This window comes from Mucilaginibacter terrenus (assembly GCF_003432065.1).
Taxonomy (GTDB): domain Bacteria; phylum Bacteroidota; class Bacteroidia; order Sphingobacteriales; family Sphingobacteriaceae; genus Mucilaginibacter; species Mucilaginibacter terrenus.
Map to the genome: position 1 here is coordinate 115,344 of NZ_QWDE01000002.1, position 115,343 is coordinate 230,686.

Sequence of the window (115,343 nt, forward strand, 5' to 3'; positions counted from 1 at the left end):
GCGTGGCATAGTTACCCTTATTGGCGCTACTACCGAAAACCCGTCATTCGAGGTGATCTCCGCATTATTGTCGCGATGCCAGGTATACATCTTAAAGCATCTGGAAGAGCAGGACTTGCTGGATCTGCTGACAAAGGCTGCTTTGGAAGATGAGGTTTTAAAGCAAAGGAAGATCAACATCAAAGAGCATGAAGCACTGTTGCGGTTAAGCGGCGGTGATGCCAGAAAGCTGCTTAATATATTTGAGCTGCTGGTGAACTCGTTTGATAAGAAGAGCATCACGCTCACCAACGACGTGGTACTGGACCATGTGCAGCAGAACATGGCCCTTTATGACAAAACTGGCGAGCAGCATTACGACATCATATCCGCTTTCATTAAGTCAATGCGCGGCAGCGACCCAAATGGGGCCGTATACTGGCTGGCGCGAATGATAGCGGGCGGGGAGGACCCTATTTTTATAGCCCGCCGTATGCTTATACTCGCATCGGAAGATATAGGTAACGCCAACCCGAACGCCTTACTACTGGCCCAAAGCTGCTTTAACGCCGTACAGGTAATTGGCATGCCCGAGTCGCAGCTTATTCTCTCCCAAACCGTTATTTATCTGGCAACGTCCGCTAAAAGTAATTCGGCTACCACGGCTATAGGGACAGCCATGTCGCTGGTCAAGCAAACAGGAGACCTGCCCGTTCCGCTGCACTTACGCAATGCACCAACAAAACTAATGAAGAACATAGGCTATGGTAAAAATTACCAGTACGCCCACAACTTTGAAGGAAACTTTGTAAACCAGGACTTTTTGCCGGAAGCTATCCGCGGAACTAAAATTTATGAACCCGGTAACAACGGACGGGAAAATGAGTCAAAAGAACGTTTAAAGAAACTTTGGGGCGACCGTTATAAGTATTAGCCGACTCTCTATTCTAAATTCTTTCCTTCTGCTTCTTTTAAATTGTTATCTTCCGTAGCATTTGAAATCCTCAATATGATATCTACCTTTTTCAGTCACGAACTAAAGTCCTTCTGGCGTTCTTCAAATACCGGCAAAACCATTGCTGTTAAAGTGATAATGGGTATCCTTATACTCATCCTGCTGCTTTATGTAGTGGTTTTTGGCATCTTCTTGGACATGATCCTCGGTAAGATGTTCCCTAAAGAAAACCTCACAGTGGTTTTTTGCGGCATTATACTGGTGTACTTTCTGTTCGAATTGCTCATGCGGCTGCAACTGCAGGAGCTGCCTACACTTAAAGTGCAGCCCTATCTGCATCTTCCTGTGAAACGAAATACGGTAGTGGGCTATCTTGCGCTTACCGCATTGCTGTCATTTTTCAACCTTTGGCCAATCATCATTTTCACGCCGTTTATACTTAAGGTTATTTTGCCTGCGCATGGCGCCGGAGCGGCTTTGGCGTTTATCCTTTCGGTGATAGCACTATCGGTATTTAACAACTACCTGGCCATGTACATTAAGCGTAAGGCTAACCTAAATGGCTGGGTGTTCCTGATAGCGGGTGCAGTACTTACCCTGATAACCTGCGGCGATTACGTATGGCATTTGTATTCGCTAAAGGCGGCATCTTACCTATTTTTTGGCAACCTGCTTACCAGGCCTTACCTGGTGTTAATACCTGTTTTGCTTGCTGCGGTAATGTATTACGTGAACTTTGTATACCTCAAAGGCAATCTTTACCTGGAAGAACTCGGCTCCCGCAAAGCTTCAGCTTACAAAAGCAGCACTGAGATACCTTTGCTTAGCCGATATGGCCGCGCAGGTGACCTTGCTGCTAATGAGATAAAACTGATACTCCGCAACAAGCGCTCCCGTTCCGCGCTTACTATGGGGCTCTTTTTTATGTTCTACGGATTAATATTTTATACGCAGGCTATTTATGGTGAAAGTATAAAGGTGTTTGTAGGGATGTTCATGACGGGTATCTTCATAATCAACTATGGCCAGTTTATGTTTAGCTGGCAAGCATCGCATTTTGATGGTTTGCTGGTGAGCAAGATCAGTTTTACAGATTTCCTAAAGGGTAAGTACCTGTTATTCACAATTGTTTCTACAGTGGCTTTCCTGTTAACTGTACCCTATGTATACTTTGGATGGCGGGTGGTTATGATACATTTTATTATGTACCTGTGGAACCTTGGCGTTAACACCACCATTGTGTTATTCTTCGCCAATCGCAACTATAAACGTATCGACTTGTCTAAAGGCGCCTCCTTTAACTGGGAGGGCGTTGGCGCTACACAGCTGCTGTTGTCGCTGCCGCTAATGTTACTGCCCTATTTAGTTTACCTGCCGTTCAAATTTCTAGGTCAGCCCAACATAGGTTTTGCCGCGCTGGCGTTAACGGGTATTGTTTTTATCGCCACCCGCAACTTCTGGATCAAAAAACTGGAAGCTGATTTTTATACCAAACGATTTAAAATAGCCGAAGGCTTTAGAAAGCAATAAGATGATAGAGATTAAAAACTTAAAAAAGGTTTATGCAGGCGTTACCGTTGTGAACGTTCCGCACCTGGAAATTAAAAGCGGAGAAAGCATAGGGCTGGTAGGTAACAACGGCGCGGGCAAAACAACGCTGTTCCGTATGATACTGGACCTTATACGCCCGGAAAGCGGAGAGGTGCTATCAAACGGTAAAAATGTATCGGGTGCCGAGGAGTGGAAAAACTATACGGCATCTTACCTGGATGAGGGCTTTCTAATTGATTACCTTACACCCGAAGAGTACCTGTATTTCATTGGGGGCCTGCACGGAAGGAATAAACCACAGGTAGACGAGTATTTAGCCTCTCTAACGGAATTCTTTAACGGCGAGATCCTGAAAAAAGGCAAGTACATCCGCGACCTGAGCAAGGGTAACCAGTGCAAAGTTGGGGTTGGTGCCTGCTTACTGCAAAGGCCGCAGTTGTTAATGCTGGATGAGCCCTTTGCCAACATTGATCCCAGCACGCAATTCAGGCTAAAGAACATCCTGAAAACGGAAAACAAAAACCTGGGTGTTACCACTATTGTATCCAGCCATGACCTTAACCATGTTACCGATGTATGTGAACGTATTTTGCTGATGGAAAAGGGCGTAATCATAAAAGATATTGCTACCAGCTCGTCCACCCTATCAGAGCTTGAAGAATACTTCGGTGTCGGGCAGACAACCTCTACCAACACGGGCATTGACAACGAGGAGAACCACTAAGGCAGAACTATGTATTTGATAAGAGAAGCGACCGTTAACGACGTAGAGGGTATCATTAAAATAGCAGAACAAACCTGGTGGCCCACTTATGAACCGCTGCTGGGCAAAGAACAGGTATCATACATGCTTAATGAGCTTTATTCATACGGCAAGATTTACAGCCAGGTAAACAGCGGGGCACAAACATTTCTTTTGCTTACCGAAGAGGATGAGCCGGTTGCCTTTGCTGCATACTCTCCAAGAGAAGAAAACCCTGACGTATATAAACTGCACAAGCTTTATTGCCTGCCCTCGACACAAGGAAAAGGTTACGGTAAAATACTAATAGATACCGTAGCTGAAAAGACCAGGGAAGCCGGCAAGAACACACTGGAACTAAATGTGAACCGGTACAATAAGGCCAAAAGCTTTTATGAAAAGATGGGCTTTGAAATAGCTTATGAGGAAGACATCCCGATAGGTGACTACTGGATGAACGATTACGTAATGCGAAAGGCCTTATAGGTAAGCTATTAATTACCGGAGCTTTTGCTCTTATCTCCGTCTGCTATTTGCTTTATCAGCGATCCCCATGCCAGTGGGTTAAGCAATGGGTTGGTGATGGAGTGAGAGTTTACAATGTTGGTGTGCATCTGCTGGGCGTTTGCAGATTGTATCTCCTGCCCATCACGGGCAAGCGTATTCGAAATAGCTGCTATAGATGCCCTGCTTACGTTCTTACGCGCTATCTCCAGATCGTCATCGGCAATTTTTGCCGTTACAAAGTCTTTCCTGAACTCATCTGTAGTTGCCCAAGGGAAAACGTGGAAGGTTGGCAGGTTGGTTATTTGCGGCTTAAGATGAATTTGTGCCGTATAGCTTTTGTTCACGTTTGCCGGGATAACAACGGTTGTAGGAGCGTAGCCTACAGCGGTAAAGCTGATGGTATCCTGCTCATGGGCTACAAAGGAGAAATAGCCATTGTAACTGGCTACGGTTACTGCATTGTGGTAGCTCTTGTTGGTTACGCTTACATAAGGCACCACGGTTTTCAAGCTATCTGCATTGTAAATGATTCCGGTAAACTGCACCAGAGGCTTCTCTTTTTGGGCAAATGCCGAAAAGGAGATCAGTAGGAACAATATGCCAATTAGTTTTCTCATTACTGCGTACCTATATTACGAAGCCTTTAATCAAATGTTTTATAGGGGCTTGCAAAAATATGCTATTCAACAAAAAAGGGGTAGTATTTAACAATTATTAACACTAGCGCAAGTTCTCAGGGAGTACTGCATTAGGGTCATCTATATCCGTTAGGTTTATCGCCTCAATGGCAGTAATTTCCGGTACTGCTTTCTTTATTGCTTGTTCTATCCCGGCCTTAAGCGTCATGATGCTCATCGGGCACGATCCGCAAGAGCCAAGCAGCCTAAGCTTAACCACGTTTTCAGGGGTTATTTCTTCAATAGATACGTTACCGCCATCTGCCTCCAAATATGGGCGTATGGTGTCTAACGCTGCTTCCACCTGATCATTTAAACTCATTCTCTGTATTTTATTAAAAGTAAAGTTATTAATTATTTATAACATTCACGGTATTTGCTCTTTGTGCGTTGCAAATAGAAACCTGTTGCGCTACCCTGCGGGCCATCTCCATAAAAGCTACGGGCACGGCGCCATCTTCTTCCAGTACAATAGGCTTACCGGCATCGCCGCTATCGCTTATGCCTTTAATTAACGGTATCTCTCCAAGGAAAGGCACTTCAAGCGTCTGCGCAAGCCTCTGGCCGCCACCCTGCCCAAAAATGTAATACTTGTTGTCAGGTAACTCTGCAGGAGTAAAGTAGCTCATGTTCTCCACTATGCCCATTATCGGTACGTTAATAGCCTCCATCATGAACATCCCAACACCCTTTTTGGCATCGGCAAGCGCCACGTTTTGCGGCGTAGTTACTATCACCGCACCGGTAATAGGGAAGTTCTGCGTAACGGTTATGTGTATATCTCCTGTTCCCGGCGGCAGGTCAATCACCAGGTAGTCCAGTTCGCCCCAGTCGGCATCGTTAAACAACTGTTTTACCGCGGTTGACACCATTGGCCCGCGCCATGGTACGGGTTGGTTAGGATCGGTAAAAAAGCCTATCGAAAGCAGCTTAATTCCATATTTTTCAATGGGCTCAATGCGTGTTTTGCCATTTACCTGGCTGGCCATTGGCCGCGCACCTTCCAATCCAAACATAATCGGGATGGACGGGCCATAAATATCGGCATCAATTAAACCTACTTTGGCACCTGTTTTTGCCAGCGCCAGGGCCAGGTTAACAGACACTGTAGACTTACCAACGCCACCCTTACCGGATGCAACAGCTATAATATTCTTAACGCCAGGCACACCGGTGTTGCGCTGCGAGGTTACGCGGGAGGTCATTTTAACGTTCACCTCGATTTCCGGGCTGATGAAATGCTTTATAGCATTGCGGCAGGCGTTTTCTATTAGAGCCTTCAGAGGGCATGCAGGTGTTGTGAGTATTACCGAAAAGCTTAGCTTGTTTCCGTCTATGGCAATATCCTGTATCATGTTCAGGGTCACCAGATCCTTTTTCAGATCGGGTTCCTCTACGTTGCTAAGGGCTTGTAAAACTTGTTGTTGAGTAATAATCATATTTATTTGCGGGCAAAAATATAAAAACAGGTGGTGGGGAACGTTTGTTAAAAAAACAATTTGCAGTGATCAATCGTTGCACCGCTGCATATTTAAGTTAGTTTTGACGTAAATTTTCCGAATGCGCCGTATCAATCCAAAGTATCTCCGTATCGCTGGTGTAGTAGTAGCTGTGTTAGTGGTTATATTACTTATTGGCGGTTATGCTGCTTACTCTAAACGTGAAGTACTACTGCAGAAAGCTATTTACAAAGCTAAAGCTAAAGCAAAAAAGGATTATAATTTAGATGTAAAGATTGGCTCGGCCCGTTTCACCGGGTTAGCTACCGTGGCCTTCAGCGATATTTCTATAGTTCCCTATCAGCGTGATAGCCTGTTGTCTATTAAGCGCTTTGATGTAAGCGTAAAGTTGTTCCCGCTTATATTTGGTACAGTTAAGTTGAGCGATGTAGTGTTGCAGGACGGCCACTTAAACCTCACCAACATTAACGGGGTTAAAAACTTCGATTTCCTGTTCCGCAAGAAGAAAGATTCTACACAAACGCATAACAAAGTTGACCTGGCCGAATTGTCAGACAACCTTATTAATCAGGTGCTCTACAAAATACCCGAGAACCTTGTGCTAAACAACCTGCTGTTAACCATGCAGGACGACTCTACTAAATTAAAGCTACTGGCTACCGCTGCAAAGATTGACGATGGGCAGCTTACCTCTACTATCAAGTTAAATGATAATGAAGCCACCTGGCACTTAGCTGGCAAAATGCACGCGTCTGACAAGGACATAGATGTACGCATGTATGCCGACGGAAAAAAGGTAGAACTGCCGATTATAGAGAAGAAGTTTAAGCTCAAACTAAACTTTGATACGCTGACCACCAAACTCACCAAAGTAAAGAACAGCGATGGCGAAACAAAGATTTACAGCTCGTTAGGAGTAAAAAACTTGTTGATCAATCACCCGGCGCTGTCGCTGAACGATATTGTTATCCCTAATGGAGCTATAGATGCTAACATATTTGTGGGGTCTAACTATGTATCACTCGATAGCTCTTCTGTTATTCACCTGAAAAAGATTACAGCTAATCCGTACATCAAATACACCCTCAATCCGGTAAAGATCTACGAACTAAAAATGCATACCGGCTGGCTCAACGCGCAGGACATTTTTGATTCTTTCCCCACCGGAATGTTCGAATCTTTGGAAGGCATGAAGGTTGCCGGCAGACTGAGTTATAACCTTAATTTCTTCATGAACTCCGCTCATATTGATGATCTGGTGTTTGATTCACGGCTGGATAAAGATAATTTCCGTATTGTTCAATTTGGGAAAACAGACTTTAATAAGTTGAACAAAACCTTTGTATATACGCCATACGAGTACGGTAAACCTATGTCGCCACATACCATCGGGCCTGAAAACCCCGAGTTTACCCGGCTGGAAGATATATCGCCAAACCTGCGTAACGCAGTTATGACTGCTGAGGACCCATCCTTTTACCGCAACCGGGGTTTTGTGGAGGAATCCATCCGCAAGTCCATCGTAACGGATATTAAAACCAAAAAATTCTCGAGGGGCGGCAGTACCATCTCTATGCAGCTGATCAAGAACTCTTTCCTGGTACGTAATAAAACTTTGTCCCGAAAGATAGAGGAGATACTGATTGTGTGGATAATTGAGAATACGCGCCTGATGAGCAAGAACCGTATGCTGGAGGTTTACTTTAATATAATAGAGTGGGGCCGCAACATTTACGGTATTGGCGAGGCTTCTAAATACTACTTCGGCAAGTCTCCATCTGAGCTCACGCTGGGCGAAAGTATTTTCCTCGCTAGTATTGTACCTAACCCGAAAGCAGGGTTGTACCACTTTATGCCTGATGGTACGCTCCGCCCGGGGCTTCATGGATACTTTAACCTTATAGGCCGTTTAATGGCCAGTAAAGGACTTACAGAGCGCGACAGCAATGCATATGGCTTTTATAACGTTCGGCTTCGTGAGGGCTTAAGAAGAGGCATTGCACCTGCAGATACGGCAATAGCAGATAGCCTGCTTGCCCAGCCACAAAATGATGAAGGTGCGAATGTTGGTGTAGGCGTACAGGCTGCACCGGAAGAAGAAAAGCGCCCTAGTTTTATACAGCGTTTATTTGGAAAGAAGGATACCTCTGCTGCTGCAAAGGCCGAAGAAAAGATCAAAGAAACCAACGAGATGATTAAGGCCCGCTTAAAACAGGATATAGAAAACCTAAAGGCGGAGTATAAAGAGAAGATAGACAACGTAGATACTGCCGGCAAGTCGAAAAAGGAAATACGACAGGAAAAGCGACGGCTGAAGCAGGAACAAAAAGACAAAGAGAACATGATTAAGGACCGCATGCCTTAACGTTTGTCATGCCAGTATATAAATGTCCATCGGTTCAGTCGTGATTGCTAACCAATGACATGGTTACGTGTTTTAACATTTAATTTTGAATGAATTAAATAAAACACCATGTCTTTAGTTGATAAATTACAATGGCGCTACGCCACTAAAAAATACGACCCTACCAAAAAGCTTTCTGCCGCACAGCTGGAAGAACTGCTGGATGCTGTTCAGCTTAGCCCATCCTCAATAGGCCTACAGCATTACAAAATTCTGGTTATAGAAAATCCGGAGATTAGAGCCAAACTGCGCGAAGCGGGCAATAATCAATCACAAATTACAGATGCATCGCAGTTGTTTGTATTTGCAGCAATCACCAACTTAAATGAAGAATATGCTAAGGAGCACATTAACCTGGTTGCAAAAACACGTAAGGTAAACCGGGACACGTTGGCGGGTTTTGAGAATATGATAACAGGGGCTATTAAATCCCAATCTGCAGACCAACTGTTGGTATGGGCACAAAAACAGGCCTACATAGCGTTAGGCGTATTAATTACCGCGGCTGCCGATTTGGGTGTAGACTCGACTCCAATGGAAGGATTTAACGCTGCCAAGTTTGATGAGATACTTGGTTTAGCCGAGAAAGGATTAACATCAACCGTAATCGCGGCTGTTGGGTTCCGTGCCGAAGATGATGCTTATAGTAAGCTTACGAAAGTGCGTAAGCCTAAGAACGAGCTGTTCATCCACATATAAACAGTTTTCGGGTATTTGGCTATTAAGCCTATCTTTGCCGCCAAATGTCAGATAAAAAAGTAAGAGTTCGTTTTGCGCCAAGCCCTACCGGCGGTTTACACCTGGGTGGGGTTCGCACCGTATTATTTAACTACCTTTTTGCGAAAAAAAATGGTGGCGATTTTGTGTTGCGTATTGAAGATACCGACCAAACCCGCTATGTTGAAGGCGCAGAAAAGTACATTGCCGACTGTTTGCAATGGTGCGGCCTTATTCCGGATGAAAGCCCTGCCATTGGCGGCAGCTTTGCACCATATCGCCAAAGTGAACGCAAACCCATCTATCGCGAATATGCAGAGCGCCTGGTATCGCAGGGACATGCCTACTATGCTTTTGACACTCCGGAGGAACTTGATGCAAAACGCAAAGAGTTTCCTAATTTCCAATATGGCCATCAGCACCGTGGCAGCATGCGTAATTCGTTAAGCTTGCCGCTGCAGGACGTGGAGACGCTGTTGCACAATGGCACACCTCATGTCATCCGCATTAAGGTACCAGAAAGCGAAACCGTTACCTTTACTGATATGATACGCGGCGATGTTAGTTTTGAAACATCGCTGGTTGATGATAAAGTGTTGCTTAAAGCAGATGGTATGCCCACCTACCACTTAGCCGTTGTGGTAGACGACTACCTGATGAAGATTTCTCACGCTTTCAGAGGCGAGGAGTGGCTGCCATCGGCACCTGTACACCTGTTGCTGTGGGAGTACCTCGGCTGGAAGGCTGATATGCCGCAATGGGCACACCTGCCATTGATTTTAAAGCCGGACGGACATGGCAAACTCAGCAAGCGTGACGGGGCCCGCCTTGGTTTCCCGGTATATGCGATGAGCTGGACCGACCCAAAAACAGGTGAACTTACACCCGGCTTTCGCGAGTTAGGTTTTCTGCCGGAGGCATTTTTAAACATGCTGGCTATGCTGGGCTGGAACGATGGCACAGAGCAGGAGATATTCACGCTGGATGAACTTATAGAAAAGTTCTCTATAGAACGGGTTAGTAAAGCCGGCGCTAAGTTCGATTTTGAAAAAGCCAAATGGTATAATGCCGAATGGATAAAACGCCAGGATGCAGAATCGCTGAAACTAAAGGTAGCTGAAGTATTAAAGGCAAATGGTGTTATTGTTAACAATGAAGCGTACCTGCTTAAAATAATTGACCTGATAAAGGATAGATGTGTGGTTCTTGCAGATTTTGGACCGCAGGCATCATACTTTTTCCAGGCACCGGCCAGCTACGATGTCAACTCCGTTAAGCCTAAATGGACGGATGCAAAAACGGCATTTTTTAACGAGTTAAAAGAAACGTTAAGCTACTCATCGTTTGAACCGGCTGACCTTGAAACACGCTTTAAAGCGCTTACAGAAGCCAAGGGGTTCAAGATTGGCGACGTAATGCTACCGTTCCGTATTATGCTGGTAGGTGGCAAGTTTGGGCCTCATGTGTTTGATATCGCCGCCCTGCTTGGCGAAAGTGAAACCCTAAGGAGAATTGATAAAGCGCTGGAAGTATTTACCGCTACTGAATAGCGCTATAAAATACATAAAGCAAAACGCCCCGGATATCCGGGGCGTTTTGCTTTAGATTCGGCTATTAGCGCCCTTTTTTGGCATCAGGGAACTTCATGCGGTAATCCACATCTACCGCACCCTTAGATATATCAGTAAGTTTCTTTTCTATCAGGCGGCGGCGTAACGGGCTTAGCTTATCGGTAAACAGCTTACCCTCAATATGATCGTACTCATGCTGTATAATTCGCGCGGCCATACCTTTGAAGGTTTCTTCATGGTGTTTCCAGTTCTCATCATAGTATGAAATACGGATAACCGGCTTGCGCATCACGTCTTCCCTAATATCGGGTATACTCAGGCAGCCCTCGTTAAACGGCCACTCTTCACCGGTTTCCTCCAGGATAGTGGCATTGATAAAAACCTTTTTGAAGTCCTTCAATTCAGGCTCATCGTCGTCAAACGGGGTGGCATCTACTACAAATAAACGCATGCTCATGCCCACCTGCGGCGCAGCCAGCCCAACTCCTTTTGCACCATACATGGTCTCGAACATGTTGGTAACCAATTCTTTAATATGTGGATATTCCTCCGGCTCAATAGCTGGGGCTTTGCGCCTCAAAACCGGGTCGCCGTATGCGATGATAGGATATTTCATTTTACAAAAATAGGGGATTTATCTTTCAGGCTCAAATAATAAGGTTATCATACCGTCATTATCAAAAATCTCGTTGCTAATTTCCAGTACATTATCTGCAGAAACCGCATTTATTTTGGCGAATATTTCCTCTAAAGAATCTATCCTGTTAAAGTCAAGCAAACTTTTAGCCACTGATATGATCAGGCTCATCCGGTTCTCCTCGGCAAGGGCTATCTGGCCGATAAATTTTTCTTTAGCTTGTTTTAATTGCAACGTACCAAGCTTTGTGTCGCGTAGCTTTTTAAGTTCTTTGTGAACCAGCTTCAGTGCCTTGTCAGCCTTTTCGGCATCGGTACCGAAGTAGATAGAAAAGAGGCCCGTATCTGTTAATGCCGTGTAGTTGGACTCGATGGTATATGCTATGCCATGCTTCTCGCGGATCTCCATGTTCAGGCGGTTGCTCATCCCCATTCCTCCAAGCACATTGTTAAGTAGTAGCAACCCGTATTTATCTTTATGTGATGATGGGTAAGCACGGGTGCCCAGCACACAGTGCGTTTGAGAAATGGTCTTCTGTACCCGGTAGTCGCCCCTGCCAATAGCATGCGGGGCAATCCTGTTTTTACTGCTATTATTTTCGGGTATATCGCCGAAGTACCGCTCGCAAAGCTTAATCAGCTTCTTCATTTCATAATCGCCGTAAACGGCGAAGATCATTTGGTGCGTATTATAATTTGCCTTGATGAACGTATCAATATCATACCGGGTAAACGCATCTACAGACTCTACCGTTCCAAGGATATTATTACCAAGCGGGTGTTTGGGGAACAGGTAACCCTCAAAGTCGTCCTGTATGGCTTCTTCCGGCTGATCCAGGTAAGAGGCAATTTCATCCTGCACTACGCCACGCTCTTTCTCTAACTCGTCTTGAGGGAACGTGGAGTTGAACACAATATCCTGGAACAGATCCACCGCCCGTTCCAGATGCTGTTTCAAAAGAGATGCATGTATACAGGTATACTCCTTGGTGGTATATGCATTAAGGTCTGCGCCTACCAGCTCAAGGTGGTTAAGTATTTGTACCGTGCTGCGTTTTGTGGTCTCTTTAAAAAGCATGTGCTCTATAAAGTGCGCTATCCCTTCTTTCGCCGGTTGCTCATCGCGGGAGCCTGCATTATAAATAAAGCAGCAGTGTGTGATTGGAGAAGCATAAGGTTTAAGTAATATACGGATGCCGTTTGGCAGGGTATGGATATAATGATCTGTCATTGAGGTGCAAAGATAACTTTATAACACGCGTTAAGTTTGTGCCAAATCGCCGATTAATTATGCATTTGGTTTATGGTGATAATTTTATCGCTTTTATAAACGTTTTTACATTATTTTAGTACAATGAAACTGCAAATAGCCGACCTAGAATTTGAACCGCTGATACCTTACGAGCAGATACAACAACGTGTGGCAGAGCTTGCACAGCACATTAATACCGATTTTGAGGGGAAGACGCCTATCTTCGTGGGTATCCTTAACGGCAGTTTCATGTTCGCGTCTGACCTGGTAAAAGAGGTTACCGTTCCCTGCGAGGTTACCTTTACCAAGCTGGCCTCGTACTTTGGCGGATTATCACAAACGCGTACCATCCGCGACGACTTTGACCTGCATGTTACCATCGAAGGGAAAGATGTTATCTTGGTGGAAGACATTGTAGACACCGGTAACACGCTGAAATACTTGATAGAAAAGTTGTTGGTTCGTAATCCGGCATCTATCACCGTGTGTTCTCTTCTTTTTAAACCCGATAGCGTTATCCACAGCATTGAAGAGCTTAAGTACGTTGCTTTTCAGATCCCTAACGTGTTTGTTGTTGGTTACGGGCTTGATTACCAGGAATTGGGCAGAAATTTAAGGGGCATTTACAAGAAGATAGACTAAGCACCGGTACCTAAAGCCGTCATTAGCGCGTAAATGCCTTTAAATCAAGGAGTTGCTACACCAGAGGTGTTGTGAAATCTTGTGCGATTTTTTTTGCAGATGATGAAATCTGTTTTACATTTACCACGCAATCGCGTACCGGTGATACCTTCCCCGAAGTCCAAAAATCCTCCCGGAATCTATAGGCAGGCGGTTCATTAACTAAACAAAAAATATCATGTATTTACTTATTGCAGCAGCTATTGTGCTTGCTCTGGTGTTCATCAGTGCGCATATAGCACAGGAGTATCAACGCGCTATTGTGTTCCGTTTAGGGCGTTATCACAGGACGGCAGGCCCTGGGCTTTATTTTATTCTACCGTTTATAGACAGGCAGATAACGGTAGATATCCGTACACGAACTGTTGACCTGGAACAACAGGAAACCATTACTAAAGACAGTGTTACTATTAAAGTTAACGCGGTGCTTTGGTTTAAAGTGCTGAACCCGGAAAGCGCAATCATAAAAGTGGCCAACTACAACCAGGCGGTGTACCAGTTTGCCGTAACCGCCTTACGGAATATTATTGGCCAGCACCTGCTGGACGAGGTATTGCGCGAACGCGAAGAGATAAATGCAACCATGCAAAAGATAGTTGATGCAGCTACCGAGCCCTGGGGCATTAAGATAGTTATGGTGGAGATGAAGGATGTAGAGATCCCCGAATCGATGCAGCGAGCCATGGCGCGGGAAGCTGAAGCCATCCGTGAAAAGAGGGCGCGTATTATCAAGGCCGAGGCTGAACTGGAAGCGTCTATAAAGCTTACGCAAGGCGCCAAGCAAATGGAAGGCAGCCCAATTGCGCTGGAACTACGCCGGATGCAGATGCTTTCTGAAATAGGTATAGACAACAACACAACCACCATTGTGCTGGTACCGTCGGACTTTACCAATGCGGCTAAAAGCTTTACCGAGATGGTTGCCAAGCAATCGCCACAACAATAATTGTAAGTAGTTGACCAGGGCTTGGCTGATTTAGAGCCAGGCCCTGGTTTTTAAACCGCAGCAATTACAATGCTAAAAGCTTTTGTATCTCCGCAACTAGTAATTTGTCGCCCGGACGCCTGGCATTGCCGTCAGCAACTTTTCCCTGCTTGTTTATCAGCACATAACGTGGAATTCCGCTGATCTGGAATTTTTCTGATAAGGCGCTAAACTGATTGTTGCTTAGCAGTACGTTTTCTCCCTTTATGTCCAGAGTCTTTATCATAGCTTTCCATTCAGCTTCTTTAGATTGTACACCCAGGTACAAAAACACGACGTCTTTACCCGCGAACTTAGCTCTTAGCACTTTGGAGTAAGGCATCTCCGCACGACATGGACTGCACCATGTTCCCCAAAAATCTATGTATATTACCTTGTTGCGGTATTTGGCAGTCAGGTTGTTTAGCACACTATCTCCCTCGCTGATTGCTTTTTTAAAAGAGCTTGCAGCCAATGGCTCTGCTATGTGCGCTGCCTGTCGGTAAGCCGCCAACACTTTATTCTTGAAATAGGTATCAGTTACATTTTTTTCAAGAACACCGAGGTTTTGCTTTACGGCTTCCAGTTCCTTATCATGTATCAGCTTGTAGAATGCGTTGCAAAGCAGCACATCTTTAGAAAAGCTAAATGGCTGCCTGGCGAATAAAGCAATCGCACTACTTGCCGGATATTGCTTGCCAAGCTCCTTAGCGGCAAGATACAGGCGGTATTCGGCTATATATTCATTGAAATTAGATGTAAGCGCTTGTGACGGATCATTCACTGGGAACTGATCAACAAACTTATAATAACTGTCAGGCACTTTAAAGGAATTATCTTTGATCTGCGCATACCTTGGGTGCAGCCAGGGGTACCGCATCAGGTTTGATGCAAGCCGATACTTAAGGTCTGCCTTGGCCCAATTTACAAAAGTTGGCGAAAGCGCGTGTGCGCTTATGTAATTAGCTAAAAATGCACTATCCGCTTTAAACTGCGTAACTACATAGCTTTTATATGCATCAGGGTTTGAGCTATCACGCACGGCAAAGTTGTTTTTTAGTGCGCGGGCATTGGGTTCCGCACCGTAAATACGGATACTCTCTTTATCAAACGCGGCCCCGTAGGCCAGCAGATCGTAATTGGTTTGTGAATTGCTGCCTTTAAAGGAAAGCGTTTGCTCCGGGTCACCGGCATTAAACAACAGTTGCATATGATCGCCCGGACTAACAATAATGGTGGAGAGCTTGTCATTATACTCCATGTAAATGTCCTGGGTGCCTGTCTTTAGGAAAGCCGTTTTAAATGTACCATCGTTGTTTATCTTAACACGGAGTGTAAGCTCGTCGCCCAAAACAATGTCGTTGATGTAAAAAAGCACTGCATTTGCAGAATCTTTATACTTTTCAAAGTAATTTACCTTACCGCTTATGTAAACAGAATCGGTACGTAATGCAGATTGTGGAAATGCCTGTAGCGACAGCAGTATTGCTGCGGATAGGAGTAGGGCCCTCATGCCCTAAATATAGCAAATTGCTTGTTTAAAGCCGTACAGAGCAGTTTTTAAACATTAACCACTGTTAGCTCTTCCATGATTTCTATGGCTTCATCTATGCCCTGTACGTTATCTACACTCAGGCGAAGGGTATTCTTCACTTCCTTCAAGTTGGTGCGCCTTGGGTTACGTTGAACAAAATTAAGCACTTCCCGGAAAGCTTCTGTTTCGAAATAAGCAGACTGCTGATTGCTGATAAAATATCCGCGTAAAACATTCTTCTTCAGCGTCACTTTTTCAAAGCCGATAGCCTTACCCAGCCACTGCAGGCGCATAGAGTTAAGCAGGTTGTTTACCTGTGCAGGCACAGGCCCAAACCGGTCATGCAGCTGCTGTTTAAAAGCCTCCAACTCGGTTTCGTTCTCTAATTTGCTCAGGTCGGTGTACAGGTTATAACGCTCGGCTATGCTGGTCACGTACTCGTCTGGTATCAGCAGTTCCTGGTCGGTATCTATCTGGGTAAAAGAAATAAAAGGTTTCGGTTTTTCTTCAGGGAATACGCCTTTAAATTCATCTTCCTTAAGCTCCTGGATGGCCTCATCAAGTATTTTGTGATACATATCAAAGCCAATCTCTGCAATAAAGCCGCTTTGCTCGGCACCCAATAGGTTTCCGCTGCCGCGAATGTCAAGATCGCGCATAGCCACGTTAAAGCCGCTGCCCAAATCGCTAAACTCCTCGATGGCGCTTAGTCGCTTCCGAGCCTCATTGGTAAGGGTTGATAACGGCGGGCTCAGTAAATAACAATATGCCTTTTTATTGCTTCGGCCAACACGCCCACGCATCTGGTGCAAATCGCTCAAACCGAACATATGGGCATGGTTGATAATGATGGTGTTTGCATTAGGGATGTCCAACCCGGCTTCAATAATTGTAGTGGCAACAAGTACATCATACTCGTGATTTACAAACTTCAGCATCACGTCTTCAAGCGCGTCGCCTTCTAACTGTCCGTGCGCAATACCTACGCGTGCTTTGGGCACCAGCTTGTGTATCATGCCACCCAGCTGCGGCAGGTCGGCCACACGGTTATGGATGAAGAACACCTGCCCGTCGCGCTCTATTTCATGCTCTACAGCTTCTTTTATCAGCTTATCGTTAAACACATGCAGCTCAGTAGATACGGGCTGCCTATTGGGCGGCGGTGTAGAAATAATAGAAAGGTCGCGCGCACCCATCAACGAAAAGTGCAGCGTACGGGGGATGGGCGTGGCAGTCAGCGTAAGCGTATCCACATTAGCCCGCATTTGTTTAAGCTTCTCTTTTGTAGATACGCCAAACTTCTGCTCCTCATCAATTATCATAAGGCCAAGATCCTTAAACTTCACATCCTTGCTTACCAGGCGGTGTGTACCAATTATAATATCCACCTTTCCTTCTTTAAGGTTGGCAAGCGTGTCTTTTACCTGCTTTGTACTTTTAAACCGGTTCACATAGTCAATGTTAACCGGAAAACCTTTAAGCCTGTCGCTAAAGGTTTTGTAATGCTGTGCGGCCAATATGGTGGTAGGCACCAAAACAGCCACCTGCTTGCTATCGGCAACGGCCTTAAATGCTGCCCTTACCGCTACCTCTGTTTTACCAAAGCCCACGTCCCCGCAAATAAGACGATCCATGGGATGTGGCGATTCCATGTCCTTTTTGAAATCGGCAGTCGCTTTTTCCTGATCCGGCGTATCCTCATAAAGGAAGGATGCCTCTAGCTCGGTTTGCAGATAGCTATCGGGAGAAAAAGCATTACCGTCCTGCGCTTTGCGCAAGGCGTAAAGCTTGATCAGGTCGCGGGCTATGTCCTTAACTTTTTTTTTTGTGGTTTTCTTAAGCCGTTCCCAGGTATCGGTACCCAGCTTGTTCATGCGTGGCTCGTGACCTTCTTTGCCGCTGTACTTGCTTATGCGGTTAAGCGAGTTTATGTTTACATACAGCAGGTCATTATCGGCATAAATCAGGCGGATCATCTCCTGCGTTTTACCGTTTACATCAACCTTTTCCAGGCCAGCATATTTACCAATGCCATGGTCAATGTGGGTAATGTAGTCGCCGGGTTTCAGCTCACGTAATTCTTTAAGCGTAATAGCCTGCGAACGCTGGTAACCTTTACGTAGTTTGTACTTATAGTACCGATCAAATATCTGGTGGTCGGTGTAGCAGGCAAGTTTTTGTTCCCTGTCTATAAAACCTTCACGAATGGAGATACTTATCGGAGTAAACTTAGCAGTCTTATCCAGATCCTCCAATATGGCGTACAGGCGTTCTACCTGGCGTGCGCTATCCGTTAGGATGTAATTCTCTATCTTCTCAGCTTCGTTGTTCTTAAAATTGTGTATCAGCAGGCTAAAGTCCTTGTTAAAGGATGGCTGCGGGCGCATGTCAAAAGATATCTGCGCGGCGTCATGGTAAAAGAACTGTTTGCCAAACTCTACCAGCGGGAAATCATGCAGTTGATCGGCTATAAGCTTTTCATCTGTAAAGCTGAACTTAGGGTCTATCCAATCCGGGTTCTGGTTCTTTTCTTCCGATGAAAGAGCTTTCCACAGCTGGGTTGCTTTTTTATGGCCGGTTTGGATAATGTCCAGCGTAAACTGTACATCTTTTATCCATACCTGCGTGCCGGCATCCACATATTCCAATAAAGAAATGTTATTTTCGGTCAAGAACTTTGATTGCACATTGGGCACAATTGTAATGTTCTTTACCTGCTCTACAGACAGCTGGCTTTCTATCTCGAAAGTGCGAATAGATTCTATGAAGTCGCCAAAAAATTCAATCCGGTATGGCAACTCATGCGAAAAGGAAAATATATCTACAATACCGCCGCGCACCGAAAACTGGCCGGGCTCGTATACAAAGTCTACTCTTTCAAAGTCGTACTCTACTAAAAATTCGGCAATAAAGTCGATGTTGAGCTTTGAGTTAACCGCTATTTCCAGTGTGTTCTTCTCCAGCGACGCGCGGTCAATCACTTTTTCGGCCAATGCTTCCGGGTAGGTAACTATAAGCTGGCCGTATTCTGTCGAGTGATTAAGCTCGTTTAACACCTCGGCACGGGCCAGTACGTTGCTATTATCCGGCTGGGTAAACTCAAAAGGTTTGCGATAGGATGATGGGAAGAGAAGGACGTCCTTACCTGTAATATTCTCCAGGTCGCTTTGAAAATACGCTGCCTCTTCGCGCTCGGGCAGTACAAAAACAATATGCTTATGCTGCAAAAAGTACAAAGCTGCCGCCATAGCCGCATCTCCCGACCCGACCAGCCCACGTAGATGTACCCTTGGATTTTTGCCGGCATTAAGCGCCTGCGCCAATGCCTTTATCCGTTCGTCAGCCTTATACCTATCTAATATTTCCCTGATGTTCAAAACTGTGCAAATATAAGTAAATGTGTGCTTTCGGGCGTCAGCCGTTTAATTATCAGAAATTATAGCAAACAATTTAAGCTATTGTTTACTTTTTAATGATATTCAGCAAGATGCTTGAAATTGTATTTAAAACTTTTTCACCAAACTTTATACAAACATGAAGAACTCAGTTTTATTCGGATTAATCATAGGTGTTTTAAGCCTTGTATGGCTTTTTGTAATGCGCAGCACTGGTTATAACCTTAACGACAGCAAAGCCAACCCTATCGAATATGTGTCCGTACTTATTCCGCTTATCGGGCTGTTCTTCGGTGTAAGAAACTTCCGTAATGGCGAGCTAAATGGCAAAATGGGCTTTTTTGAAGCGATCATCCAGGCATTTAAGATCCTGTTAGTAGGCGGTGCACTTTCTGTATTTGCCGCTATTGTATTCATCAACCTGAACAACTCCGGTAACGACACCAGCTTTCAGAGCTTCAGCGGTCGTATTTTCGGTGCATTACTGGTTGGCGTGATAGAGGCTATTGCCGTATCTTTATTGCTCACAACCAGAAGCAATAAAGTTGACTAATAAAATCTTCAACCGTTATTTCGAACTTATTTTTTGGATAACTGCAATGGTCTGCCTGGCGTTTACAAACCCAGCGGGCCATTCGCATTTTAGCCTGTGCCCATTAAAGCTGCTAGGCTTTGGCTGGTGCCCCGGCTGCGGCCTTGGTCACTCTATCTCCTATCTTTTCCGTGGCGATGTACGTGGTTCTTTTCACGCGCACTGGCTGGGCATACCTGCTGTTGCTATCATCTTATACCGTATATACAGCCTCATTAAGCGCAAGCACGTTTTCACCGATATGCAAAAGCAAGAGCTGTAAACCGCACTTATTTCACCGTCAAATTTTCTGCGTTTACCGATGGTTTGGCTCTCGCCGCCAAGTTTGCATTGGCGTTTTTTGCTGCGCGCTGTAGTTTTACATCATAATCATTAAACAAAAACACTAAAACCAAAGACAATGGAAACTTACAATAATCCTTACATGGGCTTTCCTGATATGACACCAGAGGAAATGAACTATGTGCAGCAAACCGTAAGCGGCCTTAACGATAAACAAAGGCAATACTTTTATATGGTTTATACCGGTAAACGTAAAAGTGTGCAAGACATGCTCATATTTTCGTTAGTTGGCTTGTTTGTGGTGCCAGGCTTACAGCGTTTTGTGACCGGGCAGATAGGTATGGGCTTGCTTTACCTTTTCACCATAGGTTTGTGCTTTGTTGGCTCTATCATGGACTTAATAAACCACAAGTCGCTGGCTAACGAGTACAACCAGAAGATGGCTTACGAAAGCTTCCAAATCACCAAAATGGCCGTTGCTTAATTAACTATAATATAATATTAACCTCTATATATTTACCACGATGAACACCGAACAGATAACCACCAGCACACTTATAGCAAGCTTTGATAAAGAATTGCTGAATATTTTACAGAACGACCTTAAGGCTGTTAAAGCACAGTCACGATAACCTAAATCCAATACAATTAGATCAAAACGATTGTAAGCATTGGTAAGGATAGCAGGCGCTACCCGGGGCGGTTGGCCACCAAAGAAAATATTACGGCCGTTTTGATCTTCTCCCTTATACCCATGGGAAAATAACTTAAACCAAAGGTTAACTTCGGCATGGGCTTTGTATAAACCTTTGAAACACACAGCCATGAACAAGAAGATACTAATAGTAGATGATAACGAGCTGATAGTAGAGCTGATGAGTTATATACTTTCTAATAATGGTTACGAAGTTTCTTCTTTAACCAGCGGTGAAAGCGTGGTTGCGGAAATTAGAGACACCAGTCCTGATCTTGTGATAATGGATGTAATGCTCCCGGGAATTGACGGGCGCGATATATGCCGCATGATAAAACGCAACCAATCTACCAAAGACCTCCGCGTGATTATCTGTTCCGGCAATGATGATATTGCAGACGCGCTGAAGCAAGAAGGAGCTCCCGACGATGTATTGCCAAAGCCGTTTGACCTGTCTGTTCTATTACACAAAGTAGAGCACCAACTTGCTGCTTGATAACATCGAAGCTTAGCTGTTATTGAAAAATACTTTTTGCTTTCAGAATAGTCTTTTCAAGATCAATACCTTCGCCAAGCACTCCTTTAAACAGATCTCCCTCTTTTTTAAGCCTGTCAACAGAGTTTTTGATGGTGAAGTCGCGCATGGTTAAGCCGGGCTTTACCTCGTCCCAATGCAAAGGCATAGACACAGTAGCACCGGGCTTAGGCCTTAACGAATACGGACCTGCGATGGTGGCGCCGGGTCGGTTCTGCAAAAAGTCGAGGTACATCTTACCATTGCGGTTCTTGATCATTCGCTCCAGCGAAGTGTACTCAGGAATCTGTTCGTGTACAATGTTCACAACAAGTCGCGCAAACATCTGGGATTGATCATAATCGTATTTAGCACCTAATGGTATGTAAATGTGCATACCGGTAGAGCCTGACGTTTTGCAAAACGCCGGTACCTCAATAGCATCAAGCACCTTCTTTACTTCCAGTGCCGCTTCTATTACCTGGTCAAAAGTGTTCTTGTCTGGGTCAAGGTCTATCACGCAGTAATCGGGGTTATCCGGAGATTGCACACGGCTAAACCATGGATTCATCTCTATACATCCTAATGATGCCATCCATAAAAGCGTAGCTTCATCATGCCCTATCAGGTAGTCTTTATCTTCTCCCTCACTGGTGGTATAAGGAAACTTCCGCACCCAGTCCGGTGATTTGCCACGCACATCCTTCTGGTAAAAACTCGAGCCGTGTATCCCGTTAGGGAAGCGGTTAAGCGATTGGGGCCTGTCTTTCAGGTAGGGCAAAATGTATTCAGCTACCTGGTAATAGTAGTTAAACATATCACGTTTGGTAACACCATCTTCAGGCCAGTATACTTTGCTCAGGTGAGTAAACTTCAGGTCGTGTCCGCAAATGCTTTTTACCTGAGTTTCTTCTTTTGGGTTAAGCAGCGTACGCTTTACGCTTTCTTTTGGCGCCTGCACCAGCTTGTGCTTTACGAGTTTCTTATCTTCTTTAACCTCCGCAGCTTTTGATTTAGACGTGTTGTCACTTTCAGTGTCTTCTACCACCTCATCTGTGTGCGCTTCCGATTCGCGCACCACATCTGTTGCTTTTTTATCGGTGCGCATACCTTCGAAAGAAGGATGCCGGAAAACGCCGTCGCTGGTTACCTCTGCAAAGCTTACTTCGCATACCAGTTCGGGCTTTAACCAGGTTGCCTTGGCCTTTGGCGGATTTGGCCTGAAACGGGATGGCTTATTTACATCCGGTTCGTAGCCAAATGGGCTTTCTTCGGTAATGAGCGGCTTAAACTGCGCCATCATTTCCTTTTGCAGCTTATCAGAAAAACCAGTACCAACTTTACCGACATACTGGAACTGGCCCCCCTCGTAAACACCCAGCAACAGCGAGCTAAACTGTTTGGCGGTACCTTCGTTTTTAGTAAACCCGCCTATCACAACTTCCTGCCGTTTGTTTATTTTTATCTTAAGCCAATCTTTAGAGCGGTTGTCTGATATGTACGTGCTGCTTGCCCTTTTAGCCATTATTCCTTCCAGGCCAATCTTTTCAGCTGCTTCAAAAAAGCCATTGCCATTTGCCGGGAAAACATTGCTCAGGCGTACACGGTCGTCATCTGTAGGCAGCACTTCCTTTAGAATTGCCTGGCGCTGTGTAAGTGGCAGTTCCATCAGGTTTTTGCCCTCGTACCAAAGTATGTCAAACACATAAAGCATCAGTTCGCCATCGGCTTCGCTACGCCAATTTTGCAAGGCACCAAAGTTGGATACACCTTTATCGTTCATTACGATAATCTCACCATCAATTACCACATTTATCTTCCAGCTTTCCAGCAGTTGGGTAATAGGGTAGTATTTCTCATTGAAGGATTTGTTATTGCGTGACAGTAATTGTACTTCTCCTTTTTCTACAAAGGCAAGCGTACGATAGCCGTCCCACTTTATTTCGTACACCCAGTCCGGGTCGTCAAATGGTTTATCTACAAGGGTGGCCAGCATTGGCTTTATGCCTGTCGGTATCTTGCTTTTCGGTGCCTTCTTAAGTAATGCTTCAACGTCAGGCTTTTCGGCAGGCTCATCCTGCTCAACAGCATCGTCAAGAGCCTTCTCCTTTTTTTTTGAAGCCTTTTTAGCAGGTTTCATTTCTACGTCCTCTTCATGCCCGTGCTGCCATACCTTCTCGCTAGTCTTCTCCATCGTTTCGATGGTCTTGCCAGACAGTACCGATTTATCTTTTTTGGTGATATCCTTGTCAGATGCAAATTCATCCTTGTGCTTTATCAGCAGCCAGCCATTCTCTCCCATGCCGTGCGTTTTCACCAGGGCATACTCACCTTCCAACTTCTGGCCGTGTAGCTTTATTTTTAAAGAGCCCGAATGAAGCTGCTGCAACAAATGCTTTTCCTGCGCTTTCTTGCCGCCTTTAATTTCTTCTATAGGCTCGTAGGTACCTTCGTCCCACACAATAACGGTTCCGCCACCATATTCACCTTCAGGAATAATGCCTTCAAACAAGCGGTAGTCGTACGGGTGGTCTTCCACCATCATAGCCAACCGCTTGTTCTTAGGATCGGTAGACGGGCCTTTTGGCACCGCCCAGCTTTTAAGCACCCCCTCCATCTCCAGCCTAAAATCGTAATGCAGCCGCGAGGCATCGTGCTTTTGTATTACAAAGCGCAGTTTGTTCTTATCTTCACTCTTGCCGGCTTTTGGCTCAGCTGTTTTTGTGAAGTCCCGTTTGGCTGCATATTCTTTCAGGCTCATGGTGGTTGTGGTTATTTCTTTAAATAAGCTTCTACCTTTTCGGCAGATGTACCAACTGCTTTAATAGCATCTTTAAGTTCCTGACGCGTTATGCCTAACTTTTTAGACCAGTATTGCAACTCGTATTCCTCGTGCACATTTATCCTGTCCCTGTCAGGGGAGCCTACATTGTTTTTGTTATCCATGGTAGTATGTATTGGTTAAATTTATTAACGTTATTACAACCGTATGGTTTGGAAAGTATTTTCCCAGTAAGAAAATCAGCTGCCGGATTTATCTTCTATTACAGACAGGATATTACCTGCAGGATCTGTAAACCACGCAATGCTTGGGCCTTTAAAACCACCGTCTCCCCGAAAAATATTGTTGTCATCGGTTTTAAGATACTCCGAGTCATAGCTTTCAAAATTCACGCCTTTTTCTTTCAATTGGTTTACGGCTTCGTCAATGTTGTCTACAACAAAATTCAACACTGTAAATGTTGCCGGGGTGTGGTTAGGCTTTGGGTAAACGATAAAGTGTCCGCCGCTTAGGTGTACCGTAAGGATGTTACCCATTTGTTCGTCCTGATCTACTTTCAGGCCAAGTGCTCCGGCGTAGAACTTTTTTGCGGCTTCTATATCATCTACCGAAAAGCTGCTGAAGGTTTTTGCATCTGCTAACATAGTATTGTTGGTTTGGTGTAATACAGTAAGCCACAAAATTGCTGCCATCAATACGGTTTCGCTTCAATGCAAATGCTTTATATATTTACGGCATGCAAATAATACATCTGTTGCAGGATTGGTGGAATCACCAAACGTGGTTAGAGATAGCGGGAGTAATAACAGGTCTTATTTGCGTTTATCTGGCCGCCATTAATAATATTTGGAACTGGCCCATTGCTACAATCAGCGTTACCATTTACATCTTTATATTTTTTGAAGCCCGGCTTTTTGCAGATATGGGTTTACAGGTATATTTTTTTGTGGTAAACCTATACGGTTGGTACTATTGGAGCATGCGACCTGCGGACGAAAAGAAAGTTCCGGTTGCAACGATAACCAAACGGGAGATCCTACTTTCTGTGGGAGCGGTTATTTTCTTTACTGTTTTGCTGGGGTCATTGCTAAAATACACCACCGCATCTTTCCCCTACCTGGATAGTTTTTGTACGGCCTGTAGTTTGGTCGCGCAGGTGTTTCTTGCTCGGAAGGTGTTAGAGAACTGGCTGATATGGATATTTGTGGACGTAATATACGTTGGCGTATACATTTATAAAGACCTGCACCTTACAGCTGTAATGTATGCCATTTATGTCGCAATCGCACTTAAAGGATATCTGGACTGGCGCCGCGACCTGCAAAGCCAAACTGCCACACTTAACAATAAGCATCAAGCATGAATACCCCTGACATAATTAAAATAGCAGTTGTTGGGCCAGAATCTACCGGCAAATCTACCATGTCGGCGTTTCTGGCAGATCATTTTAATACGGTTTGGCTGCCTGAATATGCTCGGGAATATTGTGAAAAGCTTACTGCACCGCCTACCTGGCAGGATGAGATCAACATGTTTTACGGACAGCTTGCGCTGGAGGAGGAATTGCTGCCGAAAGCCAACAGGTTACTGATATGTGATACCACCTTTATTACCGTAAAGGTTTGGAGCGATTACACCTTTGGCCAAACACCACAGGAGGTGCTGGATGAGTTACCTAAACACCCCTATGACCTTTACCTGCTGCTAAACATAGACCTGCCCTGGGAGGAAGACCCATTACGCGATTTCCCGCACATGCGCGAACATTTTATGGGAGTGTGGTATAAAGAACTGCAGGCGCTTAATGCTAACTACGTCTTGATTGAAGGCTCCGGGCCTGAGCGTTATCAGCGGGCTGTTGCCGCGATAGAACACTTTATAAATCAATCTAAAAAGCCGCTTTAAACGCACTTATGATCATATAATTATCCCGGCGTTAAAAAATAGTTGTATAAACAGGTGTTTTTTGTTGACCCGGTGCAACGTTGTGCAAACGCATGCGTCCTTTTAATTGAAACCTGTCATATAATTTGGAAGCTGTATTTGTTGATAAGCACTATAACCTGGTGGTTGAGTGTAAGCAGGGGAGCAAAAAGGCCTGCTATGAGTTGTACCGGCTGTATTCTAAAGCAATGCTAAACATTGCCTTTAGAATAGTGGGCAACGTTGCCGAAGCGGAAGACGTTTTGCAGGAGGCTTTTACAGATGCTTTTAAACGGCTTAAGGATTTTAGGCAGGATACCACCTTTGGTTTGTGGTTAAAGCAAATTGTGGTGCACCGCGCTATAAACCTGCTGCGTAAGCGCAAGCTGGACCTGGTAGAGATTGAGGACGGGCATATTGACAGCCTGCCTGCCGAGGAGCCCTGGGATGATGAAGATATACAATACAAAGTTGCACAGGTAAAAGAAGCTATTAAGCTGTTACCTGACGGTTACCGGGTAGTTTTATCGCTTTACCTGCTGGAGGGGTATGATCATGAAGAGATTGGGCAGGTGATGGGCATATCAGAAAACACATCAAGGACACAGTTCCTGAGAGCTAAAAGAAAGTTGAACGAGATATTGATACAGAAAGGAATAACACGATGAGCAAGAGGTTAGAAGATTTTATGGACGAGCACAGGGAAGAGTTTGATGACCTGCAGCCCCGTGCAGACATATGGGACAACATCTCCAAAGAACTTGATGCCTGGGATACACAGCAAGCGCCAAAAAAGCGCGAGGCCAAAACCTTTTCGCTTGGCTTTGTGCTAAGGGTGGCCGCCATGATAGTAGTAGTAATGGGTATAGGGTTCGGCATATACATACAAAGCCAAAAAGAAGGCAAGCAGGGAGTAGACGTTACCGAGATTAACCCGGTTTATGCACAGCAACAAATTCAACTAACATCAATTATTGAAACGAAAAGAACTGAGCTTAAACAAATTGCCAAAAGTGACCCCTGGCTTTACAAAGAATTCAACAGAGAGCTAGTCAAAATGCAGGCGAACTATAAGAAACTAAGCAAGGATTTAGCAACCAGCCCGGATCCAGACCGTGTCCTAAAAGCTATGATTCAAAACCTTGAGATACAAACCGAAGTACTTAGCCAGCAATTAAGCGTGATAGAACAAATTGATCAAAGCAAAAAACAACAGCAAAATGGAACTAAAGATATATAAACGCGCGTTATTGGCAGCTATGGCAACGTTCGCTATAAGCATGACATCGTTTGCACAGACCAAAGCACCGCAAACACCCGAGCCACCATCGTCGGAACAGTTTGACGATAAGGCTTTACAAAAACAAATGGGCGACCTGCAAAAGCAGATGGCTAAACTTCAAGCCCAGATGAGCAGGTTGCGCGTAGAAAAAACTAAGCAGCACATTACCTTTAATGCTGATAAGTTTAGCAAAGCCTTCAAGGAAACATTTAAGGACTTTGGTAAAGATTTTTCCGGCAGCTTCAAAGGGATGGTTCCGGATATGAGCGAAAGCTTTAAAGACCTCGGCAACCACGTCAGCATCAGCTCGGGCGATAACGAGGAGTACAAAAAGAAGGTTGCCAGCGGCGAGATCGAAGAAAAAGTTAAGAACTACAGCAAAACGTACGCTGTAGATGGCAACGATATTTTGCAGATCAGCAACAGCTTTGGAAAAATTACGGTAAATACCTGGAACCGCAATGAGTTTAAAGTTGATGTGCAGATGAAATTTGGTGGTGATAATGCAGATGCAGTAAACGATATGCTTAACGGCTCAAGTATCAGCGACAGCAAGTCGGGATCTGTGGTCTCTTTTAAAACCAGCCTTTTCAAAGGAAATACCGGTCGCAATAATCATCAGAATATTGAGATAAACTACACGGTTTACATGCCGTCAGGTAACGGCATCGACATTAATAACAGGTTTGGCGGCGTTAACTTGCCCGAGCTAAGCGGAAAGGCAGTTGTTAAAGTTAGTTACGGCGCTTTAAACGCCGCAGCACTCACCAACAGCCAAAATGAGGTTGATGTACGCTTTGGCGACGCTAACATTACCAACTTTAACAGCGGGCGCGTGAGCGTTTCTTATGGCAAGTTAAAGACCGGTGCAGTAAATAACATTGATGCCGACATCAAGTTCTCTTCTATAGGTATAGAACGGTTAAGAGGCTCGGCAGATGTACATGTTAAGTATGGAGATGGTTTCCGTATAGGCACAATAGACAAGAGTGTTAAGAATATAACTGTTGATGCATCTTTTACCAAGATTAATTTTGACCTTAGTCAACTAGATAACTTCAACTTTGACGTAACTACAAAGTTTGGCGACTTTAACTATGATGACCGCATAAAGATCACATCGAAAAGTCCTTCAGATGAAGAGCGTGGCTGGTCATCCACAAAAAGTTACAAGGGCTATGCAGGAAACAGTAACTCTTCAAACAGAATCGTTATTAATGCAAGCTACACCGGCGTAAATTTTAATTAAGCGTTAAATTTCCACTTTTTTGCAGCACCCTTGCCCAACGGCAGGGGTTTTGCTATTTTTAAGGCGCATACACTTACCTTATGGAAATATTTACCGACCCGGAAACCTGGGTATCCCTCGTTACACTTACTGTTTTAGAGATCGTCTTAGGTATTGACAACGTAATATTCATTTCAATCCTGAGCGACAAGCTCCCCAGAGAGCAGCAATCCAAAGGCCGCAGGGTGGGTATGGGTATGGCCATGATCACCCGTATACTGCTGCTACTGTCGATTAGCTGGGTAATGACGCTTACCAAGCCGCTGTTCAACCTTTCCGGCATTATTGGTGCTACAGATCCGGACTGGGTAGAGAAGCTGGCAATATCCGGAAGGGACCTGATCCTGCTAATAGGAGGTTTATTCCTGATCTATAAAAGCACTGCCGAGATACACCACAAGATTGAAGGTGAGGAAGAAGACACCGGCACAGCTAAAGTGCATTCTTTTTGGGGCGTTATCTTCCAGATAATGCTGCTGGATATTGTTTTCTCGCTGGACTCTGTTATTACTGCCGTTGGTATGGCACAGCACGTAGAGGTAATGATAGCAGCGGTAGTAGTAGCTGTAGGCATCATGATGTGGGCATCAAACAGCGTGGCCAACTTTGTAAACAAGCATCCAACCGTTAAGATGCTGGCACTGTCATTCTTGTTACTTATAGGTGTATCGCTACTAGCCGAAGCAATGGAACAGCACATACCTAAAGGCTACATTTACTTTGCCATGGCTTTCTCAATACTGGTTGAGCTGCTTAACCTTAAAATGAGATCTAAGAGAGCGGCTCGGTCTGCGCAAAAAGGAAAGAAAGTACCTGCTGCAAAATAATATTGTTACGGGAATTTGTACAACACACCTAAGGACAGGCCTTCTGTACCCTGTACGCTATTAGAGGTATTTTTATCGAACAACAGCGTCCCGTTGATAGATACGTTTATAAGGCGGTTTACTTTTGCTGCCAGTACCGCGTCAACACGGTGGCGGGTGTATGCTAACGGCTGGCCATAGGGCACAAACATGTCATAACGTGCATTAAAGTGCATGTTCTTGGCAATGTCTTTATCAAATATGGCAACCAACTGAAACGCTATATCGTTGCGAACCGTTTTACCACTATCTACACCATAATTGGTTGGCAGGTTTTTAACAATATTCTTGTCCAGTACAAAGGTCTGGCGTGCGGTACCGGTACCCAGGCGCAGATCAAAAAATTTACTTGGCTTGTACTCAAAACCGATTGATTCCGTCAAATAGCCCGGCGACATGAAGTTAGATATAAGCAGGGGCGGGTTAACGTTGTTGGGGTCATATTGAAAACCTTTATCAAACTGCGACTCAAAGCTGAGCGATCCGAAAAAGAACCAGCTTTTTGACAGCTGCGTAGCTACTTTATTATCCAGGAAAATACGGTCGTTGGTTTTGCGGGAGCCTAGCCCTTTGCTTTTTGATTTACCGTAAAGCAGGTTAAGCTCGGTGGAATAACTAAATGGCGCTTTGTTATATTCTATCCGGTAAATAAAATTTGTTCCCAAAGCGATGGAGTTTACACCACCGGCCGCATAATTATTGCTAAATGCTGCCTGGTTAAAGTTGAGTCCGAAAGTGATATAGCGATGCCAGTAACTTACCTTATAATCCAGCATGGTTACAGGTATTAGTTCCGGCCGTATTTGCAAAGGCTTTGCTGTTACCGGTATTGCGTTATATTTTGGTAATATGCGGTACCTGTTGATGAGGTTGGTGTCAATCTTTACCGTGTCGCGCCTTGTGGTATCTGTTGTTTGAGCCCTTAACGAAAGTGCTGCTGAGAACAAAAATGCAAAAAACAAAAAAGCCCCTGTTCTTCTCATATTGCAAATAAAACGCAAAAATCTGTTATTTCAGTACATAAAGTGCAAAAGGCTGCGGTAACTGCTACAGGAAACGCAACCAGGTATACCACCTGCGATTGACCAGGTAGCCCATCTCACGCTCATGATGGTAAGCCTCTCTTTCAAAAGAAATTGCCATATACGCTTTGTGGTGATTGCGAAAGCGTATGTAATTGTACAAGTAATTCAACAGGTATAACGCATAAAACGGAAGCACCAGCAGTTCTAATTGCTGCTGTAAGTGTATCCGCTCATGGTTTATCAGCACTTTATCTTCCAGCGCGGCTTTGTTGTACACAAGGATAAACGGGAACAAGGCCATCCCTGCTACATTCAAAAATGGCACTACAATAACTAACGGCCTCATTTTACCTCCATAAAAATTGAGGGTAGTGGCGCAAGTTCAAAAGCGCGCGGGTTTTTGCGGTATCGTTTAAAGCTATTGCGTACATAAGTAACAAACTCGTACTCACTGGCGGTAGTAACCAGGTAATATCCTGGGCGATACTTCAGCATAAAATCACTTAATTCAGGTTCCTTTAAATAGGTAATGCCTGCCACATAGCTTTTATTAAACCGTGCGTCGATAACCGATTGCAGGTAATCACGTTCCATTACCTCCCGCAGGTGTTCGGCATTTTTGCCGCGGCGGCTAAACAGGTTGTAAAGTGCATCTATGCTTATGCCGGCACCCACACCGGGGCTTGCGGTAAGTAAATCGCGTTGATTAAGTGTACCGAAAACCTGGTTGTAGTCACTCTTTAAGGCGCGGTACCTTTTCATCGGACTAAGTAGCGTATCCCTAATGCTCACCTCATTCAGCTGAATAGCGACAGCTTTCATATATACAACTAAGGGCAAAAAGCTCTTTACCGTTAAAGTGTCAGAGTGATGATCTGTTTTGCTGAAGATGAGCACGTCGCCAACGGAAACCTTAATACTGAATTCTCCCTTAAAGTTGTTGTATACTGCCTGGCCCGAGGTTGTATTGCGTACGTTCACTTTAGCTATACGTGCTTTGCTTTCTTTATCAAAAACAATCCCGGTAACTTCCTTTTGTTGGGCAACAGAAGTTAGCGTTACAATGCAAAGTAAAAAGGCACACCATAATTTCATCAGGACGTTAAAGCTACACGTTTGCCGCTGCTTTGCACATAAATTAACAAATTTTAACAGGCTATTTTACCACAACCAGTTTCTGGCCTATTCGGATCCCGGAATCAGAAAGATTGTTTAGTGCACGCAGTTCGTCAACAGTGATACCAAAACGCTTGGATATGCTGTATAGTGTATCGCCCTGTTTTATGGTGTAAATTTTATCGTCAGGAGATACTTTCGCTATCGAATCTTTTGCAGGTTTACCTATGCTGTCATTTATCTCATCAAGCACACGGTCTTCACGCTTAATCTTGGCTATCTCGCCCTCCGGCCTGTCGTACTGGTCCAGGTTATACTTAACAATTATATTGATAAGCAACTGTGGGTATTTCGGGTTAGTAGCATAGCCGGCGGCTTTAAGGCCATATGCCCATCCTTTATAATCGTTTCTGTCCAGCTCAAATAAGCGGGCGTAGTTCTTTTTCTTTAAGAATTCAGAGTGATCCCGGTAAGAATCTTCGGGGTTACTGTATACTCTAAAGCAATCGTTAACGGCATCGTCGTCCTTATAGTAGCTTTCACCATTCCAGGTGGTGCCGCATTTAATGCCAAAGTGGTTATTGGCTACCCTGGCCAAATCGCTGTTGCCCGCACCCGACTCAAAAAGCCCCTGCGCCAGGGTGATACTGGCGGGTATGCCGTAGGTGTTCATTTCCTGTACGGCAATATCTTTAAACCGGTCTATGTATTCAAGTGATGTATAAGTATGCGCATTGGCAATAGCTGCGCTGTTTCTCTTGTGAATGGTTTGGTTATTCTTACGTGCCTTTTTACTGCTGATGGTGCTTTTGTGTGCCGAGCACGAAGAGAATACACCTAAAGCTATAAATAGAATAAACAGTTTCCGCATTACTTGCTAATGTAGGATTGATTATGGGCCGGAAGATATGTGGATTATTGGTTGTCGGCCAGCTGTTTTTTTTCTGCCGGCTTTTCGTCAAGCTCGTTAAGGTTGTAGCGCTTTATAATGCCCATTACCTGTGAGGCCCAGGTACGGCTGCTGCAGTAACCGCTTCTTTGTATCCCTTTTGCCCAACCTTTGTAATCGTATTGGGTTAGCTTGTCGGCCAGGTGGCTAAACTGCTTACGTTCGGTCATTATACGGGTAAAGTCCTGAAACGACTCCATTACCGACTCGTACTTTTTATAGGATGTGCGTACTTTTTTGTTGTGTTTGTAATAAACTGCACCGCCTCCGCCTTTTACGCCAAACTGGTTGTTCAGGTTCTGCGCAATCGAGCTTTTTCCGCTGCCAGACTCGTGCATGGCAACCCCTAAAATGATGCTTGCAGGTACGCCTGTCTCGTGCATCAGTTTTATGGCATTATCTTTGAACTTATCGATGTAAGATTGTGAAGCGCTTTGAGCCGAAACGGCTGTGGTTGTTGCAACTAGTGCACATACTAACAGTAGAGTAGCAGTAAAGAGTTTCTTCATAATTTATTTTTTTCTGATCATTAGCAGTCCGTCGCGAACCGGGAGAATTAATTTTTCAACCTTCGTGTTAACAGCTATGTGGTCATTTAGTTTGCGGATATTTACGGTATCAGCGTCATTTTCGTTGCCGTACACCTTTCCTTTCCACAAAACATTATCAATTATTATCAACCCACCGGGCCTTACTTTATCAAATACTAACTCAAAATAAGTCAAATTATTTCGTTTATCCGCATCAATAAACACGATGTCGAAATTATTATGCTGAATATCAGCTATAATTCGCTCTGCAGGGCCAATATGCAGCTTTATTTTTTTATCCACATTTGTTGACTTAAAATGTGAATTCAGCATTTCTTCCATTTCTGCGTTCACTTCGATGGTGTGTAAAACGCCGCCTTCTGCCAAACCTTCGGCCAGGCAAATAGCAGAATATCCTGTAAATGTTCCTATCTCTAAAATGAGCTTTGGCTGCATCATTTTACTGAACATGCTTAATATCCGGCCCTGATAGTGGCCCGAAAGCATGTTTGGCTTTAGCACTTTTAAATGCGTATCGCGGTTTATCTTTTGCAACTCGGGCGCTTCAGCGTCTATGTGTGCGTCCAAATAGGCCTGCAAGGCGGGGTCAAGAATTTCCATAGGTGTTTATTTTTGCATCCACGATTGTAGTAATATTACGGCAGAGATGGTGTCTACCAGCTCTTTACTTTGACGTGCTTTTTTTCCCATACCACTTTGTGCAATAACTGCCGATGCCATTTTAGAGGTAAAGCGCTCATCAAGCATCTCCACTGGAACCGCAGGAAAATTCTTTTTCAAAAGGGTCACAAAACCTTTCACGTGCTGGGCAGATTGTGACGGCGTATTGTCCATCTGCTTTGGTTCGCCAACCACAAAGCGCTCTACCTGCTCCGTCTCCATATACTTCTTCAAATAATCTATAACCTTGAGCGGATGTATGGTGTCCAAACCGGTGGCAATTATTTGCATCGGGTCGGTAACAGCAATGCCTATGCGCTTGGTACCATAATCAAAAGCCATTACTCTCATCAATTTCTAGATTTTAGATGTACTGTTTTGGTTGGCATAGCGCCAATTTATCCGCTTGCAAATGTGCGGATTATTTACGTTTGAACAACTTGCGTAAGGTAAATCGTACATCCGTAACGTTACATCTAAAATCAATTCATTAATTTGCACCAATGCAGTTTAAGGAGATAATAGGTCAGGAAGCCACAAAGCAACGCTTGATAACCGCCGTAAAGGAGAACCGGGTTAGTCATGCGCAGTTGTTTTTGGGTCCGGAAGGAAGCGGGAGCCTGGCGCTGGCCATTGCATTTGCACAGTACCTTTCTTGCGAAGATAAGCAGCCTCAAGACTCCTGCGGTGTGTGTTCGTCATGCCGCAAGTACCAAAAGCTGATGCACCCCGATCTGCACTTTTCGTATCCTTTCTTCGCCAAACATAAAGACGATACAGCTTTAACCTTTATTGAGCAATGGAGAGAAGCTATAACTGCCAACCCGTATTTAAGCCTCGACACCTGGCGCGGCTACCTGGACGCCGAAAACAAACAGGCCAACATTAATATAGCCGAGTGCCACCAGATCATCAAGAAACTCAGCTTTAAGCCGTTCGAGTCTGCGTACAAAATATTGATCCTGTGGTTGCCCGAATACCTGGACAAGGTAGGAAACTCCCTGCTTAAGGTGATAGAAGAGCCTCAACACAATACATTGTTCCTGTTAGTCGCTCAAAACCAGGATCAAATACTAAACACCATTCTTTCGCGCACACAGCTGATAAAGGTTCCGGCATTGGGGTATGATGATGTAAAGCAATTCTTGATCTCTCAGCATAATCAAACCGAAACTGCCGCCGCAGAAATAGCTTACCTGAGCAATGGAAACATCACCGAAGCACTGAGTATGCTGCAAAGCGATACCAAGGGCTATCATCAGTCGTTTGTGAACTGGTTAAGGTTGTGTTTTGCCAATAAGGGTCTGGATGTTCTTTCTTTTGTAGATCAGGCTGCCAAAATGGGCAGGGAAAACCAAAAGAACTTTTTACGTTACGGCATCAGCTTTATTCGCGAATGCTGCCTTATATCCGCAGGAGCAGAAAATATTGTGCACCTGCCGGCACAGGAACTTGAAACTGCACGTAAGATGGCCAAAGTGATGAACATTGCACAGGCCGAAACTATAATTAACGAGCTTGAAAAGGCTCACTATCATATAGAACGCAATGCGAACCCTAAGATCTTATTTTTAGATGTATCTTTGCAGATTATAAAAGTACTAAATTTAAAAATCGTCCCTTCGGGGAATCATTATATACCAAATTAATTATGGGATGCGGAAGTTGCTCATCAGGCGGATGTTCGCCTGCGGGCTGCAAAAGTAACGGCTCTTGCCTTACTAACGGTTGCAGCAAACTTGATGTTCACGATTGGCTGTCACATATGGATATGCCGACTAATTATAAGCCTTTCCCGATAGTTGAAGTTAAATTTAAGGGATCAAGAAAGGAGTTCTACCATAATAACGACAACATTTACCTGGAAGCAGGTGACCTTGTTGCCGTGGAGACCACTACCGGCGGCTATGACATTGGCCACGTATCTATAACCGGCGAGCTGGTGCGTATGCAAATGGTTAAACGCCATGTGAAAGAGGCTGACGTTGTTAAAAAAATATACCGCCGTGCAACTCCTGCTGATGTTGACAAATGGAAAATGGCGAAAGACCTGGAATGGGAAACCATGCATAAATCCAGGACGTTGGCGCTTGACCTGAACCTCAGCATGAAAATAAGCGATGTTGATTACCAGGGCGACAAAACCAAAGCTACCTTCTATTATACGGCCGAAGGTCGCGTAGATTTTCGCGAGCTGATTAAAAAAATGGCGGAAGCTTTTCGTATAAGGATTGAGATGCGCCAGATTGGTATGCGTCAGGAAGCAAGCCGCTTGGGCGGGATAGGATCCTGCGGACGTGAGCTGTGCTGCAGCACCTGGCTTACCGACTTCAAGACAGTATCTACTTCTGCCGCTCGTTATCAAAACCTTTCTTTAAATACGCTTAAACTTGCGGGCCAGTGCGGTAAGCTTAAATGCTGCCTTAACTATGAGTTGGACACATACATGGATGCCTTAAAACACATCCCTGATAATGTAAATGTACTAAGGACCGAAAAAGGTGATGCCCGCCTGCAAAAGACCGATATTTTTAAACGGATTATGTGGTTTAGCTATCCTAAAGAGGAGAACTGGATACCACTACCCATTGCCCGGGTAAAAGAAATTCAACAAATGAACCGGGAAGGTGCTATGCCTGCAGACCTGGGTGAAATAGTAGAGATAGAGACCAAACCGGTAAAAGTACTGGATTACGAAAACGTTGTTGGCCAGGATAGCCTTACCCGTTTGGATGAGCGCCGCAACAATAATAATAACAAGAACAAAAACAAAAACCGTAACAAAGGTGGCAAACCAGGCTCTGCCTCTAATCAGCAGGCAGATAACAACCGCCCGCAGAAGCAACAATCCAGCGCTCCTGCCGGTCCGCGTCCTGAGGGTAGCCGTCCGGAAGGAAACCGCCCGAAGGGGCAGCAAGCTCCTGCACAGAATGCTGCACAGGCCGGTCCAAGGCCTGAAGGTGGCCGTCCGGAAGGAAACCGTCCGCAAGGTGAGAACCGTAACAGGCGTAACAACCGAAACAGACCGAACCGTAGTGGCGGAAATAACAATGGCGGAAACAATAACCAGCAAGCCAGTCCCGAATAATGAAGAATAGGTGGATATTAGTCTTCTTGTTTGCAGCTATAACATTCACACAGGCATGCACAGACCCGGATGCGATTGTTGATCTTAACGCAGGGATCACCAACCGCAACTGGTCATACGCAAACCGCATCAAATATGATGTGAAGATAGACGATGAAACGATTCCCTATAACTTATACCTCAATTTACGGGTAACAGGTGAATACCGGTACTCTAATCTATATATTGTATTTTCACAAACTGCTCCTGATAAAAAGAGATTGGCAACTCGCTACCAGTTTACCCTGGCTAACCCTGATGGTGAATGGCTGGGCAGCGGAAGCGGCAACCTGTATAGCTATCAATTGCCCTTAAAAACCACTTACAAGTTCCCGGCTAAGGGTACTTATCACTTTGAAATAGAGCAGAACATGCGCGATAACCCACTGCACGAAGTTAGTGACGTAGGGTTGCGGGTAGAGAAGGCTAAGTGATTAGTTGACGGTAAAATCAACAAACGTTTTGGTGTAAGAGCTCAGCTCCTTGTCTGTTTGCTGCGCCGCTGTAGCGCCATTATCCGTAATGGTGTACGATACTACGTTCTCTCCAGTTGTTTGTATCTCAAAATGCACCCGGTCGCCCGAGCTAAGCGGTGTACTAAACTCATACGACCCGGTGGTTACAGCCTTTGTATCTAGCGTACTGCTGGTAGTAGACGTGCTTTTTATAACTGAAAGCAAGGCGGTAAAGTTAGCAGACCCAGTAGCAACCACTTTAATATTGTGCGGAACAGGGCCTGTGTCGTTTTTCTTACCGCATGAGGTAAACATGGCTAAACCCAACAGTACAGCTGTGATATATAAATACTTCATCTTTCAGGAAATTAAGATTATCTAAAACATGTAAATATGCCAATTGTAGTTAACTATAACAACAATATGCGGGCATGAAGGCAATACTTTCTTATTTACTGGTAATGATAGCTGCAGCTATGCTGCTGTTAACAGCCTGCAAAGGCAATAATACAGGCCAAACAGGCGGCGCACAGGCAGATTCCGGGCAAACTAATGTAGGCAGCTCAGGAGCTACAGATAGTGCAGCTATAGGATCAGGTGCCGGCTCTCCTCAGCAAGGTGGCACATCCGGTAGCGATACTAGCAGCAATGGTAAAGGAGTGGCTACCCCAACTGTCGACAGCACCAAAACAAACCCATAAATTATCCTTCATGAAAAAGCTTCTATTTGCCCTAGCTATTTTATTATCCTGCTATGCTTCATCTTGTAAAGGAGATAAGAGCAAAGATGCAGACAGCGCCGACTCAGGCCAAACACATGTAAACAGCGCCCAGCCTGCTGACAGTAGCAAGTACCCCGTATCTCCCGTGGAAACCGGAGGTCAGGACACCAGCAGCAGCGCTATAGATCCTGCTAAACCGGCAGACACCATAAAAAGGAGGTAATAATAATTTTCTTAGTAAATACTTTTTCTTACATTCGTTATGCTAATTTTTTTATCATAATGGATATAGCTGTATTTATAGTTGCAGAAGTTGTTTTACTGTGTATTGTAATACTTTTTATCAGGAGAAATAACAACCGCAGTAATGCTGATGAAATAAATGCGGTTTCTGCAGAAAATGGATCACTTAAAATAAGCCTTGCCCGGGCGGAAGAACGCTCAGCAAACCTGCTTGCGGAAAAAGAAACCCTCATCAAATACCACCAGGACGAAAAGACCCGTTTGCTGGATGAGCTATCTTACGAGCGAAATCAACTGGCCCAGGCTAATCAATCGCTGGAGTCTTCACGCTCTTATTTTAAAGCACAGCAGGAAAAACTTACAGAACAAAAGCAGGAAATTGAGCAAACCAAGCAACATTTCCAGCGCGAATTTGAGAATATTGCTGAAAAACTGCTGAAAGAAAAGTCACGTGAGTTTACTGATGTTAACAAGATGAGCATCGACAATATTCTTAACCCTCTTAAAGAGAACATCAAGGCCTTTGAAGAAAAAGTAGAAAAGGTTTACAACACCGAAGCTGCTGAACGCCACTTACTTCGCGGAGAAATAAGCAAGCTGATGGAGCTTAACCAACTCATTAGTACCGAGGCTTCTAATCTCACAAAAGCGCTTAAAGGCGATAATAAAAAGCAGGGAAACTGGGGTGAAGTCATACTGGAAAAAGTACTGGAACGCAGCGGCTTAGTCCGCGACCAGGAGTACCGTATCCAGACAAGTTTAAACCATGCCGACGGAGGCCGTTTTCAGCCGGACGTAATAATAGATCTACCGGATAATAAGCATCTGATAATCGACTCTAAGGTTTCGCTTATAGCTTATGACCGGCTGGTAAACTGTGAAACTGAAGACGAGCGAAAGCTTTACTCAAAAGCACACGTCGAATCTATACGTAACCATGTTCATGGCTTATCTTCAAAGAGTTATCATAGCCTGAATGGCATTAACTCCCCAGACTTTGTGCTGCTTTTTGTACCGATAGAATCATCTTTTAGCTTTGCTGTACAGCTGGACAGTGACTTATTTGCTGATGCCTGGGACAAGAGGGTGGTAATAGTGAGCCCAAGCACGCTATTGGCTACATTGCGCACCATAGCAAGCATTTGGAAGCAGGAACGTCAAAACCGGAACGTACTGGAAATTGCCCGGCTAAGCGGCGAAATGTACGACAAGTTTGTCGGCTTTGTTGGTGACATGGAAGGCATCGGCAAGAACATTAAACAAAGCCAGGATGCTTACGATAAAGCACTTAATAAACTTACCGACGGCAGAGGAAACCTCACCATTACCGCAGAAAAAATTAAAAAGCTTGGTGCAAAAGCGAATAAACAAATTGACCAAAAGTATATAGATACCGAGGTCTCTTAACCTATTAGCAGCTTTTTACACCGCCGGAGGCGTAAACGCATTCCAGCCTTGTGCTTTTAATGCATGTACATTACCCGACTTGGTAATGAGATTACATCCAGCACCAGGCTCGGTAATATAACCTATGATAGTAAAATCCATTTTAAACTTTATACGATCGTAATCCGCTTGTTTAACGGTAAACAACAATTCGTAGTCTTCGCCGCCGCTTAATGCACAAACCGTAGGGTCAAGGTTAAACTCACGGGCGGTTTCATACGTCATCGGATCGATTGGGATCTTCTCTTCGTACAAGTTACATCCTTTATCGCTTTGCTTGCATATATGCAAAATCTCAGATGCCAAACCATCAGATACATCTATCATTGCAGTTGGTTTAACCTCTATATCTTTAAGCAAGTCTATAATGTCTTTTCTAGCTTCCGGTTTTAACTGGCGTTCAACTATATAGTCCTTTCCTTCCAGATCAGGCTGTATGTTAGGATTCTCCAAGTAAACCAATTTTTCCCGCTCAAGCAGTTGCAGGCCCGTGTAAGCTCCACCCAGATCACCTGATACGCATATCAGGTCTCCTTCTTCTGCACCGTTGCGATAAACAATATCCTGTTCATCAGCATAACCCAATACAGTAACGCTAATTACCAGGCCCTGCTTAGAAGCCGTTGTATCGCCTCCAATCAAATCTACGTTGTAGTTGCCACACGCCAGGTAAATACCCTCGTACAGCTCTTCTATAGCTTCTAACGGGAACTTGCTGGACATGCCTATAGAAACAGTTACCTGGGTAGCTATGCCGTTCATAGCATATATATCGCTTAGGTTTACCTGTATAGCTTTATAACCCAAATGTTTTAGCGGTGTGTAAGCCAGGTCGAAATGAATACCTTCCAAAAGCATATCAGTAGACACCAGCACCCTTTTACCTTCAGGATTAAGTACAGCAGCATCATCACCAACTCCTTTGATAGTTGTGCTTTGAGTAAGCTTGATATTCTTGGTAAGATGATCTATCAGCCCAAATTCCCCCAACTGATCTAAATGCGTCCGCTCCTGATTTTCAAACATGATTACACTTAATTATTAAATCGCAAAATTACCAATAATAATTGAACGTGTAATAGCAAGCGCAATTGTAAAATTCATCGTACATAAAACTATTTAACAGATAGTTAACACCAGAGCATTACTTTTGCTTTTCTAAATATATTTATATGAAAAACAGAAAGTTACTTATTTATCTTAGCTGTGCTGTGCTATTTATAACCGGCTGTGCCAAAGATTACCGGGGTGGAATAGACATTGATCCTTCTCCTCCTGTTGTGCCGGTTGTACCAAAGCCATATACTATTGTTGAAGGTTTTGAAACTGGAACAAAAGGGGGATACCTTATAGCAGATGTCCAACTAAATACTGGCCTATGGAGTTTTGATGATGCTTTGATAGGAAATTTAGCAGCTGACCTTAAAAGCGGTGCAAAAACTGTGCGTTTGAGAGCTGGCGAATTGACAATGAAATTTGATATAAGCGGGGTAACACAAATAAGCTTTAAACATGGCAAATATGGTAATGATGCACCATCTGCATGGCAGTTATTGATGTCTGTTGATAGCGGTAAAACCTTCACTCAATTAGGAAACGATTTTAATGAAACAAATACAACTTTAGTAAGCGATTCTTTTAAAGTTGAAACAACCAAAAAGGTGCGCTTTCAATTTAAAAAAGTTGGTACGGCTACTACACGCATCAATATAGATGATATCACCTTTAAAGGAACAGGAGATGCTGGCATAGTGGTTGGTGTGCCCGATACGCAAGGGCCAGACACAACTGCTTCAACAAATAACTCAGCACCACGAGGAGTAACCGTAGGAGTAGATGCCCCACCAACTAATGGCGATAATAGCGACTTATTAATGGGAAATCCATCACAGGCTCAGCCAGCAATAGTTATGATGGATAATTACCTTATTGATATGGGATATTATACAGAATCATACAACAGCACAAAGGCCGAACCTAACTGGGTAAGCTGGCACCTTGATGCAACTAACATAACAAACGTTTCATCAAGGTTAAATAATTTTGCAGCTTTTAATGGCTTACCTGCGGGATGGTCAGCAGTCCAAAGCGGCAGTTACAACTACAACACTTACGGTTTCGACAGGGGCCATAATTGCCCGTCAGCAGATAGAACAAGTTCAGCTAATGCTAATTCAGCTACTTTTCTGATGACTAACATGATTCCACAAGCACCACAGAACAATCAGCAAACATGGAACAATTTGGAAGGCTACCTTAGAGAACAAGTAGTTGCAGGAAACGAGGTATACATAATAATGGGAAGCTACGGCACGGGAGGAAGCGGCTTACATGGCGCATTCAATACTATTATTTCTGGCGACGTAAAAGTTAATGTACCCAGCAATGTATGGAAAATAGCTGTAATAGTGCCAGCAGGCGATAACGATGTAAGCCGAATTGCAGCAAATACCAGAGTTATAGCGGTTAATACGCCGAATGTTAATACTATTAACACAGACTGGAAGCAATACCGCGTAACAGTACGCGATATTGAAAAAGCTACTGGTTATAACCTTCTTTCATCACTCCCTCAAGGCATCCAGGACGTTGTAGAAACGAAGAAAGATAATTTGTAAACGTTGTTTTAAATAGAAGCTTAGTGGAAAACCTACACCAGGCTTCTATTTAGACTGCCTTTCTATAAACCTAGCCTTGCTGATATTTCCAGCATTCTTTCAATAGGTTTTACAGCTCTTTCAATGATGTGCCCGGGGACAGTCACCTCGGGCATTTCATTTTTCATACACAGATACAATTTTTCCAATGTATTGCGCTTCATGTGCGGGCAATCGTTACAGGCGCAAGTATTGTTAGGCGGCGCAGGTATAAACTTTTTACCAGGGTTATCCTTCTCCATCTGGTGGATAATACCGCTTTCTGTTGCTACAATAAACTCCGTCTCAGGGCTGCTGGTAGCATATTTTAGTATTCCTGTGGTAGATCCTATGTAATCTGCTAATTCTAATATAACCTGCTCACATTCCGGGTGGGCCAGTATCTTGGCTGCAGGATAACGCTCTTTAAGCTTTGTTATCTTTTCCCTGCTAAATATCTCGTGCACCATGCAGGCGCCATTCCACAATACTAAATCTCTGCCAGTTTTCTTTGCGACCCAAGCCCCTAAATTCCTATCCGGTCCGAAGATGATCTTTTGCTCGGGTGGCAGGCTTTCCACAATTTGCACCGCATTACTGCTGGTACAAACAATATCGCTAAGTGCTTTTAGTTCGGCAGTGCAATTCACATAGGTAATCACCAGGTGATCAGGGTATTGCTCTTTAAACTTTTTGAACAAATGCGGGGGACAGCTATCGGCCAGAGAGCAGCCGGCTTTCAGATCCGGTAATAAAACCTTCTTATTTGGTGATAAAATTTTAGCTGTTTCGGCCATGAAATGTACACCGGCGAAGACGATAACATCCGCGTCAGTTTTAGCAGCTTGCTGAGAAAGGCCAAGGCTATCGCCAATATAATCGGCAATATCCTGAATGTCTCCTTCCTGGTAGTAATGGGCAAGCACAACTGCATTTTTCTCTTTTTTTAACTTTTCTATTTCAGCAAAAAGGTCCAGCGATGGGTCTATGTACTCATCATGAAAACCTTTCATTTTTATTTCTTCGAAGATATCCATTCAACAGTTCAATTAATAATAACTTAATTTTATATAAAGAAAAAAGCTATTGTTATTAAGGTGTTAGTTATGTTAAGAATTTGTGATACGTGTTACGCTAAAAGTTGTTTTTCCATTTTTACTAACAATTTTAAACGCTTTTTTATTTTTTACATAGCTCATTTTTAAGCAAGTACAACATTCAAATATTAATTTAAAAACTTATTTGTTAATAATTACTTGCCTAATAAAATGTTAATATTCACAAAAAAGCGTCGTACAAATTTCTGATAAGTATTAGAAAAATGGCCGCAAAACCGAGTTGTTAACGTGTTAAACTATTTCTAAGTTTTTACTTACACAAATTTAACACCTTTTGTACCGCTTATCCACATAAGTACTAATTTTACACACCATACATAGATATACATGGATAGAACTGTTGATTTCCTGGTTATAGGGTCGGGCATTGCCGGATTAAGTTTTGCTCTTAAGGCAGCAAAGCACGGTAAGGTTCTGATAGTTACAAAGGCTAATGAAGACGAAAGTAACACTAAGTACGCCCAGGGCGGCGTTGCGGTAGTTGTTGATAAAAAAGAAGATTCTTTTGAAAAACATATAAATGATACCCTGATTGCAGGTGATGGCCTTTGCGATAAGGAAGTTGTTGAAGCAGTTGTTAAAGAAGGGCCTGAGCGTATTAGGGAGATTATAGACTACGGGACTAACTTTGATAAGACCAATGATGGTATTTATGACCTGGCTAAAGAAGGTGGCCACTCCGAATTTAGGGTACTACATTATAAGGATATTACCGGTTTCGAAATTGAGCGGGCCTTGCTGGAAGAGATACACAGGGAACCTAACATAGAAATATTAACTCACTACTTTGCGGTAGATCTGATAACCCAGCATCACTTGGGTGAAATGGTTAAGAAGTCTTCAGATAACATTACCTGTTATGGTATATATGCTTTTAATACCGAAACAAACCAGGTAGAAAAGATACTCTCCAAGGTAACGGTTATGGCATCTGGTGGTGCGGGTCATATCTATTCAGTTACTACCAACCCAACCATTGCTACCGGTGATGGCGTGGCTATGGTTTACCGGGCAAAGGGAAAGGTCCGTAATATGGAGTTTATTCAATTCCATCCAACGGCTTTGTATAACCCTGGTGAATATCCGTCTTTCCTTATATCAGAGGCGGTAAGAGGCTTTGGAGGTATCTTAAAACGTACCAATGGAGAAGAGTTTATGCAGGAGTATGATCCGCGTAAATCTTTGGCTCCTAGGGATATTGTTGCACGTGCTATAGACGCTGAGATAAAGAAGTCTGGTGAGGACTTTGTCTATCTGGATATTCGGCATAAAAAGAAAGCAGATATAATGGAACATTTCCCAAACATATATGCTAAATGCCTGGAAATAGGCCTGGATATGACTAAGGATATGATACCAGTAGCGCCTGCTTGCCACTATATGTGTGGCGGTGTACTGGTAGATCATGTGGGCAAGTCTTCTATAAAACGTTTGTACGCCTGTGGCGAATGCTCTTCTACCGGTTTGCATGGCGCTAATCGTCTCGCATCTAATTCATTGCTGGAAGCGCTGGTCTTTGCCCACCGTATATATCAGGATGCTGTTGTGGATTTCCAGGCTAATGTGTTGCCGCCAGCTATTCCGGATTGGAACGAGCATGGGGTAAAGTTATCAAACGAGGATATTTTGGTAACGCATAACATTCGTGAGATGCAAAAGCTGATGAATGATTACGTGGGTATAGTACGGTCTGATTTTAGGCTGGAAAGAGCCATGCGCAGGCTGCGTTTGTTATACGAGGAAACTGAAGATTTTTATAAGCAAACGAAGTTGTCTGTAAAGCTTTGTGAACTAAGAAACTTAATACAAGTAAGCTATATAGTTGTTAAATCGGCTATGATGCGTAAAGAGAGCCGGGGTTTACACTACACAACTGATTATCCTGAACATGCTCAGGTACTGGAGGATACAGTATTTTAAGATTGAGCGGAAAACGGGATTCGAACCCGCGGCCTTCAGTTTGGGAAACTGATGCTCTACCAGCTGAGCTATTTCCGCTTGTATTATGCATCAAACATAGATAAAATGTCGTTTAATCGCTAATTCACTCTTTCAATATTTATTAATTACAACCATGCCACTAATCCTGCCAGTAAAAGACAAAACTCCGGTTTGGGGAGATGATTGCTTTATTGCTGAAAACGCTACTATAGTGGGCGAGGTAGTAATGGGCGCTAACTGTTCAGTGTGGTTTAACGCTGTAATACGTGGCGATGTACACTATATTAAAATAGGTAATAACACCAATATACAGGATGGGGCTTGCATACACGCCACCTATCTAAAGGCGCCTACTAACATCGGCAATAATGTATCAATAGGGCACAACGCAATTGTACACGGCTGTACCCTGCACGATAATGTATTAATAGGTATGGGCGCTATAGTAATGGACAATGCAGTTGTAGAGCGTTATGTGATTATAGGTGCAGGATCTGTAGTGCTTGAACGAACCATTTGTGAAACGGGCTATTTATATGCGGGTTCCCCGGCAAAAAAAATAAAGCCGCTAACCGATGAGCAAAAAGCTTTATTAGATAAGCTGCCGCAAAATTACATTATGTACTCTGGTTGGTTTAAGGATTAGTTTGTTCCTTAGGAATATCCAGCACTTCTTCTGCTTCCCAATTTGGCCTTAAGGTTATCTCTTTAGGACTAAGCCATATGTTCTCCGGATAGGCACGTAGCTTTACATTACCGCTATCCCAGCGGCCATTCTTATTTGCGTCATAAATAACCCTCACAAGGTATTTGCCGGTTATATAATTGGTGTATACCAACAAAGTATTTTTTGTTACTACGTCGCTTCTAAGCAGCATTTTATTCGCGTCCAGTAATTCAACTACATAGTTCTTATCAGCCTCTGGTACATTAACCTTTATAGTAAGCTGACTATAGTTTTCAGGCTTATCAGCTGTGAATGCTTTGCTTGTTCGTTTGTTCTTATCTCCGTATATATTAGTGAATGCACCTTCATTAAAAATCAGCTGATATTTGCTGTTCTGCCGCCAGCGGTATTTTAAGACATAGCGCCTTATGCTGCCAGTGTCTTTCTGAATTGTATAGTTAACTGCTGCAGAATCTTCCGTGAGTGATATTTGAGACTGATCAAAACTTTCGATAGGGAAGGAGGCTGTAATAAGCAAGTCGGCATTCGGCCTCAACCTGTTATCACGATTGATATTGTAAGTAAATAGTAAGTTCCTTTGGAAGCTTTCTTTCCGGCCTTTTAAGAGGCTGGTGGTATCTAATGGCTGTCCGTTATTAGTAAATGCTACCCTAATAGAGTCGAAATCCATGTTGCGCATGTAAACCAGGGCAGTATCTTTTGTCCTGCTGAATTCTACTATCTTTTGAGCATCAACGTTGGCTGGATAAATAATCTTTAAAGCAGGCTTGTCTACCGGTTTGTTAAATACAAAGGACATCTTACCATCTGGTGTAAACTTTCTCTCCGCGAGCCGGAATTTCTCTGGCGATTGTTTAAATAGCTTTAGTTGTATGTTTGATGTATCCTTATTAACTACAATCGGATTTTTTAGAAACGCAATAAGATCATTATCATTATTGAAGATTTTATCGGGACTTACTTCTTTTAAGGCGTAAATACGATAAGTGTCCTCCCGGAGATTATTCAATGAGAAATGGCCAGCTGTATCCGTAGTCGCGAATATAGAGGGCTTCTTCTTACCGAATAAAAGAGAATCCTGACTTATCGGAAATAAGAAAACTGTAGCATCTTTTTCTTTCTGCTGGGTTGATGTATTGATTACATCGCCAGAGATACTCAACGAATCGATATGGTTACCTGTCGAGAAAACGTAGGTGAAGTTTTTGAGGACATTACCCTCGTTAACGTCAACTATAGCCTTCCCGAAATTGATAACGTAAGTAGTATTTTTTTGAAGCGTGTCCTTGAAATCAATGATCAGGCTTTTGCTACTGATGTTATATTCCGGTTGCTTTTCTTGTGCTGGTGTTACGCTTATTTCCTGGTACTGATTTGTCAGTTTGAAATACTCGTCGAAATCCAACCGAATTTGTTTACTCTTAAAATTTCGGGTCTCATTTTCCGGAGTAGCTTTTAAAACCTTCGGTGGTGTAAGGTCGCGGGGCCCACCCTGCGGCCTTTGCTGAGCAGCGCAGCCTGCAAGTACCAAAACCAGGGAAATGTATAAGAGAAATGTAGGTAAATAAAACCGTTTTGATTTTAACATCGTTTTTTTGCCTTATGAGGCATTTTTATGTTTTTATGAACGCTGATATCAAAAATTAGAAAAAGCGTCTTAAATCAAGTATTTTATAAGGTATTGATTATTAGTATCTTATGTATTATCTTGACACATGTACCATTAAAACAGACACATCAGACGGGGATACACCCGAAATTCGTGAAGCCTGGCCTAACGTTCTCGGCTTTATCTTCATCAGTTTTTCGCGCGCTTCCTTTGACAAAGAGACAAGTTGATGATAATTAAAATTAGGATCAATTGAACGGTCTTCCATTTTCTTCATCTTATCTACAATCTCCAGTTCCTTGATGAAATAACTCTCGTATTTAATTTTTATTTCAGCTTGCTCAATTGTTTCTTTATCATAGTTAGCTAAAAGGTCTTGTAATGAGTTATCTACCGATCTCATCTCAACAAAGCCTAATTGCGGTCGGCTAATCAGGTTAAAGATTTTAGTGTTTTGATTAAGCGGACTTGTACCAACCTGTTCCAATAAACTATTTACTGTAGATGGCTCAATGGTTTTGGCTTTGGTATAGGCAACTATATCGTCGCTGTCCTTTATCTTTTTATTTACCTTTTCAAGCCGTTCATCTGATATCAAGCCAAGTTCGTGACCCATTGGGCTTAAACGAATATCTGCATTGTCCTGCCTTAATAATAGGCGGTGTTCTGCACGTGAAGTAAACATTCGGTAAGGCTCTTCTGTTCCCTTGGTAACCAAGTCATCTATTAATACACCTATATAAGATTCTGATCTTTTAAGGATCAATTCATGCTGATCATGTATTTTTTGATGTGCGTTTATACCTGCTATAAAACCCTGCGATGCGGCTTCTTCGTAACCAGTAGTGCCATTTATTTGTCCTGCAAAATATAAGTTGCTTACCAATTTGGTTTCGAGCGTTAGCCCTAGCTGCGTAGGAGGGAAGTAATCGTACTCAATAGCATATCCGGGGCGGAACATTTTAGCTTTTTCAAAGCCTGGTATTTGTATCAGCGCGCGATATTGGACATCTTCCGGAAGCGAGGTAGAAAAGCCGTTTACATAAATTTCTACCGTGTTCCAGCCCTCTGGTTCTACAAATATCTGATGACGGTCCCTTTCTGCAAAGCGATTGATCTTGTCTTCTATAGAAGGGCAGTAACGAGGACCCAAGCCTTTAATGCGTCCCGTAAACATAGGCGACTTTTCGAAGCCTTCTTTTAGTGTCTCGTGTACTTTATCGTTAGTATAGGTTATCCAGCAACAGCGTTGGTCAGTAGCCAGCTCAACATCTGTGAAAGAAAAACGGCCACGTTCTTCATCGCCCCATTGTTCTTCCATCAGGCTGTAGTTTAAACTGCGACCGTCAACGCGCGGCGGGGTACCAGTCTTCATTCTGCCAGATTCAAAACCCAAAGAAACCAACTGCTCAGTTAAACCTGTAGCTGCTTTCTCACCCGTTCTTCCTCCGCCAAAACGCTTTTCACCTATGTGGATTATTCCATTTAGAAACGTGCCGTTTGTAAGAACTACAGCATCGGCTTCAATCTCGACACCTATAGATGTGCGTACGCCTGCAACTGTATTGCCTTTAACCAGAACAGATGTTACGGTGTCTTGCCAAAAGTCTACATTAGGTGTTTTCTCCAGTGCAATACGCCATTCTTCCGCAAAACGTATACGATCACTTTGTGCTCTTGGGCTCCACATTGCAGGACCTTTAGAACGGTTTAGCATTCTAAATTGAAGCGATGTTTTATCCGTTATAATACCTGAATATCCGCCTAGTGCATCAATCTCACGTACTATCTGTCCTTTAGCTACGCCACCCATGGCCGGGTTGCAACTCATTTGGGCAATTGTACCCATATTCATTGTAATCAACAATACAGATGAACCCAGGTTAGCTGCAGCTGCAGCTGCCTCACATCCGGCATGGCCGGCACCAACTATTATTACGTTATATTTTTTAAACATACTATTCATGTTCCACGTGGAACATACCTCATTAAGTGTATCTATGTTCCACGTGGAACTTTAACAAACGAGTAAATTGCGAAACTTGCCCAAATGGCTTCTAAAACGATGAAAGGGTAGAAACTTATCAGGTAAGATGAATAACAGCAAAGCCCTGCACCAACAAAATTCATCCCACTATACCAGCGGCTGTTTGCACTTAGCTTTTTATTCAAGTTCAGCACAAACGCAATAAGTAACACAATAACGCCTGCCGAAGCAATGATATCCGACGCTTTCATTTAGGCTTCTTTTAATTCTGTTAGTTCCATCCACCTTAACGATTTTAAGTCTAGTTCATTGCTTATTTTCTCTGCTTCTTTAGATAAATCTATAATCTCTGCATTGTTGAGTCCCGTTGTGTTTAGTTTATCGCTTACAGCTTTCAATTTAGCTTCCAGATCTGCAATTTCTTGTTCTACTGTTTGGAGTTCTTTCTCCTCTTTATAACTGAGCTTTGATTTTTTTACAGCCTCAACAGCTTTCACCGGTTCAGGTGCAGGCTTTTTTGCTTGTTGTTTAATTTCTTCAAGCTCTAACCGGTATGACGAATAGTTTCCGTTGTAAATCTTTACCTGTCCGTTTCCTTCCATGATGAACAGTTGATCTGTCATTTTATCAAGTAAGTACCTGTCGTGCGATACCAGCATTAAAATGCCGGGATAATTAGTTAAGAACTCTTCCAACACATTCAGTGTGTCAATATCCAGGTCGTTTGTTGGCTCATCCAGAATCAGGAAATTTGGATTCTTCATCAGGATGCTCATTAAGTGCAGCCTTTTCTTTTCACCACCGCTCAGCTTGGCTATCATGCCGTACTGCTTATTAGGCGGAAATAAGAATAACGTAAGCAGGGCAGAAGCTGATATCATTTTACCGTCAGCCATTGTTATAAACTCGGCAACGTTTTTTACAACATCAATTACACGCTCATCGTCTTTAAAAGATAACCCTGCCTGGTTAAAATAGCCGATAACAGTTGTTTCTCCTTTTACTATTTCGCCTTTGTCCGGGTGGAGTAGTCCGGTAATCAAATTAAGCAGAGTAGATTTACCGGATCCGTTTTTACCTGCAAGCCCAATACGATCTCCTTTTTTGAAGATATAGTTGAAGTCGTTTATATACGTATTGCCGTTAAAGCCTTTTACAACATGGTGCAGTTCCATAATTTTATTTCCCTGCCTTGCTGTTTTTACGCTAAGCTCTACTGTTTGCTTGCCGCCATTATTCTTCGTCTTTTCTTCCAGGTCGTAAAAAGCATCTATTCGCGATTTGGATTTGGTTCCACGAGCCTTTGGCTGTCGCCTCATCCATTCCAACTCTTTACGAAGCAAGTTGCTGTTCTTTTGAAAAGTAGCCTCGTCAGCGGCTTCGCGCTCTGCCTTCTTCTCAAGGTAGTAAGCGTAGTTACCTACATAAGGGACTATTTTACCGCGGTCTATTTCTAATATTTCGTTACAAACATTATCCAGGAAATACCTGTCGTGAGTTACCATTAAAATGGTTTTGTTGCCTTCGGTAAGTAACTTCTCCAGCCATTCAATGGTATCAATATCTAAATGGTTGGTTGGCTCATCCAGCACATACAACTCAGGGTCTTCTATCAACAGCTTAGCTAAAGCCAAACGTTTCTTTTGTCCACCTGATAAGGTGTTAATGTGCTGATTAAGATGATGGATGTCCAAACGACCCAGGATGGTTTTAATTTGATATTCATATTCCCAGGCATCTATTTCGCTCATCTCCTCCATCACCTTATCTAAAGCTTTGGAATTTTCAGGATCATTTTCCAGCAGCTCTTCATATCTGCGTATAAGCTGCTGCTGTATGTTGTCTGCATGGAAAATATAATCGCTGATAGTAACCGCATTCTTAAAATGCGGATCTTGCTCCAGGTAACCTATCTTAAGATCCCGTGCCTGAGCTACTTTACCTTCTGTAGGTTTTATAGCGCCCGACAAAATTTTTAACAATGTGGACTTGCCTGCGCCATTGATGCCCACCAATGCTACGCGACGGCCGCGATTAATGCCGATGGTAAGGTTTTTAAATAACCAAACATCATGAAATGACTGTCCTAAATTCTCTGCTGAAATAAATGTACTCACTTGATCTCCTGTATCTTATCTGTAGTGTGTATAAATACACCTTTACTGTTATCTAATGATTTCCTGAACATTGCATACGCTACCTGGCTGGTTTTAATGCTTCTATATTTTTTTAGACTGCTAACCAGTAAAGGATTAATTACCGACATCACTTTGGTAAGCAATCCTTCCATGACCCTGCTGTTTTCCTTTCTGTCGCCAACCAATAAGGATGGTTGATAAATGTGCAGCGTATCTAAACCAACTTTTTGGATGTCTTCCTCCGTTTCGCCTTTAATTTTGCTATAGAAGTTCATCGAAGAACTGTTTGCTCCAATAGCAGATACCAGGTGGTACTGGTCTACTCCGTTTTGGCTCGCAAGTTGTGCCAATATCAACGGATAATCATGATCTATTTTGCGATAGTCTTTCAAATCTGGTGTCTTAGCTCTGGTGGTACCAAGACAGCAAAACAGCGCGTGCCCGGTTATAGATCCGGCATATTCAGCCAACTTGTTGTAGTCTATCACCAGCTGAACCAGCTTTTTGTGCTGTATAGGCAGCTCTTTACGTACAATGGCCAGCACCTCGTCATATTCGTCATGTTGCAGCAGTACCTGCAGCAAGTCTCCACCTACCAATCCGCTTGCTCCTGCTATAACTGCCTTGTATGCCATTGAAGTTCAATTGAAAACGCAAAAATACGCATAAATAAAATAGTACAATCGGCAGATGTGTTGTTAAACTGTCAGGAAGGGCTAAACTAAACTTTTGAGAATAGTGTGTATTTTAAGTTAACTAGCTGATTAATAGTATTCTATAAAAAATGCACAAGGTGGTGAAGTTGAAATCAGACGAATTTAGCGGTGTAAACAAACCTCTATCTTAAACGTTTATACAACAACCAATTATAAACGTCTATCTCTTACATGCCTTAACACAAACTGTGAGAGTATAATAGCAGTTCCGAAAAACATTCGATAATATAATTGTTTATAAGCGTCAAGTAACAAAAGCATTATGGCTGAACAGGTAGTACCCGGGTACAGGAAATGGCTGGAAGACATTGGAGAACAAGGCGTTTTCTTCTCCAGGTTTATCCGCAATATATTTATGGGCGGTTTCGAATGGTCTGAATTCGTTCGCCAATGTTATGAAATAGGCTACAGATCTTTTATGCTGGTAGGGCTAACGTCATTTATAATGGGGTTGGTGTTAATTCTTCAACTAAGGCCCTCTATGGTTGAAATGGGTGCCGAAAGCATGTTGCCAAAAACACTTGCTGTTGCATTTATAAGAGAAATGGGCCCGGTAATTACAGCCATAATTTGCGCTGGTAAAATAGCGTCCAGCATAGGTGCCGAACTGGGGAGTATGAAGGTTACCGAACAGATAGATGCGATGGAAGTATCTGGCGCAAACCCCACGCAGTACCTGGTAGTAACGCGCATACTCGCAACCAGCATTATGGTACCAATACTCGCCTTAATGGGCGACGTGATCGGGCTTTTTGGCGGCTTTCTGGCCTTAAACTTTAGTGATGATGTTAGCTTCTCCTTATACTTCAACAAGTGCATAGCATCGTTGGAATTTATAGACTTTTTACCTGCTTTAGTAAAAACCGTATTCTTTGGCTTTGCAATAGGTTTTGTAGGCTGTTATAAAGGTTTTCACTCTGATAAGGGCACCGAAAGCGTTGGACTGGCGGCAAATTCGGCGGTGGTAACAGCCTCGCTGTGGATTTTTGTTATAGATGCCATTGCTGTACAGATCACCAGTATTTTATTCTATTAAGATGGCAGAGGTAAAATACAAAGGAGAAAATGCCGCCACTGGCCACGAAGGGGAAATTGTTGTGGACATTGACCATATATCTAAAAGCTTCGGCTCAAAAGAAGTATTAAAGGATATTTCTCTTCAGCTTAAAAAGGGTGAGAACATTGTGGTGCTTGGTAAATCAGGGCAGGGTAAGTCAGTTACCATACAATGCATAGTAGGGCTTTTAACGCCCGATAACGGCACGGTAAAGGTGTTTGGAGATGATGTGGCCGGCATGGATGAAGATGAGCTTAAAAAGCTTCGTACAAGGGTTGGCTTCCTTTTCCAAAGCGGTGCACTGTACGACTCAATGACGGTGAGGGAAAACTTGGAGTTCCCCCTTACCCGCGTGCTTAAAATGGCTGACAAAGCGGAAATAGACACAAGGGTAGAAGAAGTGCTTGAAGGCGTAGGGTTGATGGATGCAGTAGACAAGATGCCATCAGACTTGTCCGGAGGGATGCGCAAACGAGTGGGCCTGGCTCGTACCCTTATCGTAAAGCCCGAAATAATGTTATACGACGAACCAACAACCGGATTAGACCCCATTACCTCGCGGGAGATAAGTGAGTTGATCCTTAATATGCAAAAGAAATATCAAACATCATCCATCATCATTACCCATGATATGGAATGCGCAAAGATAACCGCAGACCGCGTAGTAGTTATGCGTGATGGTACCTATATAGCTGAAGGTAATTTTGACGAGCTACAGCACTCAGACGACGAATTTGTAAGATCTTTTTTCACAGAAACAAAATGAGAACAACATCCTCCCAAAAAATAAAAATTGGCGTATTTACCTTAGTTGGTTTTATAATATTGCTATTGGCCGTGTTTTTTATTGGCAATCAAAAAAGTCTGTTCAACTCCACCTTTAGAGTGTATGGTGTATTCCGGAACGTTAGCGGGCTTACCGTGGGCAATAACGTGCGTTTTGCCGGTATAAACGTAGGCGTGGTGGAATCTATTAACATCGTAACCGATAGCTCTGTCAGGGTTGATCTGAGCCTGAACAATTCGGTAAAGAAGTTTATCAAAAAGGATTCAAAGCTTAGCATTGGTAGCGACGGCCTTATGGGCGATAAACTTGTGGTAATTGCCCCGGGCGGCGTAAACAGTACCGAGGAAGTAGGCGAGGGTAATGAACTTACTTCGGTTAACCCCGTAGATGTAGACAAGATTATAAATAAGCTTACCCGTGTGGCCGACAACGCGGAGACACTTACCAGTAACCTATCTCAGATTGTAGCCAAAGTAAACAACGGGAAAGGCAGCATAGGGCGTTTATTGAACGACGACAAGATAGCCCGAGACTTGGAAGGTACAGTACGCCAGGCAAAAACAACAATGAAAGGCGTACATGCTACAACAGCCACCTTAAACGAAGATTTAAAGGCAGCACAACATAACTTCCTGCTGCGTGGGTTCTTCAAGAAGAAAGAAAAGGCAAAAAAGGCTAAGCAGGACTCAATACGGAAAGCGCAAGAGGATATCCAAAAAGCTAAGGAAAAAGCAGCGAAAAAGAAGGATTAAAACTCTTTTCAAATTATCCAAACAAAAAGAGCGACGTGGCATCCCACATCGCTCTTTTCGTTTAAGCTCTATTTATATTAAAGAGCGCTTGTTATAGCTGGATCCAACGGCTTAGTAGTAGAACGGTAACGGTGTATCAATTTACCATGTTCGTCTATCAGGAATTTTTCAAAATTCCATTTTATCTCGCCGGTAAAATCTGGATTTGTCTCAGTAGTAAGATACTTGAATAATGGATCGATATCATCTCCTTTAACACTTACTTTAGTGCTTAAAGGAAAGGTTACACCATAGTTTTTTTCGCAGAAGGTTTTAATCTCGGTATCCGCACCCGGCTCCTGCTGGCCAAAGTTATTAGCAGGAAAGCCAACCACTACTAACTTATCTTTGTATTGATCAGCAAGTTTCTGTAATTCAGCGTATTGCGGTGTAAATCCGCACTTAGATGCCGTATTTACAATAAGTACCTTTTTGCCCTTGTATTTAGCAAGCGAAAAAGGCTTGCCATCAATGTTTTTAAGTTTAAAATCGTAAACTGATGATGGCGCAGCAGTAAGGAACGTCAGCGTTAAAATAAGCGCGAGTGTTTTCATGGTTTCAAAAAGTTGTTGTGTGTGAATAGTTTACGAACGTAAAATTAGACATTAAAGTTTCTTAGCGCCAAATATTGGTCTTCTTTTAATGTCATTTTTTTCTTGTCCGCTGCAGATTTGTCTTTGTAGCCCAGCAAGTGCAATGCTCCGTGTATCATCACGCGGTGTAGTTCATGCGCTTCCGGAACTTCAAACTTTTCAGCGTTCTCTTGTATGCGTTCTACCGAGATGAAAATATCTCCTGTAATAACACCATCTTCTTCCGAGTTATCAAAAGTGATGATGTCTGTGTAGGTATCGTGATCTAGATACTGCTGGTTAATCTGTAGCAGGTAAGCGTCTGAACAAAGGATATAATTCAGTTCATCCAGCTTAAATCCTTCGGCAACAACGGTCTCTTTTATCCATTTACGGATAGCGATTTTATCTTTTACCTTATAAGAGACATCCTCTGCAAAAAAATTAATTGCCGGCATTATATCTTAAAGTGAAGTTCCACCTCGTTGCCTTTTGCATTGAAAATACACTGATCGGCAAGGTGTTTTAAAATAAATACGCCGCGGCCAGTAAGTTCTTCCAGCCGGTCAGGTGCAGTTGGATCGGGAAGGTGGTTATAGTCAAAGCCGGGACCTTCATCTGTTATGGTCCATATAATGCGTTTAGCATCAACATCTGCGTTAACAATAACTGTTTTGCTTTCATCCAGCTTATTGCCATGTACTATCGCGTTTATGGCAGCCTCGTTAAGGCAGGTCATCATATTGGCAAATGTATCTTCGCTAACCTGGTATTTATCGGCAATCTCTTCTATTAAAGCCTCCAGCTGTGTTATGCTTTCGTACTTTGAGGGAAGTTGTAGTGTATATAGTTGGCCTGTCCGAACATCTGCCTGTTCCATGTCATTTTCCATTAAGTTGATCAAAGTATAGTTTAATTTTTTGCCTGTAGTACAAATTCAGTGCCGACGGAACAGTTCTTATCTGTTCTGTTTGCTTTGCCTTCACCTGCTCATACTCCTGCAAAGCCTTAATGTACCCTGGCGGCATATCCGTTGCTGCGCGACTTTCGCGCTTTTGGTCCTGTTCCCGCTGCTGTTCGGCCTTTTCAGCCTCCAGTAAGCGGGTTTGTATTTGCTGCTGCCGTTTAAGCGTTTCTTCTGTAATCCGTCTGTTTACGAGATCGTTTTCGGTTTGTTCCATTTCTTTTGAAATTTTATCCAGGTTACCCGTCCCGTTTGTTCCGTCTTTGTTCTGTTCGCGATTAAGCTGCTGCATGGTTTGCCGCACCATCTGCTGCTGCCGCGCTAGTTTAGCCAGCTGTTCACTCATCCCTTCACTGCCATTACTGCCCGGGCTTTTACCTTTTTGTTGCCCCTGCTGCTGCATTTGGTCGCGTGCTTTTTGCATATTTTGATTAAGCTGCTGCTGCATTTTGCTTAGCTGACTCATAGATGGCTTGCCATTTTTGCCTTTGCCACCTTTATTCTTGTTCATCATCTTTTGCAACTGCTCCAAAGCTTCGCTGAGCATAAGGGCCAGGTTGTTCATAGATGTCATAGCAAACTGCTGATTGCGGGTTGCTTCGGCAGTGCGCCGCTCGCCAAGGTTTTCCAGCGACTGGTCTATCTTAGTGTTGATTGTTGTAATCTCTTTATTAACAGTAGATTGTATCTGCGGTATCCGTTTGCTTAACGAATATAAGCTGTCTTCGGCAGTTTTAAGGTTATCCTTAATGTCTTTTTGTGTTTGTGCCAGGCGGGTATAGCTGGGATCCATCGGTCCGATAGAACGCAATTGCTGCATCAGCTTTTCCTGCCCAAAGGAACTATTCACCAGGGATTTTAACAACTCGCGCAGCTGGCGTGCATCAACAGCACTTTGGCTGCTTTCGCCTTCCTGTTCCTGCTGTTCCATTTTTGCGGCCAGCTCTTTCATTTGTTTAGCGGCAGATTGCTGCGATTGCGACGCCTGCTGCTTGTTGTTTTTTTTTAAACTTTGGCTGCTCTCGTCCATCTGCTGATCTATAGCCTGCTTATCTTTTTCAGGATTTTGAAACTGCTCTTTATTGCCGTTCTGTTCGTTAAGCTTTTGCAGATCATCCAGTTGTTTTTTAATCTCCTGAAAGTCGCTGCTCAACTTTTGCTGTTGTTGCTGCAACTGCTGGTTATTGGCGTTATTTTGCTTGGTTTGTTGGCTAAGTTGCTGCTGCTCGTCTGCCAGCTTGTTTAACTGGTTGATGTTTTGATTAAGTTTTTGTTCAAAGTCCAGCTTTTTATAAAGCTCCAGCATGCGGTCCAGCTCCTTTTTCATGGACCGGTTTTCCGTCTGCATTTTAGAAAGTTCGTCCCGCGTTTGGTCCTTTTGTTCCTGTTCCAACATTTGCTGTAGCTTATCCAGCATCTGCTTTGTTTTCTCATCCAGCATGCTGTTGAGTAAGGCTTCTATCTGCTTTTGTTTTTCGGTAAGGCTTTCGTTTTGTTGCTGGTTCTCCTGCCGGTTGTACAGGTTCTTTTTGTTTTCTTTCTGTACATCTTTAATCAGGCCGTCTAAATCCTTGCGCTTCTGGAGTAATTCCTCTATTTGCTTCTTTTCATCGAAGGAAAGGTTGTTCTTGTCCAGCAAGGCCTGGTTTAGCTTTTGCGCATCTTTCTCCACCTGTCCGGCAAGCTTGGCCGCAGATTGCATTTTTTGCTGAACAGCCTGTGTGCCCGCATTTAACTGTTCGGCTAGTGCTGCCGCATCTGGTACCATGAGGGTACGCTCCGGTGAGCGTGTTGTTTTAGGGCCATTAACGCCGTCGTTGTCGGCCACCTCAAAATAGTAGGTTACGTTGTCCTCGGCAGAGATACCCGCTTCTTTCAAGTTCCAGAAATAGAAGAAGCTACCCTGGCTGCCGGATAGATCGGCCTTAACGGATTTAGTTAAAGAGCGTTCGCTGCCTTTTGCGCCAATTTTATAATGGAAGGTTAACGATGAAAAACCATGGTCGTCCTGCACTTTACCATTAAAGTAAAACGCTTTAAGGCTTACACTGTCCGGCCGTTCCTGTACTTCTATAGATGGAGACTCATCCGCTACCACATTGATGCGGTACGCGGCAGAATCGGCATGGTTAACGCTGTTGTTAAGCGGACTCACCGTATAACTTGTAGCTTTTAATATCCTTTCGCGGTATTCAAACAAATTATCTTCTGAAGCCCGCACGGGCCGCTCCGTGCCGCCAAGGGTAAACTTAAGTGCCGATGCATTTTGTGTGTGGAACTGCCAGTTTACAACAGTACCTGCCGGCAGGGTAAGATCGCCGGCATTGGTAATAGTTTCGGCCGCCTTGTGCAGGTAGGTAGGGTAAGTAAGCTTTGCATCAAAATTTAACAGCACGGGTTTTGGGTTCACTTTTATCTGATACGGCGCAGATGTAAAACCGTTGCCTGTAAGCCTAAATGTTGTGGTTTGCTGTAAGTTGCTAAACGTGTAGTGGAATCTGGTGATATTGTCTTTATCCAGCTTAAAGGTGGTGTTTGCTGTTTCTACATAAACGTCGGCAGGCAGCTTGTCGCCGGTTAATTTTAATTCCAGCTTTACATCTTCGCCCTGCACTGCAGAGAGAGACTTGTTTAACACCACAAACTGAAAAGGTGCTACGGGAGCAAAATACTGGTTGTGGTGGATTAGCCTTTTAGTGCTTTCTGTAAGAACAGACGGCGCCGCAAAGGCGATAATGCATATAACGGCGGCAGGCGGGATAACATATTTAAGGTATTTATTATTCTCCCGAAGGTTTACCGCCGATGGGAAGCTTACCGGTTTTAACGTCTCAATCCGTTGATTAATGCTGGCTTCTAACAGCTCACAGTGCTGCGGATTTTCCTGTGCCTGTTTTTTTAGCTGAAGGGTGTTAAGCAGCCGGTCGCTCACGTCGCTAAAGTGCTTGCCAATGATTTCGGCGGCCTGGTCATGCGAGAGTGTCTTCCCAAGTTGCAGCCGTGCCAAAAGGGGCGGAACAACCAGCCAGGCAAGCAAAGCAACATTAAGCAATATGAAAAAGTAGAAAAGAACCGTACGGAAAGTAGTATTGAAATTACCGAAGTACTCGCCAAGCGTGATAATAACGTAAGCCGAAAATAAACCCGCAGCCAAAAATAGCAGCCCGCGCAGCAGGTTGTTGTAGTGGTACTTACGAATAAAGGTGTTGATCTTGTCGATCAGCAGCTCGTAATTATCAGCAGGGGTCATAAACAGGTTTAGTTACCGGCATACCGGATAAACGAAAATAACGGATTAAATAATATGTAATGCAGTTTATTTGTGCGAATTACATCCGCTTAACTGAAAGATATCTCTGTAAACGTACTTAAGCTGTAAATCTTCTATTTACGTTCTTTCGCCAACCACGCCTGGTACGCGGCTTTCCCGCGTTCAAAGTCGGCTGCAGATGAGTAAAAGTTATGCGACTTGTCGTTCTTTTCTACGTTTAAAACGTAATAGATATAGTTTGTGCTGGCAGGGTAAAGTGCGGCTTTAATGGAGCTTTTAGAAACTGAAGAAATGGGTCCAGGAGGAAGGCCAACAACTTTCCTGGTGTTATAGGGCGATGCCGACTCCAGATCGCTTCTATTTATAACGCCATCCCACCGGTGTTCCATCTTGGCTATGTAAACAGCGGTTTGGTCTATACCAAGCGGCATCCCTTTTTTGAGCCGGTTATAAATTACGGAGGCAACAACGGGCCGCTCTTCATCCAAACGTGATTCTGTTTCAATAAGAGAAGCAATGGTAATAACCTGGTGAGATGTCAGCTTCAATTTGGCAGCCCTGCTTGCGTATTCCGGTTTCCAAACCTTTCTAAACTCCTCAACCATTTTTTTTAAAATAGCCTCGGTGTTAACGGCGCGCGGAAAATCATAAGTATTCGGGTACATATAGCCCTCAAGACTTTTAGCTTCCGGGGCGATGTCTTTAATGAGGGAATTATCATTCATCAGGTCCAACACAGAATCCTCACCAGCCGGTTTATTTTGAGGGAATTCACCGACAATCCTTTTTGCGATATCAAAGCGGGTGAAACCTTCCGGGACGATCAGCTTAACCGTCCTCAGTTTTCCTTTTCTCAATTTTTCCAATACCTCAAGCGGCGTAATAGGGGAATCGAACTGGTATTCACCGGCCTGCATCTCATTGCCGGTGCCGGTAACTTTCATGTATATTTTCAACGGAGTCTGCGAAGAAATGATCCCTTCTGCAGCAAGCTTGGCAAGTATTTGGCCCGGAGATGAGCCATGTTGTATTTGTATGTACTGGTTGCCCTTGTCATGGGCGTTAGGCGTGTGCAAAGAGCTATACACCCAATAGGAAAAGGCAATTACGGCAAGGATAACTGCAACAATAAGAAACTTTAAACCCTTCATTTGACTAAGCCCCTGGTTATATAAAGATGAATTAATTTCGGCGGCAATATAAAAATTAACTGTCTATTTGGACGACGCATTAACATGATGCGTGGTCAGGGTAAACAGTTGTTTATTTTAGTACCTTTAGTTAATATTTGAGATATCTATGGTAGAAATTTTTAAAGCGTATCCTGATAACGTAATTAAAAGCACTGTTGGCAACGGGTTTAGTACATATGCTTATGCTTTGGAGAAGATTTATCCACTAGTTAATCGTTTTACAGCTCAAAGGAAGTTGTTGGATACTAAATTCTACTCTCGACTTGAAAGAGACTTGATAAGTGGTTGCGTTATGCCACATATTACTTTAGCGTTTGTCAAAAAAGACATTTCTGAGCTAGAATATAAATCAGATGTAATCGCCGACTTTGTAAACAAGAATATCGATTCAGGATACATTTTAGATGGAATACAACGACTTAATACCTTAAAAAGGGCATCTGGAAACCCTAAACTTAATTATAATAGTCCACTGTTGTTGAATATCATTATATCTCCTAACAAGGATATGCTTTTGTATCGCATGATTACTTTAAACAATGGTCAGAAACCAATGACAGCAAGGCATCAAATTGAAATTTTAACTCAAGAGCTGTTCAACTTTGAAGATTACAGTATGGATGTTCAAACAGAGAAGGAGAGATCTGAAAAGATAAAAAGGGGAGCTTTCAACCTTGGTGATATTTCTAAAGGGTATTTAGCTTTTCTTACAGGAAACGTTCACAATGAAAATAACAAGATAATTGACGAGAAAATGGATCAAATTCTTGTTGGACGCATACTTGATTCAAACCTTGAAGATGTTAACGTAGAGTTCACTGAAGTATTAGATTTAATCGATAGGCTATCAAAAGATGAATCGATAAAACAATGGTTGATGGTGAATAACAATCTAATTGGATTCTGCGTAGGTGTTAAAAGTTATTATCAACAGCTAAAGAACGTTGAACTTAACGTCTTTAAACAGCAAATAGAAAAGTTTGAGAGTGCTTTCAAGGGGGTTAATCCATCAAAGGTCAATTTAGGTAAAATACGGAGAGATTTATCATTTTACTTCATTACGCATTTTAATGATATAATAGAGGAAAATGTTGATGGTTTGATTGAGAGGTTCGCAGAAGTCACACTCTAACATGAGCAATATCTGCGAAGTAACAGACACGGTTCTTAATGAACTTTCTGTACCTGAAATAGGTGTACCTGAAGGACTACCACAAGAGACATTAGTCGATAAAGTGGCTGTTGCTGAAGTTGCGGCTTCTGATGTCGCAGCGCTTGACCGAAGGTATATGTTAAGTTCTAGCTCTCCATCTAAATATAGAATATTAAGAATATTGGTCGGGGAAGTCACTTTAAGGCACATAGCTACAGACACCACTTTCAGACAGGAAATTGATTATATAAGTAAAAGCTATTCCTCAGAGGAGGGAGTACATATTCATAGAAAGTTGGTCAGTTACATTGGAGATGAAATAAGTGAAGCTGAAGCGGCTCGCTACTTTTTTGAAATACCATATTCATTAAGAAACAAGGATTTCTTTCAACGTCTGGAAAATGAAGTCACCAACTATTTATTTTATCAATCGAAATCAAGCTTTACCACAGCTTATGTTTTTATTTACAGAATATTAGAAATGATCTCCTTTTCCTTTCCTATGATATATGCGGCTAAGACATACGATTTTAAACACACATATGGAACCCTAAAGGAATACTTTGCTGAAAACAAAGGTAATTCGGTTGGTGAGTTAGGCTTTTTGAAAAGCGCTATCCAAAGTATATTTAAAAGGCATGTACTGGCTGAGTCTACAGTGGACTTAATTTTAGATTATGAAAGTGAGGATACACAAAGCCAAATTTATGAAGCTATCATGGGGGTGACTAAACCTGATCTTTACCACGGCGACACTGTAGCTAACAGGAAAATAGCGATTAGGTTCACAGAAGTAAGTTCTTTCATAATTATCATACGTAACCGCTTCTTTCATCTATTTAATAGAGGCGATAAGAACTTAGAGTCGATTGATATTGTGGATGCAGACATGCTTTTTTCAAAATTGAATGAGCCATTATTCAGTTGGATTGCAGTAGTCTATCTCGAAGTAATCCGGTTCACTTATGGAGAGTTGAGTTAACTATTCTAAACATAAGATACCTCATTAAATCTGAACTTATATATTTGTACTTGTTGTGCACATTTAGGTTAAAACAGATCTATTACAATTTATAGATTAACCGTTTTCGGTCCGTCAAGTACAATAAACAAATTACAACGACACCGTAAGTAAATTACCAAATACGGGATGTAGCGTAGCCCGGTATCGCGCCAGCATGGGGTGCTGGAGGTCGTAGGTTCAAATCCTGCCATCCCGACGAAGTTTAAATCAAAGGCTGCTGTTTTTAGCAGCCTTTTTGCTTCAGAAAACCTACTTTTAACTCATGTATGTACTTAGCCGCGAGCAACAGCTGCCTGTTTATTATTTAGAGCCGGACAATATAGCTGCCAATAAAAATTTCAGGGTATACAATTTCGACGGGACATTGCCCAACCAGTCCGAATTGCTTATACCACACCGTAAAGACCATTACCTGTTTGTGTTTATCAGGAAAGCAGAAACCCGCCAATGGATAGACATGGTTCCGTATACGCTCCGGGATAACGGTTTTTACTTCTCGGGGCCGAACAATGTTATTGTAAAAGAAGAATTTAAGCACCTGTGGAGCACGGGTATCGCGTTTACCGACGCGTTTCTGTCTATGCAGGAAAATGCGGCGCTAAGTAAGCTCCCGCTTATTCAAAATCCACGCAACGGCCATGAGCTGCTGTTGAACAGTGCTGATGTAGATTTTGTGGAAGAAATGCTGGCTAAGATAAATACCGAATATCAGCACCCGGGCGAGTGGCAGCAACGGATGCTGGCCGCCCATGTAACCGTATTGCTTACCTACCTGAGCCGGCTGTATGCCGAACAGTTTAAAGAGGATGCAACTGAAGATAAAGTTCTGCTGAAGCGGTACCAGGCGAAAATTGATGAAGATTTCAGGCGGTTGCACGAGGTGAGCGACTATGCATCTATGCTTAATATTTCTGCCGGGCACTTAAGCGAAGTTGTTAAAATGCAAAGCGGTAAACCCGCGATTAAGCACATTCACGACCGCCTGGTTATGGAGGCGCGGAGGCTGCTTTTCCATACCGGTAATTCATTAAAAGAGATCTCCTTTGATCTGGGTTTTGCAGACGCTTCTTACTTCAGCCGGTTCTTTAAACGCGAGACCGGCGTTACACCGGCCGAGTATCGCTCCAGTATCCGCAAAATGTACCATTAATGCCGTTGAATGTGTTACATGCAGGTAACACCCGCGCTGTACATTTGTACTGTTAACAAAAACATCATGAAAACAGCATTAATAACAGGAGCAAACAAAAGCATAGGCTTTGAAGCCGCAAAGCAATTACTACAACAAGGCTATTACGTGTACCTGGGCAGCCGCGACCTTCAGAAGGGCGCAGGGGCAGTAAGCCAGTTGCAGGCAGAGGGGTTAACATCAGTAGAACCCATAGAGATAGACGTAGACAGCGCGGAGTCGATAAACGCGGCACGCGTGACGCTGGGGCAGAAAACCCAGGTATTGGATGTACTGATAAACAATGCAGGCATAAGCGGCGGATTGCCACAGCCATCGTTAGAGACAGACATCAGCATATATAAAGAGGTATTTGAGACCAACTTTTTTGGCGCCATAGCCGTAACCCAGGCGTTTCTGGACCTGATGAAACCAGCGGCGGAGCCCCGGATAGTAAACGTAACATCGGGCCTTGGCTCACTCACCATGCAAACCACCCCAACCTGGAAATACTTTATGGTGAAGCCTACGGCTTATGTAGCATCTAAAGCGGCATTGAATGCCTTTACCATTGTGCTTGCTCACGAACTGCGCGACACCGCCTTTAAAGTAAACGCTGTTGACCCGGGCTACACCGCTACCGACTTTAACCACCACAGCGGCCCCGGCACCGTGCCTGACGCTGCCGCGCGTGTTGTAAAAGCAGCTACGTTAGCACAAGACGGGCCAACCGGCCAGTTCTACAGCGATGATAACGCTCCGGAAACAGGCATTAGCCCCTGGTAAGAAACAATTTTTATACGGAAGGCTGCCCAACAGGGTGGCCTTCTTTTTTTATAAGAAACTCGGGTTTCAGGTACTAACCGGGATGCGAGTTGGAATTGTAAGAAAAATAAGCTATATTGTAGTAACCGGCCTCAGGAGTTAGTTAATTAACAGTTTTACTGTAACCCAATTAATATTTTCAGCACCTCGCCGTTCTCGCCATGCAACTCATTGTCTGATATAATGGTGAACTGGAAATCCTGATTGAGATCCGGGACATGCACCTTAATTTTACTGCCGCTTATCTTATAACTGGCCGACCACATGATGTCCCCGCCGGGATTGATTAGCGCTGCACCACCGGGCTTTAAAGTAAGGCTCACGGCGTTACCCAGCAGCGGATCTGTCGTTGGAGCAGCGTTTACCTGGTGATAGCTTTTTTCTTCTTTGATTTGCAGGGCATCTTTTTTGCATCCCGCAAGGCTTAGCAGGACAACGAACAGGTAGAAAGCTTTTTGCATGGCGTAAAGTTTTGTGCTTTATACCATTACGCTGAAGGCCAGCTGTTTGTAACAGCAAAATAAAATATTAACTGGTGTTTGCATCAACATTTGTGAGGGATGTTGAGCCATCTATCTCATTGGCGAAGGTGTAGTTAGATAATTACACGCGCGCTATCAAAAAAGTGTGGTTTTTGAAGATTTTGGTTCATAAAACCTGCATTTTCCAGGTAAAACATGTTGTTTTTACGCTAAAAATGCAGGTTTTCTTTTTAGAAAGCCAATTTCAAGGGCACTAGCTAGTATGCCGGGTTGCAGCAGTTTTTTTCACCTCAAAATAGTACCCCACGAGTTCCTCTGCCCGGTGGCGGGCGGTGTGTTTCGATAGTATTTTTTGTCTTGCCCGCTCGCCAATGGCGCGGAGTTCATCTTCCGGGGTGTTCCTTAGAAAGGCCAGTGTTTCTTCACCAGAGTAGGATACAAGTATCTCTGTTCCAAGTTCAAAAATGCTGTCCAGGCCATCCCAATAGTCACTTATGATTGGTACGCCACATGCTGCTGCCTCAAACAGCCTAACACTGGGGGAGTAGCCGGCCTTGATCATATCTGCCCGGGTAATGTTCAGCGTAAAGCGCTGAGCGTTATAGAAGTCGCGGTGCTCCGCCGGTGGCAGGTGATTGATATACCGCACGTTTGCAGGCCATTCCACCGATTGCGGATACTGCGGACCAGCTACCACAAAGCGGCCGTTAGACCAGCCCTTTGCGGCATCAAAAAGAAGGCGTTCCAGTGGTGGTTGGCGGTCATCGCTATAGGTGCCCAAATAGCCAAGATCATATTCAATATCGACGTTCTCCGGGTAATATAAAGATGGGTCAACAGAGCAATAAAGTGCCCTGGCGCATGGAGAACCGTATTTTTGTTCCAGCAAGGTAAGGGTTGGTCCCCCGGTGAACGACAGGTAAAGGTCATACATCGGGATTACTTCTGGACTCAGGTACTCGTAATCATTTCTGTCGAGTTTGGCCAGAGTTACCGGGGTATCAATATCATAGAAGGCGGTTATGCCATTAGCTACATTACAGGCCCATTTACCGACTTCTACACCTTCAGGAACGTACGAGCCTACGATTACTAAATCAGCAGATTGCACGATATCTGCGTGTTGTTCCCTAAGTTCTGTAATATCTTTATAGAGAATGACTTTACAAAAGTCCGGGTTTGCCAGATCGCGATTAGAAGCGTACCACGGCACATCCCTTTCAAGAAAGGTTACTTTGTGCCCGGCAGCATTTAGTTCTTTCACCAACGCCCTAAAAGTGGTAGCATGCCCGTTCCCCCAGGATGATGTTATAGACAGCCCCAGAATGGTTATATTCAAAGAACTGCTGCTCATATCTCTCCGGCATTTATCTCCTGAAAATGCGCAGCAAATAGCTTCTGCACCTCTTTTGCCCTGTTTGCGTAAGTGTGTAGCGCCAGTACACGCTTTTTAGCAGCTTGTCCAATAGCTTTTGCATCTTCCTGGGAGAGATTCTTCAGTATGTCTGCAACCTCATCTCCATTTTGCGCTACGAGAATTTCCTTGCCTGGTTCAAAAAAGAAATCGATACCGAGCCAGTAATCGGTGATGATGCAGGCTCCTGCACCAGCGGCTTCAAATACCCGTGTAGCAGGCGAAAAACCCATTTTCGCCATGCTGTCGCGACTGATGTTCAGCACTGCCTTTGGCGTGCAATTAAAAGCATTGTGATCATTGGTATAAACATGGCCTATGTACTCCACGTTAGATGGCATGTGCTTATCGCCCCAGCCGCTGCCGCCTATTTCAAAGCTTTGCTCTGGAGATTGTTTCGCAGCCTTTAAGAAAAACTCTTCTACACGGGCCTCACGATCAGGCAAACGGTTACCTAAAAAGGCAAGATCGCAGCTAAAACGATCGTCTGGTGCAACCTGAAAGTGCGTTTCTGGATCAAGGGCATTGTATATTGGTACACAAAGTTTAGCGCCATTGGCTGTATAGGCGTTAACCACCGGATCTCCGCCGCCATAGGTTAAGATCATATCGTATTGCGGAACCAGCGGCCAAAATGGATCATCTGGGTTTTGATCCATGCGCTCTAAAGTAGCCGGGGCATCCACATCCCAGAATATTACCAGCTGGTTTTCTTTTCTTCTTTTAAGCACTTGCTCTTCCAGTAATTCGTCAAATACGCCGACGCCACTCGCCTTGATTACCACATCTGCAGACTCTGCCTGCGATAAGGCCCAAAAGGCACTTTCCTCATTATTCTCGTAAACTACAACGGTCGCCCATTCAGGGTTAGGAATATCCCGGTGCTGTTGGCGCTCGTACGCGTCTGGCTCGTAAAAAGTGACGTCGTGCCCTAGTCTGCTTATTTCTTTAATTATGCCTCTGTAATAGGTTGCTGCCCCGTTCCAATAGGCAGATACAAGGCTGGAACCAAAAAAGGCTATTTTCAATTTCTTTTCCATAGGTATAGTTGTATGCTGTTACTCTGCTGATGTAGTTGCAGAAACGTGAGATCTGAGTGATTGTATTATCTGTTCAAGCTCATCAACACGGTGCGCGCAGGTGTGCCTGCTCAAAGTTGTTTTTAACCCATTGCTGGCGAGAGTTTCCGCAGCAGATCGATCATTTATGATAGTTGAAAGATGCTGTTTCATACTTTCTTTGCTATCTGCCACCAGGAAGTCTTTGCCCGGCGAGAACAGGTTCTCTGCGTCGTCCCACTGAGAAGAAACCAGCGGTATTCCACACGCCATTGCTTCAAACGGGCGTATAGTAGGTATACCTGGCAGCGATTCAACATACGGCCGGCGTGGTACATGAACAGTTACCTTATATTTAGCAAAAACTTCCGGCGCTTTATAGTTTGGCAGCCAGTTGCCATATTCAATACCTGCATCTTCAAGTGCCTTTAGTGCATGATCGGGATAGCGCACACCGTAAATCTTAGCTTTTAATCCAAGCTCCTTAACCGGTTCTATCAAAAAGGTGTGCAGTTCACGTGTGCGCTCATCGTCGCCCCAGTTACCTATCCACACCAGGTCTCCCTCTTTTTCAGTATGTGGCATGGGGTGGAAAATGCGGGTGTCAGCTGCTTCGTGCCATGTCCAGGCGTTCTTTGTCCAGCCCTCCTTCAGGTAAATGTCGCGAATCACATTTCCAAACGCTAAAACGCCATCATAATACTGCAGATCGTACTTCATCATACTTTCTCTTTCGGTAACAGCACGATGATGGGTGTCATGAAAGATCAGTTGAAAACCACCTAAAGTATTGCGGTATTCTCCTATTTTCTTCACCAGGCTATGCTCATTCCATTCATGTACAATAACCAGGTCCTGATCTTTAAGAACATCATGAAGGTCAATTGTATTAATATCATAGAAGGAAGACTTTAATTGTGGGTACGAAACACGAAACTCTTGCAGGAACGAGTCCCCATGTCCGGCTATTAAATTAGCTAAGCTCCAATTATTTTCAGGCTCGTACACTTTTACATCGTGCCCGCGGCTTAACAGCTCGGCAACGACCCCGCGCAGAAAGTGTGCATTTCCATGATTCCAGTCGGATAGGAGGGAGTGGTAAAAAAGAGATATTTTCATGTTGGTTCTTCTATATAGGTGACAAGGCAACACCGGATGTTAAAAAATGTTAACTGGATATAGCAAACTGCTCCTCGCGAATAAGCGACTTATATAGTGAGACATAGCTGTTAGCCATATTTTCAAGTGATAGGTTTTTTGAACGTTTTGATGATCTTTCTATCATTTGACCGCACTCAACGGGATGTAAAATAACATAGTCGAGCAGTTGATCTAACTCTAAAGGATCATTAGGGTTAAAGAATAATGCCGCATCACTCCACAACTCTCTAAAAGTTGGTATGTCAGCGAGTAAAAGCAGGCATCCGGATAGAGCAGCCTCAAGCACCGAAAGACCGAACGGCTCGTATTTGGCTGGCATAATGTAGATGTAGCTTTCTGGAAGGTGCTCACTTACTTCAGCCGGGCTTAATATTCCTGCCAGGGTAACATTAGGTATACTAATGCTTGTACCTGTATCAGGATGATTGTTATTGCCGGCAATCACAATTGGAATATTGTGCCTATTAGTTAACTCGGCGAGCATCGGCAGGTTTTTAGCTTCGTCCCAGATCCTTCCCATGGCAAATGCCTTCATTTTCTTTTCGGCACTTCGAAGCAAGTGTGAATCGCGGCCGTTGTAAATAACCCTAAGATTATTGAGTGGTCCGTATATCCTTTGAATTTCGTTTGAATAGGATTGAGAGATGGAAACCACAGCATTGGCCGCACGCAGTCCTCGTTGCACCGCGTTTTTATACGCAGTCCATTCATTGGGGGCTGGTTCGTGCTTAACGGCCTGCCACCATGATAACACGCAGGAGTGAGCAACTACAACCACGGGTGCCGACCAAGCAATTGAGGCATGCACATAGCCATTAAGGTGAATAATATCTGGCTTAAATGTAGATTCAAGCTTCAACAACCAGCCGGCCGCTAGTTCCACATCCGCCCAGGGCTCATGCATCCATTCAAGTTTATAATCGCTTTGATGGATAACAAGGTTGGGGATTTTGGCAGCTTCTTCCAGTTGCTTTTTAGATGCATGGGCACCCATTAAGGCAAGACAAACAGTAATTCCAGATTTATCTAAAGCGGAGCAAAGGTCAAGCGCATAAGTCCAAACGCCGCCAACTGCATCGGCGGTCATCAGTACTCGTCTTATTGGCTTTTCCTGTGTAAGCATTAATTAACCTCGCTTGTATATTCTGTCCAATATTTCCGCAGACTTCACATACTGAAAAGCGTCGGAATTAAACTTATTGCCGTTTTGGCTTAGTTCCTCAACCCAGTTTACAGCCGCTTTGCCACCCCATGAATCACCTGGTGTGCTAATAGTTTGCCTTGATGTGCCGTAAAAGCGTTCGGTAGTAAAATCGTAAAATGAGCCGTTTATATTTTTAAAAGCAACTCCTCCGTTTGTGCCATAAAAGCTTACTTCGATAACAGCATCTACACCAGCGGGCAAATTCCATGAACAAGCCATTTGCACTGCAATACTGCTGTTTATCAAAAGCTGAGCCACTGCGTAATCTTCTACCTGCTCATTGATATCCTGAAGTAATTTAGCCTTTGAGAATAGCTGACTGCTTACCTCGTTCACTTCGGGGTTGTCCAGAAGCCAAACCAGCAGATCAACCAGGTGGATACCCAAATCCATTACGCAACCACCTCCAGCTAGCTTTGGATCAAAATACCAGGGTTTATCAGGTCCGTAAGCGTTATGAAAGACAAGGTTTGCGCCGTAAATGGTTCCAAGCTCGCCAGAGTCGAGCACTTGTTTTAACGCTTTAATGCCGTTGGTAAAGCGGTATGAAAAGTCTACACTAAGCAGTACATCCTGCTTTTGCGCAGCTTGTACCACATCGTTAACTTCTTTTGCTGTGCGGCCAAGTGGTTTTTGGCAGAACACCGCTTTTCCTTTATTGAGCGCTTCTATAGATTGAGCAGCATGCAGAGCGCTTGGAGTAGCTATTACTATTCCCTCAAGATCTGCGGATGCCATTTCATCAAGACTGCCGATTACATCAGCGTTAGGGGTAACGCCAAGTGCGCCTTCTACAAAGGCTGGGTTCGGGTCAGATATGGCAGCTATTTCAGCTGTATTTTCTTTAGCGACAGCTTCAAGGCGGTTCTTGCCTATCCAGCCTACACCTACAAAGCCTATCCGCGGTTTGTTACCTGCTAGTACAGTATCCATAACTATTACCGGTTATTAAATGTGATGAGTGCTTTTACAAAGCCTTCGGGATTTTGATGATGTGTTTCAAACGCTTTTTGAAGATCGGTTGCACTGAAAACATGCGTAAGCAACCGTTGTGGCGTAATCACGCCATCCTTAACGGCTTGCACAGCATTGCGCATTCCTTTTAAGTATTCTTCCGGATCGCGCTCATGGGCATTTATTACATCAATTCCGCGCCAGTTCCACAGCTGCACATTCACCTGGCGCATGCCATCCTGGTGATAGCCTGCAATAATCAACTTCCCGCGCACTGCGGTTAGCTCAGCAGCAAGATCAAGTGGCCACTGTTTGCCGGTGGCTTCAATCACCCGTTCGCAAAAGTTCCCGTTGGTAAGTTCTTTTACCTTCTCTATTATCTGCCAATGATCGTCAAGCTTAATTACTTCATCAGCCCCCAGCTCTTTGGCTAAATTCAACGCCGAGTCTTTTCTGGCTAAGGCGATAACTTTTGCACCGGCGCTGTGAGCAAGCTGTACCAGTAGTGCACCCAAAAACCCTACGCCGATTATGGCAATGGTTTGCCCGGCTCGGATATCACTCCGGTCAAAGATGTTCATAGCGCAGCCTAACGGCTCGGCCGGGAAAGGCACATCATTTAACTCTGCTGGTAAACGAATCAGATTGCTTGCCTTTGTAACATCGTATTCGGCAAAAGCATTAAAGGTTATTGCGGCAACGCGCTCGCCCGGTTGATAATCGGTAACATTCTTACCTATTGCGTCAACCACACCCCAGCCTTCATGACCCGGGTTTCCTGCTTGTACAGGGTAGGTAAACCACTCGCGGCCTTCCCACACCGGGAGGTTTGATGCGCACAATCCGCATCCTTCCATTTTAATCCTTACCTCATCATCGGCTGGTTCTGGTAAGGGTATATGCTTAACAGTGATTTGTTTCGGACTAGTAATCTCCAAAGCCGTCATTAACGGCGCCGTTGTATCTATTATTTGTTCTGTTTGCGTTGCTGTTTCCATTAACGTGTTTGCCCCGAGTATACTTTTTGAGTTTTGAAAGAGCTCCTGGTTTCAGATAGCCAATTATATAAGTTCTCTATACCCTGATAGGCAGATACTCCCGGAGCCCAGTTGCCTTGAGTTTTAAACTTGCGAATATCAGAAACATAGTAGCGTTGGTCGCCGGGGCGCCAATCACCAAAGTCTATGTCTACCGTATCGCCATGCAATTCTTCTATCATGTTGGTAAGCTCGAGTAAGCTTACAGTATTGTCTACACCTCCGCCAATGTTGAAAGCTTTGCCGGTAAGCTCGGGCATGTTCTCCTGCGCTATTTTCATAGCCTTGATCAGGTCTGTTACATATAGGATGTCTCTTACCTGTTTACCGTCGCCGTAAATAGTAAGTGGCTTTCCTTCCAGCGCACTAATAAGGAAGTGGGCAACCCATCCCTGATCTTCTGTGCCAAACTGGTGCGGCCCGTAAATACAGCTCATTCTGAAGATTACTGCTTTTAAACCAAAGGTGCGGGCGTAGTCGAGTATGTAAGCATCAGCCGCTCCTTTTGAGCAGCCATATGGGCTGTGGAACTCCACGGGGCGGTCTTCTGATACACCGTCGGCAGCTACTTCAGCGTTTTCTGGCTCATAACGATTGCCTTTTAAAACAACCTTTAGGTCATCGAGATCCCCGTAAACTTTGTTGGTTGATGTAAATACAAGCGGAGGTTGTTTTTCAGATAAACGAATAGCCTCTAAAAGGTTAAGCGTTCCACGTGCATTTACTTCAAAATCAAGAATAGGATCAACACAGCTTGTCGTAACTGCCACTTGCGCGGCAAAATGATAAACAGCGTCAGCAGCATTTACAGCCTCTTTCAGCGCAGTCTCATTCCTTACATCTGCAATTTCAATTTTGAGGTTAGAGCTATACTTATCTCGCAGCCATTGCAGGTTTTTTTCAACTCCATTTCTGGAAAGATTGTCGTAAATAATGACTGATTTTCCTTCCGATAAAAGGGTATCAGCAAGATTAGTTCCAACAAAACCTGCGCCTCCGGTGATTAAAGTAGTATGCTGATTGGCATCGTTCAGTACTTTAAGCTTTGGTTCTTTCAATGTGATATTATTTGAAGTTTAGTATCTTACAATTATAGTTTGTCGTTTACACGGTAAGTCCGCGCGCTGACAGCTCTGCTTTTGCTTCTTCAACACTGTCAACAGCAACTTGTCCCTCCAGCCATGCAGCTAGCTCGTCAAGTCCGTCTTCAAGCTTAACCTGTGGTTCAAATCCTAATACCTGCTTCGCTTTGCTGATATCGCCGAAACAATGCCTGATGTCGCCGACCCGGTATTCGCCCGTAGCAACCGGCTGAATATGTTGCAAGCCCATGGTATTGCTAAGCTTTTGTGCTATTTCCCTTACGGTGTAGCTGTTGCCACTACCAATGTTAAATACTTCGTAAGCCGCTTCTTCTACTTCGAGCGCCAAACGGCAGGCAACAACAAGATCTTTAACGCTTACAAAATCCCTTTTTTGCTCGCCGTCTTCGAAGATGATAGGCGCTTTGTTATTCAAGAACCTTGAGGCAAATATTGCCAGTACACCGGTATAGGGGTTTGATAATGCCTGACGGGTTCCATAAACGTTGAAAAAGCGCAGGGCAACGGTAGGAATGTTGTAAGCTTTACCAAAAATAAGGCTCATTACTTCCTGGTCGTATTTAGATAAGGCATAAACTGATGCCAGGTTAGGCTTTTTTGTTTCCGGAGTAGCTATTGGAGTTAACGTCTCACCGTTAGAGGTAAGCTCCCATGAACTGTTCTTTAACTGGCTTATCGGTCGGGCGGCATCTTCTATGACGTTGCCTGACTGAGTGGTGTATAAACCCTCGCCGTAAATGCTCATGCTTGAAGCAACAATCAGGCGCTTCACGGGCTTTTGAATAAGTGCTTCGAGCAAAACGGCAGTGCCGCGGTTATTTACATCGGTGTACTCATTTACCTCGTACATGCTCTGTCCAACACCTACACGCGCTGCAAAATGGTAAACAGCGTCAATGCCTTCCAGTGCGTCCAAAACAGCTTGTTTATCTCTCACATCTCCAACATACAATTCAACTTGTGGGTTAAGGTATTCCGGACGCTCCGCATTTGCGCCGTGCACTTGTGATATCAAGCTATCCAACACACGAACAGAATAGCCGTGATTAATTAGTTCGTCGCAAAGGTGTGAGCCGATAAAGCCGGCCCCGCCGGTTATTAATATGTTCTTCATAGAAGGTGTGTATAAGCGTACAAAAATAAAATCAGGTACAAAGCCTGCTGCAAACGGCTCAAAGAAGATCAACATCTTCTTACCTCAAAAAAGCATCTGACGAACACCAACAGGTTACGCCTTTAACCAATATTGCTTACTTAACAATTAAGGTTCAACAATAGCTACAAACCTGCATTAAACGATCGGTTCACTTGCCTAAAGAACCCTTTTGTTATGTAAGTTAAGGCCAGAATCTGCAACAGAGGTTTATTTGTTATTAATTAATAAAGTTGCCAAATAACAGATAAAACACTTTACTAACCGCAATAAAGCAAGAATGTTTTTAATTAATAAGATTTATCAATAAAAAATAAGATAAAAAAACAATCCCCAAGAAAATTTGTCTATCCAAAGCTACTTTGCTTGTATTCTATAGAAAAAGCACCGTAGTGCCTAATCAACTTAATAATTACTTATCCATACCGTTACATGAATAATCTTACAACCTCTTCAACGTCGGAACTAACGACTGAAAGAATTCAGGAAGATGTTAAGAAGCTTGGCAAGTGGTTCCATAACATTGATCTTAACGGGGTAAAAACCGCACCGGATCATTTCCTTGGAGACTATCCCAACATAAAGTTCAAGAATTTCGCAGATGCTATTCCGCAAGATCTTACCGGTAAATCAGTTTTGGATATCGGGTGTAACGCCGGGTTCTATTCTATAGAGATGAAGCGCAGGGGTGCCAGCCGCGTACTTGGTTTAGATTCCGACGAGCAATACCTGGCACAGGCCCGTTATGCAGCAAAGGTATTGGATGCTGATATTGAGTTCAGGAACATGTCTGTTTACGACGTGGGTTCACTGGGTGAAAAGTTTGATATAGTGATATTTATGGGCGTGCTTTATCACTTAAGGCATCCGCTGCTGGCCCTTGACCTTTTATATGACAATGTAGTTGGCGATATGCTGATATTCCAGTCTATGCAGCGCGGAAGCGATCAGGTTCAGCCGGTTGAAGCTGATTATAACTTCTGGAATACGCAAATATTTGAAAGCCGCGATTTCCCCCAGATGTACTTTATAGAACACCGTTATTCGCAGGATCCTACCAATTGGTGGATACCTAATCGCTCCGGTATGGAGGCTATGCTCAGGAGTGCTGGTTTCGAGATTGTTCAACACCCGGAACTGGAGGTGTATATATGCAAAAGAGGCAATTTAATTGATAATCAGCCGCGGGCGGTTTACCCCAAAAAATAAATTAAGATACTATATATGATTGAAGCAGTTAAATTCTGGAACGAACCAAATAATAAATCACACTGGGATTTCGAGGTCGATCCGGAGTGGCACATTTTTTCTGACATGGTTAAGCTGGCAGCTAATGCCGTTAAAACCGAAAACCCTGGGATTACGCGGGTGCTTGGCGGCATGTCGCCGATTGATACTGCATTTCTACAACGGTTAAAAGAACGAGGCACTCTTGACGATTTAGACGCTGTAGCAGTACATGGCTTTCCGTTGGATTGGAATCACTGGAATATAAACGAGTGGCCGGATAAAATAGCCGAAATTGAAGCTGTTACAGATCTGCCGGTGTGGGTTACGGAAGTTGGGATATCAACATTTGGAGCTGAAGAAGTACAGGAGTTTGGCTTCAGGCGTACTGCAGAGTTACTTAGCGGCAGGGTTGACCGCGTACATTGGTACAGCCTTTATGATTTGCCAAAAGCCTGGGAGGCAACTACACGGCATCGCGAAGCTGAAGGATCATCGTACTACAGACACTTTTACATGGGCATACTGCATGAAGATGGCACGCCAAAGCTTGCAGCAAAGCACTTTTCTGATTATACACCAGAGTTTGGCATTTGCCAATGGTTCCATTTTGAAGATCACCGGCTGGAGCCAGCTGTAGAGTGGCTTCGCAAGCTAGGTGTTAAGCGCCTGCGTACCGGATTAAGCTGGGCAGATTATTTAAGACCGGACGCAACGCGTTGGTTTGATAAGATGATGAAAGCGCTTGAGGAGTTTGACCTTACCGTTACTTTTTGCTTTACCCCAGAATCTAAAGGAATAAGACCACATCACACCAGCGCTCCGCAGAACATACAAGAGTACGCAGACTTTTGCGTGGAGATGATGAAGCGATATGCATAAACGTGACTAGCTATGGCAAACAAACAACATCTCAATAACTTTGTGGCAGATCAGGAACATTACGACGATGTTCCTGACACCTGGATGAAGTGCATGCTAAGAGGCGACTTTAAAAAGGCCTGGCAGTTTAGCGACAAGGCTATGGCTGAAGGGGTAAACCGCGATATTAACTTGCCGAGACATTTCCAAAATATTTGGGATGGTACCCCGCTGAATGGTAAGCGCGTACTGGTGCGGTGTTATCATGGTTTGGGAGATACGATACAGTTTATCAGGTATGTGCCTAAATTAAGGCAGATTGCTAAAGAGGTTATTGTATGGGCGCAACCCGCGCTGTTGGATTTGCTTAAGAGCGTAAACGGCATAGACCGGTTAATACCTTTACATGATGGTGCACCGGATGTAGAGTATGACGTTGATATAGAGGTAATGGAGTTGCCTTATATATTCCGGTCGACTATAGAAACGCTTCCTTCAGAGGTCCCTTATTTGCAAGTGTCGCCCACAATTTTAGCAAATAACAGCCATCTGTCAGTAGGCATTGTTTGGAGAGCTGGAAACTGGAACCCGGGCCGTTGCCTGCCTTTCTCTGCTGTTAAGCCGTTGCTGGACAGGCATGATGTCAACTTTTACATTCTGCAAGATGATGCGGTTAACGCCGGATGGGATAAATCATCAGGAGTTCACCCCGGAAGCTTTAATCTTTATGATTATGCCCGAGTTATTTCAGGCCTCGATCTGTTGATAACAGTGGACTCAATGCCGGCACATTTGGCAGGCGCATTAAATGTACCCGTATGGACATTGCTGCACGCTGATCCGGACTGGCGATGGATGAGCAATGGTGATTACAGCCCCTGGTATCCGTCAATGCGCTTATTCAGGCAGCAAGAACAAGGCAATTGGAGTTCCGTTGTAGACCGGGTTTCATTTGAGTTGAGCAAGCTCGTGCATGCGTCCGCTATTCGCCCAGTTGCTTAAAGCGGGTCATCATTTCACTTTTTTTACCCTGATGATACGCTACACCATGATAAAAGGCAGCCACTAAACGTGCCCATCCTAAATAAATCGCGGGTACGCCCATCTTCCTGCTTAACCAAAAGAATTTGTGGCTCCATTTGGAGATGTTGAAGCGAACGCGATAAATCCTTTTGCGATCGGGTGCTGGCCTTTTAGCATCTGCTTTTACTCGTTTTACAGGCTGAATTCCTTTTGCTGCCCAGGTGAGCCGGTATGCAAGGCCTTCTCGTCGTTGCCTTAAGCCCGCCGCTTGGGTGTTCTCTATAAACTCATTATCAACTTCCTGTAGCTGTAACCGCTGTGTTTGTATCGCCTCCGAAACAATTTGCTCAATTAATGGCGAACGAACAACCACTACGTTTGTGCCCTTCCCGTCTGATGAGTATGGCTCTACCCAAGCATCTCCAAAAGAGATATCGGCAGTTTCGGCTACCACATCATCGCAAAAATTGCATGCCGAGTTCATGAAGAATCCCGCACCCCAGTCGCCATCTTTTAAATGCCACCAATCCTGGTTTAACATTCGTCCGTCGTCAAGCTTTAGCATCGCATTGTACCAGTTGGCCGGGCGATCAGGATATTTATACCGGTACTCTACCTGCTCAACCCTTTCTATTGGTACGTTCAGTTGCAAAGCAAAACTCTCAGCAAAGCGTGCGCTTTTCATGTGCCCGCAAAACAAGCCAAGGGTAAAACGTATACGATCATGTAGAATATCATCTTCCTGGCGGAGGAGCTGAATGGCCTTAATCATACAGGGTACAGCAACCACAGCATAACGCCCCGGTGTATTCTTGATTGTATCCACAACGGTTGATAGCTCAACCGGGTAATAACGTGACTTTGCCCCCTGTCGGATTTCCTCTTCGGTGCGGGAGATACGATATTTAAAAAAGCGACCTTCTTCGTTCGGGTTTTCGGTAGCAATAACATGCGCTACCCCATCTATTAACCCACGTCGCATTAGTTCTGTGGCAACCCATGTTACCATTCCGCCAGAACTGCCGTTTATGCGAAAATCCTGCTCGGCAACGTGGCCCACAAAGTTGCTTTGAGTACGGCCTATTGCACTGCTGTGTTTGGGTGCAGCAGGAAAAAGAACCGACGATAAATCGTCTTCATTTTTGGCCATTGGCGAAAACGGACAGGTGGCGGTGAATTGCTCAGTCGCCCGTTCAAACCACTCCTGCGGGCCTTCTGGCTTTAGCTCCCCATGAGCATCAAACTTCATTCTGACACTTATATCCTCGGTTAATGCTTGCGCAACGCAACTCCCGCAGCCAATGCATAATCCGGATTTTACAATGTCTCTCGGACTCACCAGGCCACTCATGAAAGCTCTGCCGTTTTAAGTGTCAAAGCTTCATCAAGAAAGTCATTCGACTGCTTCTGCAACTCACGTATATTCTCGAATATCTGCTCGTCTAAAGGTTCTGACAGGCGTGCGCTGTATACATGTGCAGCAGTGCCATCAGCTATAAGGTGCTTTTCGCCGCCAACAGTTTTCATTAGTCCCTGCACTTTATTGCTACGGTAGGTAGATAGTTCACACACAAACGGCTTTGCGTTATTAAGTGCGAAAACGCAACCATGGAAAAAGTTAGTGATAACACATTGTGATAAGGCAATGAAGTTCGCGAAATCGTGCGGATCTGCTGTTAACCACTGCTCATCGGCCCAATCATTACGATAGCCTATGCTGATTAACGGCGTGCCGGTACGTTCAGCCCAGGCCTTTACTTCTTTTATGAAAAAGTCTGAAAAGTTATGGCCGTATACAGCTGCAAATGGTTGTTTGATATTGCTTAGATCCCGTTTATCGGCATTAATTGGGAACTGCAGGCATGGATCCAGCACAAAGGCAGGCTCAACACCGAGTGCATTTTTAACAATAGTAGCTGAGTTATCGTCCCGAACGGAAATGTTGTCAAAATTATAAAGCTTCTTTGCCCAGTCGGGGTCTAACCCCCACGAAGAAGAGTAATTTCCAAAACTGGCTGCGTAAGATATCAGGTGCTTTGCTCTTAACCCATCGCCATAAAACAAAGGGCAGTAGCTATACCATGGGTGAGACAGGTTCCAGACCTCATCACTGCCAACTACAACAACATCATATTCTTCCATTTTAGACGGATCATCCAGCGGGAAAGGTTTTGATAATGGCATTTTATCAAACAACTTAAAGAACTTCTCCATTTTTTCGCGATAAAGAGGCCTGTCGCCAGCAGGTACCGGCGTTGGTAGAACGGGTTGCAGGCCGCATTTCCATTCAGAAAAGTTTACGCGGCTGGAGTGATGATCAAGAATCTCAACCTCATGACCTCGTTCCTGCAGACCTTCTGCAAGGCAGCGGGATTGCCAGTAACTGCCGTAATTTATACACCGGTGAAATGTAAGCACACCTATTTTAAGGGAAATAGCGGATTTGTTGTTCAAGGTAATTAATTTAAATGTTCGATAAGTACGCGGTTGGTCAACTTAAAACAAATACTTATCTATTAAGTTTAGCTTTACATGACCAAAATTTTACTTGTACGCCATGCAGTAACAAATCTTACCGGAACTCACCTGCTTGGACGCACGCCGGGGGTACCTTTAAGTAAGCAAGGAATGGTACAGGCTGAGTCTTTGGCAAAGAAGTTATCAGTTGCCGGCGCCTCTGCTGTTTTTAGCAGCCCCATACAGCGGGTAGAGGAAACAGCAAGGCCGATTGCCCAAGCATTAAACCTTACCTGTAACATCCTTGGGGATTTACAAGAACTGGATTTTGGCGACTGGACAAACAAAACCATTTCAGAACTTGAAGGTGATGAGCAATTTAAGCTCTTTAATACCTTCCGCAGCGGCACCCGCATTCCGGGTGGGGAGTTGATGCTGGAAGCGCAGACCCGCATAGTATCTGCCTTAGAGAGGTTGCGCAACGAGCATGTTAATGACACCATAATAGTAGTAAGCCACTCCGACATCATAAAAGCTGCTTTGGCTTTTTACCTGGGTATGCCTATAGATATGATGCAGCGCATCGAGATCAGCCCGGCATCGGTATCGGTACTGGAGTTGTATCCGGAAACAGCGCGCGTTACATTGTTAAATGACATCTCCGACCTTTAGCCCAAGTGTTCAAAAGTGTTCAGTTTTTTTTGTGCCAGGGGCATAAATTGCATTTTTGAACACTCTTTGTAAACCATCAAAAAAGGGTTCAAATAACATCAATTTGGCGGTTTTAGGCTTAAAGTGTAAGCGCACACCTTTAAAAACCACACCAATTTACACGGCCATTTTCACTTTTATTTGCATGATATAGGTGAAAATACAGGTGTGAAAATCCTAAAATGAAAAGAAAAAAGGGCTGCCTTAAATCGTTAAGACAGCCCTTTAATATTGATGGGCAACGGTTATTTCTGTGCGTCTTTCTCAGGTGCCTTATTAATCAGGTCCATAAACTGGTCCAGCTTAGGGGTGATGATAATTTGAGTACGCCTGTTTTGCGCCTTGCCGCTTGGGGTGCTGTTATCGGCAATCGGGTTATACTCGCCACGGCCGCCTGCTGTTAAACGTTTCGGGTCAACCTGGTAGTTGTTCTGCAACACCTGCACTACTGATGACGCCCTGAGTGCGCTCAGGTCCCAGTTGTTACGGATGTTCTTTTGTGAGATCGGCACGTTATCCGTGTTTCCTTCTATCAGCACATCGTAGTTGCTGTAGTCTTTTATGATTTTAGCAATCTTGCTAAGGGTTTGGCCGGCCTGGTCATTCACTTCGTAGCTGCCGGATTTGTACAGCATGTTGTCTGCAAGGGAAATATAAACCACACCTTTTAACACCTTCACGTCAACATCCTTCATTTCCTGCTGACTGAGTGAGCGGGTAAGGTTATTGGTAAGCACCATGTTAAGCGAGTCGCTCTTGTTCTTGGCATTAACCAGCTGCTGTATATATTTATTTGACGCGTTAATTTCATCAACCAGTTTAGATATATTTACGTTGCCCTGGCTGCTGGAGTTCAAACACTTGCTTAAAGCATCCTGCAATTGTTTGGCGTTCGCCCTTTCGGAGTTCAGTTGTTCTTCAAGGCTGGTTATTCGGCCGTTAGCTACGGCAAAGTTGCGTTCTGTTAATAAGTATTTACCGCGCATTTCGCGTGTATTGCTGTCCAGTTTGTCATAACTGGCCTGTAGGTCCTTGTACTTTTTGGAGCTTACGCAACTTGATACCATTACAGCCGCAATAAATAGCGCCGGAATTGTTAGTTGGAGTTTCATAATGTTATAGGATTGGGTTTATTAAATATTTAACAGTTAGTAATAACCTGCTCCATGCGAAAAAGTTTTGTTTAGCCGAAAAAGTCGCTGTATGACAGTTATTTAGCTGTTGGTTAAACGGGCGGCACTTATAATTTAAATAATAGCATATCGCAACTGTATTTTTCGAAATGACATCCGCAAACAACAAAAAAAGCGTAATCTGCATAAAATAATACCGAAGGGCAACAATGCAGGCCTTTGTTACCGTATAAGTTGACTCCTAATGTTTTAAACCGATCCAGCGTCTATAATGCTCTTTAAGTACATACGCAATATAATATTGCTCGCCGTAGCCAATTGCCTTTTAGTTCTGTCGGTATTTGCGTCACCACGCAGCCGGGGTGTAGATAGCATTAAAACCCTCTTGAATGCCCCTGCCGGGGACAGCTTGTTTGGCGATACTGTGAAGGTAAACCGCCTGATTCGGCTGGCATCCAACTACTTTCAGTCGAACCCCGATAGCGCATTTTACTTCGCCCAAAAGGGTGTGGAATTGGCCAGGAAGATAAACTATCCCGAAGGCATTGCTAATGGCCTGCTGCAAACCGGCCATGTAAACTATTTTAAAGGACGGTCAGACCCTGCTAAGCGCGATTTAGAGGAAGCGATAGCAATATTTAAGCAGCTTAAGAACGACAAAGGGCTAAGCGCGGCATATGTATCGTTAGGGAGAATGTATAATCTGCTGGCTAATTACCATGATGCGCTTAAATACCTAAACCTGGCACTGGTTATTAATAAGCGTATAGACGATGAACCTGCGCTAACCAATAACTATAAAAATATTGGTGTGATATACTACAGCCAGGGCGAACTTTCTAAAGCGCTCGATTTTTACTACAAAGGGCTTTACATCGCCGTAAAAAATCAATACCGTATACCCTCGGCAGAGTTGTATAACAATATTGGCGTGGTGCTGCAAAGTATGGAGGTTTACCCAACAGCGCTTGAGTATTTCGAAAAAGCATTGCGGCTTTTTAAGGGTACAAAAAGTTACCAGGCAGTTGGTACCGTAAATGAAAATATTGGCGAGGTGCTGCTTGCGCAAAAGCAGTATAAAAAAGCCGTTAACAACCTTACTCAGTCTCTCGCGGTAGCCAAACGGCAGGGGGATATAGATGGCTTATGCTCGTTATACACCGACCTGGGGCTTTGTTTTGCTTATACCAACAACAGTGCAAAAGGACTGCTTTACCTGGACACCGCCGTGCAGCTCTCTCAAAAATACAAGTATGTGTATAATCAGGCTTACGCGCTTATAGGCTTGTCTACGGTGTATAATATGCAGCACAATTATAGCAAGGCGTATGATAATGCCATGCAGGGCTACAAATTAGCCGGGCAGCTTAAAAACATATCGGTACGCGCCAAGGCATCGCAACAACTAAGCGAGACACTTGCGGGGCTTAACAGATTTAATGAAGCCTACAGGTACCTCAACGAGTACCTCTCTATTAAAACTAAGTTGAAAGATAACGAGAGTATACAAAAGCTTACCTCATACAATTATGCGCTGGATTTTTCTACTAAAGAGCGGCAGTTAAAAGAGGAAGAGCGTGACCGCAACCTGTTATTTCAGCAGGAAATAGCCAGGCAGCGTTCCCTTATCATCATATCTTTCGTTGTGATAGTGGCCATGGTCATCATCCTGTTTAGTTATTACAGGCAGAAAAAAGCACAGCAAAAAATAAACGCATTACTGGAGGTAAAAAACAGTGAAGTAATACTGCAAAAGGCCAGCCTGGATGAGCAAACGCATAAGCTGAACGACCTGAATTCTTTAAAGGACCGCTTAATATCTATTCTCGCGCACGACCTTCGGGCACCGTTAAGCACTTTGCGCGGCGTTTTCGACCTATTGCAGGATGAAAGTATTACCCACCAGGAAATGCTGGACATGATACCAGGGGTAATTAAAAACCTTGATTACACATCTGACTTTTTAGATACGCTACTGTTTTGGATAAACAGCCAACTTTCGAGCTTTGCAAACAGTGTCTCTACATTTAGAGTTAAAGACGTTTTAAAATATGAAATAGATAGTTACGTTAATTCAGCCGCTAAAAAGGGAGTTTCGCTTACAGATCAGGTCCCTGCCGGCCTCAGCGCGCTGGCAGATCCAAACTCTATCCGTATAGTTATCCGCAACCTGGTTACCAACGCCATTAAATTTACCGCTAAAGGCGACACCATTGGGGTGTGTGCAATACGCGAGGCCAACAAAGTAGTAATAAGCATTAAAGACTCCGGCTCGGGAATGGACGCGACACAGCTAAGCAAGCTGTTTAAAGAGCGGGTAGATAGCCAGGTAGGCACCAATAAAGAACTGGGTACCGGGTTAGGTTTACTATTTTGTAAAGATCTGATAGAAAGATGTAACGGAAAGATATGGGTAATTAGCGAACAGGGGGTAGGTACCACATTCAGCTTCAGCCTGCCATTAGGGCGCGACTGATGAAACTGTCGTGGTAATAAACCAAAAGAGCCGCACGTGTATACGTGCGGCTCTTTCTTTACTGCTAAATTGGTTACCAGATCTTCACTCGTTTATCAGGGTCCAGCCACATTTTGTCACCTTTTTTGATGTGAAATGCCTCATAAAACTCCGGTACATCGGTAAATGGCCCGTTCACCCGCAAGAAACCGGGAGAGTGTACATCTACCAGTAACTGGTTAGATAAAGCCTCTTTACGGTCGTGCCCCAGCCAGCCAAGCGCATAACCCATAAAGTAGCGCTGTACCGGTGTAAGGCCGTTTATCTTTTTGCCTTCTTTATATTGCTTTGTCTTTTTAAAAGCATCCAGGCCAATAACTATACCGCCAAGGTCGGCAATGTTTTCGCCCAGGGTAGCCTTGCCGTTCACATGCAGGTCGTTAACCTTGTAGCCGTTAAACTGTTGTACCAGCATTTCTGCACGTTGTGCAAACTTTGCCGAATCCTGCGGCGTCCACCAGGCTTTCAGATTCCCTTTTTCGTCGTATTGGCGACCCTGGTCGTCAAAGCCGTGGGTTATTTCGTGGCCAATGGTTGATGCTGCACCATAGCCGTAAACTACAGCATCATCAATATCCTGATCACGTACGCCGGGTACCATAAATATAGCAGCAGGAAGTACAATCTCGTTATTGGACGGATTGTAGTAGGCATTATAGGTTTGCGGTGTCATGCCCCATTCGGTGCGGTCGACCGGTTTGCCAAGCTTAGCCGCGTTTATCTTACGGGTAAATACATTGCCGCGCATTACATTTGCGGCATAAGATGATCGGTCAATCTCCAGGTCGCTGTAATCTCTCCATTTATCCGGGAAGCCCACTTTAGGATATACCTTCGCTAATTTGTCGAAAGCCCTCTTCTTGGTTTCCGCGCTCATCCAGTCCAGTTTTTCTATGTGCTCCTTAAACGATGCGCGCACAGCCTCAACCATATCGGTATACCGCTTTTTGGTTTCCTCAGGGAAGTACTCTTTCACAAATATTTGCCCCAGTACTTCACCCATGATGCTGTTCTCGCGGTCAATAACTTTTTTCCAGCGCGGCAGCTGCGTTTTACGCCCGGAGATAACCGTTCCGTTGAAACGGAAGTCCTCATCTACAATGGCTTTATTAAGATAAGGGCCGTACTCGTCCAGCAGGTTTTTGCGCAGATAGCTTTTCCAGTCATCAATGCTAAATTTGGTTAGAGCCGTGTTCACAGCTTTGTAATACTCGGGCTGCCCAACAATTACCGTGTCCACATTCTTGTAATACATGGCCTCGAAAGTCTCCTTCCAGTTTACCAGCGGCGCCAGTTTAGCTAAATCAGCAACCGGCATTTTATTGTAGTTACGGTAGGGATCGCGCAGGTCTTCCAGCTTACGGCTGTTTTGAGCCAAAAACTTTTCCAGCTCGTATGTTTTTGCGGTTGGTGCTGTGGCATCTGCAACACCAAGAAATTTAAAGAGCGCAGGTAAGTGTTTCTGCTGGTAATCGGTACGTACAGCTGCCGTGTGCTCGTCGGTGTTAAAATAGTAATCTCTATTGGGCAGGCCAATGCCGCTTTGGTAAAGCTGCATTACTATCTTCTCGCTGTTGCGGTCGTCCTGCCCGGCATAAGCTGCAATAGGTGTAGTAACGCCAATGTTAGATAAACTGGCAAATGTCGAAACAAGCTGTTTTACATCTTTAATGGCATCTATACGGGCAAGTTCCTCTTTAAGCGGTGTAAGCCCTTGCTTCTCTATACCCACAGTGTCCATTCCGCTAAAGTAAAAGTCGCCTATCTTTTGCGTGTTGCTTCCTTTTGCGGCATTGGCCGTTAAAGCATCCTCGTTTATCTTCCTGAGTTTATTGCGCAGGTCGTCTTGTACCAGGTTGCCAATACCCCATGAAGAATAAGCCCCCGGGATTGGATTGTTTTTTAGCCAGGTACCATTGGCATACTGGAAAAAGTCGTCGCCGGGTTTAGCGGTGCTGTCCATGTTCTTTGCTAACGGATCATTAGCCGCATAGTCTTTATCGGCGGCTTGTTTACACGAGCCGAGTAACAGGGCTGAGGCGCCAATTACTACCAGGGCTTTTATGTTTACTTTTTTGTTCATTTTTAAGACGGTGTATGTTTAAAAATACAGGAGTTGTATGGTAAAACAGAATTGAGGTGTTAATTATTTGTACATAGTTAATTTAATTTCAGCATAAAAATAAATTATGTGATTCATTAAAGATTATTTTTCTGCAAAGGCAAACACAAAAGTTGTAAGACAATAGAAAAACGCATTGCATCAATCATCACACAAACAGCGTATTTTTTCATAAAATTCTGGTAATCACAATAAAAACTGCGGTTATGATTACTTATGTGACTTTGGCCGGATTGCTTGATGCTTTACTAATGGTTAAAAGATAACAAAATATTGGCGCAAGTTTTGTTTAAAACTACACAGCCCTGCATACATCCTTGAAAATATTGATACATCTACCTATGTAAAAACGTTTTCCGGTGTTCAGGCTAAATTGAATTCTCAGTAGCCCAAGTTGAGATGAATTGTTCTTTTTTTTGGGTTTAATCAATAGTTTAAATTAATTAGGGGAAAAGGGAGCTTCACAAAAAGCTCTCTTTTTTTGTGCTGTAAATTTTGCTATGCGTGCATAATACTTTACTTTAGCCATATGCATTTTGAACTTACCGAAGAACAGTTAATGATACGCCAGGCAGCGCGCGATTTTGCGCAGAACGAGCTGAAGCCTGGTGTGATTGAGCGCGATGAGCACCAGAAATTTCCTGCCGAGCAGATTAAGGCGCTGGGTGAACTTGGCTTTATGGGCATGATGGTTTCGCCGGAGTACGGCGGCAGCGGGATGGATGCAATATCTTACGTGCTGGTAATGGAAGAACTATCAAAGGTAGATGCTTCCGCATCGGTTGTGGTATCGGTAAACAATTCACTTGTATGTTACGGACTGGAAAAATTTGGCACCGAGGAACAAAAGCAAAAATACCTGATGCCTTTAGCGCAGGGCCAGGTTATAGGCGCGTTTTGCCTCAGCGAACCCGAAGCTGGGTCTGATGCTACATCTCAGCGTACAACAGCAATAGACATGGGCGACCATTATCTGCTTAATGGCACCAAGAACTGGATCACCAACGGAAATTCTGCATCTACATATATAGTAATGGCGCAAACTGACGCCTCTAAAAAGCACCGCGGCATTAACGCGCTGATAGTAGAGAAAGGTATGCCCGGCTTCACGGTTGGTGCAAAAGAAAATAAACTGGGGATACGTGGATCAGACACGCATTCGCTGATGTTTACTGATGTAAAAATACCCAAAGAGAACAGAATAGGTGAGGACGGATTTGGGTTTAAGTTTGCTATGGCTACGCTGGAAGGCGGGCGAATAGGGATAGCATCACAAGCGTTAGGCATTGCAGCGGGAGCTTATGAACTATCGGTACAGTATGCAAAGGAGCGCCAGGCATTTGGAAAAACAATAGCCGATCTGCAGGCCATACAATTTAAACTGGCCGATATGGCTACAGAGATAGAAGCTGCGCGTTTGTTATGCTATCGCGCCGCATGGCTTAAAGACAACAAACTGCCTTACGCGCAGGCGGCGTCTATGGCAAAGCTGTTTGCTTCGGAGACGGCCATGAAGACCACCGTAGAAGCTGTCCAGATACATGGCGGCTATGGTTACGTAAAAGAATACCATGTGGAACGCTTGATGCGAGATGCCAAGATTACACAGATATATGAAGGCACGTCAGAAATTCAAAGAATTGTAATATCCCGTGAAGTTTTAAAATAGTTTGCCTGCTTTTATATACTTTTGAAAGTATATAGATTTAGTAGACTATTTCATGATTAAGAAATTATTGATAGGCTCGGTGCTTTTAGCCGGGCTTTCGCAAATAGCAACAGCGCAAACCAAACTTACTAAAGGGTTATGGCGCGGAGCATTAAAGACCACATCAGGCAACGAGATCCCCTTCAACTTTGAGGTAAGCGGAACAGGCAAACAGCAGGTTGCCATTATTAACAGCACCGAACACTTTAAGGTGCCTGAGGTAACCGGCAAAGGGGATTCGGTATTTATTAAAATGCCTTTGTTCGATTCGGAGTTCAGGCTCAAGCAGGATGCTGCAGGATTAAAAGGCCAATATATACGGCACCTTGGTGAAAAGGATGTAGCCATGGAGTTTGCAGCCACGCCCAATACCCCTTACCGCTTTTTTAAAGACACAGAGAAACCAAAGTATAATGTTTCAGGGCGTTGGTCGGCCATATTTGGCGAAGGCGACAGCAGGGACACTACCGTCGGTGAGTTTAAGCAAACCGGCGCAAAAGTTACCGGTACATTCCTGACCACCACAGGCGATTACCGGTACCTGGAGGGAGTAGTAAACGGCAATAAACTATACCTCAGCTGCTTTGACGGCGGGCACGCTTTCCTGTTCACAGCTAATATTACTGATGATAATACTCTTGCTGATGGAAAGTTCTACGCTGGGATCAGCGGTAAGGAAACCTGGACTGCTGTACGTAACGAGAACGCCAAACTGCCGGATGCTTATTCGCTTGCAGCCTTAAAGCCGGGTTACAAAAAGCTCGCGTTCAACTTTAAGGATATTGAAGGGAAACCCGTGTCGTTAGATGATCAGCGTTTTAAGAACAAGGTGGTTATTGTGCAGATACTTGGTTCTTGGTGCCCCAACTGTATGGATGAGACCGCTTACATGGTAAATTATTATAAGAAGTACCATTCCCGCGGAGTAGAAGTTGTCGGCCTGGCCTATGAGCGCACTACCGACTTCGCTAAATCTCAGCGAACATTGGCGCAGCTCAAGACCCGTTTCGACATCAAATATCCGCTGCTTATAACAGGATATACAAATAATAAGGTAGAAACAGCGAAAAGTTTACCTATGCTTACAAAAGTGGTAGGTTTCCCAACAACCATTATTATTGATAAAAGCGGAGACGTACGGAAAATACACACCGGCTTTAGCGGCCCCGGTACAGGAGAACATTACACAGAATTTATTTCTGAATTTGAGAAGCTGACTGATGATCTGCTGGCCGAGAAGGCCCTTTAAGGGTTAAGGAACAGATCGGCACTGATAGCAGGGATAATCTCCTTTTCCAGTGCAGTGTCGAACAGCAGCTTAACGGCTTTTTTTCCTTCAGTGCCCAGGTCCAACGAGTATTCATTAACGTAGAGGTCGATGTGTTTGTACATCACCTCTTCGCTCATTTCCTGCGCATGCGAGCGAATGTACTCGAGGCCGGATTTTGGATTGGCAAAGGCAAACTCTACAGACCGCTTAAGTACACGGTTCACTTTGTGCTGAATGTCGGCAGGCAAATTGCGGTTGGCTACTATTCCGCCAAGCGGAATCGCGCATCCGGTACGTTTCTCCCAGTAGTCGCCAAGGTCTATTAGCTTTGCAAGGCCACGGTCCTGGTAAGTAAAGCGGTTCTCGTGTATAATAAGGCCGAAATCAATAGTGCCGTTAATAACGGAGTTCTCAATTTCAGAAAATACGATCTCTGTTTTATTGGTAGCGTCAGGAAATGCAAGGCTCAGCAAGAAATTTGCGGTGGTGTACTTGCCGGGAATTCCGATTTTCGAACCCGCAACAACATCTGCCAGGCGTGAAACATCTCCGGATTGGTCAAGTTCGCTATTTACATTAACTGTACCCTCAAATGGCGGTTTAAATATCAGCATTGGCCCTACGCCAAAGCCAAGAGCGCTGCCACTATCCAGCAGGATATATTTTTCGGCTGCGTAAGCAAACGCATGGTAGCTTAACTTAGTTACATCCAGTTCTCCGCGGAAGGCTTTTTGGTTAAGCGTCTCCACATCATCATAAAACACCTCAAACTCCAGTCCTTCAGTATCTATTTTATGATGAATTAATGCATCAAATATAAAGGTATCGTTGGGGCAGGGCGAAAAGCCGATAGTTAATTTCATAAAAGTAGTATAACCGCCGCTGGCCTAGTGAAGACTAAAGTTTGTTAAAAGCTTTCAGGTCTTTGAGGAACGACACTGCAAAGTTATCCAGATTTTTAACAGCAAGCCCTATCTGCCAGTTGTCCCGGTTGCGCTTTTCGACATAATTTGACACAGCCCTGATTTGTATTGCAGGAATACCTGCGTGCTGGCAGGCGTAAAAGAAAGCAGCGCCTTCCATACTCTCCAGTTGTGGATTTAACCGCTCAGATACCTTATCTATAGAAGCTTTTTCACCATGAACGGTATTTACCGTAATGGCGTTTACTTTCTTAATGGTCTGCGAAAAGTGTCCTGACTTTGCACCTTCAAACAGATCCGCTACCGATTGGGTAGCCTTAAAGGTGCTTTCTCCTAAACCCATAATGCTGATGGGTAAAAAAGCGTCATCGTCTTCGGCACCTAATTCCGCTAACGTGTCATCGGTTATCTCCACCACTTCACCCAATGCTATACTGCGGTCAAAGCTGCCGCCAATACCCAAATTAACGGCAAGGTCATATTGGTTAGTGGCCAGCTCTTTACCTAAAGCAAAAGCGGTAGCAACCATACCTACGCCGGTTATTAACAAGGTATTCTGCAAAGATTCGTCGCTGCCAGGAATAGTAAAAATGTTCTTCTTCTCAGAGTCGGACACTCTAAAGCCAAAATCAAGTATAAAGCCACCTACCTCCATACCCGTGGCAGCTACAAACAAAATGCGCATATGGCGTTGTTTTTGACGGCTAATATAAAACATCTTGCCTGTTTTTGTTTTGTATATTTGCACCACTAATTGTTATGATGATACATATTACGCGCAAGGAACATTTTAATGCGGCACACCGCATGTATCGTGAAGAATGGAGCGCAGAGAAAAATTTCGAAGTTTTTGGTAAGTGTGCCAACCCCAACTGGCACGGTCACAACTATAATCTGTACGTTACGGTGAAAGGGGAGATAACGCATGCTACAGGTTATCTTATAGACCTGAAAGAATTGAAACAGATTATAAATGAGTATGTAATAGAAAAGCTTGACCATAAAAACATCAACATGGATGTGGAATTTATGGCCGGTAAAATGGCATCTACAGAACTGCTCACTATAGAAATATTCAATCAGCTAAAAGGACCTATAGAGGCTTATCCTGGTGTTTTCTTACATTCGGTAAAGCTGTTTGAAACAGAGAACAATTCTGCTGAATACTTTGGCGGGTAAACCTTAATCATGATAGACGACGATAACATTCCGGATAGGGATGCCGGTATTAACGGCTACCAAAAAATAGACAGATACAACCCCGAGCTTATTAAGGACCTGTCTGCCAACTACCATAAGGTTTTGGAGCTAATAGGAGAGAAGCCAGATCGTGAAGGTTTGCTTAAAACTCCCGAGCGGATGGCTAAAGCTATGCTTTTCCTGACCCAGGGATACGACCTGAGTGCTAAGGACATCCTGGAGTCGGCTATGTTTAAGGAAGATTATAGCCAAATGGTAATTGTAAAAGACATTGAAGTATACTCGATGTGTGAGCACCATATGCTGCCATTTTTTGGTAAAGCACACGTGGCTTATATACCAAACGGCCACGTTGTAGGTTTGAGCAAAATACCACGTGTTGTTGATGTTTTTGCGCGCAGGCTACAGGTGCAGGAACGCCTTACTAATGAAATACGTGATTGTATACAAGAAACCCTGCAACCCATTGGAGTAGGTGTGGTGATAGAATGCCGGCATTTATGTATGAGCATGAGGGGCGTACAAAAGCAAAACTCTGTAACTACAACTTCGGCCTTTACCGGCGAGTTTCTGAAGGAAAAAACCAGAACGGAGTTCTTAGACCTGATATCATCGAGGCTTAGCTAGAGATTAACATTACGGCACCACGTAGCCAATTACAAACTTTAAGTAATATCCTTTAGGGATAGTCACATTATGAAAGCATACATTTTCCCTGGGCAGGGTGCCCAGTTCCCTGGTATGGGTAAAGACCTGTACGAGCAAAGTGAGCAAGCAAAAGATTTATTCGAGAAAGCCAATGAGGTACTAGGTTTCCGCATAACAGATGTAATGTTTAACGGTACAGAGGATGATCTGAAGCAAACCAACGTAACTCAGCCAGCTATTTTTTTACACTCGGTTATATTAGCCAAGGTGATGAGTGACTTCCACCCGGAAATGGTGGCAGGTCACTCGTTGGGCGAATTCTCTGCGTTGGTTGCCGCCGGTGCGCTATCATTTGAGGACGGATTAAGACTGGTTGCAGCCCGTGCAAATGCAATGCAGAAAGCGTGCGATATACAGCCGGGCACAATGGCTGCAGTATTGGCCTTAGATGATTTTACGGTAGAAGACATTTGCCAACAAGTAAGCGATGTAGTTGTGCCGGCAAATTACAACTGCCCCGGGCAATTAGTTATATCTGGGAGTGTTGCCGGTGTAGATGCGGCATGCGAAAAGATGCTGGCCGCAGGTGCAAAGCGCGCTATGAAACTTAACGTGGGCGGCGCGTTCCACTCACCACTAATGGAGGCGGCACGAGTTGAGCTTGAGGCAGCAATCGTAAATACCGAAATTAACGAACCGGTTTGCCCGATCTATCAAAACATAGATGCCAAGCCGCATACAAGCGTAGACGAGATTAAGAAGAACCTTATTGCACAGCTTACAGGCCCGGTACGCTGGACCCAAACTGTTGAGCAAATGTTAAGGGATGGTGCAACCTTGTTTACCGAAGTTGGCCCTGGGAAAGTACTACAGGGGCTGGTTAAGAAGGTTAATAAAGAAGTACCTACTGCAGCGGCTGTATTAGGATAATTATAAAGCCATCACAATACGATGGCTTTGTTGTTAACATAATACTATATAGCTTATACCATTTTGACTACAGCCGGGAAAATACGTGGATTACTGTTGCTGCTGTTTATCAGCCTGCTCGTTACAGCAATATTTGTTGAGCGGACGTACTCTCCTGCAACTAACCTTTCTCAAACAGCCCAGCTTTTAGAAAAGAACCTGCACGAGCATGAGGCCGACGTAGCCGAGATAATAAATACGCCGGCTAAGTACCAGGAGGTAAAACGTTTTGCGGTAAATCATAAAGCGGCCCTGGATTACATTCAGGAGTATACTGTTGATAAGGGTATTTGGCTGCTTACTATGCAGAATGGACGTGTAAATTTCTGGAGCGGCCCCAAAATAGCGCCGGATAATGCCAGCACATTAACCGAAGGTAGTTCTTTTATAAAAACCACTAATGGCTATTATGAAGCTATAAAAAAGACAGAAGGCTCATTTTCTGCCGTTTTCTTTATTCCGGTTAAGTATGCCTATGCTTTCCAAAACAAGTACTTACAAAACATCTTTAATCCTAAACTTACTGAGGATACAAACATAGAAATAGCGGACTTTACAGATAAAGGTATATACGCGGTTCATAACGTTAATGGCAAATATCTCTTCTCGGTAAAGTTGATAAAGGGAGAAGTAAATAACCGCTTTTTTTATTTTGAACTCACAGTTTGGATATTAACTATACTTAGCCTGTGCATTCTGGTTCATGTATTGGTTACTTACCTTGCGCACCGTGGCTGGGTATACCTTTCGCTGTTAGCTTTGGCGTTGTTCATTGTAGCGTTCAGGTTTGTTAATTTGCATTACGGTTGGCCAAGCTTTACACAACCGTTAAAAATTTTTAATCCTCAGATTTATGGCTCTAGTTACGCTTATCCTTCACTTGGCGATTTTTGCATAAATATTCTTTGCATTTGCTGGTTTGTAGCTTACATGTATTCGCAAAGGGCCAGAATACTTAGGGCAACTCCGGGCAAGCTGGCAAGTTACCTTATTTACTTATCCTGCTTTGCTGCGTTGCTCCTAACGTCATCAAGCCTGCTCCAACTGTTTAATGGCCTGGTAATCGATTCTAAAATAAGTTTTGACGTAAACAATGTCCTCAACCTCTCACGATACAGTTTGGTTGGTGTGCTGATGCTTTGCTTTAGCTTCCTCACTTTTGTGTTGCTGACGGAAGTACTTCTAACTATATCCTTCAGGCTATCGATACCTGTTTATACGCAGGCCGTTATTTTTGTGATTGGCATTATAGCGGTCACTATAGCAGCAGTAATTTATGATGAGTTTAGCTTCTTCTATCTGTTATGGAGCATATTGGTGTTGTTGCGGGGATACTATTTTCTTCATCACCAACAAAAGTTTACAGCGGCATCATTTATCATGATCGTTTTGGTTTGCGCTGTTATTTCGGCAATAAAGCTCAACCATTTCGAAGAAGTTAAAGAAGAGAACAACCGCAAGTTGCTCATCCAGCGGCTGGAAGTTCCGGATGATGTTACAGCTGATACGCTGTTTAAAGAAATTGAACCAAAAATAATTCAAGAACCGGCAGTTATTAACTATTACAAATCCCGTGATCATATAAACGAGTACCTGGCTACCCGCTTGCAAAAGCTTTATTTTGACAGGTACCTGGCCAAGTATGAGTTTAAAGTGCATGCGTTTGATATGCGGGATAATCCGATATCGGGAGATAAAACGTACGAACTGAACGTTTTTAAAGATATGGTGCAGTATAGCGCCTTTAAAGTATCCAAATACTTTTACCGCGAAAACGAGTCTTTTGGATACCAAAGCTACTTTGCTATATTACCGGTAGTGGATGGTGCCAATACGTTGGGAACCATTGTTATAGAGTTAAAAGCACGGCCGTTGATGGTAGGCGGCGCTTTTCCTGAACTGCTAATTGACAGGAACGATCGTCCGGAAGATGAATTTAAGGATTATTCTTACGCTTTTTACACGGACAACAAGCTTATTGGCCAAAACGGCAATTACGTTTACAGCGTAGTAAATAATGAGTTTAAAGGCGAACTTAAAAAGTATACCATACAGGAAAGCAGTGGCAACATGGTTAGCTTTTTTAACAGGTTTACCCGCTATAGCCACCTCATTTATAAGCCAAGTGACAGAAACCTTATCGTTGTAAGTAAGCAGCGGAACATAGTAGCTTCTACAATAACGGCGCTTACCTTCTTTTTTGTGGTTATACTGGCGTTTTCATCATTGGTATTACTGGCGCGGCTGCTATGGCTTAGGGTAAAAATCCTGAATATAAATAATGACAGGATAAACTGGAACTTCAAGATAAACTTTGATAAGGTTTTGTACAAAACCCGCATACAGTTCTCCATGATATTTGCGGTTGTAATAACACTCATCCTGGTTGGTATCATCACTTTCGTTTCCATCAGCAAGCAATACCAAGGACAGCAGGACAAGAGCATACGCAATAAGATAACCTTGATATCAGCGGCACTGGAAGCGGCTCCTATTGAGAATTATATAAATGATCTGTCTGAAGAACGGAATGTTGATTTTGATAAACTTGCAGATAACTATTCGGCAGACCTAACGCTTTTTGACCTTAGTGGAAGGGTGCTGATGACCACGCAACCTAAAATATATCAGTCCGGCTTGCTCTCTCCCCGTATGAACGGTAAAGTTTACTTGACGCTTAAAGATCAGCAAAAATCTGAATTGGTTAATGATGAACGGATATCCGACCTGTTCTACAAATCGGCATATGCACCACTCAGGAATGCTAAACACGAAACCGTTGCTTACCTGCAATTGCCCTATTTTGCTAACGAGGCCGATTATAACGAACAGGTAGGGTCGTTATTGAACATTATGATAAACGTTTATGCGCTGGTGTTTATAGCAATAGGTTTATTCGCCGTTATAATTGCCCGGCAAATAACCGCGCCGCTAAACTTTATACAATACAACCTCAGCCGTACCATTTACGGTAAAAAGAACGAGCCGATTAAGTGGGAGCGCGACGACGAAATAGGTGCACTGGTAAAAGAGTATAATAACATGATATCTGCCCTGGAAAGCAGTGCCCGTAAGCTGGCCCAGAGCGAGAGGGAAACTGCGTGGCGCGAGATGGCAAAGCAGGTTGCGCATGAAATTAAAAACCCGCTCACGCCTCTTAAACTGGGGTTACAGTTGCTGGATAAGTCCTGGAAAGACAAGGACCCTAAATTTGACCAAAAATTTGAGCGCTTCAGTAAATCATTTGTGGAGCAGATAGAAAGCCTTTCCTCAATTGCATCCGAGTTTTCGGCCTTTGCTAAAATGCCGGATACCCGGATAGAGACAATAAATATTTTCGAGATGCTGGCACAGGCAGTCACCATATTTAAGCATATGGACAACGTGAAGATTTCGCTGCTAATGCCTAAAGATCCCTTTATGATAAGTGCAGACCGCGACCAGGTACTGCGGTGCTTTAATAACTTGCTTAAGAATGCAATAGAGGCAACGCCGCCGGAGCGTACCTGCCTGATACAAATAAATTACCTGGTGACCAGTAAAAACGTGCTGCTTACCATTAAAGATAATGGTAACGGCATACCGGAGAACATGCGGGATAAGATTTTTGAACCTAACTTTACTACCAAAAGTTCCGGAACAGGATTAGGCCTGGCCTTTGTAAAAAACTCTATTGAGAATGCCAGCGGTAAGATATGGTTTGAAACCAATATTGGTGTGGGAACTACGTTTTACCTCAATTTCCCGGCACTGGATAACAATGATTAATTAGAAAACATGAACCATAAAAAAAAGCGGCACCAGTAAGTGCCGCTTCTTTTTATGATGATTCTAAATTCTATTTCAAGAAAAAAGATGTTTTGCCCATTGTGTAACCATCTGCGTATAATATTACAGTATAAGTTCCTTTCTGGAAAGGAGAGTACGCCCAGTCGATAGTATATCCGCTGCCGTCGTCTTTAAAGTCAATGGCTGTTTTATAAGTGTATTGCAGGTCTTGGTTGTCGGCGTTAAACGTACCGGAGTCTGCAAGCGTTATCAGGTTACCTGTTGGGTCTATAATGCGTGCGTAAACATCATGCAGGCCTTTTTCCGCAACAGTGTTGCTGGCAACAGTGAAGTTGATTTTTATCTTTTGCGTGTTTTTGGCTTTTTTCTCTTCAACCTCTTTGCCGCTATTTTTTACTTTGTAAGCCACAACGCTTGCCACGCCAACCTTAAGTGCCGATGCTTCTTTTACCTTGGTATCCAGCTCTTGGTTTTGTTTTTCAAGTGTTGCAGCTTTAGTACTAACGTTGGCAAGGTTGGTCTTTAAAGTATCACGCTCAACAGTTAGGTTGGTGTTCTGCTTTTTAAGTTCCTCGATATCTGCAGTGTATTTGGTTACAAAGTACCGAAGTTGTTTAATGTCTTCCTGTGCTTTGCCAAGTTCCGCAGCGGTCAGCTGGCCTTTAGCCAATTTTTTACGCAGAACTTTAATAGTAGCTCTAAGAGAGTCGTTCTTGGCCTGCATCTCGGCACTCATTTTAGTGCGGCCAATGTTAACCTGTTCTATCTGTGCTTCCAGGCTGTCCAGCTCTGTTTGTAACCTGGTTTTTTCGTCGTTCTGATAAACTATTTTCGTGTCAGATTTATTCTTTTGCATGTACAGGTACACATCTGTGCCTAATAAAGCAACAACTACTGCTATTAAGAAATAAATAACATTAGAGTTCTTTTTCTGCGATTGTCCCGGTTGGTTTTCCATCATAATTGCTCTTTAAATTAATAAGCTAACCAGCTAATAATGGTTCTTAGTAAATGTATTTTGGGGTTAATAATTGCGTCACAAATCGACCACTAATATATAAAAATCCGTTTAACCATATAAATTGTAGGTTTTGCCAAAGTTAAAGTTGATAAAAGTAAAACACAAAACCGCCTGAATTATTATACCTAATAATAAAATGGCGTGGTGCCTAGTTTATATCTTTGCACCCTTAATTAAAAATCAGCTTAATGCAACGGCATAAAATACTGTTACTCTTAATTGTTTCGTTCTTTTTTATATTGCCATCCCAGGCACAGCAACCCTCAGCTACTGACAGCGTCCTTATTGCACCTAAACGCGAGTTTAGGGGTGTTTGGATAGCTACTGTTGTTAATTTGGATTGGCCACAAAACGCCCGGGCCAATGCCGAAAGCCAAAAACGAGATCTGGTTAATCAACTCAACTCGCATCAACAAACGGGTATAAATGCCATTATGTTTCAGGTGAGGCCCGCTGCTGACGCTTTTTACGCAAAGGGTAGGGAGCCTTGGTCAAAATATCTTACTGGTAAACAGGGTGTAGCGCCAGATTACGATCCGCTGGAGTTTGCCATTGCCGAATCACACAAGCGTGGAATGGAGCTGCATGCATGGTTTAATCCGTATAGGGCCACTTTTGACAATAAGTTTTTCAGCCTTGCTCCTGACCACATCACCCGGACCAAGCCGGAATGGTTTTTCATCTACGAGGGAATAAAGTTGTTTAATCCTGGCATACCGGAGGTACGTGAGTATATAGTGCAGGTGATCCTCGATGTAGTAAAAAACTACGATGTTGACGGCATACACATGGACGACTACTTTTACCCATACCCGGTAAAAGGCCAAAAAATAAACGATGCGGAGGCCTATGCGCAGTATGGCGGTGACTTTGATGACATACGCGATTGGCGCCGTGATAATGTTGACAAGCTGGTGCATATGCTGGCAGACAGTATTCATAAATATAAACCACGCATGAAGTTTGGTATAAGTCCGTTTGGCATATGGGCGAATAAGTACCAGAACCCCGAGGGATCCGGCACGCATGGTGGCTCGTCTTATTATGAGAACTTTGCTGACACCCGCAAGTGGATCAAAGAAGGCTGGATAGACTACCTTAGTCCGCAGATTTATTGGCAGATAGGCAACCGTGCAGCGGCATTTGACACCTTGCTTAACTGGTGGAGCAACAACACTTACAATAGGCATTTATATGTTGGGCAGGCGCCTTATCGTTTTTACGAGCCGCGCAGTCCATCTTTTAAAAACCCGTCTGAGATACCTAATCAAATGCGGATGATAAGGGAGAATCCCCGGGCGCAGGGCAGCATTTTCTTCAGGTCGCAAACGTTGATAGCCAATGCAAATCACCTTTCAGATACGTTAAAACGCGACTTCTATGCTTATCCGGCTTTGCCACCGCCAATGCTCTGGCTGGATTCTATACCGCCTAACCAGCCACAGAATATAATAGGTAAAGCTGAAAAGAAAAGCATCTTAATTAAGTGGGACGCGCCACTGCAAGCCCGCGATAACGAGCCTGTTTATGGTTATGTTATATACCGTTACACCGAAAATAGCGGAATTGACCTTAGTGATCCGGAGAACATATTGCACATACAATACGATACCGAGCCTATTTACCTGGACACCAACGTGCAGCCTGGAAAGACGTATTTTTACGTAGTTACCGCTATAGACAGACTAAAAAATGAAAGTGAGCGAACGCCTACCATAGCCGTTACCGTTCCGGTATTGTAATTACTGATTTATAAAGTAGTTATCAGTCCTTTATCAACTAACTGTTGTAAATAGATGTCAAGCTGTGCGTCTCCCATGCCGTATATCTTTTCGGTTTGCCAAAATTGGCGGCAGATGTCCCCCTTTTGGTTATAGCCAGCATTATAGATAGCTAATAGCTTGTGGTGGATGTGATTAAGGCCCTCGGAATCAACATGCAACCTTTGTACTTGTGCCTGCATTGCCGCCTTTAGGTTGTGCATATTGCCCCAAAAGGGAGTTTCTATTAGCCACTGCTCTAATAAAGCTTTATCTCCTATAATATACAGTTTCCATGCTTCGGCTGCAAGTGTAAAGTCATAGTCACTCAGCTGCAGCCTGATGTTATCATATAGATAATCAAGCTGTTCTCCATCAAGCTCGCCCATGCCATTAAAGTTATTTACACCCGGGAACTCATTTGGGCTGATGAGGTAAACAGCTGGTTGTGAGAGGTTTGTTTGCTGCCGCAAAAGCATCATCACTGCCAGAAGATTCACCTGGCAGTGGAGGTCAAACTCAAACCAGAGGTTTATCTCTTCGTATGGCTCATTGAGCATCTCGAGTGGCACAATCATGCCAGTATGGTAGTTTTCAGGTGTTTCGTTAAATGTACTGCACACCCAATCAGACCGTAATTGCCAAAATTCTGCCGAATCCACGTTTAATATAACGGGTCCTTCAGATAAAGCCTCTCGCCAGATCATAACATCACCATCGATGCCGGCCTGGTTAAACCCGGTTAAAGTTGCGTCGCCGTTGAGGATGTGGAGGGTTGTTGCATTCATATTTGGTGGTCAAAAACCTTCAAAAACCACACTTTTTTTAAATAATGTGTGACCAGAAAGATAACAAAATAAAACAGGCGTTACTATTAGCAACTATTCGTTCAGCAGGGCTCTCAGGCTCTCAATTGTGTCGGCTTCTTCCTTAGGTTTATCATGCCTCCAGCGAAGGATGCGGGGGAACCGCAAAGCAATGCCCGACTTATGCCGGGTAGATTTATTTATTCCCTCAAACCCAATCTCAAAAACCAGTTCGGGTTTAACGGTCCTTACCGGTCCGAACTTTTCCAGGGTGTTGCGTTTTACAAAATAATCAACCTTGTTTATCTCCTGATCTGTTAGGCCGCTATAGGCTTTGGCAAAAGGTACCAGTTTGTCGCCGTCCCATACGGCGAAGGTATAGTCGGTATATAGGTCAGCGCGGCGGCCATGGCCTTTTTGCGCGTAGATCATCACGGCGTCTACAGACAAGGGGTCTATCTTCCATTTCCACCAGTCACCGCGGCGGCGGCCCACCTGGTACGTCGCGCTTTTACGTTTTAGCATGATGCCTTCTGCGATCATGGCGCGCGATTGCTCCCTTGTCTTTTCCAGCTCGGCCCAACTGTTAAATGCTATTAAGGCCGATATACGGAACACATCCGGGAATGGTGTATCGGCCTGCAGTTGTTCTAATAAGCTGCGGCGCTCCGACTGGCTTTTGTATCTAATGTCCTCTCCATTGTATTCCAGGCAGTCGTAAACTATAGTTGCTACCGGGCTGTCAGCCAAAATTTTCTTGCTGAGGTTTTTACGGCCAATACGTGTTTGCAAAACGCTGAATGACATTGGCTGATCGTTTTGAAAGCTCAGGATCTCGCCGTCCAGCACAGTGCCGTCAGGCAGTGCATTCAAAAAGGGATGTAGTTCCGGGAACTTTTCTGTTGCCAGGTCCTCGCCGCGGCTCCAGATAAATATCTGCCCGTCGCGCTTTATCATTTGAGCACGTATGCCGTCCCATTTCCACTCGGCCTGCCAATCTTGTGCCGCACCAAGCGAATGTTCAATCTCATCAGCCGTTTTACCTTTATCAGAGGTCTCCTGTATAGGATACGCCAGGAAGAACGGGTACGGCCGGGATATGTCATCACCTGCATGTTGTTCCTGCACCAGCTGTTCAAAGGTGTAGTCTTCCGGCATCCAGCTGCCCATTATACGGTGGGTAAGCGCCGGTGCCTCTATACCGGTAACATCTGCCAGGGCTTTTACCACCAGGTTTTGCGAAACCCCTACACGGAAACTTCCGGTAAGCAGCTTATTAAAAACAAATCGCTCCTGGTTATCCAGCATCGCCCATGAATTTAACAGCCATTGTTTCTTTTCGTCTTCGGTTTTAACGGCAAGGGTGTTTATCTCTGCTATCCACTCCGTTAGTGTTTTACTGCTACTCTCGTGGCTTTCGGGCATTAACAAAGTCATAGTCTCGGCAAGATCGCCTACTACATGGTAGCTTTCTTCAAAAAGCCACGCCGGAATGTTCGAAGCTTCCATTGCCCAGTTACGTATCAGCGTAGAATTGATCTGCCGTTTGGGCTTTCTGCCGGTAAACAAGGCAAGCATATGCATCTTGTCTGTATCAGGCACGCTGGTAAAGTAATCCTTCAGCACCTTTACTTTCTCGTTGGTTTTGTTCGTTTCGTCTAAGGAGAGGAATAGCTGTGCAAATGCTTTCATGCGTCTGCCTCCTTCACTTCTGCTGTTTCTTTTTTCTCTTCGTTTTCAGTAATGGTAGCATCTTCTTCCTCTCCGCCGTACAGGGTATGCACCTCACGGGCGTTAAAGCCAATTTCGTTAAGATAGCGGGTGAAAGATGCGGTGTAGCCATGAGTGAGGTAAACGCACTCGCAGCCCGTAGCATCTATGGCGCTTACCAGGCCGTTCCAGTCGGCATGGTCAGACATTATGAAACCTCTATCCGCAGCCCTGCGCCTTTTCGCGCCTCTTATGGCCATCCAGCCGCTGCAATATCCAAAGCTATAGGGTTGAAACTTCCGCATCCACGGTGTGCCAACTGCCGAAGGCGGCGCGAGGATGATTCCCTTGCGCACTTCCTCTTTTGGCGAATCGAAAGTGATCCGGTGCGTAGGGTTGAGGACTACGCCATTGCGGCGAAGTGCTTCATTGGTGTTTTCGATAACCCCGTGTGTATAAACCTTGCCGATGCTGAGATCGAGGTTTTGCAGGATGCGCTGCGCTTTACCCAGCGAGTAGCCAACTATTATGGTACCAAGTCCGTTTTCCACATTGCTTTGCCACCAGCTGTTCACATCAGTAAATAACTGCGATTGTGGTTTCCAGGTGTAAACCGGCATACCAAAGGTACATTCGGATATAAAGTGATGACATTTAACCGGTTCAAACGGGGTAGATATCCCGTCGTCCTCAGTCTTGTAATCGCCGGATACCACCCAAACCTGCCCCTTATAACTTACCCTTATTTGTGCCGAACCAATAACGTGTCCTGCGGGGAACAGGCAAACTTCTACACCGTTCTTTATTACGGTTTCGCCGTAAGCTACGGTTTGCAAGTTAATGTCGCCCAGGCGATAGTAAAGCACCTCGCGCGACAGCTCATGCGCAAGGTAGCGCTTGTGCCCTACATAGGCATGGTCTGCATGGGCATGCGTAATTACCGCATCGTCCACGGGTTTCCATGGGTCGATGTAAAAATCGCCGTGTTCGCAGTAAATACCGCGGTCGGTAAACTCTAGCAGTGGTTTGGCCATATGTAACTTATTAAACCAGCAGCAGCACAATAAGTTTGATGTACTGCCCCGCGGGTATTATGTGCCTTTATGCTTCTGCTTTTATGCTATAATAAACTAGCTTTGCGGCATGGCTAAGCTAAAATCCTTCGTCAACAACCCGTACCAGGAGAACACTTATTTATTGTATGGTGATAGCGGCGAATGCGCCATTATTGACCCGGGGATGTATACTTCGGCGGAGCAAAATGCAGTAGTAAATTTCATAACGGAAAATAGTCTAAAGCCAGTAATGCTGCTTAACACGCATTGCCATATAGACCACGTACTGGGTAACAAATTTTTGTTTGACCAATACGGCCTAAAGCCGAGGTTTAACATAGGGGAAAGCGAAACGCTTGCATCGGTAGTGGTGTATGCCCCTGCAATGGGGTTCAGGTACGATGCCTCTCCACTGCCAGACGAGTATTTGCCCGAAAGCGGTACCATTACATTTGGCCATACATCAGTGGAGCTGATTTTTGCCCCGGGACATTCGCCCGCGCACCTTTGTTTTTACGACAAGGAAGACAATATTTTGATAGGGGGCGACGTACTGTTTCGAAACAGCATAGGACGTACAGATCTTCCCGGCGGCAACCACAATCAGCTGATAGAAAATATAAGGCTGAAACTTTTTGTTCTCCCGGATGATTGTACGGTATACCCGGGCCATGGTCCCGAAACTACAATAGGTTACGAAAAACAGCACAATCCTTACCTGTAAAGTTTGAATACATCCATTTACATAGCCAAGCGATACCTGTTCAGCAAGAAGCAGACGCATGCCATCAACATTATTTCGGGCATATCCATGCTGGGGGTATTGGTGGGCAGCGCAGCGCTTATAATCATACTATCGGTGTTCAACGGCTTTGAAGAGGTTATTCTTTCTCTGTACAGCGACTTCACACCCGAAATAAGGATAGAGCCGAGGCTGGGAAAAACCTTTGATCCGAATACGCCGTACCTTGCAGCGCTGAAAAAAGATGGCCGGATATTTTCTTACACCCCTGTATTGCAGGAAAAGGTGCTGCTGAGATACGGCGACAAACCTTTTATTGGAACCATTAAAGGCGTAAGTGACGACTTTCTGAAGAAGAAGGACTTAGACAGCGTACTGCGGGCAGGATCGTTCACCCTTAAAGACGACCGGTACTACTACGCCGTGATAGGCACAACCATAGAGCAAAGCCTTGGTGTAAGTATAAAAGACCAGTTTACCCCGCTACAGATCTACTCGCCCAGGCGTACCAGCAGCAATGCGGCAAACCCCATGAACGACTTTGCCTTCCGGCCAATAACCCCCTCCGGTGTATTTTCTATCCAGGCAGAGTTTGATGACATGGTGATTGTGCCTATTGAATTTACCCGCGACCTGCTGGACGAGCCGGTAAAGGTTTCGGCTGTAGAGATAAACCTGAAACCAGGCACAAATATAGATGATGTGCAAGAGGAGATTACAAATAAGATAGGTAACAGCTACGTAGTTAAGAACCGAAAACAGCAAAATACCGAACTGTATAAAACCATTAATTACGAGCGCTGGTCCATTTTCATGATCCTTACTTTTGTACTCATCATTGCCATTTTCAACATCATCGGTTCTCTTACCATGCTGGTGATGGATAAGCGTAAAGACATTGCCATACTTACCAGCCTGGGTGCAAGCAAAACCTTAATACAGGGGATATTCTTTTTTGAGGGTATGATGATATCTATGGTGGGGCTAGTAATTGGGGTGGCCGTGGGTACTTTGGTATGTATTGTACAGCAGCAGTTTAAACTCATAAAAATGGGTGCCGAGCTTTCCGTACTGGACGCTTACCCAGTTGCCTTTAACCCGGGCGATTTCTTATTGGTATTTGTTACCGTACTCTTTATAGCCGTTATCGCTTCGGGCATTAGCGCCCGCTTAAGTGTAAAAGGCTTGGACGAGATAAAGCAAGATCTGTAAGGTTGTTAATTGTTGGGATGGCCTTTGTCCTTTTGTCAGTCTGAGCTTGTCGAAGACCTATACACTCGCTAATGGTTCGACAGGCTCACTATGACAGGTTCATTCGTGTCAGTCTGAGCATGTCGATGACTTGTACGTCCTGTTAATGTTTGGACAGTCTCACCATGACAATTTCATTATCATGTTAGTCTGAGCTTGTCGAAGACTTGTACACCTCGCTAATGGTTGAACAGGCTCACCATTACAATTTCATTATCATGTCAGTCTGAACTTGTCGAAGCATGCGCACGTTCTAAACTTTCCACAGTTCAACCTTAAAACAAAAAAAACGCTAGCTTTAACCATCGCCATGGTGGGGTTAAATAAAACAAACTCATTTACCTAAACAGCGTTATAATTATCATGGAATCAAAACGTCAGCAAAAATTTGCCGGGGTGATACAGCAGGACCTCGCCGCCATATTTCAACGCGAAGGGATGCATTTTCTCCCAAATACCCTTGTTACCATAACCAAAGTGCGTGTTACGCCCGATCTCGCCATAGCACGTGTGTTCCTCAGTTTTTTTAATGGTGCCGATGACCAGCAGTCGTTGCAAACGGTTAAATCGCATGCATCGGAGATCCGTTATAAACTTGGTGCCCGCATAAAGGACCAGGTGCGTATAATACCACAGCTGGAATTTTTTATTGATGACACCAGCGACTACGTAGAGCGCATGGATAAAATTTTTGATAAAATCAGTAAAGAAGACCGCCAGCCAGACACCACCAGCGAAAGCTAAATCGTAATGAATGCTACTGATAAGTTAGCTGCCGCGCTGGGAAAATACCAGGGTAGCATTGGCCGCGTTGTAGATTTTAATAGTGCTACAGATAAACTGTTGCCGTTGGACCTTACGGCTGCAAACAGCGAGCTGACGGCGGAGTTACTGGCAGATACAAAAGCTTTCGGGCGTTGGATAGATCAGAAGCTTGCCGCTGCCGAAGCGCGCTACGCTATTGGCGGGTACATGGAGCACCGCACCATTTACAGCCGAAGCGCACATTTCAACACAGCTGATGAGCCGCGCCGGTTACATTTAGGGATAGATATTTGGGGCAATGCCGGCACACCGGTTTATGCACCAATAGATGGCGTTGTACACTCCTTTGCAGACAATAACAACTTTGGCGACTACGGCCCTACCATTATTTTACAGCATAACGTAAATGGGCTTACACTGTTTAGCTTGTATGGCCACCTAAGCAGAAAAAGCCTGGAAGGGCCTTACGAAGGCAAGGCGGTTAAGGCAGATGAACAGATTGCCACCTTAGGTGCCGACGACGAGAATGGCCAATGGCCGCCGCACTTACATTTTCAGCTGATGCTTGATAATGGCGGTATGCGGGGAGATTACCCAGGGGTGGGCAAGTACTCGCAAAAGGAAATGTATGTGCAGAACATTCCCGATCCGCGCTTGTTGTTGAGGTTCATAAAATAGTTTAGGGCCTCTTTTTTACAAGGTATACTCCGTCCAGGTTACTTACATCAATATCGTTGCCCTGCTTGCTAAAACTCACAAAGCTGATCTTGAATGTCACTTCGTAATTTGCCGATGTGCTTTTAAAGGTTAATAAATTATCAGGTATAATTTGTGGGTCTAACCTTTCCTTACTTTTTGCTGCTCTTATAGCCTGTGGTAATGTTTGTGCCAATAGCTTCCGCATATCAAACTGCACAAGGTCCGAGTTGAGCTTTAATGAAAAAACGTCTTCCTTTTCTAGTACTTGTCTTATGCTTACATCATTAACCACATGTACCGTAGTATCAACGGTATAATAATCATGCATAATTGCCAAATCGTACCCTTTTGTAAAAACAGTATTCCGGCTTTCTATGGTAAATTCATACCTTTCCTCTTTCTCTGCAGTATCTGTCACATAAGGATAATACCCCGCGTACTTTTTCAGGCCAAGCCGCTTTAATGCCCAAACGGTTTTTTTTGAGCGCAGTTCATATCTGCTCAGGTAGTCGTGACTGTCTTTCTGTGTTGTTTTTTCCAAGGAGTCGGTTATGATGCTTAACGGTTCCTTAAAATAAGGCTGTAGCGAGGTAAGGTCGTGCTTCTCTACAAGGTAAGATAATATTGCGGCGGCTTTTTCACCATCATCCTTATTTGCCCGTGTACTATCAAACGGCATAAGCACATTATCTTTCACCAATTTGTTTTTTTCAAATAACCTGACCATTCTTTCCCGTTGCGAATATTTCGAAACTGAAAAGGCGCTTTGTGGCCCATAGGTAGCTAGTAAAGCTAATATGCACAGGCTTATAGGTATTAGTTTGATATTTTGCTTTTTACTGATCAGGAAGTAAGCGGTTACCCCCACGAGCCACACACCTAAAGCGAGCAAAAAGTAGCGCATCTCTGTAATACCGTATGTAAATATGCGCGCACCCGCGGCGGTAAAAAGTAATGACAACAAGGGAATTAGTAAAAAGTAGAAGCTCTTTGCATAAGTCTTAAGCCATGTATTCTCTGCTTTTTCCCGTACGGGGTAAACAAGGAGGATGGACAAGATGCCAAATACCGCATATCCGAGTATCAGGCTGGATACCAAACCTTTCGGCAGCATCCACAAAGCGATAATCTTTACTTCATAGGCTAACAGTATGGCAACGTATAAGGTTGCCAAGGGAATGAGCACGTACTGGGTAAATACCTTAAGGCCTTTAGGATAACTTTCATCAGCATCAAGCGCTTTGGTATCTTCTGGTATGCCGGAAAGAAAGAACAAGGTGTTAAATATCCCTGCTATCCAGGTAAATACTTCTTCGAATATTTTGCCCGTAGTTTCTATATTGAACAAGAAGTGCACAGAGCCAATAGCTGCAGCTATGCCTAAAAACAACACCCCGCTATATAATGCGCTGGTTAAAAACCGCAGGAACAAAGTTTTGTTGAACTGCCAGAAACCCTGGATGTGTCCCCGTCCGGTGTAAGCGGCAAAAGCAACCAGCAAATGAAAGGCAAGGCTGAAGATAAAGAACCGGATGACGTTTGATGAACTGCCAAATGGATCGAGTGCAAAAAGGAGGAGGATGCTTACGGCTACTGCCCCAAACCGCAGGGCTAATTTTTGCACAGATGACATTTGCCTGCTTTGAATATACAGGGTAGCCGAGAGGCAGAGCAGCACGCCTAAATTAGCCATCATCATAAGGCGGGTGCACCAATTGTAAAGAGGGCCGTAGTAAGTATCAGACTCTATTTTAACAGTACAGGCAATGGTCCCTGCAAGTGCAAACACAATTTCGAGCGGGAAACGTTTAATTGTTGCTAGTGCACTTTGGGCAAGACTTTTTATTGAGGGGAATTTCATGCTTTTTAAGGCTTATGGTGAGCACAATGTAACAAATAATATATAATTGTTTGGCCATAGAAACCTCAATTGCTTTTTACAAGTTAGTGCTTATATTTGCCACGCTAAAAAACATCATTTAATTACATAATGAGAGAGATACAATTCAGAGAAGCCCTGCGTGAAGCCATGACGGAAGAAATGCGCAAGGACGAAAATATATACCTGATGGGCGAAGAGGTTGCCGAATATAACGGCGCTTACAAAGTAAGCCAGGGTATGCTCGACGAATTTGGCGCTAAGCGCGTAATAGATACACCTATCTCTGAGTTGGGTTTTGCCGGTATTGGTATTGGTTCGGCTATGAACGGCCTGCGCCCGATCATCGAGTTCATGACCTTTAACTTCTCGCTGGTAGCTATCGACCAGATCATCAACGGCGCAGCCAAAATGATGTCTATGAGCGGTGGCCAGTTCTCTGTACCAATTGTTTTCCGCGGGCCGACAGGTAATGCAGGTATGTTGAGCTCTCAGCACAGCCAGTGCTTCGAGAACTGGTACGCAAACTGCCCTGGCCTGAAAGTGGTTGTTCCATCTAACCCATACGATGCTAAAGGCTTATTAAAATCAGCCATTATCGATCCTGATCCGGTTATCTTCATGGAGTCGGAAGTTATGTACGGCGATAAAGGTGAAGTACCTGAAGAGACTTATTATATTGAGATAGGTAAAGCAAAGGTTACTAAAGAAGGTACTGATGTTACCCTTGTCGGTTTCGGTAAGATCATGAAAGTGGTTAACGCTGCAGCTGCCGAGCTTGAAAAAGAAGGCATTCACGCTGAAGTGATTGACCTGCGTTCTGTTCGTCCTATCGACTACCCGACCATTATAGAATCGGTAAAGAAAACTAACCGCCTGGTGATCGTAGAAGAAAGCTGGCCATTAGGTTCAATAGCTACTGAAGTTGCCTTTAAGGTACAAAAAGATGCGTTTGATTACCTTGATGCACCTATCCTGCGCATTATGGGTGGAGACGTTCCCCTTCCTTACGCACCAACCCTGATACAGGAATATCTTCCAAACCCGGAGCGTGTAATTAAAGCAGTAAAAGAAGTAATGTACGTTAACAAGTAATTGTTATTGTCTTGAAATAACAACAAGAAAGCCTCCCAAATCGGGAGGCTTTCTTGTTAATCTATGTATGTAGTTTTTCACCTATAAAAGTGTTATGGACGAGTTGATTGTAAAGGATAGTAATGGTAATCGTTTAAGCGATGGCGATAGTGTAACATTGATCAAGAGCCTTAAGGTAAAAGGCGGTGGTACCACCCTTAAACAAGGCACTTTGGTGAAAAATATAAAACTCACCGACAATGACGAAGAGGTTGATTGTAAAGTAGATGGAATGAAGATAGTACTACGGACAGAGTTTCTAAAGAAGCGGTAACAAACGGGAGTTGGACATCAATGTCGGGTGGTTGTTCATTACTTAACGTATTTGGTTTTAAATTAAAAACTTGTATCTTTAAAAATGCCCACGCAAGAAAACCGCAAGTTGTTTTTCCCGCTGCTGATTTTTATTGGCATGGTGGCGGTGGGTGTTAATACCATTAACAAGGCCATAGCCTCGCACCAAACCTGGCGGCTTGTTATCGCGGTCATCCCAACCATTATGTTCAGTGCGGCTACTGTACTGGTTATTATGAAATACAAGTATGGTAGCAAAGAATCTGAAGAAGAGACCGATCACCACACCATAGACTAACTACTACTGGTCTATCAGTATATTCTCTCCAAACTTTTTTGATACCGTTGCAGGCTCTCCATCATTAACGCTGATAACGAGAGAGCTATCATAAGCTATTTTTTCTACAAGTTGTATCCTGGTGCCAATATTGATATTCAGTTTTTGCAAATACTGTAGGAAAGCGCTGGTGGTGTCTTTAACGGCAGCAACGCGGCATGTTGTGCCGGTCTTCATGTCTGTAAGCGTAACAGAATAGCGCTTGGCCATTTTACCATTGGCTTTTGGTATAGGGTCTCCGTGCGGGTCGTACTCCGGGAAACCGAGAAATTTATCCAGCCTGTCTGCAAGTGAGGCATCTTTAATATGCTCCAGCTCCTCGGCTATATCGTGGATCTCGTCCCAATGGTAGCCTAACTTTTCCAGCAGAAAAACTTCCCAAAGCCGGTGACGCCGAACAATTAATGTAGCATCTTTCTGCCCCTGTGCAGTAAGCTCGACCCCTTTCTTTTTATCATAGGAGATCAACTGCTTATCCGTAAGCTTACGGATCATGTCCACTACCGAGGCAGGATTGTTACCCAGCGATTCTGCTATGGCAGTAGGTGTTATCTTCTGGCCCTTATCCAGCCATAGCCGGTAAATACATTTAAGATAGTTTTCTTCTGACAGTGTAATCATGTTGAAGTAGTTAGTGCCTGAATGAAAATCCAATAAAATACACCTTGTCTGTGCCTTTGTTTAAGCCGTAATTTAAACCGGCATCAATGTTAAGGTTGCTGTTTACCGAAAAAACCAACCCACCATTGGCAAAAAAATCAGCATTTTTAGTGTATGTGCTATAGGTAGTATACGCTTCCACAAAACCATCTACCTGCTTGAAAAGCGACCTCCCGAAAGTAAAAGAGTACAGCAGCTCGTTATAATACTTGTTATCGTCTTCCTTAACAAAGCTTGCACTAACCTGTGAGCCAAACTTAACTTCGCTGGTAATCTCTGCAGCAAAAGGGAAGGTTACACCACCCTGTACGCCGTTGTTTTCAAAAGACGAGGTAGGGAAGGATATAAATGGCAGGACAGCCAGTGCGGTTTTGCCGCCATTGCTTCCCCACAAATTATATTTAAACCGCAGTGTAATATCATCAAATCCGCTTTTTTTGTTCAATAGCTTACCCGTTTGCACATCCCGTTCTGTGTTGCTTACAAAGGTTGGCACCACAAGTTGTATATCGGTTTTGGCAGATAAGCCGAGCTTATAATTAGCAACATGGTAACTGTTTTCTATACTACGGATGCCGTCGCTGGTGTTTCGCACATGGCGATAGAGGTCACTCTCTACCTGAAAGTGCCCTGCTTCAACGGTGTACGCGCTTTCTGTTACGTCGGGCCGGTCCGTTTCCATTTCTTTCATTTTGCCGGCAGGTACGGGGTGTGTCAGGTTATAGCGTTTGATCGTATCGGCCTGTCCAAATGCATTATTAAAACCGAGGCATACCAGTAATACTGTTGCTAAATAGTAGTATCTCATTCCGCCAAAGCTAACTATAAATTAGAATAATAAAATAAATAAAATTAGGCATGCCTAATTTTATTGAATTGTTGGTGTTTTCTTTTGATATTTCATCAAATTCCCTCAACTTCGACCGCCGATTGTAGCGTTAAAGCTGCAGCCGGTCATATTCATTTTCAGATTTGTGGAAGCATACAATATCAAAATAGCGCAGGAACTGGCCATTGGCAGCAAGCAGGTAAGCGCAACCATCAGCTTATTAGACGAAGGCGCTACTGTGCCCTTTATCTCCCGTTACCGTAAAGAACTCACGGGCAGCCTGGACGAGGTTCAAGTAGCTGCTATTCGCGATCGGGTGCAGCAACTGCGCGACCTGGATAAACGCAGAGAGGCTATCCTGAAGTCGTTAACAGACATGGGAAAACTAACGCCCGAATTGGAGCACCAGGTAAATTCAGCGGAGAACATGGTGCAGTTGGAGGATATTTACCTGCCGTACCGGCCTAAACGGAAAACCCGTGCAACTACAGCAAGGGAGAAAGGCTTGCAGCCACTTGCGGACTCTTTACTGGAGCAGAAGAACCTTAACACAGAACAGGAGGCGAGTAAATATACTGACGCTGATAAAGGCGTTAATACTGCAGAAGAAGCACTTGCCGGCGCACGCGATATTATTGCAGAATACATTAGTGAACATGCGGAAACACGCGCGAAAATGCGTCAGCTTTTTACAGAAAAAGGCGTGTTCGAGTCGAGGGTGGCACCAGGTAAGGAAGCGGAAGGCATAAAGTACAAGGATTACTTTGAATGGACCGAGCCTGTAAAGTCTGCCCCGTCTCACCGGGTGCTGGCTATGCGCAGGGGAGAAAAAGAAGAGATATTATGGCTGGATATAAAACCAAATGAAGAAGACGCCATAGACCTGCTGGAGCGTGAGTTTGTAACGGCAAACAACGCCGCATCGGCACAGGTGAAGCTGGCAATTGCCGACGGCTATAAACGCCTGCTTAAACCCTCCATGGAAACGGAGATACGCCTGCAAACCAAGAAAGCTGCAGATGAAGAAGCAATAAGGGTGTTTGCCGAAAATGCAAGGCAGTTATTGCTGGGTGCGCCGCTTGGGCAAAAGCGCATTATGGCTATCGACCCGGGTTTCCGCACAGGTTGCAAGCTGGTCTGTTTAGACGAGCAAGGCAAACTGCTGGAGAACACAGCTATTTACCCGCATACGGGTGCAGGGCAAACTAAGGAGGCGGAAAAAACAGTTCGGCATTTATTTGCGCAGTACAACATAGAAGCCATTGCTATTGGTAATGGGACCGCCGGGCGCGAAACAGAGTTGTTTGTAAGAAACCTGAACTTACCCAACGCGGTAATCGTAATGGTGAATGAAAGCGGCGCGTCCATCTACTCGGCTTCTGAGGTTGCGCGGGAAGAGTTCCCAGATAAGGATATAACCGTGCGCGGCGCCGTTTCTATCGGCCGGCGTTTGATGGACCCGTTGGCAGAACTGGTGAAGATAGACCCAAAATCAATAGGGGTAGGGCAGTACCAGCACGATGTGGATCAGAACAAACTACAGACCTCGCTTGATGATACCGTGATCAGTTGCGTAAATGCTGTAGGCGTAGAGCTGAATACTGCTTCAAAGCAAATTTTGGCATATGTGTCTGGCCTTGGGCCAACGCTGGCGCAAAATATAGTGGAATACCGTAATACAAACGGCGCCTTTAAACGTCGCGATCAGCTAAAAAAAGTAGCCCGGCTGGGCGACAAAGCTTACGAACAGGCTGCAGGCTTCCTGCGCATCCGTGGTGCCGAAAATCCGCTTGATGCAAGCGCTGTACACCCGGAGCGCTATGCCCTTGTAGAACAGATGGCAAGGGATAACAAATGTACCGTGCAGGATTTAATACGCGATTCGCAGCTGCGTAAAAGCATACCGCTGCAACGCTACGTTTCGAAGACGGTTGGCTTACCCACATTAAACGACATCATGGCTGAACTTGCCAAGCCCGGACGCGATCCCCGTGAGCAGTTTGAAGCCTTCAGCTTTACGGAAGGCGTAAATGCCATAAGTGATCTTAAGGTAGGGATGAAGCTGCCCGGCATTGTTACCAACATTACCAACTTTGGGGCCTTTGTAGATATTGGTGTGCACCAGGATGGATTGGTACACCTTAGCCAGATAACCAACCGCTACATAAAAGACCCTAACGAGGTGTTGAAAGTGCACCAGCGCGTAGAGGTAACCGTTACCGAGGTAGATGTTAACCGGAAGCGGATTTCTTTATCTATGAAAGAGAACGAAAAACGGGAAGCCCCTGCTGGCAAGCCAAGAGACAATAAGCAACCGTTTAAACCGCAAAGTAAACCAACAAGGCAAGAGCCCGAAATAGATATGGCCAGTAAGCTGGCTGCATTACGCAATAAGTTTAAGTAATTAACCCTTGTGTTTCCGCAGACTTTGAAAGTCTATGTAGTAAAGGATTTTAAGCGAAAAGTTATTGTTTTTAGGGACGTTGTAGGTGTCCCGGAAGTTTTCAAAGTAACCCTGGTCTACCCTGCTGGCGCTTGTTACGGTTGAGTTTTTCCACGATAAGCTTAGCTCGCTGCCCGGGGTGAACTGCCACACATAAATCATATCAATATTCCAGAGGTTCAGGTTCTGGTTAATGTTGTGATCAAAATTATTAGAAGTAAGTCCGGTTAAATAGCCAGCCTTATCTGCACTGAAGAAGTCTCTGTAGTCCACCTTGCTCCAGTAATGCCTTAAACGCAAGTTAAGCCCCATAATACCACTAAAGGTATATTTAAGATTAAAGATGTTTTCTACAGTATGCACATTACGCAGGGCAAATACCGCCCGGCCATCGTTGTCCAAAGTGGCAAATCCGGTATAGTTAATACGAGGGCTGATGGTGACATCCTCGCCAAAAGAAAACTTGTTGCTCAGGCGCAGGTTAAAGAACAGCTCCAGGTCGTTGCCATGGCCTTTATAGCCATTGCTGACCCATTGATCCGAGTACCAGAAACCTCCTGAAAACATCTTGGCCCGGTTGGTAGAAAGGTTCCAGTTAAGGGCAAAGTTTTCGGGGCGTTTAAATACCTGCCCATCCTGGTGCGCTTCGTAAAAGT

The 115,343-nt window shown here is 44.1% G+C and carries 109 protein-coding genes and 2 tRNA genes (2 of these 111 cut by a window edge); 56 read left to right on the forward strand and 55 right to left on the reverse strand.

Annotated elements, in window-relative coordinates:
* From DYU05_RS11070 to DYU05_RS11085, 4 genes are all read left to right on the forward strand, one after another.
* Window positions 1-913: the 3' portion of a replication-associated recombination protein A gene (locus DYU05_RS11070; RefSeq protein WP_117383114.1), read on the forward strand. Its footprint begins 368 nt before the window's first position; only the last 913 of its 1,281 coding nucleotides appear in the window; its start codon lies off the left edge, out of view; its stop codon occupies window positions 911-913.
* Between the two features lie 75 nt (window positions 914-988).
* Window positions 989-2,464 (forward strand): DUF5687 family protein, encoded by a 1,476-nt coding sequence (locus DYU05_RS11075; protein WP_117383115.1) that lies wholly within the window; start codon window positions 989-991, stop codon window positions 2,462-2,464.
* Window position 2,465: 1 nt separating this feature from the next.
* Window positions 2,466-3,209, forward strand: a complete 744-nt coding sequence (locus tag DYU05_RS11080; protein WP_117383116.1) for an ABC transporter ATP-binding protein — start codon at window positions 2,466-2,468, stop codon at window positions 3,207-3,209.
* A gap of 9 nt (window positions 3,210-3,218) precedes the next feature.
* Window positions 3,219-3,713, forward strand: coding sequence for a GNAT family N-acetyltransferase (locus DYU05_RS11085; protein WP_117383117.1), 495 nt, complete (start codon window positions 3,219-3,221; stop codon window positions 3,711-3,713).
* A gap of 8 nt (window positions 3,714-3,721) precedes the next feature.
* Here DYU05_RS11085 and DYU05_RS11090 read toward each other — a convergent pair whose 3' ends face one another.
* The 3 genes from DYU05_RS11090 to DYU05_RS11100 all read right to left on the reverse strand — a co-directional run bounded on the left by DYU05_RS11090 (window position 3,722) and on the right by DYU05_RS11100 (window position 5,847).
* Window positions 3,722-4,351, reverse strand: coding sequence for a hypothetical protein (locus tag DYU05_RS11090; protein ID WP_117383118.1), 630 nt, complete (start codon window positions 4,349-4,351; stop codon window positions 3,722-3,724).
* Window positions 4,352-4,454: 103 nt separating this feature from the next.
* Complete coding sequence (locus tag DYU05_RS11095; protein WP_117383119.1) at window positions 4,455-4,733, reverse strand: NifU family protein; 279 nt, start codon at window positions 4,731-4,733, stop codon at window positions 4,455-4,457.
* 28 nt (window positions 4,734-4,761) lie between these two features.
* Window positions 4,762-5,847 (reverse strand): Mrp/NBP35 family ATP-binding protein, encoded by a 1,086-nt coding sequence (locus tag DYU05_RS11100; RefSeq protein WP_117383975.1) that lies wholly within the window; start codon window positions 5,845-5,847, stop codon window positions 4,762-4,764.
* Between the two features lie 124 nt (window positions 5,848-5,971).
* On the opposite strand from DYU05_RS11100, the gene DYU05_RS11105 reads away from it, so the two are divergent.
* From DYU05_RS11105 to gltX, 3 genes are all read left to right on the forward strand, one after another.
* Window positions 5,972-8,236 (forward strand): transglycosylase domain-containing protein, encoded by a 2,265-nt coding sequence (locus DYU05_RS11105; protein ID WP_117383120.1) that lies wholly within the window; start codon window positions 5,972-5,974, stop codon window positions 8,234-8,236.
* 108 nt (window positions 8,237-8,344) lie between these two features.
* On the forward strand, window positions 8,345-8,974 hold the full coding sequence (locus DYU05_RS11110) for an NAD(P)H-dependent oxidoreductase (RefSeq protein ID WP_117383121.1): 630 nt from the start codon (window positions 8,345-8,347) through the stop codon (window positions 8,972-8,974).
* A gap of 44 nt (window positions 8,975-9,018) precedes the next feature.
* Entirely contained in the window at window positions 9,019-10,542 is a 1,524-nt protein-coding gene (gltX, locus tag DYU05_RS11115; RefSeq protein WP_117383122.1) for a glutamate--tRNA ligase, read from the forward strand.
* A 64-nt stretch (window positions 10,543-10,606) separates the two neighbouring features.
* Here gltX and def read toward each other — a convergent pair whose 3' ends face one another.
* A complete protein-coding gene (gene def, locus DYU05_RS11120; RefSeq protein ID WP_117383123.1) occupies window positions 10,607-11,179 on the reverse strand; it encodes a peptide deformylase in 573 nt (190 codons plus the stop codon).
* A gap of 18 nt (window positions 11,180-11,197) precedes the next feature.
* Complete coding sequence (locus tag DYU05_RS11125; protein WP_117383124.1) at window positions 11,198-12,430, reverse strand: M16 family metallopeptidase; 1,233 nt, start codon at window positions 12,428-12,430, stop codon at window positions 11,198-11,200.
* 123 nt (window positions 12,431-12,553) lie between these two features.
* Here DYU05_RS11125 and hpt point away from each other — a divergent pair, with 123 nt between their 5' ends.
* Complete coding sequence (gene hpt, locus DYU05_RS11130; RefSeq protein WP_117383125.1) at window positions 12,554-13,093, forward strand: hypoxanthine phosphoribosyltransferase; 540 nt, start codon at window positions 12,554-12,556, stop codon at window positions 13,091-13,093.
* Window positions 13,094-13,310: 217 nt separating this feature from the next.
* Complete coding sequence (locus tag DYU05_RS11135; RefSeq protein WP_117383126.1) at window positions 13,311-14,078, forward strand: slipin family protein; 768 nt, start codon at window positions 13,311-13,313, stop codon at window positions 14,076-14,078.
* Window positions 14,079-14,142: 64 nt separating this feature from the next.
* Here the strand turns inward: DYU05_RS11135 and DYU05_RS11140 are convergent, their stop codons facing one another.
* Window positions 14,143-15,609, reverse strand: coding sequence for a TlpA family protein disulfide reductase (locus DYU05_RS11140; protein ID WP_117383127.1), 1,467 nt, complete (start codon window positions 15,607-15,609; stop codon window positions 14,143-14,145).
* 47 nt (window positions 15,610-15,656) lie between these two features.
* The gene (gene mfd / locus DYU05_RS11145) at window positions 15,657-19,007 is read right to left on the reverse strand and encodes a transcription-repair coupling factor (protein ID WP_117383128.1); all 3,351 of its coding nucleotides are present in this window, start codon (window positions 19,005-19,007) and stop codon (window positions 15,657-15,659) included.
* 157 nt (window positions 19,008-19,164) lie between these two features.
* On the opposite strand from mfd, the gene DYU05_RS11150 reads away from it, so the two are divergent.
* The 3 genes from DYU05_RS11150 (at window position 19,165) to DYU05_RS11160 (ending at window position 20,383) form a co-directional block, all read left to right on the forward strand.
* Window positions 19,165-19,578 carry a DUF4199 domain-containing protein gene (locus tag DYU05_RS11150; protein WP_117383129.1) on the forward strand — a complete coding sequence of 138 codons (414 nt, stop codon included), beginning with the start codon at window positions 19,165-19,167 and terminating at the stop codon, window positions 19,576-19,578.
* The gene (locus DYU05_RS11155) at window positions 19,571-19,879 is read left to right on the forward strand and encodes a DUF2752 domain-containing protein (RefSeq protein WP_235854005.1); all 309 of its coding nucleotides are present in this window, start codon (window positions 19,571-19,573) and stop codon (window positions 19,877-19,879) included. Before DYU05_RS11150 ends, DYU05_RS11155 begins: the two co-directional genes overlap by 8 nt.
* A 138-nt stretch (window positions 19,880-20,017) precedes the next feature.
* Window positions 20,018-20,383, forward strand: a complete 366-nt coding sequence (locus DYU05_RS11160; RefSeq protein ID WP_117383130.1) for a TM2 domain-containing protein — start codon at window positions 20,018-20,020, stop codon at window positions 20,381-20,383.
* Window positions 20,384-20,407: 24 nt separating this feature from the next.
* Here the strand turns inward: DYU05_RS11160 and DYU05_RS11165 are convergent, their stop codons facing one another.
* A complete protein-coding gene (locus DYU05_RS11165; protein ID WP_117383131.1) occupies window positions 20,408-20,725 on the reverse strand; it encodes a hypothetical protein in 318 nt (105 codons plus the stop codon).
* On the opposite strand from DYU05_RS11165, the gene DYU05_RS11170 reads away from it, so the two are divergent.
* Window positions 20,724-21,089 carry a response regulator gene (locus DYU05_RS11170; RefSeq protein WP_117383132.1) on the forward strand — a complete coding sequence of 122 codons (366 nt, stop codon included), beginning with the start codon at window positions 20,724-20,726 and terminating at the stop codon, window positions 21,087-21,089. The two genes, DYU05_RS11165 and DYU05_RS11170, sit on opposite strands and share 2 nt — an antisense overlap.
* Before the next feature lie 19 nt (window positions 21,090-21,108).
* Here the strand turns inward: DYU05_RS11170 and ligD are convergent, their stop codons facing one another.
* The 3 genes from ligD to DYU05_RS11185 form a co-directional block, all read right to left on the reverse strand.
* Window positions 21,109-23,868 (reverse strand): DNA ligase D, encoded by a 2,760-nt coding sequence (gene ligD, locus DYU05_RS11175; RefSeq protein ID WP_117383133.1) that lies wholly within the window; start codon window positions 23,866-23,868, stop codon window positions 21,109-21,111.
* An 11-nt stretch (window positions 23,869-23,879) separates the two neighbouring features.
* Entirely contained in the window at window positions 23,880-24,053 is a 174-nt protein-coding gene (locus DYU05_RS11180) for a DUF3606 domain-containing protein (RefSeq protein ID WP_117383134.1), read from the reverse strand.
* Between the two features lie 75 nt (window positions 24,054-24,128).
* Window positions 24,129-24,533 carry a VOC family protein gene (locus tag DYU05_RS11185; protein ID WP_117383977.1) on the reverse strand — a complete coding sequence of 135 codons (405 nt, stop codon included), beginning with the start codon at window positions 24,531-24,533 and terminating at the stop codon, window positions 24,129-24,131.
* A gap of 92 nt (window positions 24,534-24,625) precedes the next feature.
* On the opposite strand from DYU05_RS11185, the gene pnuC reads away from it, so the two are divergent.
* The 6 genes from pnuC to DYU05_RS11215 all read left to right on the forward strand — a co-directional run bounded on the left by pnuC (window position 24,626) and on the right by DYU05_RS11215 (window position 29,209).
* Window positions 24,626-25,252, forward strand: coding sequence for a nicotinamide riboside transporter PnuC (gene pnuC, locus DYU05_RS11190; RefSeq protein WP_165852058.1), 627 nt, complete (start codon window positions 24,626-24,628; stop codon window positions 25,250-25,252).
* Complete coding sequence (locus tag DYU05_RS11195; RefSeq protein ID WP_117383135.1) at window positions 25,249-25,794, forward strand: AAA family ATPase; 546 nt, start codon at window positions 25,249-25,251, stop codon at window positions 25,792-25,794. The genes pnuC and DYU05_RS11195 overlap by 4 nt, the downstream gene beginning before the upstream one ends.
* Before the next feature lie 125 nt (window positions 25,795-25,919).
* Window positions 25,920-26,480, forward strand: a complete 561-nt coding sequence (locus tag DYU05_RS11200; RefSeq protein ID WP_117383136.1) for an RNA polymerase sigma factor — start codon at window positions 25,920-25,922, stop codon at window positions 26,478-26,480.
* Entirely contained in the window at window positions 26,477-27,052 is a 576-nt protein-coding gene (locus DYU05_RS11205; RefSeq protein WP_117383137.1) for a hypothetical protein, read from the forward strand. Before DYU05_RS11200 ends, DYU05_RS11205 begins: the two co-directional genes overlap by 4 nt.
* Entirely contained in the window at window positions 27,033-28,343 is a 1,311-nt protein-coding gene (locus DYU05_RS11210) for a hypothetical protein (protein WP_133300218.1), read from the forward strand. The genes DYU05_RS11205 and DYU05_RS11210 overlap by 20 nt, the downstream gene beginning before the upstream one ends.
* Window positions 28,344-28,423: 80 nt before the next feature.
* On the forward strand, window positions 28,424-29,209 hold the full coding sequence (locus DYU05_RS11215) for a TerC family protein (protein WP_117383139.1): 786 nt from the start codon (window positions 28,424-28,426) through the stop codon (window positions 29,207-29,209).
* Window positions 29,210-29,214: 5 nt separating this feature from the next.
* Here DYU05_RS11215 and DYU05_RS11220 read toward each other — a convergent pair whose 3' ends face one another.
* The 7 genes from DYU05_RS11220 to ruvX form a co-directional block, all read right to left on the reverse strand.
* Window positions 29,215-30,231 carry a DUF3078 domain-containing protein gene (locus DYU05_RS11220; protein ID WP_117383140.1) on the reverse strand — a complete coding sequence of 339 codons (1,017 nt, stop codon included), beginning with the start codon at window positions 30,229-30,231 and terminating at the stop codon, window positions 29,215-29,217.
* Between the two features lie 64 nt (window positions 30,232-30,295).
* Window positions 30,296-30,619: a hypothetical protein gene (locus tag DYU05_RS11225; RefSeq protein WP_117383141.1), complete on the reverse strand. Its 324-nt coding sequence runs from the start codon at window positions 30,617-30,619 to the stop codon at window positions 30,296-30,298.
* Window positions 30,616-31,368, reverse strand: coding sequence for a peptidase associated/transthyretin-like domain-containing protein (locus DYU05_RS11230; RefSeq protein ID WP_117383142.1), 753 nt, complete (start codon window positions 31,366-31,368; stop codon window positions 30,616-30,618). Before DYU05_RS11230 ends, DYU05_RS11225 begins: the two co-directional genes overlap by 4 nt.
* 61 nt (window positions 31,369-31,429) lie before the next feature.
* On the reverse strand, window positions 31,430-32,260 hold the full coding sequence (locus tag DYU05_RS11235; RefSeq protein WP_117383143.1) for a glucosaminidase domain-containing protein: 831 nt from the start codon (window positions 32,258-32,260) through the stop codon (window positions 31,430-31,432).
* Between the two features lie 44 nt (window positions 32,261-32,304).
* Window positions 32,305-32,847, reverse strand: coding sequence for a glucosaminidase domain-containing protein (locus tag DYU05_RS11240; RefSeq protein WP_117383144.1), 543 nt, complete (start codon window positions 32,845-32,847; stop codon window positions 32,305-32,307).
* Window positions 32,848-32,850: 3 nt separating this feature from the next.
* Window positions 32,851-33,489 (reverse strand): O-methyltransferase, encoded by a 639-nt coding sequence (locus DYU05_RS11245; protein WP_117383145.1) that lies wholly within the window; start codon window positions 33,487-33,489, stop codon window positions 32,851-32,853.
* A 6-nt stretch (window positions 33,490-33,495) separates the two neighbouring features.
* Complete coding sequence (ruvX, locus tag DYU05_RS11250; RefSeq protein ID WP_117383146.1) at window positions 33,496-33,900, reverse strand: Holliday junction resolvase RuvX; 405 nt, start codon at window positions 33,898-33,900, stop codon at window positions 33,496-33,498.
* 152 nt (window positions 33,901-34,052) lie between these two features.
* On the opposite strand from ruvX, the gene DYU05_RS11255 reads away from it, so the two are divergent.
* The 3 genes from DYU05_RS11255 to DYU05_RS11265 are packed head-to-tail and all read left to right on the forward strand — an operon-like array spanning window position 34,053 to window position 37,110.
* Window positions 34,053-35,198, forward strand: a complete 1,146-nt coding sequence (locus tag DYU05_RS11255) for a DNA polymerase III subunit (protein ID WP_117383147.1) — start codon at window positions 34,053-34,055, stop codon at window positions 35,196-35,198.
* 2 nt (window positions 35,199-35,200) lie between these two features.
* A complete protein-coding gene (gene ricT / locus DYU05_RS11260; RefSeq protein ID WP_117383148.1) occupies window positions 35,201-36,637 on the forward strand; it encodes a regulatory iron-sulfur-containing complex subunit RicT in 1,437 nt (478 codons plus the stop codon).
* Window positions 36,637-37,110 carry a gliding motility lipoprotein GldH gene (locus DYU05_RS11265; RefSeq protein WP_117383149.1) on the forward strand — a complete coding sequence of 158 codons (474 nt, stop codon included), beginning with the start codon at window positions 36,637-36,639 and terminating at the stop codon, window positions 37,108-37,110. The genes ricT and DYU05_RS11265 overlap by 1 nt, the downstream gene beginning before the upstream one ends.
* Here the strand turns inward: DYU05_RS11265 and DYU05_RS11270 are convergent, their stop codons facing one another.
* Window positions 37,111-37,488, reverse strand: coding sequence for a hypothetical protein (locus DYU05_RS11270; protein WP_117383150.1), 378 nt, complete (start codon window positions 37,486-37,488; stop codon window positions 37,111-37,113).
* 74 nt (window positions 37,489-37,562) lie between these two features.
* Between DYU05_RS11270 and DYU05_RS11275 the strand changes: the two genes are divergently transcribed.
* Genes DYU05_RS11275 through rmuC form a run of 3 tightly spaced genes read left to right on the forward strand, consistent with a single transcriptional unit; the run spans window position 37,563 to window position 39,503 of the window.
* A complete protein-coding gene (locus DYU05_RS11275; RefSeq protein ID WP_117383151.1) occupies window positions 37,563-37,832 on the forward strand; it encodes a hypothetical protein in 270 nt (89 codons plus the stop codon).
* 10 nt (window positions 37,833-37,842) lie between these two features.
* Window positions 37,843-38,076 carry a hypothetical protein gene (locus DYU05_RS11280; RefSeq protein WP_117383152.1) on the forward strand — a complete coding sequence of 78 codons (234 nt, stop codon included), beginning with the start codon at window positions 37,843-37,845 and terminating at the stop codon, window positions 38,074-38,076.
* Window positions 38,077-38,135: 59 nt separating this feature from the next.
* Window positions 38,136-39,503 carry a DNA recombination protein RmuC gene (rmuC, locus tag DYU05_RS11285; RefSeq protein ID WP_117383153.1) on the forward strand — a complete coding sequence of 456 codons (1,368 nt, stop codon included), beginning with the start codon at window positions 38,136-38,138 and terminating at the stop codon, window positions 39,501-39,503.
* Window positions 39,504-39,518: 15 nt separating this feature from the next.
* Here the strand turns inward: rmuC and thiL are convergent, their stop codons facing one another.
* On the reverse strand, window positions 39,519-40,568 hold the full coding sequence (gene thiL, locus DYU05_RS11290) for a thiamine-phosphate kinase (RefSeq protein WP_117383154.1): 1,050 nt from the start codon (window positions 40,566-40,568) through the stop codon (window positions 39,519-39,521).
* Between the two features lie 146 nt (window positions 40,569-40,714).
* Here thiL and DYU05_RS11295 point away from each other — a divergent pair, with 146 nt between their 5' ends.
* Window positions 40,715-42,160: a DNA/RNA non-specific endonuclease gene (locus DYU05_RS11295; RefSeq protein ID WP_117383155.1), complete on the forward strand. Its 1,446-nt coding sequence runs from the start codon at window positions 40,715-40,717 to the stop codon at window positions 42,158-42,160.
* 62 nt (window positions 42,161-42,222) lie between these two features.
* Here the strand turns inward: DYU05_RS11295 and nadA are convergent, their stop codons facing one another.
* Entirely contained in the window at window positions 42,223-43,215 is a 993-nt protein-coding gene (gene nadA, locus DYU05_RS11300) for a quinolinate synthase NadA (protein WP_117383156.1), read from the reverse strand.
* Window positions 43,216-43,623: 408 nt separating this feature from the next.
* On the opposite strand from nadA, the gene nadB reads away from it, so the two are divergent.
* Window positions 43,624-45,216, forward strand: coding sequence for an L-aspartate oxidase (gene nadB, locus DYU05_RS11305; RefSeq protein ID WP_117383157.1), 1,593 nt, complete (start codon window positions 43,624-43,626; stop codon window positions 45,214-45,216).
* 5 nt (window positions 45,217-45,221) lie between these two features.
* On the opposite strand, the gene DYU05_RS11310 is transcribed toward nadB, so the two are convergent.
* A tRNA-Gly gene (locus DYU05_RS11310) sits at window positions 45,222-45,294 on the reverse strand.
* Between the two features lie 76 nt (window positions 45,295-45,370).
* Here DYU05_RS11310 and DYU05_RS11315 point away from each other — a divergent pair.
* Window positions 45,371-45,883, forward strand: coding sequence for a gamma carbonic anhydrase family protein (locus tag DYU05_RS11315; RefSeq protein ID WP_117383158.1), 513 nt, complete (start codon window positions 45,371-45,373; stop codon window positions 45,881-45,883).
* Here the strand turns inward: DYU05_RS11315 and DYU05_RS11320 are convergent.
* The 5 genes from DYU05_RS11320 to DYU05_RS11340 form a co-directional block, all read right to left on the reverse strand.
* Window positions 45,873-47,513 (reverse strand): Ig-like domain-containing protein, encoded by a 1,641-nt coding sequence (locus tag DYU05_RS11320; protein WP_117383159.1) that lies wholly within the window; start codon window positions 47,511-47,513, stop codon window positions 45,873-45,875. The genes DYU05_RS11315 and DYU05_RS11320 overlap by 11 nt on opposite strands.
* 115 nt (window positions 47,514-47,628) lie before the next feature.
* A complete protein-coding gene (gene mnmG / locus DYU05_RS11325) occupies window positions 47,629-49,491 on the reverse strand; it encodes a tRNA uridine-5-carboxymethylaminomethyl(34) synthesis enzyme MnmG (protein WP_117383160.1) in 1,863 nt (620 codons plus the stop codon).
* Window positions 49,492-49,532: 41 nt separating this feature from the next.
* The gene (locus DYU05_RS11330; protein ID WP_205771860.1) at window positions 49,533-49,772 is read right to left on the reverse strand and encodes a CBU_0592 family membrane protein; all 240 of its coding nucleotides are present in this window, start codon (window positions 49,770-49,772) and stop codon (window positions 49,533-49,535) included.
* Window positions 49,773-51,638: an ABC-F family ATP-binding cassette domain-containing protein gene (locus DYU05_RS11335; protein ID WP_117383161.1), complete on the reverse strand. Its 1,866-nt coding sequence runs from the start codon at window positions 51,636-51,638 to the stop codon at window positions 49,773-49,775.
* Window positions 51,635-52,294 (reverse strand): NAD(P)H-binding protein, encoded by a 660-nt coding sequence (locus tag DYU05_RS11340; RefSeq protein WP_117383162.1) that lies wholly within the window; start codon window positions 52,292-52,294, stop codon window positions 51,635-51,637. The genes DYU05_RS11335 and DYU05_RS11340 overlap by 4 nt, the downstream gene beginning before the upstream one ends.
* A 343-nt stretch (window positions 52,295-52,637) precedes the next feature.
* On the opposite strand from DYU05_RS11340, the gene DYU05_RS11345 reads away from it, so the two are divergent.
* Genes DYU05_RS11345 through DYU05_RS11355 form a run of 3 tightly spaced genes read left to right on the forward strand, consistent with a single transcriptional unit; the run spans window position 52,638 to window position 54,971 of the window.
* Entirely contained in the window at window positions 52,638-53,411 is a 774-nt protein-coding gene (locus tag DYU05_RS11345; RefSeq protein ID WP_117383163.1) for an MlaE family ABC transporter permease, read from the forward strand.
* 1 nt (window position 53,412) lies between these two features.
* A complete protein-coding gene (locus DYU05_RS11350) occupies window positions 53,413-54,198 on the forward strand; it encodes an ABC transporter ATP-binding protein (protein ID WP_117383164.1) in 786 nt (261 codons plus the stop codon).
* Window positions 54,195-54,971 (forward strand): MlaD family protein, encoded by a 777-nt coding sequence (locus tag DYU05_RS11355; protein ID WP_117383165.1) that lies wholly within the window; start codon window positions 54,195-54,197, stop codon window positions 54,969-54,971. The genes DYU05_RS11350 and DYU05_RS11355 overlap by 4 nt, the downstream gene beginning before the upstream one ends.
* Before the next feature lie 77 nt (window positions 54,972-55,048).
* Here the strand turns inward: DYU05_RS11355 and DYU05_RS11360 are convergent, their stop codons facing one another.
* From DYU05_RS11360 to mltG, 5 genes are all read right to left on the reverse strand, one after another.
* Entirely contained in the window at window positions 55,049-55,564 is a 516-nt protein-coding gene (locus DYU05_RS11360) for a glutathione peroxidase (protein ID WP_117383166.1), read from the reverse strand.
* A gap of 44 nt (window positions 55,565-55,608) precedes the next feature.
* The gene (ybeY, locus tag DYU05_RS11365; RefSeq protein WP_117383167.1) at window positions 55,609-56,040 is read right to left on the reverse strand and encodes an rRNA maturation RNase YbeY; all 432 of its coding nucleotides are present in this window, start codon (window positions 56,038-56,040) and stop codon (window positions 55,609-55,611) included.
* Window positions 56,040-56,474 (reverse strand): ATP-binding protein, encoded by a 435-nt coding sequence (locus DYU05_RS11370; protein ID WP_235854006.1) that lies wholly within the window; start codon window positions 56,472-56,474, stop codon window positions 56,040-56,042. Before DYU05_RS11370 ends, ybeY begins: the two co-directional genes overlap by 1 nt.
* A complete protein-coding gene (locus DYU05_RS11375; protein WP_117383168.1) occupies window positions 56,464-59,796 on the reverse strand; it encodes a DUF4175 family protein in 3,333 nt (1,110 codons plus the stop codon). The genes DYU05_RS11370 and DYU05_RS11375 overlap by 11 nt, the downstream gene beginning before the upstream one ends.
* Before the next feature lie 134 nt (window positions 59,797-59,930).
* Entirely contained in the window at window positions 59,931-60,968 is a 1,038-nt protein-coding gene (gene mltG / locus DYU05_RS11380; RefSeq protein ID WP_117383169.1) for an endolytic transglycosylase MltG, read from the reverse strand.
* Between the two features lie 148 nt (window positions 60,969-61,116).
* Between mltG and DYU05_RS11385 the strand changes: the two genes are divergently transcribed.
* From DYU05_RS11385 to DYU05_RS11405, 5 genes are all read left to right on the forward strand, one after another.
* Window positions 61,117-62,142 carry a hypothetical protein gene (locus tag DYU05_RS11385; protein ID WP_205771861.1) on the forward strand — a complete coding sequence of 342 codons (1,026 nt, stop codon included), beginning with the start codon at window positions 61,117-61,119 and terminating at the stop codon, window positions 62,140-62,142.
* 1 nt (window position 62,143) lies between these two features.
* Window positions 62,144-63,145: a hypothetical protein gene (locus tag DYU05_RS11390; protein WP_117383170.1), complete on the forward strand. Its 1,002-nt coding sequence runs from the start codon at window positions 62,144-62,146 to the stop codon at window positions 63,143-63,145.
* A gap of 164 nt (window positions 63,146-63,309) precedes the next feature.
* A tRNA-Pro gene (locus tag DYU05_RS11395) sits at window positions 63,310-63,383 on the forward strand.
* A 66-nt stretch (window positions 63,384-63,449) separates the two neighbouring features.
* Complete coding sequence (locus DYU05_RS11400) at window positions 63,450-64,337, forward strand: helix-turn-helix domain-containing protein (protein ID WP_117383171.1); 888 nt, start codon at window positions 63,450-63,452, stop codon at window positions 64,335-64,337.
* Between the two features lie 66 nt (window positions 64,338-64,403).
* Complete coding sequence (locus DYU05_RS11405) at window positions 64,404-65,141, forward strand: SDR family oxidoreductase (protein ID WP_117383982.1); 738 nt, start codon at window positions 64,404-64,406, stop codon at window positions 65,139-65,141.
* A gap of 155 nt (window positions 65,142-65,296) precedes the next feature.
* Here DYU05_RS11405 and DYU05_RS11410 read toward each other — a convergent pair whose 3' ends face one another.
* The 9 genes from DYU05_RS11410 to DYU05_RS11450 all read right to left on the reverse strand — a co-directional run bounded on the left by DYU05_RS11410 (window position 65,297) and on the right by DYU05_RS11450 (window position 74,707).
* A complete protein-coding gene (locus DYU05_RS11410; RefSeq protein WP_117383172.1) occupies window positions 65,297-65,641 on the reverse strand; it encodes a hypothetical protein in 345 nt (114 codons plus the stop codon).
* A 274-nt stretch (window positions 65,642-65,915) separates the two neighbouring features.
* A complete protein-coding gene (locus tag DYU05_RS11415; protein WP_117383173.1) occupies window positions 65,916-67,016 on the reverse strand; it encodes a CgeB family protein in 1,101 nt (366 codons plus the stop codon).
* On the reverse strand, window positions 67,013-68,116 hold the full coding sequence (locus tag DYU05_RS11420; protein ID WP_117383174.1) for a CgeB family protein: 1,104 nt from the start codon (window positions 68,114-68,116) through the stop codon (window positions 67,013-67,015). Before DYU05_RS11420 ends, DYU05_RS11415 begins: the two co-directional genes overlap by 4 nt.
* A gap of 18 nt (window positions 68,117-68,134) precedes the next feature.
* The gene (locus tag DYU05_RS11425; protein WP_117383175.1) at window positions 68,135-69,253 is read right to left on the reverse strand and encodes a CgeB family protein; all 1,119 of its coding nucleotides are present in this window, start codon (window positions 69,251-69,253) and stop codon (window positions 68,135-68,137) included.
* Between the two features lie 49 nt (window positions 69,254-69,302).
* Window positions 69,303-70,418, reverse strand: a complete 1,116-nt coding sequence (locus DYU05_RS11430; RefSeq protein WP_117383176.1) for a glycosyltransferase — start codon at window positions 70,416-70,418, stop codon at window positions 69,303-69,305.
* Window positions 70,419-70,421: 3 nt separating this feature from the next.
* The gene (locus DYU05_RS11435) at window positions 70,422-71,432 is read right to left on the reverse strand and encodes a Gfo/Idh/MocA family protein (RefSeq protein WP_117383177.1); all 1,011 of its coding nucleotides are present in this window, start codon (window positions 71,430-71,432) and stop codon (window positions 70,422-70,424) included.
* Window positions 71,433-71,437: 5 nt separating this feature from the next.
* Window positions 71,438-72,451 carry an MDR/zinc-dependent alcohol dehydrogenase-like family protein gene (locus DYU05_RS11440; protein WP_205771865.1) on the reverse strand — a complete coding sequence of 338 codons (1,014 nt, stop codon included), beginning with the start codon at window positions 72,449-72,451 and terminating at the stop codon, window positions 71,438-71,440.
* Entirely contained in the window at window positions 72,451-73,548 is a 1,098-nt protein-coding gene (locus tag DYU05_RS11445) for a GDP-mannose 4,6-dehydratase (RefSeq protein ID WP_205771866.1), read from the reverse strand. Before DYU05_RS11445 ends, DYU05_RS11440 begins: the two co-directional genes overlap by 1 nt.
* A gap of 46 nt (window positions 73,549-73,594) precedes the next feature.
* Window positions 73,595-74,707, reverse strand: a complete 1,113-nt coding sequence (locus tag DYU05_RS11450) for an NAD-dependent epimerase/dehydratase family protein (RefSeq protein WP_117383984.1) — start codon at window positions 74,705-74,707, stop codon at window positions 73,595-73,597.
* 471 nt (window positions 74,708-75,178) lie between these two features.
* Here DYU05_RS11450 and DYU05_RS11455 point away from each other — a divergent pair, with 471 nt between their 5' ends.
* From DYU05_RS11455 to DYU05_RS11465, 3 genes are read left to right on the forward strand one after another with little or no spacing between them, the layout of a single operon-like run.
* Window positions 75,179-75,955, forward strand: coding sequence for a TIGR04290 family methyltransferase (locus DYU05_RS11455; RefSeq protein ID WP_117383179.1), 777 nt, complete (start codon window positions 75,179-75,181; stop codon window positions 75,953-75,955).
* A gap of 15 nt (window positions 75,956-75,970) precedes the next feature.
* Window positions 75,971-76,855, forward strand: a complete 885-nt coding sequence (locus tag DYU05_RS11460) for a glycosyl hydrolase (RefSeq protein ID WP_117383180.1) — start codon at window positions 75,971-75,973, stop codon at window positions 76,853-76,855.
* Window positions 76,856-76,867: 12 nt separating this feature from the next.
* Window positions 76,868-77,836 (forward strand): glycosyltransferase family 9 protein, encoded by a 969-nt coding sequence (locus tag DYU05_RS11465; protein WP_117383181.1) that lies wholly within the window; start codon window positions 76,868-76,870, stop codon window positions 77,834-77,836.
* Here the strand turns inward: DYU05_RS11465 and DYU05_RS11470 are convergent.
* Window positions 77,817-79,208 carry a Coenzyme F420 hydrogenase/dehydrogenase, beta subunit C-terminal domain gene (locus DYU05_RS11470; RefSeq protein ID WP_117383182.1) on the reverse strand — a complete coding sequence of 464 codons (1,392 nt, stop codon included), beginning with the start codon at window positions 79,206-79,208 and terminating at the stop codon, window positions 77,817-77,819. The genes DYU05_RS11465 and DYU05_RS11470 overlap by 20 nt on opposite strands.
* Complete coding sequence (locus tag DYU05_RS11475; RefSeq protein ID WP_165852059.1) at window positions 79,205-80,311, reverse strand: polysaccharide pyruvyl transferase family protein; 1,107 nt, start codon at window positions 80,309-80,311, stop codon at window positions 79,205-79,207. Before DYU05_RS11475 ends, DYU05_RS11470 begins: the two co-directional genes overlap by 4 nt.
* Before the next feature lie 78 nt (window positions 80,312-80,389).
* Here DYU05_RS11475 and DYU05_RS11480 point away from each other — a divergent pair, with 78 nt between their 5' ends.
* Window positions 80,390-80,986 carry a histidine phosphatase family protein gene (locus DYU05_RS11480; protein WP_117383183.1) on the forward strand — a complete coding sequence of 199 codons (597 nt, stop codon included), beginning with the start codon at window positions 80,390-80,392 and terminating at the stop codon, window positions 80,984-80,986.
* 284 nt (window positions 80,987-81,270) lie between these two features.
* Here the strand turns inward: DYU05_RS11480 and DYU05_RS11485 are convergent, their stop codons facing one another.
* Window positions 81,271-82,140 (reverse strand): OmpA/MotB family protein, encoded by an 870-nt coding sequence (locus DYU05_RS11485; protein ID WP_394339612.1) that lies wholly within the window; start codon window positions 82,138-82,140, stop codon window positions 81,271-81,273.
* 289 nt (window positions 82,141-82,429) lie between these two features.
* On the opposite strand from DYU05_RS11485, the gene DYU05_RS11490 reads away from it, so the two are divergent.
* Window positions 82,430-84,634: a tetratricopeptide repeat-containing sensor histidine kinase gene (locus DYU05_RS11490; protein WP_117383185.1), complete on the forward strand. Its 2,205-nt coding sequence runs from the start codon at window positions 82,430-82,432 to the stop codon at window positions 84,632-84,634.
* Between the two features lie 73 nt (window positions 84,635-84,707).
* Here the strand turns inward: DYU05_RS11490 and DYU05_RS11495 are convergent, their stop codons facing one another.
* Window positions 84,708-86,756: a M13 family metallopeptidase gene (locus DYU05_RS11495; protein WP_117383186.1), complete on the reverse strand. Its 2,049-nt coding sequence runs from the start codon at window positions 86,754-86,756 to the stop codon at window positions 84,708-84,710.
* 568 nt (window positions 86,757-87,324) lie between these two features.
* Between DYU05_RS11495 and DYU05_RS11500 the strand changes: the two genes are divergently transcribed.
* A complete protein-coding gene (locus DYU05_RS11500) occupies window positions 87,325-88,464 on the forward strand; it encodes an acyl-CoA dehydrogenase (protein WP_117383187.1) in 1,140 nt (379 codons plus the stop codon).
* A 52-nt stretch (window positions 88,465-88,516) separates the two neighbouring features.
* Window positions 88,517-89,752, forward strand: coding sequence for a TlpA disulfide reductase family protein (locus tag DYU05_RS11505; RefSeq protein WP_117383188.1), 1,236 nt, complete (start codon window positions 88,517-88,519; stop codon window positions 89,750-89,752).
* Here DYU05_RS11505 and DYU05_RS11510 read toward each other — a convergent pair.
* Both DYU05_RS11510 and mqnB read right to left on the reverse strand, forming a co-directional pair.
* The gene (locus DYU05_RS11510; protein WP_117383189.1) at window positions 89,749-90,636 is read right to left on the reverse strand and encodes a menaquinone biosynthesis family protein; all 888 of its coding nucleotides are present in this window, start codon (window positions 90,634-90,636) and stop codon (window positions 89,749-89,751) included. The two genes, DYU05_RS11505 and DYU05_RS11510, sit on opposite strands and share 4 nt — an antisense overlap.
* A gap of 34 nt (window positions 90,637-90,670) precedes the next feature.
* Window positions 90,671-91,381, reverse strand: coding sequence for a futalosine hydrolase (gene mqnB, locus DYU05_RS11515; protein WP_117383190.1), 711 nt, complete (start codon window positions 91,379-91,381; stop codon window positions 90,671-90,673).
* A 77-nt stretch (window positions 91,382-91,458) separates the two neighbouring features.
* On the opposite strand from mqnB, the gene DYU05_RS11520 reads away from it, so the two are divergent.
* From DYU05_RS11520 to DYU05_RS11540, 4 genes are all read left to right on the forward strand, one after another.
* Complete coding sequence (locus DYU05_RS11520) at window positions 91,459-91,875, forward strand: 6-pyruvoyl trahydropterin synthase family protein (RefSeq protein ID WP_117383191.1); 417 nt, start codon at window positions 91,459-91,461, stop codon at window positions 91,873-91,875.
* Between the two features lie 9 nt (window positions 91,876-91,884).
* Window positions 91,885-92,523 carry a GTP cyclohydrolase I FolE gene (folE, locus tag DYU05_RS11525; protein WP_117383192.1) on the forward strand — a complete coding sequence of 213 codons (639 nt, stop codon included), beginning with the start codon at window positions 91,885-91,887 and terminating at the stop codon, window positions 92,521-92,523.
* Window positions 92,524-92,592: 69 nt separating this feature from the next.
* Entirely contained in the window at window positions 92,593-93,474 is an 882-nt protein-coding gene (gene fabD / locus DYU05_RS11535; protein WP_205771867.1) for an ACP S-malonyltransferase, read from the forward strand.
* 63 nt (window positions 93,475-93,537) lie between these two features.
* A complete protein-coding gene (locus tag DYU05_RS11540; protein WP_117383195.1) occupies window positions 93,538-97,281 on the forward strand; it encodes a sensor histidine kinase in 3,744 nt (1,247 codons plus the stop codon).
* A gap of 70 nt (window positions 97,282-97,351) precedes the next feature.
* Here the strand turns inward: DYU05_RS11540 and DYU05_RS11545 are convergent, their stop codons facing one another.
* On the reverse strand, window positions 97,352-98,263 hold the full coding sequence (locus DYU05_RS11545; RefSeq protein ID WP_235854007.1) for a hypothetical protein: 912 nt from the start codon (window positions 98,261-98,263) through the stop codon (window positions 97,352-97,354).
* Between the two features lie 248 nt (window positions 98,264-98,511).
* Here DYU05_RS11545 and DYU05_RS11550 point away from each other — a divergent pair, with 248 nt between their 5' ends.
* Window positions 98,512-100,065: a glycoside hydrolase family 10 protein gene (locus DYU05_RS11550; RefSeq protein WP_117383196.1), complete on the forward strand. Its 1,554-nt coding sequence runs from the start codon at window positions 98,512-98,514 to the stop codon at window positions 100,063-100,065.
* Window positions 100,066-100,073: 8 nt separating this feature from the next.
* On the opposite strand, the gene DYU05_RS11555 is transcribed toward DYU05_RS11550, so the two are convergent.
* From DYU05_RS11555 to DYU05_RS11565, 3 genes are all read right to left on the reverse strand, one after another.
* A complete protein-coding gene (locus DYU05_RS11555) occupies window positions 100,074-100,871 on the reverse strand; it encodes a DUF1835 domain-containing protein (RefSeq protein WP_117383197.1) in 798 nt (265 codons plus the stop codon).
* A gap of 93 nt (window positions 100,872-100,964) precedes the next feature.
* The gene (locus DYU05_RS11560; protein ID WP_117383198.1) at window positions 100,965-102,581 is read right to left on the reverse strand and encodes an ATP-dependent DNA ligase; all 1,617 of its coding nucleotides are present in this window, start codon (window positions 102,579-102,581) and stop codon (window positions 100,965-100,967) included.
* Window positions 102,578-103,633: a ligase-associated DNA damage response exonuclease gene (locus tag DYU05_RS11565; protein WP_117383199.1), complete on the reverse strand. Its 1,056-nt coding sequence runs from the start codon at window positions 103,631-103,633 to the stop codon at window positions 102,578-102,580. Before DYU05_RS11565 ends, DYU05_RS11560 begins: the two co-directional genes overlap by 4 nt.
* Window positions 103,634-103,742: 109 nt before the next feature.
* On the opposite strand from DYU05_RS11565, the gene DYU05_RS11570 reads away from it, so the two are divergent.
* From DYU05_RS11570 to DYU05_RS11585, 4 genes are all read left to right on the forward strand, one after another.
* Window positions 103,743-104,378 (forward strand): MBL fold metallo-hydrolase, encoded by a 636-nt coding sequence (locus tag DYU05_RS11570; protein WP_117383200.1) that lies wholly within the window; start codon window positions 103,743-103,745, stop codon window positions 104,376-104,378.
* A 3-nt stretch (window positions 104,379-104,381) separates the two neighbouring features.
* The gene (locus DYU05_RS11575; RefSeq protein WP_117383201.1) at window positions 104,382-105,608 is read left to right on the forward strand and encodes an ABC transporter permease; all 1,227 of its coding nucleotides are present in this window, start codon (window positions 104,382-104,384) and stop codon (window positions 105,606-105,608) included.
* 402 nt (window positions 105,609-106,010) lie between these two features.
* On the forward strand, window positions 106,011-106,391 hold the full coding sequence (gene rbfA / locus DYU05_RS11580; RefSeq protein ID WP_205771868.1) for a 30S ribosome-binding factor RbfA: 381 nt from the start codon (window positions 106,011-106,013) through the stop codon (window positions 106,389-106,391).
* 6 nt (window positions 106,392-106,397) lie between these two features.
* Window positions 106,398-107,090 (forward strand): peptidoglycan DD-metalloendopeptidase family protein, encoded by a 693-nt coding sequence (locus tag DYU05_RS11585; protein ID WP_117383203.1) that lies wholly within the window; start codon window positions 106,398-106,400, stop codon window positions 107,088-107,090.
* A gap of 1 nt (window position 107,091) precedes the next feature.
* Here DYU05_RS11585 and DYU05_RS11590 read toward each other — a convergent pair whose 3' ends face one another.
* Complete coding sequence (locus DYU05_RS11590) at window positions 107,092-108,972, reverse strand: DUF4153 domain-containing protein (RefSeq protein ID WP_117383204.1); 1,881 nt, start codon at window positions 108,970-108,972, stop codon at window positions 107,092-107,094.
* A gap of 129 nt (window positions 108,973-109,101) precedes the next feature.
* Between DYU05_RS11590 and DYU05_RS11595 the strand changes: the two genes are divergently transcribed.
* From DYU05_RS11595 to DYU05_RS11605, 3 genes are all read left to right on the forward strand, one after another.
* Window positions 109,102-110,085, forward strand: coding sequence for a pyruvate dehydrogenase complex E1 component subunit beta (locus tag DYU05_RS11595; RefSeq protein WP_117383205.1), 984 nt, complete (start codon window positions 109,102-109,104; stop codon window positions 110,083-110,085).
* A gap of 94 nt (window positions 110,086-110,179) precedes the next feature.
* Window positions 110,180-110,398: a zinc ribbon domain-containing protein YjdM gene (locus DYU05_RS11600; RefSeq protein ID WP_117383206.1), complete on the forward strand. Its 219-nt coding sequence runs from the start codon at window positions 110,180-110,182 to the stop codon at window positions 110,396-110,398.
* Between the two features lie 84 nt (window positions 110,399-110,482).
* Window positions 110,483-110,716: a hypothetical protein gene (locus DYU05_RS11605; protein ID WP_117383207.1), complete on the forward strand. Its 234-nt coding sequence runs from the start codon at window positions 110,483-110,485 to the stop codon at window positions 110,714-110,716.
* A 3-nt stretch (window positions 110,717-110,719) separates the two neighbouring features.
* Here the strand turns inward: DYU05_RS11605 and DYU05_RS11610 are convergent, their stop codons facing one another.
* Both DYU05_RS11610 and DYU05_RS11615 read right to left on the reverse strand, forming a co-directional pair.
* On the reverse strand, window positions 110,720-111,376 hold the full coding sequence (locus tag DYU05_RS11610; RefSeq protein WP_117383208.1) for a metal-dependent transcriptional regulator: 657 nt from the start codon (window positions 111,374-111,376) through the stop codon (window positions 110,720-110,722).
* A gap of 10 nt (window positions 111,377-111,386) precedes the next feature.
* Window positions 111,387-112,223, reverse strand: coding sequence for a transporter (locus DYU05_RS11615; protein ID WP_117383209.1), 837 nt, complete (start codon window positions 112,221-112,223; stop codon window positions 111,387-111,389).
* 166 nt (window positions 112,224-112,389) lie between these two features.
* Between DYU05_RS11615 and DYU05_RS11620 the strand changes: the two genes are divergently transcribed.
* On the forward strand, window positions 112,390-114,648 hold the full coding sequence (locus DYU05_RS11620) for a Tex family protein (protein WP_117383210.1): 2,259 nt from the start codon (window positions 112,390-112,392) through the stop codon (window positions 114,646-114,648).
* Here DYU05_RS11620 and DYU05_RS11625 read toward each other — a convergent pair whose 3' ends face one another.
* On the reverse strand, window positions 114,649-115,343 hold the 3' portion of the coding sequence (locus tag DYU05_RS11625; protein ID WP_117383211.1) for a DUF5916 domain-containing protein. It continues 1,756 nt past the right edge of the window; 695 of the gene's 2,451 nt are visible here — the last part of the coding sequence; its start codon lies beyond the right edge, outside the window; it ends in the stop codon at window positions 114,649-114,651. It lies immediately after the preceding gene.

What these genes read in the sequence shown, in the direction of transcription:
- DYU05_RS11075 (WP_117383115.1), top strand. Translation starts at nt 989, where the DNA reads ATGATATCTACCTTTTTCAGTCACGAACTAAAGTCCTTCTGGCGTTCT.
- DYU05_RS11080 (WP_117383116.1), top strand. Translation starts at nt 2,466, where the DNA reads ATGATAGAGATTAAAAACTTAAAAAAGGTTTATGCAGGCGTTACCGTT.
- DYU05_RS11085 (WP_117383117.1), top strand. Translation starts at nt 3,219, where the DNA reads ATGTATTTGATAAGAGAAGCGACCGTTAACGACGTAGAGGGTATCATT.
- DYU05_RS11090 (WP_117383118.1), bottom strand. Translation starts at nt 4,351, where the DNA reads ATGAGAAAACTAATTGGCATATTGTTCCTACTGATCTCCTTTTCGGCA.
- DYU05_RS11095 (WP_117383119.1), bottom strand. Translation starts at nt 4,733, where the DNA reads ATGAGTTTAAATGATCAGGTGGAAGCAGCGTTAGACACCATACGCCCA.
- DYU05_RS11105 (WP_117383120.1), top strand. Translation starts at nt 5,972, where the DNA reads ATGCGCCGTATCAATCCAAAGTATCTCCGTATCGCTGGTGTAGTAGTA.
- DYU05_RS11110 (WP_117383121.1), top strand. Translation starts at nt 8,345, where the DNA reads ATGTCTTTAGTTGATAAATTACAATGGCGCTACGCCACTAAAAAATAC.
- gltX (WP_117383122.1), top strand. Translation starts at nt 9,019, where the DNA reads ATGTCAGATAAAAAAGTAAGAGTTCGTTTTGCGCCAAGCCCTACCGGC.
- def (WP_117383123.1), bottom strand. Translation starts at nt 11,179, where the DNA reads ATGAAATATCCTATCATCGCATACGGCGACCCGGTTTTGAGGCGCAAA.
- DYU05_RS11125 (WP_117383124.1), bottom strand. Translation starts at nt 12,430, where the DNA reads ATGACAGATCATTATATCCATACCCTGCCAAACGGCATCCGTATATTA.
- hpt (WP_117383125.1), top strand. Translation starts at nt 12,554, where the DNA reads ATGAAACTGCAAATAGCCGACCTAGAATTTGAACCGCTGATACCTTAC.
- DYU05_RS11135 (WP_117383126.1), top strand. Translation starts at nt 13,311, where the DNA reads ATGTATTTACTTATTGCAGCAGCTATTGTGCTTGCTCTGGTGTTCATC.
- DYU05_RS11140 (WP_117383127.1), bottom strand. Translation starts at nt 15,609, where the DNA reads ATGAGGGCCCTACTCCTATCCGCAGCAATACTGCTGTCGCTACAGGCA.
- DYU05_RS11150 (WP_117383129.1), top strand. Translation starts at nt 19,165, where the DNA reads ATGAAGAACTCAGTTTTATTCGGATTAATCATAGGTGTTTTAAGCCTT.
- DYU05_RS11160 (WP_117383130.1), top strand. Translation starts at nt 20,018, where the DNA reads ATGGAAACTTACAATAATCCTTACATGGGCTTTCCTGATATGACACCA.
- DYU05_RS11170 (WP_117383132.1), top strand. Translation starts at nt 20,724, where the DNA reads ATGAACAAGAAGATACTAATAGTAGATGATAACGAGCTGATAGTAGAG.
- DYU05_RS11165 (WP_117383131.1), bottom strand. Translation starts at nt 20,725, where the DNA reads ATGGCTGTGTGTTTCAAAGGTTTATACAAAGCCCATGCCGAAGTTAAC.
- ligD (WP_117383133.1), bottom strand. Translation starts at nt 23,868, where the DNA reads ATGAGCCTGAAAGAATATGCAGCCAAACGGGACTTCACAAAAACAGCT.
- DYU05_RS11180 (WP_117383134.1), bottom strand. Translation starts at nt 24,053, where the DNA reads ATGGATAACAAAAACAATGTAGGCTCCCCTGACAGGGACAGGATAAAT.
- DYU05_RS11185 (WP_117383977.1), bottom strand. Translation starts at nt 24,533, where the DNA reads ATGTTAGCAGATGCAAAAACCTTCAGCAGCTTTTCGGTAGATGATATA.
- pnuC (WP_165852058.1), top strand. Translation starts at nt 24,626, where the DNA reads ATGCAAATAATACATCTGTTGCAGGATTGGTGGAATCACCAAACGTGG.
- DYU05_RS11195 (WP_117383135.1), top strand. Translation starts at nt 25,249, where the DNA reads ATGAATACCCCTGACATAATTAAAATAGCAGTTGTTGGGCCAGAATCT.
- DYU05_RS11205 (WP_117383137.1), top strand. Translation starts at nt 26,477, where the DNA reads ATGAGCAAGAGGTTAGAAGATTTTATGGACGAGCACAGGGAAGAGTTT.
- DYU05_RS11210 (WP_133300218.1), top strand. Translation starts at nt 27,033, where the DNA reads ATGGAACTAAAGATATATAAACGCGCGTTATTGGCAGCTATGGCAACG.
- DYU05_RS11215 (WP_117383139.1), top strand. Translation starts at nt 28,424, where the DNA reads ATGGAAATATTTACCGACCCGGAAACCTGGGTATCCCTCGTTACACTT.
- DYU05_RS11220 (WP_117383140.1), bottom strand. Translation starts at nt 30,231, where the DNA reads ATGAGAAGAACAGGGGCTTTTTTGTTTTTTGCATTTTTGTTCTCAGCA.
- DYU05_RS11225 (WP_117383141.1), bottom strand. Translation starts at nt 30,619, where the DNA reads ATGAGGCCGTTAGTTATTGTAGTGCCATTTTTGAATGTAGCAGGGATG.
- DYU05_RS11230 (WP_117383142.1), bottom strand. Translation starts at nt 31,368, where the DNA reads ATGAAATTATGGTGTGCCTTTTTACTTTGCATTGTAACGCTAACTTCT.
- DYU05_RS11235 (WP_117383143.1), bottom strand. Translation starts at nt 32,260, where the DNA reads ATGCGGAAACTGTTTATTCTATTTATAGCTTTAGGTGTATTCTCTTCG.
- DYU05_RS11240 (WP_117383144.1), bottom strand. Translation starts at nt 32,847, where the DNA reads ATGAAGAAACTCTTTACTGCTACTCTACTGTTAGTATGTGCACTAGTT.
- DYU05_RS11245 (WP_117383145.1), bottom strand. Translation starts at nt 33,489, where the DNA reads ATGGAAATTCTTGACCCCGCCTTGCAGGCCTATTTGGACGCACACATA.
- ruvX (WP_117383146.1), bottom strand. Translation starts at nt 33,900, where the DNA reads ATGAGAGTAATGGCTTTTGATTATGGTACCAAGCGCATAGGCATTGCT.
- DYU05_RS11255 (WP_117383147.1), top strand. Translation starts at nt 34,053, where the DNA reads ATGCAGTTTAAGGAGATAATAGGTCAGGAAGCCACAAAGCAACGCTTG.
- ricT (WP_117383148.1), top strand. Translation starts at nt 35,201, where the DNA reads ATGGGATGCGGAAGTTGCTCATCAGGCGGATGTTCGCCTGCGGGCTGC.
- DYU05_RS11265 (WP_117383149.1), top strand. Translation starts at nt 36,637, where the DNA reads ATGAAGAATAGGTGGATATTAGTCTTCTTGTTTGCAGCTATAACATTC.
- DYU05_RS11270 (WP_117383150.1), bottom strand. Translation starts at nt 37,488, where the DNA reads ATGAAGTATTTATATATCACAGCTGTACTGTTGGGTTTAGCCATGTTT.
- DYU05_RS11275 (WP_117383151.1), top strand. Translation starts at nt 37,563, where the DNA reads ATGAAGGCAATACTTTCTTATTTACTGGTAATGATAGCTGCAGCTATG.
- DYU05_RS11280 (WP_117383152.1), top strand. Translation starts at nt 37,843, where the DNA reads ATGAAAAAGCTTCTATTTGCCCTAGCTATTTTATTATCCTGCTATGCT.
- rmuC (WP_117383153.1), top strand. Translation starts at nt 38,136, where the DNA reads ATGGATATAGCTGTATTTATAGTTGCAGAAGTTGTTTTACTGTGTATT.
- thiL (WP_117383154.1), bottom strand. Translation starts at nt 40,568, where the DNA reads ATGTTTGAAAATCAGGAGCGGACGCATTTAGATCAGTTGGGGGAATTT.
- DYU05_RS11295 (WP_117383155.1), top strand. Translation starts at nt 40,715, where the DNA reads ATGAAAAACAGAAAGTTACTTATTTATCTTAGCTGTGCTGTGCTATTT.
- nadA (WP_117383156.1), bottom strand. Translation starts at nt 43,215, where the DNA reads ATGGATATCTTCGAAGAAATAAAAATGAAAGGTTTTCATGATGAGTAC.
- nadB (WP_117383157.1), top strand. Translation starts at nt 43,624, where the DNA reads ATGGATAGAACTGTTGATTTCCTGGTTATAGGGTCGGGCATTGCCGGA.
- DYU05_RS11315 (WP_117383158.1), top strand. Translation starts at nt 45,371, where the DNA reads ATGCCACTAATCCTGCCAGTAAAAGACAAAACTCCGGTTTGGGGAGAT.
- DYU05_RS11320 (WP_117383159.1), bottom strand. Translation starts at nt 47,513, where the DNA reads ATGTTAAAATCAAAACGGTTTTATTTACCTACATTTCTCTTATACATT.
- mnmG (WP_117383160.1), bottom strand. Translation starts at nt 49,491, where the DNA reads ATGTTTAAAAAATATAACGTAATAATAGTTGGTGCCGGCCATGCCGGA.
- DYU05_RS11330 (WP_205771860.1), bottom strand. Translation starts at nt 49,772, where the DNA reads ATGAAAGCGTCGGATATCATTGCTTCGGCAGGCGTTATTGTGTTACTT.
- DYU05_RS11340 (WP_117383162.1), bottom strand. Translation starts at nt 52,294, where the DNA reads ATGGCATACAAGGCAGTTATAGCAGGAGCAAGCGGATTGGTAGGTGGA.
- DYU05_RS11345 (WP_117383163.1), top strand. Translation starts at nt 52,638, where the DNA reads ATGGCTGAACAGGTAGTACCCGGGTACAGGAAATGGCTGGAAGACATT.
- DYU05_RS11350 (WP_117383164.1), top strand. Translation starts at nt 53,413, where the DNA reads ATGGCAGAGGTAAAATACAAAGGAGAAAATGCCGCCACTGGCCACGAA.
- DYU05_RS11355 (WP_117383165.1), top strand. Translation starts at nt 54,195, where the DNA reads ATGAGAACAACATCCTCCCAAAAAATAAAAATTGGCGTATTTACCTTA.
- DYU05_RS11360 (WP_117383166.1), bottom strand. Translation starts at nt 55,564, where the DNA reads ATGAAAACACTCGCGCTTATTTTAACGCTGACGTTCCTTACTGCTGCG.
- ybeY (WP_117383167.1), bottom strand. Translation starts at nt 56,040, where the DNA reads ATGCCGGCAATTAATTTTTTTGCAGAGGATGTCTCTTATAAGGTAAAA.
- DYU05_RS11370 (WP_235854006.1), bottom strand. Translation starts at nt 56,474, where the DNA reads ATGGAAAATGACATGGAACAGGCAGATGTTCGGACAGGCCAACTATAT.
- DYU05_RS11375 (WP_117383168.1), bottom strand. Translation starts at nt 59,796, where the DNA reads ATGACCCCTGCTGATAATTACGAGCTGCTGATCGACAAGATCAACACC.
- mltG (WP_117383169.1), bottom strand. Translation starts at nt 60,968, where the DNA reads ATGAAGGGTTTAAAGTTTCTTATTGTTGCAGTTATCCTTGCCGTAATT.
- DYU05_RS11385 (WP_205771861.1), top strand. Translation starts at nt 61,117, where the DNA reads ATGGTAGAAATTTTTAAAGCGTATCCTGATAACGTAATTAAAAGCACT.
- DYU05_RS11390 (WP_117383170.1), top strand. Translation starts at nt 62,144, where the DNA reads ATGAGCAATATCTGCGAAGTAACAGACACGGTTCTTAATGAACTTTCT.
- DYU05_RS11400 (WP_117383171.1), top strand. Translation starts at nt 63,450, where the DNA reads ATGTATGTACTTAGCCGCGAGCAACAGCTGCCTGTTTATTATTTAGAG.
- DYU05_RS11405 (WP_117383982.1), top strand. Translation starts at nt 64,404, where the DNA reads ATGAAAACAGCATTAATAACAGGAGCAAACAAAAGCATAGGCTTTGAA.
- DYU05_RS11410 (WP_117383172.1), bottom strand. Translation starts at nt 65,641, where the DNA reads ATGCAAAAAGCTTTCTACCTGTTCGTTGTCCTGCTAAGCCTTGCGGGA.
- DYU05_RS11415 (WP_117383173.1), bottom strand. Translation starts at nt 67,016, where the DNA reads ATGAGCAGCAGTTCTTTGAATATAACCATTCTGGGGCTGTCTATAACA.
- DYU05_RS11420 (WP_117383174.1), bottom strand. Translation starts at nt 68,116, where the DNA reads ATGGAAAAGAAATTGAAAATAGCCTTTTTTGGTTCCAGCCTTGTATCT.
- DYU05_RS11425 (WP_117383175.1), bottom strand. Translation starts at nt 69,253, where the DNA reads ATGAAAATATCTCTTTTTTACCACTCCCTCCTATCCGACTGGAATCAT.
- DYU05_RS11430 (WP_117383176.1), bottom strand. Translation starts at nt 70,418, where the DNA reads ATGCTTACACAGGAAAAGCCAATAAGACGAGTACTGATGACCGCCGAT.
- DYU05_RS11435 (WP_117383177.1), bottom strand. Translation starts at nt 71,432, where the DNA reads ATGGATACTGTACTAGCAGGTAACAAACCGCGGATAGGCTTTGTAGGT.
- DYU05_RS11440 (WP_205771865.1), bottom strand. Translation starts at nt 72,451, where the DNA reads ATGGAAACAGCAACGCAAACAGAACAAATAATAGATACAACGGCGCCG.
- DYU05_RS11450 (WP_117383984.1), bottom strand. Translation starts at nt 74,707, where the DNA reads ATGAAGAACATATTAATAACCGGCGGGGCCGGCTTTATCGGCTCACAC.
- DYU05_RS11455 (WP_117383179.1), top strand. Translation starts at nt 75,179, where the DNA reads ATGAATAATCTTACAACCTCTTCAACGTCGGAACTAACGACTGAAAGA.
- DYU05_RS11460 (WP_117383180.1), top strand. Translation starts at nt 75,971, where the DNA reads ATGATTGAAGCAGTTAAATTCTGGAACGAACCAAATAATAAATCACAC.
- DYU05_RS11465 (WP_117383181.1), top strand. Translation starts at nt 76,868, where the DNA reads ATGGCAAACAAACAACATCTCAATAACTTTGTGGCAGATCAGGAACAT.
- DYU05_RS11470 (WP_117383182.1), bottom strand. Translation starts at nt 79,208, where the DNA reads ATGAGTGGCCTGGTGAGTCCGAGAGACATTGTAAAATCCGGATTATGC.
- DYU05_RS11480 (WP_117383183.1), top strand. Translation starts at nt 80,390, where the DNA reads ATGACCAAAATTTTACTTGTACGCCATGCAGTAACAAATCTTACCGGA.
- DYU05_RS11490 (WP_117383185.1), top strand. Translation starts at nt 82,430, where the DNA reads ATGCTCTTTAAGTACATACGCAATATAATATTGCTCGCCGTAGCCAAT.
- DYU05_RS11495 (WP_117383186.1), bottom strand. Translation starts at nt 86,756, where the DNA reads ATGAACAAAAAAGTAAACATAAAAGCCCTGGTAGTAATTGGCGCCTCA.
- DYU05_RS11500 (WP_117383187.1), top strand. Translation starts at nt 87,325, where the DNA reads ATGCATTTTGAACTTACCGAAGAACAGTTAATGATACGCCAGGCAGCG.
- DYU05_RS11505 (WP_117383188.1), top strand. Translation starts at nt 88,517, where the DNA reads ATGATTAAGAAATTATTGATAGGCTCGGTGCTTTTAGCCGGGCTTTCG.
- DYU05_RS11510 (WP_117383189.1), bottom strand. Translation starts at nt 90,636, where the DNA reads ATGAAATTAACTATCGGCTTTTCGCCCTGCCCCAACGATACCTTTATA.
- mqnB (WP_117383190.1), bottom strand. Translation starts at nt 91,381, where the DNA reads ATGCGCATTTTGTTTGTAGCTGCCACGGGTATGGAGGTAGGTGGCTTT.
- DYU05_RS11520 (WP_117383191.1), top strand. Translation starts at nt 91,459, where the DNA reads ATGATACATATTACGCGCAAGGAACATTTTAATGCGGCACACCGCATG.
- folE (WP_117383192.1), top strand. Translation starts at nt 91,885, where the DNA reads ATGATAGACGACGATAACATTCCGGATAGGGATGCCGGTATTAACGGC.
- fabD (WP_205771867.1), top strand. Translation starts at nt 92,593, where the DNA reads ATGAAAGCATACATTTTCCCTGGGCAGGGTGCCCAGTTCCCTGGTATG.
- DYU05_RS11545 (WP_235854007.1), bottom strand. Translation starts at nt 98,263, where the DNA reads ATGATGGAAAACCAACCGGGACAATCGCAGAAAAAGAACTCTAATGTT.
- DYU05_RS11550 (WP_117383196.1), top strand. Translation starts at nt 98,512, where the DNA reads ATGCAACGGCATAAAATACTGTTACTCTTAATTGTTTCGTTCTTTTTT.
- DYU05_RS11555 (WP_117383197.1), bottom strand. Translation starts at nt 100,871, where the DNA reads ATGAATGCAACAACCCTCCACATCCTCAACGGCGACGCAACTTTAACC.
- DYU05_RS11560 (WP_117383198.1), bottom strand. Translation starts at nt 102,581, where the DNA reads ATGAAAGCATTTGCACAGCTATTCCTCTCCTTAGACGAAACGAACAAA.
- DYU05_RS11565 (WP_117383199.1), bottom strand. Translation starts at nt 103,633, where the DNA reads ATGGCCAAACCACTGCTAGAGTTTACCGACCGCGGTATTTACTGCGAA.
- DYU05_RS11570 (WP_117383200.1), top strand. Translation starts at nt 103,743, where the DNA reads ATGGCTAAGCTAAAATCCTTCGTCAACAACCCGTACCAGGAGAACACT.
- rbfA (WP_205771868.1), top strand. Translation starts at nt 106,011, where the DNA reads ATGGAATCAAAACGTCAGCAAAAATTTGCCGGGGTGATACAGCAGGAC.
- DYU05_RS11585 (WP_117383203.1), top strand. Translation starts at nt 106,398, where the DNA reads ATGAATGCTACTGATAAGTTAGCTGCCGCGCTGGGAAAATACCAGGGT.
- DYU05_RS11590 (WP_117383204.1), bottom strand. Translation starts at nt 108,972, where the DNA reads ATGAAATTCCCCTCAATAAAAAGTCTTGCCCAAAGTGCACTAGCAACA.
- DYU05_RS11595 (WP_117383205.1), top strand. Translation starts at nt 109,102, where the DNA reads ATGAGAGAGATACAATTCAGAGAAGCCCTGCGTGAAGCCATGACGGAA.
- DYU05_RS11600 (WP_117383206.1), top strand. Translation starts at nt 110,180, where the DNA reads ATGGACGAGTTGATTGTAAAGGATAGTAATGGTAATCGTTTAAGCGAT.
- DYU05_RS11605 (WP_117383207.1), top strand. Translation starts at nt 110,483, where the DNA reads ATGCCCACGCAAGAAAACCGCAAGTTGTTTTTCCCGCTGCTGATTTTT.
- DYU05_RS11610 (WP_117383208.1), bottom strand. Translation starts at nt 111,376, where the DNA reads ATGATTACACTGTCAGAAGAAAACTATCTTAAATGTATTTACCGGCTA.
- DYU05_RS11615 (WP_117383209.1), bottom strand. Translation starts at nt 112,223, where the DNA reads ATGAGATACTACTATTTAGCAACAGTATTACTGGTATGCCTCGGTTTT.